The organism is Caballeronia sp. RCC_10 (assembly GCF_041360715.1).
Lineage (GTDB): Bacteria > Pseudomonadota > Gammaproteobacteria > Burkholderiales > Burkholderiaceae > Caballeronia > Caballeronia grimmiae.
The window spans coordinates 55,850-170,516 of sequence record NZ_JBFUPT010000010.1 but is presented as its reverse complement, the minus strand read 5'-3'; the positions used below and the strand labels follow the sequence as shown (position 1 = coordinate 170,516).

The window sequence follows — 114,667 nt, the reverse complement described above, 5'->3', positions numbered from 1 at the left end:
CTATGCCATTCGGGAAACGCCGACGGCTCAACGGGTTACGTGATGAACAGGCGTGACGGTGTCAAGACAGCCGACAGCACCTGTCCGGTTCCTTGACGGTTTCAGCCTCATGCGGAAGCCTCGGACATGCCCTGCGCCGCCATGCGCGTGTAGAGCGACTGCCGGCTGATGCCGAGCCGCCGCGCCGCTTCGGTGCGATTGCCGCCTGATGCCGAAAGCGCATGAACGATCAGCGCACGCTCCAGTTGCGCCACCGCTTGCGGCAGGGGAAGTTCGAGCAGTGCTAGGGGAATGGCGTCATTCGCACTGTCTGGCGTTGCGGTCGGAAACGCGAAGTCATCGCGCGTCAGCACCTGTCCCGTGGCGAGCGCGCTGGCCCGTTCTATCGCGTTGGCAAGCTCGCGGACATTGCCCGGCCAGGTGAACGTGGCGAGCAGGCGCTGCGCATCGGCCGAAAGATGTTTGCGTACAACATCGGACGATGCGCTCGCGAGGAAGTGCTCCGCAAGCGGCAGGATGTCCGCCACTCGCTCGCGCAGCGGGGGCATGTGCAGCGGAATCACGTTGAGACGAAACAGCAAGTCCTGCCGAAACGTGCCCGCTTCGACCATCGAGGCGAGATCGCGATGCGTGGCGGCGACCACCCGCACATCGACGGTCACGATCCGGTTCGTGCCGAGGGGCGTGACTTGCCGCTCCTGAAGCACGCGCAGCAGCTTCGCTTGCATGGAGAGCGGCATGTCGCCGACTTCATCGAGAAACAGCGTGCCGCCATGCGCTTCTTCGACTCGCCCTCGCCTGTCGGCCTGCGCGCCCGTGAACGCACCCTTGCCGTGCCCGAAGAGTTCGCTTTCCAATAGATCGTCGGGAATGGCCGCGCAGTTCACCGCGACGAACGGACCGCTTGCACGTGCCGACGCGCGATGCAGCACCCGCGCCGCGATTTCCTTTCCGGTTCCCGTTTCGCCCGTGATGAGCACGGTCGAATTGCCGCCAGCCGCGCGGCCAAGGCGCTTCTGCACCTCGCGCATGGCCTCGCTCGCGCCGAGTAGTTGCGGCTCACGCGACGTGGCCTCGTCGGCGAACCCGCGAGCGGCGGGGGTGTCGCGCTGCGCCGACAGAATGCGCTCGAGCAACGCGGCGATCTCCTCGCGTCCGACCGGCTTGGTGAGATGCTCGAACGCGCCGAGCCGCATCGCGCCAATGGTGTTGTCGCTCGTCGCGTGTGCGGTGAGCATCACGACCGGTACGGTCTGCAGGCCTGGCGTCTTGCGCAGCGTTTCCAGCACCGCGAGCCCGTCCGCGCCCGGCAAGCGGAAGTCGAGAAAGATACAGTCGGGCGCAGAACGCCCGCGCAAGTGCTCGAACGCTTCATCACCCGAACGTGCTCCGGACGGTGAATAGCCGAGGTCTTGCACCGTTTCCGCGAGACCTTCGCGAAAAGCGTCGTCGTCGTCGATGATCAGGATGGTCGCCATGGCAAGTCGATGACAAAGCGCGTCATGTTCGAATCTTCCGCGAGATAAGCGCGGCCGCCATGCGCCGACGCAATCTCACGCACGACGGCGAGACCGAGGCCCGATCCGTCGGGGCGGCCCGTCACGAACGGCTCGAAAATCCGTTCTCGCTCCGCCGGGCTCACGCCGGGACCATTATCGATGACTTCGAGCCTGAGCCGTTCGCCTTCTTCCGCTACCCCGCCGTACGCCCGCACCGTCACCGTTCCGCCTGACGGCGTGTGCGTTAGCGCGTTCACGAGAAGGTTGTCGAGCGCGCGCGCAAGCTGAGCGGGATCGAATACCGGCTGCGTCGAGTGCGGCGCGACTTCCACGCCGAGTGCGACATTCCTGCTTTCGGCCCGCGACTCATGCGTGTGAACAATATCGTCGAGCCACGCGGGCAGGTCGAGCTCGCGTGCGTGGACCGTCACCGATTGCGTCAGTGCAAGCAGGCTCGATACCTGCAATTCGATGCGTCCCACTTGCTGGATGATCGTCCTCAAGGCGGCTTCCCGGCGTGCGCCGTCGCCTGCCAGCGCGTTTTCGGCCTTTAGTCGCATCGCGCCCGCCGGATTGCGGATCTCATGCGCGATTTGTGCCGCCATCTTTCCCAACGTGCCGAACCGCTCTGCCTGCGCGAGTTGCCGGTTCAGTGCGTCGGCATCGCGCTTGAGCCGCTCGGCCCGCTCGCCATAGCGATTGAGCGCATCGACGATCTGGTCCAGATCGCGCTCGCCGATGCGGTGCAGCCGCTTGCCCTGCTCGAATTCACCGTCGGGCGCGAGCGCATGTTCAAGCTGCGTGAGGTTGTGTTTCCATCGCTTGAGCGTCAGCGCCAGAAACAGCGCGAGCACGACGATGACGGCGAGCACGCTCGCAAGAATGGCCGTGGCGCGCTCGCCGTACGGTCCGAGCGGAGGGCGCGCGCGCGTGAGCGTCCATGCGAGCAGGTCCGCGTGACGCGGCACGGGACAGGCTACCGCGAGCACGGCGTCCGTTCCGCTCGACACGATATCGGCCTGCAACTGCCCGCTGCTCGATGCGCTTCGTAGCGCACGCAAAATGAGCGGCGTCTCGGCTTCAGGGATGTCGCGTTTGACGCCGCTGCCCCCATAGGTAGGAAACGCGTACGCGATAAAACCGTTCAGCGCCTTCGACGTTGGCTCGCTGGTCCAGAAGCCGCCTTCGATGCCTTCGGTCTGGATCAGCACGAGATCGAGCACGGCGTGCATCAAGTCGACATTGGTTTCGCTCGAGCGCTGCATCGACAAGTCGTAGCGCGAGGCAACGGCCGTGCAGGCGGCTGCCGCTTGCTGCTTCGCGGCGACGACGCGTTCACTCAGCGCCGACGACAACATGAGCCATACCGCGACACTCAGCAGGCCGCAGAGCACAGCGATGAGAATCCACAGCGTGAGAAGCTGAGTGGAAAACGACGGTCTCGGCATGAAAGGTTCATGAGCGAACGGAGGTGGCGGACTGTGAAGCAAATCCTCTGCCAAGCACCCGCGCACCCAAGCCGGGCTCAACGAGTTTCTCTCTGAGCTGGCGTCATTGACGCCGAACTCGACAAGCTCAACGGCTCCTACGTGGCTTGATCCGTCAATCGAGTGACTCGGTTACAACTGCGGCGAAGTAGCACTCGACGCAAGGATGCCCGACTGCCGGTCGAGCCTGATACGTTCCGCTGAACGAGTCGAGATTGTCCTGGCTCAGACCACCCCCTTCAAGCGCCCGCCTCAAACCGCTTCCGATTCGCGACGACATACTCCCGAACCGACATCGGCACGCGGCCGGTAATACGCTCGACTGTATCGTCGTGTCCGGCGAATTCTCCGTCCTGATAGCCCGAATAAACAGACGTAATATGCTGGATGAAATGATCGGAGAGGCCGGCTTTTCCAAGGCGGTCCGAGAAAGACTCCATACTTTCAGCCTCGTAACGAATGTTGCGGCCAAGCGCATCCGAAAGTATCTCGGCTACCCGATGGTGATCCATTTCTTCGGCCCCGAACAGTGGATACGTCTTCCCCGCGTGCGCTCCGGGGTTCAAGAGAATTCGAGCGATCACGCGCCCTTGATCATCAGCCGCAATCGGCGCGTGCCGGCCTTTTCCTGCTGGCACCTTGAGCAAGTCGTGTCTGGCAATCAAAGGCAACTGAAAACCGTAAGTCAGCCACTCCATGAAAAACGTTGGCCGCAGATGCGTGACAGGAACGCCGCTCCAATCGAAGATTCGCTCTCCGTACCAGTGCGAAAGCGATGCGTGACTCCGCGCATCGGCCTTCGCCGAAATCTGCGACATATTCACGATCGACCGGACGCTTTCGCCATGCCTCGCGGCGTGCGCAAAGTATGCCGTTGCGTCGATCAGATGAGGTTGCATGATCGGATAGACGAAGTACGCGCCGGTAACATCCTTCAGCGCTGCCTGAACCGCATGGCTGTCCAGCAGGTCGCCGACGAAGACCTCGACATCACGGGCGCGCAATGCAGCCGCGCGCTCGTCGTCTCTGTGGACCAACGCCCTCACCCGTGCACCTTTCGAAAGAAGCTCGTCTATTGCAGCGCCGCCCGTGGCACCGGTGGCGCCCGTGATCAGATAGCGTTCGCTCGTCATTTTGTACTCCGAATTACGAAAAGAAGCGGATGGACCATGATTTGGCGGCTAGCCTGTTCCGACGCTCAATGCGCCGGCTCGCGCAGACGCGCCGCTGGAACGACGGTCTCGATGAGGCCCGTCTTGACGTCATACACAAGTCCCGAGATGACCAGTTCGTCTGCTAGCTGGCGATTGGCCCTGAGCGCTGCGACATCCATCGTCACCGCCTCGTACGGGTTGGAAATGGCAAGACGTTCAAGTGCTTCTGTCTCAACGCCAAGATGATTCGCCAACATGGCCGGTGCATGCCGATAGCAACCGATGATTCCGCAGTCCGTATGCTGAAGCAGTACGAGATTGCGCGCCCCGTCAGGCCGTCCCGCCGCTTTCGCGACAACGGACAGAATCGCCAGCGTTTCAAGCAACGGCTTGTTGACCCGCCCGCCGACATTGCGGATTACCGCTGCTTCGCCCTGCTTCAGGCCCAGCACGTTCGCTGGATCCACACGCGGGTCCACGCAGCCGACGACCACCGTGCCCGTCGACGGCATCATCTTGAGTTCGGGCGAAAACATGTCGTTGGCAAACGCGGCATTGCGCTCGAGCATCACATCGTTGAAGGTCATTTCGATCATCTCCGGGGTTGTATGCCGCACATTTGCGGACGATGCTTCGGTGAACCAGGCCCGGATGTGAAGCACCGAAGGCGTTCGAGCGGAGCGGACCGTACGACGCCCATCGACCTTGGTTTCCGGCAGCGAGGAAGTGCTTGTACCTTAGCGCCGCATGCCTTTAGCATGTATGTCGTTGTTGCCACCTTTCGTGCCATCGAACGAAACTGACGGAATCCGCTTTGCGCGCTAGAGAAGCACGAACGTCGTGGACGTGAGCGCTTGTCAAGCGCCCTATTCGCGAAGGAGCAGGTATGCATCGAATCGGCTTCATCGTGCCGCAGCGGTTTCAGATGATGAGTCTGGCCGCGCTGACAGCCTTCGAGCTTGCGAACATGCCGCCGCGAGGGCCTTGCTATGAGGTTCACCTGCTGTCGCCACATGGCGGGCCGCTTGAATCGTCCGGCGGCATGACGCTGCAAACCGAAGCATTCGGGGAACCGGAATTCGATACGATCATCGTCGGCTCCGTCACGGACGTCTGCAGCGCCCCGTTCGAGCCAGAACTGGCTTCGTTCGTGAAGGCGGCCGCAAGCGCGTCGCGGCGCGTGGCGTCCATCTGTAGCGGGGCATTCGTGCTCGCAGAGGCGGGACTGCTCGATGGCCGGCGCGCCACGATGCACTGGGCGCATGCGTCGGAGTTCAAGACCCGATTTCCGCAGGTGATCGCGGAAGAGGACCGTATCTTCATCAACGACGGCCCGATATGGACGTCCGCTGGCATGACGGCGGGCATCGACCTCGCGCTGGCCCTGCTCGATAACGACCTGGGCTCCGATGCCGCCAAACTGGTCGCCAAACTTCTGGTGATGAATCAGCGGCGGCTTGGCGGGCAGCTGCAGCATTCCGCCTTGCTCGACATGACACCGAAGTCGGACCGGATCGCATCCGTCCTCGCACATATACGGTGCAATTTGCGGAATCCGTTGACCATCGAAGAACTTGCGGACGTCGCCAATCTCAGCCCGCGTCAGTTCAGCCGCGCTTTCGTGACTGAAACGGGACAGTCCCCCGCGAAGGCCGTCGAACGTCTTCGGCTGGAGGCGGCGCGGTTCATGATCGAGCAAGGCCAGCACACCATCAACGTGATTGCGCAAGAGACGGGCTTTGCCGACCGGGAGCGCATGCGTCGCGCGTTTATCCGTACCTTCGGTGTGCCCGCCGATGTCCTGCGCAGAAATGCTCGCGACCAGACAGCGGTGGCTAATTCAGTCAACCCGAGAAGCGAAGTTGGGGCGACGCTGTTGTCGATTTAAGTTCAGTAGAGACCTCTTTCGATCCATTGCCGTGGCTCATGTGGTCCAGCGTTCAGACACCGCTAACGGCTCATCCGCACAGTCCACTCATCCCTTGCCGAGCGGCGGCTGGCTCGGAAACCCCGCGAGATTGCTCAGCTGCGCCAGTTCATTGGCCGCCTCGCGCAGCAGCACCGAATACTCGTGAATCTTCTCGGCCGTCAGCCGCTTGCGCGGACCCGCCAGACTGATGACACCGACGCAGCGCGATCCGCTGATCACCGGAGTCGCTACTGCCGACATGCGCGGCGCAAACACTTCGTCGATCATCGCGTAGCCGCGCACGCGCGCTGCGTGCAGGAAGCCAAGCAAGGCCTTCAGCGTCGTCGGCGCGTTGGGGCCGAACTCGTTCGGCTGTCCAAAGCCCTGCTTAAGGACCAGCGCAGCCGCCTGCTCATCGGTCATCGTCATGAGCCATGCGTGTCCCGTCGACGTGCAGGAAAGCCGTGCGGCCTGCCCCATATCGGGATCGTAGCGAAAGCCGGTGCGGTGTCCGTCCGCCTTCCCCACCCAGATGATCGCTTCGCCATCCACCAGCGACAGCCGCGCCAGTTCGCCCGTCCGCGCCGCGACGCGTTCGATGATCGGCTGGGCAATATCCGCGATGCCCGTCAGGCTCAGGAATTCGAGGCCATTCGACGTCATGCGCATGGTCAGGATGTAGCGGCTGTGATCGGTCAATTGCCGCACATAGCCGCTCTCGACAAGCTCGCTGAGCACGCGATGACACGAGCTGCGTGGCATCGCCAGCGCATCCGCGATCTCGACAAGCCCCGCACCCTCGCCTTGCGACGCGAGGAAATCGAGCATTCTCAGGCCGTTTTTCAGCGACATCGTTCGTCGATTTCGTGATATGAAATGTAGTTCCGGTGCGGAACGCCTCGCTTTCAGAGCGCAAACAATAGCATCTGTTCGCCGCAAGAAGCGAACGTTACATACACCGAAAATCCAGGAGACACCCATGTCAGTTACCGCTGACCCGAACTTGGCCGCGGGCGAACGCTCCGCGCAGGCTCACCTGATGGCGCGTCGCGCGGTGGCGGGCGCTACCGTCGGCACGGCGCTCGAATGGTTCGACTTCGCGCTGTACGGCGTCGTCGCCGCCACGATCTTTCCGAAGCTGTTCTTCCCCTCGCTCGATCCGACCGCCTCGCTGCTCGCGTCGCTCGCGAGCTTCTGGGCGGGACTCGCTGCACGTCCGCTCGGCGCGGTGATCTGCGGCATGCTCGGCGACCGCTGGGGACGGCGCAATCTCATGCTCCTCACCGTTTCGGTGATGGGCGCTTCATCGTTCCTGATGGGCCTGCTGCCCACGTATCAGCAAGTCGGCATTCTTGCGCCGATTCTGCTCGTCTCGCTGCGCATCGTTCAGGGTTTCGCGCTGGGCGGCGAATCGACGGGCGCGCAACTGATGGCGGTCGAACACGCATCCCCGGCAAAACGCGGGCTGTACTCGGGCTTGCTCGGCATCTGTTCGCCGCTCAGCCAGATCCTCGCCAACTTCGCCCTCTTCGCGCTGTCCAGTCTGTTATCCGCCGATGATTTCGAATCGTTCGGATGGAGAATCCCGTTCCTCGCGAGCTTCGTGCTCGTGCTGCTCGGCATCTACATCCGCATGAAGGTCAGCGAGACGCCCGCCTTCGAGGCGCTCAAGAAGAAAGGCGAAGGCGCGCGCGCCGCCAATCCGCTCGGCGTCGTCTTCAAATTCCACTGGCGCACCGCGCTGCGCCTGACGCTGTTCTTCTGCGGCCCGGCTGCGCTGTTCTATCTGATCGTCGTCTTCTCGCTCAGCTATCTGACGAAGAACCTCGGCGTGCCGAAACAGACCGGCTTCATGCTGCTGATGGTCGCCAATGTCTGCGCCATCGTGGGCGCGCTGGCGGGCGGCTATCTGAGCGACCGGATTGGGCGTAAACGCGCGTTGCTGATCGGCTCGTTCTGCACGCTCGTCTGCTGCCTGATCTACTTTCCCATCCTCAACCAGCACTCGGTCGCCATGACGATGGCCGTGATGGGCGCCTTCCTCGGCTTCACGCAGTTTCAGAGCGGCATTCAACCTGTGTGGTTCGCGGAGTCCTTTCCGACCGAAGCGCGCTATACGGGGTCCGCGCTGTCGTACTCGGGCGCGAACCTGCTCACCGGCGGGCCGATGCCGATCGTCGCGGTGGCGCTGCTCAATGCCTTTAACGGTTCGCCGTGGGCGATCGTCGCTGTCTGCGGCTCGCTGAACCTGCTCTCCTTCCTCATGATCGCAACGTCGCGGGAAACGAAAGACACCGCCCTCGAACGCAGCGCTACCCACTGAAACCATGACTCGCAAACTCTACATTCTCAACGGCTCCAATCTGAACATGCTGGGCGTGCGCGAGCCGAACATCTACGGTCATACGACGCTCAAGGACATCGAACAGAACTGTCTCGCGCTGGCCGAGGATCTCAAGTTCGACTGCGTGTTCCGTCAGACCAACAGCGAGAGCCAGTTGATCGACTGGATTCAGGAAGCGTTTTTGCAGGACGCCGCGCTGATCATCAATCCGGCGGGCTTCTCGTTCGGGCGCATTCCGGTGCTGGATGCGGTCAAGCTGATTCGTCGGCCGGTGGTGGAAGTGCATATCTCGAACATCCATCGGCGTTCCGAGGAATACCGTCACTCGACGATCTCGGTCGCGGCTACGGCGGTGATCTGTGGGGCTGGCGCAAACGGCTACTTGCTGGGGATCCGCGCGGTTGACGATCTCTGGGGCGATCAGAGTTGAGCGTCTTCCTTCATCTGTGAAGCACGCGGGCTTCGCGAGGAGTCCGCTATTGGCATCTGAAGTGGAAGCGTCCTGGCCGAACGCCCGCAATGAGGCGAATGGCAAATTGTCCGCCGAAAGTGGACGTGGGCGGTGCCAACGGGCCTCTTCGGCATCGAGGCTGCCGCCGTTAGACGACTGCACGCGGCCGCTCGAAACCAGAACAAGCAATTGCACCAAATCGCAGTGCGTTTCGCTCAAACCTAACATCGCGAGAGTCCGGCGACGCCAAACTCATTCTTCGCGCCGTTCGCTCGGCCGAAACTCGCGCGCCCCGCCCTATCGCCGATCGAAACCCCTCTCCATCAAGGCAAGGGGCCGGCACCCACCATTACCCCCTCACCGTTTCGCATAATCCTTCGACGTGCACAGCGAAGCGGCAAGCGCCACCTTCGTCTCATCGCGGCCGGCGAGCTTCGCAAACCAGCGGCCCGCATCCTTCGTCATCGCGGTGATCGGCGCGGTGACGCCGCGCAGATACGCCGTCGCCGGAGAAACGATGCGCACGTTCTCCATCATCCCGCGATCCTCGTGATCGAGAATATGGCAGTGCATCACGAAGTCGCCGGTGAAGTCCTGATACACCGTTCGCATCTGAAGCGTATAGCCGGCCTTGAGGAACAGCGTGTCGCGCGTGACGCCCTGCAGGTTGCAGTACTGCGTGTCCGCGCCCTCGTCGGCGATGCAACCGCCATTGCCGTTGAAGATCGACTTCCCCGCTCCGTTCTTGATATCCATGATCCTGAACGGATTCGTATGGATGTGGAACACATGCGTGGCAAGCGCCGAAGCGGAGACATTCCACTGATCGATGTTGCCGAGCACGCCTGTATAGCCGATGTCATCCGGGTTATACGCCTTGCCGTTGATCAAAAAAAGCACCGGCGCTGGAAAGGGCTGCGGCACGATCTGAAACTGCTTCTCGACGACGTTCGCCACCGTCCCATCGACGGGAGTCGTCGGTGCGAACGCGCGCAGCGACAGCGATTGCAGATCGGACTTCGCCGGTTGCGCGAGCGTCGGATTCGCCGCGACGAGTTGATCGCGAATGTACTGCCAGTACTTCGAGTGATTGCCGACCGTCGTGTTCGGCATGTTGACGCCGGGGCCCACGCGCGCCAGCGACAGCAGCCGGCGGTCTTTCACTTTCGTCGAGTTGGTGCGGAAATTGATGGTCGCGGACGCATCGGCGGCTTCGTCGAGGATGCAGTACAGCCCCGGCCTCGGGAACGCCACGAGCACGTCGCTGCGATATCCCGGGTTCATCGAGTTCACATCCTTCTCGATCATCGAGGACATCGTGATGCCGTCTTCCGCGAACTCGAGTTGCTTGACCACTTCACCGCTGCACAGTGAATCGAGCGTCGTGGTTTGCGACGGCTTCGTGTGCGCCCTCGCGAGCGCGGACGCCGCCGCGTTCGTCGCGGTGTTGACCTGCGCCGTCGACAGCGATCCCGAATCCGCGAGGCCAAGCGCCGAGAGGTTCGCGCGCACGATCTTCACGTTGATGGTGTCGCGGTTGCCGCCGTGAACCATGCGAAGGCGGCGGACATCGCCAGCCGGCACATAGCCGATCGCGCTCGGAAACACCGGCTGCACGACGCCATTGATCTGCGTATAGCGGCCCGAGATGATCCACGTCGAATTGAGCTGGCCCGTGTGACCCGGCCTCGGGTCGAGAATGAAACCAAGCTGATTGTTATAGCCGCGAATCTCTCCGACGCTGCCTTGCGGGCAGACCCATTCCGCCGTCGTCGGGTCGGCGAGCGGCACGTCCGACGTCGCGTTGCTGAAGCAGCCGTATTCGATCTGCTGAAACAGCATCACGTGCTCGCGCAACGGCAGCGACAGGAAAAGCGCGCGGCGACGCAGAATGGTATCGATATCCGCGCCGCCGTTGGTCATGCCCGGCTTCGCCTGCCGCGAGCCGCGCACGATCAGCACGCCCGCCATGCCGCTCGCGACATCGATCGCGGTCGATCCATGCAGATGCGCGTGGTACCAGAACGTGCCGGACGGATGATCGGCGGGGAGCCTGAAGCTGTAATCCTGCGACTTCCCCGGCAGCACGGTCAGCAGCACGTTGTCCGCGGTGCCCGATGGCGATACGTGAAAGCCATGCGTGTGCAGGTTCGTGTTGTTGTAGCAATGCGGCGTCGAATGATCGGGATTGTCGGGACAATTCGACGGCGGATCGTTCGCGCCTAGCGTGTTCCTGAGCGACACCTTGAGCGTTGCGCCCGGCTTGATGCTGATCGTCGGGCCGGACGGGCATCCGTTGTACGAACGCATCGAGACGGTATCGAAAGAATCGGTCGACGGATTGTAGAGGCGATAGTTCGCCTTCTGAACCTTCAACGTCACCGATCCGGAATTCCCCGATGGATTCAATCCCTGTAGACATTGCAGGCGCTGAAGAATCGACGACAGGCTGCCGGCTGTCGAGACGGCGGAATTATCGGTGGATGCGTCCGTATCGTCGCTGAGATCGCTGAAGGAACGCGCGGTCAGCGACGTGGTGCTTTGTGCAACGCCGGGCGTCGGGACTAACACCAATGTCAACAACATGGCCAGTCCGGTTCTGACGACCATGCCTATGTGCGCTTTCATCTTCTCTCCTTGCATGAAGGCTGGCGTTAGCCCGCTGCAAGAGGACATTAGGAGATTAGAAACCGTCACGTATCCCTAATCGATTTGGCTGTGTGCGGTGTCGCACATGATCGATGGCGGGCGTTTTCGGCAGGCTTGCATCGAGCAATTTCTTCCGGTTTACAGCGCGGTTTGTCTCGGGCGTCCTGGCTGCGCTGGTTCGCATCCCGAAGCGTAAAGATTACGCGTAGCACTGCCATGCATCACTGCCGCACCGCTTTGGCGCCTTCACCTCGCAGCCATTCGGTGAACGCCTGCACCTCGTCGGATGCCGCGTCAGCCCATGCGATATCGAGCCAGTATCCATACGGCCCGTTTGATTCCACCGCCGACAGTTGCACGAGCGAACCATCGTGCAATTCGTCCGCGATCATGTTGCGGTCCACGACGGCCAGGCCGGTTCCCGCGCGCGCCGCGTGGATGGCCTGATCGAGCGTGGAAAATTCGATGCCGTTGTCCGCGCACGCGCGAGGCAGGCCCGCCGCGTCGAGCCAGTTCGGCCACAGCGTGAGGCGTGCATCGTTGTGCAGGACATGCAGCGCGGGCAGGCGTGCCAGCAACGCTTCGACGGGCTGTCCCGCGAACTTCATCGCGCCGACGAGCACATGCCGTTCGATGAAAAGCAATTCGGAACGATGATCCGCACGCGCCTCATGCCCGAAACGGATGCAGCAGTGCCGTTCATCGGTCGAGTCCGTTCGCACCGAAAGCACGATATTGGGCACGGCGTCCATCAGCGAGCCGAGACGGGGCGAGAGCCAGCGCGTGGCGAAGGTAGGCGGTGCGCAAATGGTGAGGCGCTTGCGCTCGCTGCGTTGCGCGCTCGACAGTGCGCGCGTGACGCGCTCGATCGAATCGAATGCTTCGGATACGCACTCGAGCAGCTCAACGCCTTGCGCGGTCAGACGAATGCCCTTGTGATCCCGGTCGAACAGCTTCGTACCGAGCGCATCTTCGAGCAACCTGATCTGACGGCTCACCGCGCCGGGTGTCACGCATAACGCCGCCGCCGACTGATTGAAGCTCATGTGGCGCGCGCTTTCCTCGAAGAACCGCAGCGCCGTCAGCGATGGCAGGCGGCGCACGGCTTACCCCCGCTGACGCTTGCGCGCCTGAGCCTTGATCTCGCCTTGCAGCCAGTCGCGAAACAGCGCGACTTGCGGCGCGTCCTGCTGACCGGTGCGCGTAACGAACCAGTACGACTGATGTCCGTCCACTTCGACATCGAGCAAAGGCACGAGCGCGCGGCGCTGCAACTCCGGCCCGATCATGTGCCGGTCCGCGATGGTCACGCCAAGGCCATCGACTGCGGCGCGGATCGCATGATCGAGCAGATCGAACTCATGGCCGCCGTTGAGATCGACATCGTCGATTTGCGCGGCGTTGAGCCAGTGCTGACAGGTGAGATAGCGCTGGTCGCTGCTGGCGAGCACGTGCAACAGCGTGAAGGCGTTGAGGTCGATGTCGCCGCTCGACTGCGGCCGCTCGCCCAGCAGTCTGGGCGAACAGACGGCGATATGCCGCTCGTGCATCAGCAACTGAATGTCGAGGCCGTCCCACTCGCCGTTGCCGAAGCGGATCGCGCAATCGAGCGCGCCCGATTCGACGAGGTTGTCGCGCAGGCTCGTCGTCAGTGTGATCTGCAGTTCAGGCGCGGCTTCGCGCAGCGATTGCAGGCGCGGCATGAGCCAGCGGCTGGTGAAGGTCGGCGGCGCATTGATGCGCAGCCGCCTGAGATGGCTTTTCTCCTGGATGCTGCGCGCGGTCAGCTCGATCCCGTCGAAGGACATCTTGAGCGCCTGCAAGAGCAGCCGCCCCGTAGGAGTCAGTTCGAGATGATGATGCCGGCGCAACAGGAGCGTTTCGCCGAGTTGCGTTTCCAGTTGGCGAACCTGCCGGCTCACCGCGCTTTGCGTCACGTGCAGCACGGCGGCCGCACGCGTGAAGCTTCCGGTATGGCCGGCAACTTCGAACGCCCTGAGCGCGTTCAGGGCGGGCATTTTTCGCTTCAATCGTGTCTCCTGTCGGCCGAAGCGGGCGCCTCACAGCGCCGCTCTGGTCAATCTGCTGTGCGAGCGGTTTAACACGCTCGTCGCGGCTCTTGCGGCCGCATCGCGCAGCATTTTACGGATCGAGGCAAATTATGCCGGTCGCGTCCTCCGGACCATGCACACCGGCATCACGCTGCCGCCAGTTCGGCGGCTTGCGTCGCCGTCGCCTGCGCATCCTCGAGAATCATATCCGCGCCCTTCTCCGCCACCATCATCGTCGGCGCGTTAAGGTTGCCCGACGTGATGTTCGGAAAGATCGATGCATCGACGATCCGCAAGCCCGCCACGCCATGCACGCGCAACCGCTCGTCGACGACGGCGGTGCGTGCGTCCGGTCCCATCGCACACGATCCGCACAAGTGGTAGATCGACCCGGACTGGTCGCGGAAGTACGCGAGCAGCGCTTCATCGCTCGTCACATCCGGTCCCGGCGATATCTCCTCGGCCGTGATCCGGCGCAGCGCATCCGTATGCATGATGCGGCGAATCAGCTTGCTGCCCTGCACCGCTTCGCGCAGATCCTTCTCGGTGGTGAGCGCGTTGATGCGAATCTTCGCTGCATCTTCCGCGCGGTTCGACGCGATCTCGATCGACCCGCGGCTCGTCGGCCGGCACGGGTTGAAGCACAGCAGGAAGCCCGAGTACGGTTCCGGCTCGAGTTGCGCCTTGCTGCTCTTCGGAATGCGATACGACAGCGGGTTGAAATACAGTTGCAGATTCGGCTCGCTCTCGCGGGCATCGCCCTTGAAGAAGCCGCCTGCCTGATTCACGCTCATCGACAGCGGCCCGGTGCGCTTCAACAGATATTGCAGGCCCACCTTCACTTTGCCGACGAGCGAGCGCAATTCGTCGTTGAGCGTCTTCACCGTCGCGCGATAGTAGAAGCTCACGCACAGATGATCCTGCAGGTTCTTGCCGACAGCGGGCAGTTCATGCACGAGCGGAATGCCGTGTTGCGCGAGAAGCGCGGCATCGCCGAGGCCGGAGAGTTGCATGAGCTTCGGCGAATCGACGGCACCCGCCGACAGAATCACTTCGCGCGACGCCCCGAAACCGAGCGACTCGCCGCCACGCGAGGCGAGCACGCCGACCGCGCGCTTGTTCGCGTCGAACAGCACGCGATGCACCGTGACGTTGCGCTCGATGCGCAGATTCTTGCGCCCGAGCGCCGGATGCAGGTACTCGAAGCTGCTCGACGATCGCTGTCCGTTGCGCGCGTTGACATCGTAGACGCCCGCGCCTTCGAAGTCCGGGCCGTTGAAATCGTCGGTGCGCGGATAGCCCGCCTGCTGCGCGCCTTCCAGGAAACGCTCGCAAATCGGATGCGCCGAGCCCTTCATCGGCGAGATGCTGATCTTGCCCTGCGCGCCGTGATACTCCGTGTCGCCGAGCGGATGCGATTCGAGCCGGCGGAAATACGGCAGCACGTCGCGAAAGCCCCAGCCGCAATTGCCCGCACGCGCCCAGTCATCGAAATCGTGCGGCTGGCCGCGCACGTAGATCATTGCGTTGATCGAGCCGGAACCGCCCTGCACCTTGCCGCGCGGACAATACAGCGAGCGGCCGTTGAGCTGCTCTTCGGGCTCGCTGTAGTACATCCAGTTGTACTCGGGGTTGTAGTAGGTCTTCGTGAAGCCCACCGGAACCTTGAACCAGAACGATGCATCCTCGCCGCCCGCTTCGAGCAGCAGCACCGAATGCTGTCCGGACTCCGACAGCCTGTCCGCGAGAATGCAGCCCGCCGAGCCCGCGCCCACGATGATGTAGTCGAATTCCATGTCTTGTTGACGATTCATGTTGGATTGCGTGAGCGTTTAGTCTTTAGCCGTCAGCCCTTGGCGGGCGCGAGGTCTTTCACGTCGAAGGGTTTCGACGCCATCTGCAGATGCAGCCGATCGCCCGTATAAGGCGTATGCGCGCGCACCACGTCCATGTTCAGTTCGACGCCCAAGCCCGGCTCGCGCGACGGAATGATGTAGCCGTCTTCCCAGCGAATCGGCGTCCTCAGCACTTCGGCGTGGAAGCCATCCCATGTGCCGATGCTTTCCTGAATCAGGAAGTTAGGCGAGCATGCGGCGATCTGCACGCTGGCCGCCGCGCCGACCGGGCCGTTGTAGAGATGCGGTGCGATCTGCGCGTAATGGACTTCGGCAAGGCTCGCGATCTTCTTCGCTTCGAGCAGGCCGCCCACACGCCCTACGTTGAATTGCAGAATCGACGCGGCGCGCGCTTCGAGCAGCTTGTGAAACTCGTACTTGGTCGTGAGGCGTTCGCCCGCTGCAATCGGAATGCTCGTCTTCGCGGCGACTTGCGCCATCGCGGATTCTTGTCCCGGCGGCACCGGCTCTTCGAACCACAGCGGATCGAACTTGGCGAGACGCTCGGCAAGACGGATCGCGGATGACGGCACCATCTGCCCATGCGTGCCGAACAGCAGGTCGGCCTTGCTGCCCACGGCGTCGCGCACCTTGCGGCAGAAGGTTTCGCAGCGATCCATCACGTCGAGCGAAATCTGGTGTCCCGAATACGCGGTGTACGGGCCAGCGGGATCGAATTTCACGGCCGTGAAGCCGAGCGCGACATTCTGCGCGGCGCATTCGGCCGCGAGATCGGGATCGTCGTAGTCGTACTCGCCGCGGCTGTTTTTCGGATAGAGATACGTATAGGACCGCAGCCGTTCATGCACGCGGCCGCCGAGCAGTTCGTAGACCGGCTTGCCCGCCGCCTTGCCGATGATGTCCCAGCACGCCATTTCGAGGCCGCTGACGACGCCCATCATCGTGAGGTCGGGACGCTGCGTGAAGCCGCTCGAATACGCCTCGCGATAGAAACGCTCGACGTGATGCGGATCGTGGCCGAGGAGATAGCGATCGAAGACATCGTCGATGATGTGCGTCATCGCCTTCGGATGAAACGTCGCCGAGTAAATCTCGCCGACGCCTTCGATGCCGCAATCCGTGCGCAGCTTCACGAAGATCCAGTACATGCCGCCGATGTGCGGCGGCGGAACCGCGACGATATACGTCTCAATTGCGGCGATTTTCATTGTTGCGCTCCCTGGCGATTGATCCTGTGTTTGAAGACGAGTCCCGCGACGCCGCCCAGCGCGGCCATGCACGCGACATAGCCGAAATACATCTGGTAGCCGAGCACGCCCGGATAGTTCTGCGTCAGATAGCCGTTCACGAGCGGCAGAAACGTATCGGGCATATAGCCGAGCACGGAGACGAGGCCGATGGCGAGGCCCATCGTCTGCGCGGGGACCTTGCATTGATCGAGCAGCGACCAGTAGAGGCCGCGAATCGCGTACGTCATCACGCCGATGAAGAGGACCAGCACGGCGACCAGCGCGTGACTGGCGATGGCGGGCGCCGCGATCAGCACGAGCAGCGCCGCCGACGCGCAGAAAAGCGCGGTGACGAGCACCGAGACCTTGGAGAAACGATCGCCCAGAAAGCCGCCGCCGACGCCGCCGATCGGGCGCATCCAGAGCTTGAGCGTCGTGATCGCGCCCGCCGTCACCACCGACAAGCCGATCTCCTTCTCGTGCAGATAAGCCGAGAAGCTATACGTCGCCCAGAACACCTGATAGCCGCAGAACACGATGGCCGCGAGCAGCAGCAACTCGCGGTTCTTGAACAACACGGCGAGATCGTGAAACACGTTGCCGTCCTTGCGCGCTGCTTGCGCCGATGCGCCCGCTTGCGGATCGCGCACCAGACCGAGCACCACGCCGAGCGCGATGCACAGGAACGCGTACAGGTAGACAACGAGCTTGAAGCCGGCCGCATTCGATTCGCCGTGCGTCGACGTCACCCACGCAAACAATCCGATCGCGATCGTCGCGAGCATCGCTTCGATGAGGCCGCGGCCGCCATCGAGGAAGCCGAAGAAGCGGCCCTGCTCGTCGGCGGAAGCGATCATCGACACGCGCTTGATGATCGCCGCCCAGAACGTGAGGCCGGTAGTGAGGCCCCATCCGCCGAAGATGACGACGAGCGATGCGAACGAGGGCGCCGTCGAATACCACACGCCGAGCGCGCCGGTTGCAATCAGCGAGAACGAAATGAGCATCCGCGGCGCGATGCGATCTGCGAGCCATCCGCTCGGCAGATAGCACACCAGAAAGATGATGCCGAGCGCGGAATAGAGATAGCCGAGTTGCGCTTCGCTGATATGGAAGACTTCGAGCATCGTCGGCTGATAGACCTGCCGAAGATAGAGAATCGGATAGATTGCGCCTGCGGCGATCACGAGCAACGCGAGCTGCAGATAGCGGCTCGCGTTGGAAGATTCACGCGGCGCGGCGGCCACGCTTTGGCTGGTTCGTGCTGGGTTGAAAGACAAGGCAGTGCTCCTGGACAGGCCGTTGGCACGGGCAGCAGCGCCGCCCGTGCAGACCTTCACATGTTCTTTTGATGATGGATGGAAACGTCAGTACTTCATGACGACGAGGCGGGTTTGCGTGAATTCGAGCATGCCGTGCTTGCCGTCATCGCCGCCGATGCCAGAGCGCTTCCAGCCCGCGTGGAAGCCTTGATAGGGATCGGCCGGAGTGCGGTTGATATACAGCTCGCCGGCTTCGATGCCGTTGGCGACCTTCATCGCCGTGCGATAGTTTTCCGTGTAAAGCACGGACGACAGGCCGAATTGATGATCGTTGGCCATCGCGAGGGCTTCGTCCAGCGTGCGGTACGAGAGCACCGCGAGCACCGGGCCGAAGGTCTCTTCCTGCACGATCTCCATGTCCTGGCGGCAGTTCGAAAGCAGCGTCGGCGGATAGAAGAAGCCGCGTCGCGCGGGCACTTCACCGCCCGTTTCCAGCGTTGCGCCGGCTTCGATGGCGCGGCGGACCATCGCATGGATGCCGTCGCGCGATGCCGCGTTCACGAGCGGACCCATGAAGGCGGCGTCGTCGGCGCGGTCGCCGATCTGCTTCGCGAGCATCTGTTGCTTCAGCAGGCCGACGAATTCATCGTGGATGCGCTCGTGCACGTAGACGCGCTCGATGGCCGTGCAAAGCTGCCCGCTATGCGTGAGTTTCGAGGCGACCAGCTCGCGCGCCGCCTTCTGCAAGTCCGCATCCGGCTCGATGATCGCGGGCGTCTTGCCGCCCAGCTCCAGCGACGGCTTCGCAATGTTCGCCTTGCAGTACTCGAGCACCTTGCGCCCCGCCGACACGCTGCCCGTCAGCGTGATCATGCCGACCGACGGATGCGTGCAGACGGCTCCGGCCGCCCCGTGATCCATCGCCAGGATGTTGACGACGCCCGCCGGCAACGCGGCGCGTTCGACGGCGCGCGCCAGTTCGAACGCCGACAGCGGCGTGTTGTTGCTCGGACGCACGACGACGGTGTTGCCCGCGATCAACGCGGGCGCGACCTTGCGCATCAGCGTGTAGATCGGGAAATTGAACGGAATCAGACACGCGACGACACCGATCGGCTCGCGATGCAGCACCAGGTTCTCATCTGGCGTGTCGCTCGGAATGACTTCGCCTTCGATGCGGCGCGCCCATTCCGCGTGATAGCGCGTGATCTCGGCGGCATAAACCGCTTCGTTGGTGGCATCCGGCACGCTCTTGCCGGATTCCATCGCGAGCGCCGCGCCGATGCGGCCCGACGCCTCGACGATCGCATCCGCCAGGCGGCGCATGTGCGCTGCGCGTTCAGCGGCGGTCGTCGCGCGCCAACCCTTTTGCGCGGCGGCAGCAGACGCGACGGCGGCAAGCGCCTCGTCGCGCGAGGCGTGATGCACGTGCCCCGCCACTTCGCCGGTGGCCGGATTGAGGACAGCGGCGATATCGCCGCCGGCGGGCTCGATAAAACGTCCGTTCACGAAATTGCGTTCTGGCTTCATGCGTCTCGGTTCTTCCTTGTCGGTTGACGGGCCGGCTTGCGGCGTTTTGTCCACTTGGCGGCGGGCCATTCTTTCGCGCCTCGCGCTGCAACGACAAGCGAAGTTTTCGCTGGCAAAGCATTCGAAAAACTCACGCTTGGCCTGCGACCAAATCCTTTGAAGAACACGCACCGCTGAAGCACAATGCGTCGCTCGGCGTGCGCCGATCGATCAACTTTCTTTAGAAGCTAGCTTTCCTAAATAAGTAGAAGAGTTCGAGACACTCATGAGAATCAAAACCTTATTGCTCGCGGCGCTTGGCTGCGTATCCTCCACCGTCTTCGCGCAAAGCAGCGTCACGCTATACGGCGTGCTCGACGAGGGCATCGACTACACGAGCAATGTCGCGTCGAAAGACGTGTACGAACTGACGAGCGGCTATGCGTCGGGCAGCCGCTGGGGCATGCGCGGCGTCGAAGATCTGGGCGGCGGCGCTCAGGCCGTGTTCCAGCTCGAAAGCGGCGTGAATCTCAGCAACGGCGCGGCCGGACAGGGCGGACGCATGTTCGGCCGGCAAGCCTATGTCGGCGTGCAGAGCGCGCAGCTTGGCGCGGTCACGCTCGGACGCCAGTACGATTCCGTCGTCGACTATCTCGCACCGATGACGGCCAACGGCAACTTCGCCGGTTATCTGTTCGCGCATCCGTTCGACAACGACAACACGGACAACTCGTTCCGCGTCAACAACACGGTCAAGTACGCGAGCCCTTCTTTCGGCGGCCTCAGGTTCGGCGGCACGTATAGCTTCAGCAACGCGTCGAGCTTTGCAAATAACAGGCAATACAGCGTGGGGGCATCGTATGCGAACGGCGGCCTTGCAATGGGCGCGGCGTATCTGCATGCGAACGATCCCGGCCGGACCGATAACGGCGCAATCGCGGCCGACGACGCGAGCTTCGTCGCGACGCGCATGCAGGTGTTCGGCGCGGGCATCAGCTACACGTTCGGCGCGGCCACGGCGGGATTCGCGTACACGAACGCGAGTTATCGCGACCCCGTGACGAACGGCTATATCGGCGGATCGCTCGCCGCCGACGGCAATACGCTGCGAAATTTGCGCTATCAAAACTTCGAAGTGAACAGCAAGTACCAGTTCAGCCCCGCGCTGTTCGTCGGCGCGCAGTACGTCTACTCGATGGAAACCTACGATTCCACCGCCGGCAAGGTGAAGCCGAAGATTCACTCGGCGGGCGTGATGGCCGACTATCTGTTGTCGAAGCGCACGGACGTGTATGTGCAGGGCGTGTATCAGAAGATCGCGGGATCGTCGACGGACTCGGTGCTCGATCATGCGTACATTCCGGGCGCGCAAGGCGTGTCGTCGAATTCCGAGCAGTTCGTCGCGCGCGTGGCGTTGAGGCACGCGTTCTGACGTAGTCCGCCGTGACGCCAAAGGCCGCTCCGTATTCCTACGAAGCGGCCTTTTTGCTTCCCGCGCCGGAATAGCGATTGCTGCCGTTCACGCAACGGCGTCGTCTTGCTGGCGACGCTGCAACGAACCGGAGAATCGCATGGCACAACCACCCGCACTCTTTACACCGGCGCGCGTTCGCGGCCTGGAACTGGCGAACCGCATCGTCATTGCGCCGATGTGTCAGTACTCCGCCGACGACGGCTGCATGACCGAGTGGCATCTGATTCATCTCGGGCAGCTGGCCATGTCGGGCGCGGCGCTGCTCACGATCGAAGCGACGGCCGTTCTGCCGGAAGGCCGCATCACCTGGGCGGACGTCGGCTTATGGAACGACGAAACGGAAGCCGCCATCGACCGGACGCTCAAGGGCATTCGCCGCTGGTCAGACATGCCGATCGCGATTCAGCTGAGTCACGCGGGGCGCAAGGCCTCGACGGAAGTGCCGTGGGAAGGCGGAGCGCAGCTTCCGCCAGATGATCCGCACGGCTGGCAGACCGAAGCGCCGTCGTCCGTGCCGTTCGAAGCCAGCGAAACACCGCCCGTCGAACTCGATCGCGCGGGGCTTGAACGCATCCGCGATGCGTTCGCCGCGTCCACTGCGCGCGCCGCCCGGCTCGGCATCGACCTGATTCAGATTCACGCGGCGCATGGCTACCTGCTGCATCAGTTTTTATCGCCGCTTTCGAACCGGCGCGACGACGAATACGGCGGCTCGCTCGAGAACCGCATGCGTTTTCCGCTCGAAATATTCGATGCCGTGCGCGCCGCGTTCCCCGACGACCGCCCGGTGACGATTCGCGTATCCGGCACGGATTGGGTCGATGGCGGATGGGACATCGAGCAGACGATTGCATTCGCGCGGGCGCTGGACGCGCGCGGCTGCGATGCGATCCACGTGTCGAGCGGCGGACTCGATCCCGCTCAGCAGATTCCTGTCGGCCCGAGCTATCAGGTGCCGCTTGCGCGGGCGGTCAAGGCGGCGGTGAAGATGCCCGTCGTGGCGGTCGGGCTGATAACGGGCATCGAGCAGGCGGAGGGGATCATCGGCACGGGCGACGCCGACATGATCGCGCTGGCCCGCACCGCGCTCTACGACCCGCGTTGGCCGTGGCACGCGGCGGCGGAACTCGGCGCGCACGTGCGGGCGCCGAAGCAGTATCTGCGCTCGCAGCCTCACAAGTATCGGGATTTGTTCGACGAGGACTGACGCGCGGCACGCGCCGGCGCTGCGGCGTGCTATCTTCAAAGCGTCGCGCGTGGAAGTTCGAAGCTGTCGCCATCATGAGTCAAGTCCGCTATCCGCTCGGCCCCGACGATCGGGTGCATCTCCTGTGCTGGCTCACATGCGGCTTTCTCGGCGCGTATTACCTCGAAGGCGCGTGGCCCGATCCGTCGTTTCAGGTGCGGGCGGCGCATCGCTGGCTGGAGCGGCACCAACGCGCCGCCGACTGGATCGAGACCGCAAAACTATCGGTGAAGGCGCAGGCGCTCGCATCGCGCTTTCGTCCGATGCTTGATACCGACGCCGGCCGCGGCGCCATCGAGCAGATGATTGAGGCGGACGAACTCGACTACGACAGCGCCGTGGTGCAGCGCATCTTCAGCGCATGTGTGATCGAGTTGACGCAGCGGGGGCGGCCTTCGCGATAGATTAATCAGTCATCCCTAATTTTTAGGCTCACTCGCGTGCGTTATCGGCGATGGTGAAGGTCGCGCCTTCGCTGCGAACGATTTTCACCGCATGCTTGCCGGACGCCTCTCGCGAGACCTTCACGCTGAACGACCCTGCCCCGACCTGAACGTTCTCGACGGTGACGTCGCCCCAGTCGGGCGGCAAGCCCAAGGGGTTGATCGTCACGTGCGACGTGCGTCCATCGACGACGATGCCCAGCGCCGATTGAATCAGCGAGAAAGGAATGCCGGCTGTCCAGGCCTGAATCAGATTCGCCGACTTGTATTCGACCGGTGCAACACCGGCCTCGCGGTCGTATCCGCAAAACAGTTCGGGAAGGCGATAGTTGAACGCTTTTGCGGTCTCGAGCGTCGCGGAAAGAATGCTCTCGACGGCTCCCCCAGACCTCACGCTGCTTGCGCTCCACGCAGCGATCGCCATTTCGTGCGGCCAGCAAGGACCGCGATGGTACAAGTCGGGCTTATAACGCGCTTCGCCCTCCGCTAGCGTGCGAATGCCCCATCCGGAGAACAGCGGCGCGCTGAGCGCATCAGCCAGGATCGACGCCGCGCGATGCGCGGGAACGACCTCGCACCACGGCAGATGGACCATGTTCGAAGCGCGTACGCGGCATGGGTTCTTGTCGCCGTCCAGCGCCAGCGCGTAGTAACCCTTGTCTTCCTGCCAGAACGACGCGTCGAAACGCGCGAGAATCACTTCCGCTGCGGAACCGCAGAACTCGGCACGTTTCTGAAAGCCCAGTGCGGTTGCCATCTCGCATCCGGCGCGCCAGGCCGAATATGCGTAGCCCTGTACCTCGCACAAAGCGATGGGCCCGCGAGGGAACGTACCGTCTTCGTGCATGATGGCGTCCCACGAATCCTTCCAGCCCTGATTCGCGAGACCCTGGCCCGGATCCGCTGCGTATTCGATGAAGCCGTCGCCATCCTGATCGCCGTAGTCGCTCATCCACTGCAATGCGAGATCGACCTGAGGCCACAGGCTGCGCAGCAGAGCATCATCGCCGGAGCGTACCCAATAGGCATGAACGCAGATGACGAAAAGTATCGTCGTGTCCACGCTGCCGTAATAGCAGTAAAACGGATTGAGCCTCGCTCTCGATGTCTCGCCCAGACGTCTTTCATGCATGGTCTTGCCGGGCCACGCCTGCCGGAAGGTGTCTATCTCCGTGGCCTGATACTTCGCATGATGGAGCAAGACGCCCTTCATGATTTGCGGGCTGAACTGCAGTGTCTGCAACCCGGTGATGAGGCCGTCACGTCCAAAGGGCACCGCAAACCAGGGCAATCCGGCGACAGGATAAGGGCCAGTGTCCAGCGTCACGGTCATGATCGACAGATCGGCTTCGGCCCGCGTGAGCCAACTGTTCACGTCTGCATTCGTGGAGCGGACGTTGCAGCCGCCAGCGAACGCCGCAAGCCTGCTGTGTTTGAGAACATCCCAGGCCTTCGCCCACGATTCCACGTCCACGGTCGCTGCCTGTGCTCCAGCCTGAAAGACCAGTTTCCACGTTTCGCCAGATTGCACGCTTCTGGCAAAGCGCATCGTTCCGGCTTGCGAGCCGACCGGATGCTCCGATGCTTCGATTGCGCTGCCTAAGCGCCGCCCGTCCAGGGTGTCGTACTCCACGCTCTGTCCGGAAGTTTCGAGCTTCGCGGGATGGAGCGTGCCTCGCGGGCCTTTCGGCGGGAACCTGACGTAGAAGGTATCGAAGAAGTCGGCTGCGAAATCGACATCTATGGATATGTCTTCGATTCCGCTTCCGCTATTCGTCGTCTCCATGCTGATCCACAGATCCGATTCTCCGAACGTATAAGTGACGGTCAAACCAATATGGTCGTGAGCCGCCGAGCAATACGTGAAAGCGAAATACGACAGCGTCGAATCGGTGCTGGAGCTTTGCAGCCTGCACGCCGCGCCATTGAGCCGGAAGCGAAACAGTGACACGATCCGCATGTCGTCGACATAGAATCCCGTTTCGCCGTTCTTTGCACTGTCGATGTCGCCATCGTTTGAAATGACGACGAGCGCCGACGCACCCGCCCGACTGATGAACGATGTCGAGACGGCGCGTTGCGGATCTGGCTGATCATCGCCCGCATTGCTTAGCTTTCCGAATATATCCCACGCGGGAAGCGCGGGCTCGCCAGCCGAATCGGGGCTCAGGCGCGGAATGCCGACGGTGTCATCGAGATCGGGAGTGCGTAAGCCCGCGGTTCTTGCGGGCGGCGAGCCTGCGCCGCGCCTGGAGATGGCCCACCGCGATGGAGGCGACCATCGATGAAGATTGCGGGAACGCCAGCGCGTTCGCAAAACGGGTATCTGGAACTTCGCCACTGGCGCGCCCTCTTTCGCAGATTGAAATGGTCGAGGGAGACGCCCGGCGATGGATACGTATAACACTTTTTGTCTAGGCCACGGCAATGCATCGGTCTGACCACGTGATCGCGTGTGCGTTGCGAACTATCGCGGCAACGCGGCTTTGCAGATTCTCAGGCTGGGCTTGGGCTTGTCAGCAAGACCTTCCCAGTGAGCGTAAAGGAAGTTGATGATGGCCTCTTCCGTCTCCTGGCCCCGAACTCCGTTGATAGTGTAGAACAGCCTTACTGCGAACAGCAAGGCGATTACCGCCGTCGCCGCAGTCCAGTAGGGTCCGATCTGCCCGTGTCGTACAACGACGCACGGCGCCACGAAAAGAACCGGGGCGATGAACCCGACCACGAGATTGATTTCCGCTTCCATGTGATCGGTAGACAGCGCCGGAACCTTCGTGCGAAGCCACAGCTTGCAATACTCGCGCACATAAAACTCCGGAGGGCGAATGAGGCCGTGCTCCTTATAGTCCGCTTCGTGATTCGCCAGTTCGAAAACCTTGTATTGGCCGATCACGCTATCCACCTTGTCGCTTCCATAGATGAAGCGCATCTGCTCAAGCATCTTGCTGACATAACGAGCCGGACGCCAGCCCTGCCGCAGCCATGCCGTGCTCAGGGCGAAGGTGGTTTCGCGCGAGATATAGCCAAGCACGTACGAGACGGCCAGCACCAGCATGACGAGCAGGGCCAGGGCAAAGGATTGCGACCCGAAATTTTTCGTGAGCCACGCGATGAGCGCGCCTTGCTGGCTGATGTCGGTCCAGAAGACGACAGCCAATGCCTCGCAGAGCAGGAGAAAGCCGGGCGTCAGCACGCCGAGGATAAGAAGTCGTGCGCGGCTGCCGATCATTTCGGCGAGGTTGCCCACTTCCTTCAAGGCTCCTTCCATCCGACGCTCCTGGTTGAGGCGGTGACAAGGCCCTGCGATCGACTCAGGCAGATTACACGCTCTGTCGCGCTTGCGCCAACTCGTGCGCGTGATTCCAGCGCGCCGCCGCGAGCGGATGATCCGTCAGCACGAGACGCGCTTGAAGCAGGATCGTATCGCCGTTTAGTTGCGTCCAGTAAGCACTAGGGCCGATGAAACTGACGCGAGCGAACGCACACCGCAAATCAGCGCCGACTTCGAGTTGCCCTTCCGGGTCCACGACGAGCACCACTGCGTTCGAGTCCAGTAGCGACCCAAGGTCATCATCAGGCGCGCAGTCTTCGATAAGCAGCCCCGGAAAGAGGCGAACGAGCGGGGCCAGTTCGCGGCTGAACGCGCTCGACGTTACGACTATCGGGGCAGCGCGCGGCGTACGGACCGCATGCCGCACCGGAACGGTGATCGTGGGCGTCGGGAGAAAAGTCGCGTCGTGGCCCGTTGGTCTGGCAACATGACTCAACGACCACTGCTGTGGCGCATTCGAGCCGGTCCTGCGCTCGCATGACGCGACGATGGACTCTAGCTTCATGGCGACTGCGTCCCACGTGAGCGCGCCCGCGTACGCCACGCTTTTCGCGCTCAAATCACTTCGGAGCGTATCGTCCAAATACAACGACTCCAAGGCCCGCACCGCCGATTCCCTGTCGATGAAATGGCGGACGATGCCGAACTCATCGACAACGGTTCCCGCATCCTCGACGATCATTCCGCAACGCTGCACCAGTTCTTTCGTCGCGCTGAAGCCGCCCGCAACGGTTGGCACGCCCGCAGCGGCCGCCTGAAGCGTCGGCAGGCCAAAGCCCTCTCCCCACGAACAAAGTAGATGAACGTCGCAAGCCTGATACAGGCTGGCCACTTCATCCATCGTCAATGCCTTGCAACTGTGCGTATTCGCCAGTTTGACCATATCGCGAAGACAGAGGATATCGATGTCGGTCTGGAGATCGTAGAGATACGCGCCATGCTCGGCATCCGCAACGATGTTCGTGTTTAGCAGCAGCGCGACATCGTCCTTTCCCGAAGCGAAAGCCTTTACGATGTCGAGCAGTCTCGGCAGCAACTTGCGCCGATGGTTACGAGCATCGGATAGGACGACGAACTTTCTATCGAGATCGAAGCGGTGCTTGACAGCGTGCTTGTCCGGCGGAGGGCGGAATAGATGCTCATCGCAGCCATGCGGCACGTACGCCGCGTCGATTCCTGAACGCGCAGACGATTGGACGCCGAACATGCTCATCGCGATGCGCTGGTCCGCCTGCGCCAGAATGGGAACCCACGCTTCGGGCAGGGAACCATCGGGCAATGTGCCGTCGACGGGATAGTAGATGAGCCAGCTTATCCCGCTCGCATCGAGCATATCTCGAACGGATTGCTGTGCGAGGTAATACACCCACGGCACATCGCCGAGTGTGACGAGCACATCGGGCTGGAATGATCGAATGGCCTGGCGCAATTCTTCGATACAGCTTTCAGGACTGACCGGACAGGCGATTACGTTCAAATCGTCCGTTGGCGGCCGGGCGCCTTCGGTCCACCAGCCCAATACGGTGACCGCGTGCCCGCGCCTTTGCAGGCAAGCGCAAAGCTCACGTGTGACGAGTCCAAAGCCGCTGGGGCGGTCGGGTGCATCCGACATCCAGAGAATCCTGGCCATTTGCGCTCCTTACCGCGCGTCGGCGGCGAAAGCTATTCAGGCTCTTGATTCAGGACTTTTGAAGCGGATTGCCGATATCGATTCATCGGCTCATTGCGTCGGTAGCAGGCGGCCAGGGTCGCGTCGGCCTCGGGCGGCATGAACGAAGGAGACCACGACCGAAGTGGCCGGTCAAGCAGGACCGGCCCTTAGCGATAGAAAGCTGGGGAAGAGACGGTATGAGCGTCGAGGCATCGATCGACCGGCGAGCACCACACGCACGAAACCCGAATCACCCGCACGCCGGACGACGCGCGTGCTCGATCACCATCAAGGCTTCAGCACGACCTTGATACAGCCGTCCTTCTTGTCGCGGAACGTCTCGTACATGCCCGCGCCCTCGGACAGCGGCAGCGTATGCGTAATGACGAACGACGGATCGATCTGCCCTTCCTGAATACGGTGCAGCAGATCGTCGGTCCAGCGCTTCACGTGCGTCTGCCCCATGCGCCAGGTCAGCCCCTTGTTCATCGACGCGCCGAACGGAATCTTGTCGATGAGACCGCCGTAGACGCCCGGCACCGACAGCGTGCCTGCCGGCCGGCACACATAGATCATTTCGCGCAGCACGTGCGGGCGGTCCGTTTCCAGCATCACGGCCTGCTTCGCGCGGTCATAGAGGGCGTCGATGGAACGCGTCGCGTGCGATTCCATCCCGACCGCGTCGATGCACTTCTCCGGGCCCTTGCCCTGCGTGAGATCGCGCAGGCGTTCCAGCACGCTCTCTTCCTTGAAATTGATGACGATGGCGCCGCCCGCACGGGCCATCTCGAGCCGCTCCGGCACCCAGTCGATGGCGATCACCTGCTTCGCGCCGAGCAGCACGGCGCTGCGAATCGCCATCTGGCCGACGGGGCCTGCGCCCCAGATCGCCACCGTGTCCGTCGGTTCGATGTCGCATTGCACCGCAGCCTGCCAGCCGGTCGGAAAGATGTCGCCGAGAAACAGCACTTGCTCATCGGTGAGGCCATCGGGAATCTTCACGTGCGTCTTGTCCGCGAACGGCACGCGTACGTATTCCGCCTGCCCGCCCGGATAGCCGCCCGTCAGATGCGTATAGCCAAAGAGTCCTGCCGTGGTATGGCCAAAAAGTTTGTCGGCGACATCCTTGTTGCGGTTGCTGCGCTCGCACACGGAGAAGTTGCCGCGGCGGCACTGCTCGCACTCGCCGCAGGTGATAGTGAACGGCACGACGATGCGATCGCCCTTCTTCAAAGCGCTGTTCTCGCTGCCGACTTCCACCACTTCGCCCATGAACTCGTGGCCCATGATGTCGCCGGATTCCATGCCGGGCATGAAGCCGTCGAAGAGGTGCAGATCGGAACCGCAGATCGCGCACGTCGTCACCTTGATGATCGCATCGCGCGGATGCTCGATCACCGGGTCCGGAACGGTTTCGTATCGAATGTCCTTCTTGCCCTGCCATATCAGCGCCTTCATTGCTTGCCTCCTGCGGGAGTGAGTAGTCGTGTCGCGCGTGGGTCTTATCGCTCGATGTATCAGGCGACGACCGTAGCCCGCTTTAAGCAACGCGTGTTCCGCACCGCAAACAAAGCAAGTCTTGCAAACGTGAAAGGCGGCGCAGACGGCATATGGAGCGCGCGCGCAAAGGCGTGCACTGCAGCAACGCGCCGCAACGCGCGTGACCTGTGATGGCTATCGATCCGATTGGCAAATTGAAACGCCGTGGGAATAGCCACTGCTGCCGAATGATTGCGCCCGCCGTATGTTGCACGCGACACGGCGGCGTTCCTCACATCACAGTCAAGGAGGCTGCCATGTTCATTCACAACAAGCGCCTGCAGTACACGGTGCGCGTTTCCACGCCGAATCCCGGTCTCGCCAATCTGATGCTCGAACAATTCGGCGGCCCGCAAGGCGAGCTTGCCGCCGCGATGCGCTACTTCACGCAAGCAGTCACCGAAGACGATCCGGGCCGCAAGGATTTGCTGTTCGATATCGCCACGGAAGAGATGAGCCACCTCGAAGTGATCGGCAATATCGTCGCGATGCTCAACAAGGGCGCGAAGGGGACGCTTGCCGAGGCCGTCGAAGGAGAAGCGGAGCTGTATCGCACGATCACGAACAACGGCAACGATTCGCATACCACGTCCCTGCTTTTCGGCGCAGGCTCGCCGCTCACGAATTCCGCGGGCGTGCCCTGGACGGCTGCGTACATCGACACCATCGGCGATCCGACCGCCGACCTGCGCTCGAACATAGCGGCCGAGGCACGCGCGAAGATCCTGTATGAGCGGCTCATCAACGTCACGGATGACCCCGGCATCAAGGATGCGCTCGGCTTCCTGATGACCCGCGAAATCGCGCATCAGAAGTCCTTCGAAAAGGCGCTGCATTCGATTCAGCCGAACTTCCCGCAAGGCAAGCTGCCGGGCAAGCCGGAGTTCACGAGCGTGTACTTCAACATGTCACAAGGCGACGATATGCGCGGCCCGTGGAACGAAGGCGGCGACTGGCAGTATGTCGAGCAGCCGCAGCCGGCCGTCGATGGCGGCGATGGCACCGCGAGCGTCAATGTCAGCGCGGCGGAAGAGCAGGCGCTCGCCAGCTTCGCGACGCGCACCGAGTCCAATCCCGCCGCCGATCCCGCAACCGGCGCGGACCTCGGCTCGGGGCAGGGCAAGATCGTATGAACGATGGCCGACGAAGGGCTCGTCGTGAGACGGGCCCTCAGACGAAACATGGACATGGCGTTATCGTCGGTGCGCCGAGCCGGTTGCATGACATTTCGCGCACGCGTTGCGCATAAATCGTGCACACTGCCACGTCTCGCGCATGGAGTCCCTGTCGCGACGCCTCTTCCCGACGATGATCGACAAAACCACCCCTCCAGAGACAAACGCCACCGGCGCTATCGACGTATCCGCTTTCGCCGAATGCGCCCGCGAACCGATCCACATTCCGGGCGGCATCCAGCCGCACGGCGTCCTCATCAGCGTGGACGCGGAAGGCGTCGTGCTTCAGGTCAGCGGCAACATCGAACTGGTTGCGCGCGTCGCGCCGCACGCGTGTCTCGGGCAGCCGCTATCGGACCTGCTCGGCGAACAGGCAAGCGACCGCGCGCTGGCGCGGCTTGCCGAGCTGACGCGCGACGGCGCCGCGATTCACGTCGGCAACGTGCGTATCGACGGATGGGCGCATACCGGACCGCTCGCGGTCGTCGTGCATCGGCACGAAGGCTTGCTGTTCGTCGAGGTCGAGCCCGCGCAGGACACCGCCGACCCGTTCTCGACGATGTATCCGCTCGTGCGCTCCTTCGTGACCGAAGTGCAGTCCATGCGAACGGTCGAACAGATTTGCCGGTTCGCCGCGACGGAAATCCAGCGCATCACGGGCTTCGGCCGCACGCTCGTCTATCAGTTCGATGAAGAAGGCCACGGCCACGTGCTGGCGGAAGCGATCCAGCCCGGCTATCCGTCCTACCTGAACCAGTACTTCCCGGCATCGGACATTCCGGCTCAGGCGCGCGAGCTGTATCGACGCAACCCGATTCGCCTGATCTCGAACGCGCATTACGAAGCCGCGCCGCTCGTGCCGCCGCTGCATCCGCAGACGGGCCGGCCGACCGATCTCACCTACGCGTCCTTGCGCAGTGTTTCGCCGGTGCATTTGCAGTACATGCGCAACATGGGCACGCTTGCATCCATGTCGATGTCCATTCTCGTCGACGACAAGCTGTGGGGCCTCATCTCCTGTCATCACGCGACGCCGCGCCTGCCGCCTTTCGAAGTCCGCACCGCATGCGAGCACGTCGCGCAGATCGTTTCGTTGCAGCTCGAAGCGCGCGAGACACAGTCTGAATCGCAATATCGGCTGGAATTGCGGCGCATGCTGTCGAAGCTGCTTTCGTCGATGGCGAACACGGACAGCTTCGTCGAGGCACTCGTCGACGATGCCCCCGATCTGCTCGGCTTCACGCGTTCATCGGGCGCAGCGGTGATCTTCGAGGGACGCACGTCGCTGATCGGCGTGACGCCCGACGCGCAAAGCGTGAACGCGCTCGTGGACTGGCTCGATCATCAGAGCGAAGACGTCGTGATGTCGGATCGCGCGTCGGAAGACTGCGCGGTGCTGAAAGACTCGCCGGATATCGCGGGCTTTCTCGCGGTATCCATTTCGAAGGTGTATCGCAACTACGTGGTGTGGTTTCGGCGCGAGGTCGTGCAGACGATCGAATGGGCCGGCGATCCGCGTGCGAAGCTCACGTCGCTCGCCAGTTCGCTTTCGCCGCGCGTGAGCTTCGACACGTGGACGGACGTGGTGCGCAATCGCTCGCTGCCGTGGCGCGCCGCCGAACGCGAGATCGCGCTGGAATTCCGCGCGGCGATGCTCGGCATCGTCTTGCGGCGGGCCGAAGAGATCGCGCAACTCGCGACCGAGCTGGGCCGCGCGAATCACGAACTCGAAGGATTCTCGTACACGGTGTCGCATGATCTGCGCGCCCCGTTGCGGCATATCGTGAGCTTCGCCGATCTGCTGCGTCAGATCGACGGCGACAAGCTCTCCGAGCGCGGACGCGGCTATCTGGAACGCGTGGTCACGTCGGCGCGCTTCGGCGGCCGTCTCGTCGACGATCTTCTTTCGTTCGCGCAACTCGGCCGCGCCGCGCTGCGCCCGCACAACGTGGATGTGCATGCGCTCGTTCATGCCGTCATCCAGAACGACATCGACGAAGAGAGTTCGTCGCGCGTGCGCTGGTCGGTGGATGCGCTGCCGACCATCGAAGGCGATCAGGTGTTTCTGCACGTGGCGTTTGCGAACGTCATCGCCAATGCGGTGAAGTTCAGTGCGCCGCGCGAGCAGCCGGCGATCGAGATCGGCGCGCACGACGGCACGGGCGAACTGACCGGACACACCGTCTATTTCGTACGCGATAACGGCGTGGGTTTCGACATGCGATACGTCGACAAGCTCTTCGGCGTGTTCCAGCGTCTGCACGTCAACGAGCAGTTTCAGGGGACGGGCATCGGGCTCGCGAACGTGCGGCGCATCATCGAGCGGCACGGCGGCAAGGTATGGGCCGAGGGCGCGCTGAACGAAGGCGCGACGTTCTTCATGGCGCTGCCGAAGCACCTTCGCCCCGAAAGCGGCGTGCGGCGCGATACGGCCGCTTCCGCGCTCGCGCGGCTCGCCGCGGGCACGGGCGGCACGGGGCACGACATCGAACAGCTCGTGAAGCGTTCGCTGCAGGACAAAAAGTAAGCGCCTCACCCCGCAAATGAAAACGGCCGCGATCGTTACGATCGCGGCCGTTCTTGCTTCTGAGAAAAACGTGCTTAGAAGCGGTGACGCAGACCCACCGTTGCAGCGACCTGGTTCTGCGTGGTCGACGGCGACAGCGTGTTGATCATCGCGACGTTCGCGCCTGCATCGCCCAGCTGACCCGATGCGTGCTGATAAACGCCTTCGACGTAGACGTCCGTGCGGCGCGACAGCGAGTAGTCCGCCTGCAGCGACACGGTATGCCACTTCGGATCGCCCGAGCCGTTCGAACCGCTCAGCTTGCCGTCGGTGTACGTGTACGCTGCATCGAGGTTCAGTGCCGGCGTCAGTGCATAGCGGCCGTTCAGTTCGAAGTTGTTCAGATGCAGGTTCGAGCCCGACGGAATGACGAGCGATGCGCCGCCTTGCGAGGCCGCAATCAGGTTGTCGTAGTGCGTGTTGGTCCACACGAAGCCGACCGTCGCCGGGCCGTACGTGTAGTTCAGGCCAGCGCCGAACGTGCGCTGCAGATCGGCGGTCACGTTCGTCTTGTCGCTGTTTCCTGCCGACACCGCGCCGTTCGTGTTGCCGTTGCGCGACGTGTTGGTCTGCAGGTAAGCCGCGGCGAAGTTGAACGGGCCGTTGCTATACGATGCGCCCGCGCTCCATGCGCGGTTGTTCGCGAACTGGCCAGCCTGGTTGCTGAAGCCATACAGGCCGCCGAACGTGAAGCCGGCGTAATTCGCGCTGCGGTACTTGACCGAGTTCTTGACCGAGATCGAGTTGTCGAGGTTGTCGTTGTCGAGCGGGTGAGCGGCCAGGTTGTTGCCGTAACCGGCGCCTGCGTCGGACAGCGGCGAGAGGAAGTCGACCATCGAGTCGTATTGACGGCCCAGCGTGACGGTACCGAACTGGTCGCTCTTCAAGCCGACGTAAGCCTGACGGTTGAACATGCCGTCGCCGTCGAAGCCGCCGTTATTCAGGTTGAAGCCGCTCTCCAGTCTGAAGAGCGCGTGCAACCCGCCGCCCAGGTCTTCGCTGCCGCGCAGGCCGAAGTACGTATCGGAGACGGTGCCGCTGCCTTGCTGCCAGTTGCTGTGACCCGCGGAGTTGTTGGTGTACACGAGGCCGGCATCGAGCATGCCATACAACGTGACGCTGCTTTGCGCCTGAGCCGATGCAGCGAAGGCGCCGAGCACGCCCGCGATGAGGAGAGTTTTTTTCATGGTTGCTATGTGTCCTAGTAGAGCAAAGGCTTCTCAAGGCGATGCGGCGCTTGCCCCAAGAAACCGGACACACTTTATGTGACTGCTTCAATCGCGTCGCCCTTTTTTCAGCGGATTCGTCGGAAAGAATCCTTTGCTAAAACAGAAATAGCAGTAGTCCGAACACTTATATGCGTTTTAGCTCAGTCGCTTACGGCCTCTAGCGCGTCTTGCAGCGTCGATTCGGCGTTGCGCACGAGCGACGTTATTCATGCCGGATCTGCAGAGGTGCCTTACGGATCGCGGCCTTAATGACGCGCGACGCCCTTGCTAATCTATGCGCCGTCTGAAGCCTTGACCATGAGTTGCAGCTTGAGGACATGGGACGATTTCGCGAGAGGAAATCGTCCCGCTCGCGTTAGCCGGGCATAACGGTTGCGTCCTTTCCGTGCGGATCACCTCTCTCTCGAAGGAGCGCATATGGACAAGGACAAGACGGACGGCATCAAGGAGCAGGTCAAGGGCTGGGTCGATACGGCCATCGGCACCGTGACCGGCGACGAAGAACGCAAGCTGAAGGGCGACGTCGAAATTACGAACGGTGCGAGCCGCAAGGACTACGCCGATCAGAAGGACAACATCGAGAAAGGCGTCGAAGATCCGGGCGAGCCGACCAATACCTGAGCCCGCCCGTCACTCGACGCATCACGCCGCGCGCCTTACATAGCGCGCAATGAAGGTGCGCGTCTCGTCGTCCGGGAAGCGCACCGCCACCCGATCCCCGCTCACCATCTCCACCGTGCCCTCGCCATAGCGGCGCACGCGAACCCGATCGCCCTGATTGAAGGCTTGCACGTTGCGCTTCGGCTTGGCGTCGTCATTGGACCGTTCCTGCGACATCGCGTGCTCGCGCACCTCGCGCGGGCTTTCCATCACTTCCGGCGGATGCAGGCAGTTATCGCAAGAGCCGCACGTGCCGCCTGCGAGTTCGTCGTCGGGCGCTTGATACTCCACTTCCGCCTTGCTCGCCGCCTCCAGCGCGCGCGTATCTTCTGCATCGGATGCGAAGTAATCGAGCAGCATGCGCCATCGGCAACGCGCGCTCTGCGCATAGCCGATCATGCGCTCCAGCACCGCGCGATCGCGTTCGGCGCGGGAAGCATAGGCTTGCGCCGCATTGTCGAGCTCGATGATGGCCTTGCCGTCGTCGATGAGCTTCATGCCGCCACGACGCGTGCGGCGCGTCACGCCCATATCGTTGAGCAGGGTGGCCGCCACGCGCAGCTTGTTCGCGCCGACGTGCGGCAACGCTTCGCGCAGGCGTTCGAGCGGCTTGTCCAGGGTCTGGCTCTCGTTCTCGCGCGCAAGATCGCGCACGGCTTCGCCTACGCGACGGATCGTTTCAGCGTTCGGGTAACGTCCACCGAGAAAAAACTGCTGCACCTGCTTGTCCTTCAGTTCGAAAAGCAGGATGCACTTGGCGGGCTCGCCGTCGCGCCCTGCACGCCCCGCTTCCTGATAGTAAGCGTCGAGGCTGCCCGGCACTTGCGCATGGAGGACGAAGCGGATATCCGGCTTGTCGATGCCCATGCCGAACGCATTGGTCGCCACCATCACGCGCACTTCATCCGCCATAAAGGCGTCTTGCGCCTGCGAACGCGCGCTCGCGGCGAGCTTGCCGTGATAGCGTTCCGCCGATACTTCCGCTTCGACGAGCGCGGCATGCAGCGCCTCGCATTCGGCCACCGTTGCGCAATAGATGATGCCGCTGCCTTCGAGCGTGCGAGCCAGTTCAATGGCGCGCGCCCGCTTCTCTTCAGGGTTCGTCAACTGCTCGACCACAAAATGCAGGTTATCGCGATACACGCCCGTATGAATGACATTGGCGCGGCGCATCTGCAATTCGCGCACGATATCGTCGATGACGGAGGGCGTGGCCGTCGCCGTCAGCGCAAGCACCGGCGGTCTGCCGAGCGTCCTGATCGCGTGGATCAGTTCGACATAGGCGGGGCGGAAATCGTGGCCCCACTGCGAGATGCAGTGCGCTTCATCAATGACGACGAGCGGCACCGCAGGCATATTCTTGCCCGTCAGCGTCGCGGTGAATTCCGCGTTGACGAGCCGCTCCGGGGTCACGAAGAGAATGCGGATCTCGCCGGACGTCACCGCGTCCATCGCCGCGCGCTCTTCAGTCGTCGACAGCGTGCTGTTGATGACCGCCGTCGCGACGCCCGCTTCGATGAGCTTCACCGCCTGATCGCGCATCAGCGAGATGAGCGGCGACACGACGACCGTCATGCCATCGAGTTGCAATGCGGGCAGTTGATAGCAAAGCGACTTGCCTGCGCCTGTCGGCATGACGGCGAGCGTGTCGTTGCCATCCAGGACACTGCGTATGACCTCGTCCTGGCCGGGTCGCAGATTGGGAAAACCGAAAACTTTACGTAGCGCGATTTCGAGTTCGCGGTCGAGCGGCTTGCGCGCGCGCGTGGTGGCGGTGCGAGTGGTGTCGTTCATGTAGGTCGAGTCGGATGAAGCGCGCCGCGTGGTTGAGTTTATTCAAGCGTCGTTCGATAACGGCGACTTCGCCATTATCGAAACGCTTCGAATTTGGAGAGAGCTGCCGCGTGATGTTCGAAGGCATCAAGCAAGCTGCAGTCCCAGCGAGTGCATTTGAATAAATCACACGAGCGATGAAAAGATTGCGCGTCGCGGAACGCAATTTCATAACTCGCCGCGTCAACCGGTTACCCCGAATGAAAAAAAGTAAATCGGGGAAGCCCCGCCCCGCGGACGTTCAGAGCACGAACGTTTCATCCAGATACATCTTTTGCGTATCGTTGACAGTCAAATGGTATGAGGCTTGCTCTAATGGTCGCTTCTCGAATCTAGCCGGATCAAATACATGCGAAGCACCGATGCAAGCACAGCCCCCGATTCTCGACAGCGACGCCCTGCTCAACTGGCAGAGGGCGAACTGAAACATCTCGAATCGATTCTGGCGTGTTTCGTCGAAGGCAGCGCCGCACCCGGACGCTTGCCGACGAAGTACTGGGACATGCGGGTTGCGCAACTCGACAGCGAATATGAACTCGTGCCCTCGCAGAGCCATCGTGTCGCGTCGCTCCAACGCAAGCTCGCCCTGCTCGATGCCGCGCTGAACTCCGCATCGGCCGCCGCTGACGCGCAAGAGCGCCAGAACAGGCGCGTCGCCGCCTGACTTATTCGGGCGGCCATCCGCTCGAGCCTGCCCGGATTACCTACTTCGCGCGCCGTATGACGGCGTGAGCCACGTTCGCTGCAATGTCGGCCTGAAGCTCGGCCCATTTGCCGAGCAGCGAAGGATCGTTGGTGAGGAAATAAGGGGTATCGGTCCATGCGGGCGCCTTTGCATCCGCGTTCGCGACTTCGAACACGCGCATGTCTTCATCATCGGACTCGCCCCCGCGCACCAGTTCGCTGAACGACTTCACTTCCCTGAGCGTCACGTCGTAAATGGCCACGCTGTTGAGCACGGCGATCACCGTTCTAACGATGCGCGACGCCGCCTCGCGGCTATCGGCCATGACGAATGCGACGCCTTCCACTGGCGTCGCCAATGTCAAGCGAAAGAGCCGCGATTTGCATTCGTCACTGAGCTGGGTGGTCATGTCGTGGAGCTGGCGTCGAAGTGAACGCGCGTTCTGTCGGAGAGCGACGACTTTAGCAAAGGACGATCCAGCGTCGCAGCGCATGAGTGCGAGTCAGCCTCAACAGTTATAGCACCGCCTGCTCTTGCCGGCGCGGCGGCCGCGAGCCGCCACGTGCTGGTCATCGGCTTACGTCCCGCCCATATAGAACTCGTCACGGCTGTTGCCCGTCGTGCGAATGCAAATGGGCGAGCGATACAGCGGCTCCGCGTAGTTCGTTCCCGGCAACTCGTCGCGGATCTTCGTGAAGAGCGGCGACAGCCCGTTGTCGAGCCACGCGCCCCAGATCGCATCGTGATGGTCGGGCAGGAAGAGTTTCGGCTTGAAGAGCTGCAGATGCTGGAACGTGTAGCCGAGTTGCGTCTCGGCGATCGGATGCGGCGTCCACGGAAAAATGCCGACGTCCACGCCCGGCGCGACGCTCGTCGCCAGTTGCAGTTCTTCCGGGCTCGGGTTGCTGACGCTGTCGAACCAGACGATCCTGAAGCCGTTCGGAAACGTGAACGTGAAGCCCATCGTGCCTTGCGTGATGATGTTGGGATCGCTCGATCCACGCGCCGATACCGCATCGTGTTGCTGCTGCTCCGCGGCGGTGAGCGGCGGGGCATCGAGCGCATAGAGCGCGGCGAGTTGCGTCGTCAATCCCGCCTCGATGGTGCTGTGAATGATGTGCGTCGGGCTGATCGTGATATCGCCGTAACTGAACTTCTCGGTGTTGTTGCCCGTGACAGTGGTCGTTTGCGACGCCTGCACGCCGAGCACTTGCGCTTCCTTCGTGGTGATCGCGGAGCCGATCACCTGCGCTTTCGTTTGCGCCGCGACGGCGGCTACATCGCTGATATGGTCGGAGTGCGCGTGGCCGATCAGGATCACGTTCGCCTTCTGCACCTGCGATACCGTGAACCCGAGCGACGCCGTGCGCGCGGGGCGTTCGTAGTAGGTGTCCATGATGACGACGACGCCGTGATACGCAAGCTCGTAGTTCGCGGTGCCGAGCCAGCGGAGCACGGCGGTGTCGCCTTGCGGAAGCGGCCCGCCCTGCGATGCGGGCACGAGACTCTGGCACGCGGGATCGGCTGCGAGCGGAGCGTCCGCTGCGTTGGCGGGCGTCATGCCGGAATCGTGATCGTGGCCGCACGCGGATAGCAACGCCGCCGATGCAACGAGCGCCGCGGGTAAAGCTCGCAACAGACCAGCCGTTCTCATGACACGTCTCCTTGGAAGACTGCCGATAGGGAACCGAAAGCTCGTGGATCATGCGAAAGCTGGCTTTGTCGGGATACTAGGCTTCGCTACGGACACGCGTCTATATGCCGTGCAGCATTTACTTCAAAGCGTCGCGGTTAGTCGCAGAGCACGGTGGCGTTGCCGCTTCGTTCGACGGTGAGATTGACTGAGCGGACGCCGAGCGGTCGCGTGCGATGGCGCGTGCCGGCGGGCACGGTCAGCATCTGGCCCGCGTGCAGTTCGACGACGCCATCGTCGAGTTCGATCAAAAGCGTGCCTGCCACGCCGATGAAGGTCTCGTCCGAATCCGGATGGACATGCCACGCGTAGGGCGCGTGCATCACGCTGATATGGATGTCGTGATCGTTGTTGCGTGCGATCACGCGGTTCATGTAGCCATCGCGCGCCGTCGCGGCGATGGCTTCGAGTGTGACGGGCTGGATCATCGTCGGCTCCCTTCAAAGCCTGAGGCTAATCCAGCGTGTGGCACGCGGGCAAACGAATGCTTTTGACGCTGATGTGAAACTCGCTCACATCGAACTGCCCGCGCCGATGCCTTCGGCCGCATGCATCACCGCCTCGATGTTGCCGACGGCGGGCTGCACATAGACGGGCGGCGGCGCATCGAGCGGCAACGGGGCGGGACCAGAATCAGTCGCACGCGGATACACCGGCAACGGCGGTGCGCTCTGTCCGCTGGACGCGACCGGAAACACCGGCCCGCCCACGATGCCCACGCCGATGAACGGATGCGCCTGCGCCGCCGTCACGCATCCCATGCTGATTGCCAGCGCCAGTGTCACGGTTCCGATCGTCTTCATCTCATGCTCCCTTTCGAAGTGGCTATCGGTTCGTCGATGCGAGCATTGTGCTTAGCGAGAATGAGCAAAGAATGAGGGCGCTCAGGAGCGTTCCGGGTCGAGCGGGAGCGTGAAGGTCCGCCGTCGTCACGAATCGAGCGGATCATCACATGCTTGCCGCGCGCCCCTCCCCAACCTTCCACGATGCGGTTACGATAGCGCGCAAGCGTGCCGCTCAATGGCTTGCGCGCCCTGCGTCTCACGCTGCGGCGGGGAAACTGCGGGCATGGGCATGACGGCGATCGCCGCGCCCGCGCTCAAACATTCAAACTCGATACTGCGACCCGCCACACCATGCGTCGAACCATTGTCCGCAATTCGCCCGTTCATGGCCGGGGCGTGTTCGCCCTCGCCGATCTGCCCGCCGGCGCGCTGCTCTTTGAATACAAGGGCAAGCGCCTTTCGTGGAAGGAAGCGCAGCGCGTGTACGAGCAATCGAACGCGGAAGACGGCCACACCTTCTTCTTCGGACTCGACGATGGCCGCGTGATCGACGGCGCACGCGGCGGCAACTCGGCGCGCTGGCTCAATCACAGTTGCGCGCCGAATTGCGAAGCGGAACAGGACGGCGAGCGCGTGTTCATCCGCGCGATACGTCCGATCAGCAAGGGGCAAGAGTTGTTCATCGACTATCAACTGACGGTCGAAGGACGGCGCACGGCGGCGCTCAAACGGCTCTACGCCTGCCGGTGCCTCGCGAAGGAATGCCGGGGAACGATGCTGTGCAGCGCGCGTTGATCGTGCACGTGCGGCTGCTTTTGCTTCAACCCTCGAGCGCCTGAGCCACGAGCGAAGCCGCGCCCGCGCGATACATCGTCGCCAGTTCGCGAGCGCGCCGCATCAGCGCATTGCGGTCGGAAGCTAGCGCATCGCGCATGGCTAGCGCGAGTTCGTCGATACTCACGGCGCGCGGCATAGCCTCGATCTCCCATGTCTCCGCATACGCGGCCTGCTTGCCGGTTTGCGCTGCATTGTCGGGATGAAGCACGTTCACGCGCGGCAACGCATACGCCATCGCGACGATGCGCCCATGCAGGCTGCTGCCCGCGAACCCCGCGCTGTTCGCGATGAGCGCGCAAATGTCCCAGATATCCAGTGATTCGAAGATCGTCACCTGACGATGGCTCATGCGTGCAACGAGCCGTCGATACACAGCGACGTCATCGTGCCACGGCGCCGCGCCGGCCCGGAACAATGCGATGCCCAAACCACTGCTCGCGGCGATCACATCGAGTTGATGGGAAAGGCGCGTGAGCGTCGCGTCGTCGCCGAAATCGGCGCTAAATTGCACCGCGAGGTAGCCGCTAGGGAACGCGCGTTGTAACGAGGCCATCGCATCGTGGCGGGCGCGAGCGCGGATGCGCGCATGGAACAACTCCGCGATGACCGATACCGGATCGGGAATCAGCCGGGCTGCGATGCCGGCTGCCTGGAGCACGCTCTGCGTGTGGGCGTCGCGCACGCTGAGGTGATCGACGCCGCGCAGCTTTGTCAGGACTTCGGCGCGAAACGGCGCATCGCGTGAGCCGAGCGTCACGCCGCCAATCGCGTTGCAGCCGATCGACGACGCCTGCGCGAACGTCTCGTTGCCAATGAGATACGGCGCGAGCGCGTGGGTGCCGAGCGCCGAGCGCGCCCACGCGCGGCGGTCGTCACCCACGCGCCGTATCGGGCGATGCACGCTTGCGCATCGTCGGGCCGCGATAGCATCACGGCGGCTTCCCACGCATCGCAAGTCAGCACTTCGCCGCCCGCGTGAATGACACTGACGGGTGCATAGCGCAAGCTCGCCGCGAGCGTGGCAAGCGCGACGACGTCGTGCCCGCCGTAGCCGCGCATATCGCGCGCCGCCAGCCCGGCGAAGACCGGCAGCACGTCCATGCGATGTTCATGCAGCAGCCGGTCGACCACGTGCGCGAACAACATGTCGCCGAAGTTGTGACGGTCGAATGCGCCGAACACGATGATCGGCCTTGCTGCATGCGTCGAGATAGAAGCGTCGGGCAATGAGCCTCCGGGTCGAAAGATCGAGACTACGTGAGCGCGCATCCCGCAAGAGTTTGCTGCGCCGGCAGGCGGAAACATCGGCCGGCGTTCCCTGCGAATCGTTGCAAAATCATTCGCACGTCGCTTACTTTGCGCGATTCGTATCGTAAGATTCTTCTCACCGTAGGCAGCGGCTTGGCACGCACGCGTCGGCTCCCCGCCGCAGCTTCGGCGAAAGTATTCGTGTTGTTCGAAAAATAGCTTCCCTAAGTGGTAACTACTGGAGACAACGAATGAACGCAACGCTCAAGCTTTTGCCGTTGGCCGTCGGCGCGATGATCGCCTGTCTGCCCGCCGCCCGCGCGGCGCAGGACAACGTCAGCGAGCTGTCGAACTTTCGACAAACGGGCAACTCGCAGCCGGCTGAGACCATCGCGCAAACCGGCAAGACCGCCGACGCACTGCGCGAGAATCTCAAGCAGATCAAAGTGCCGCCTGGCTTCAAGATCGAGTTGTATGCCGTCGTGCCCGAAGCGCGGCACATGGCGATCGAGCCGTCGACGGGCGTGGTGTTCGTCGGCACGCGGAAGAATCGCGTGTGGCAGGTGACGGATCGGACCAAACAACGCGTGGCGAGCGATGTGGCGCAGTTCGCGTCGTCGGTGACGTTCAAGGTGCCGAACGGCGTGTGCTTCTCGCCGGACGGTGTGCTTTATGTCGTCGAGCAAAATCGCGTGCTCGGGTTCCCGGCTGCGCAGTTCTTCGGCGAAGGCGGCCCGGACGTGGCGGCGGCCGTCGTGCTCGCGCAGGGCAAGCTGATCCCGACGCAGTTCGAAAGCTTCAACCACGGCGCGCGTGCGTGCCGCATCGGGCCGGACAAGAAGCTGTACATCGCGCTTGGGCAGCCGTGGAACGTGCCGCCGAAGGACAAGCTGGCGGAGCTGGATCGCAACGGGCTGGCGGGGATCATCCGGGTCGATCAGGACGGCAAGAACCGCGAAGTCTACGCGCATGGCGTGCGCAATTCGGTCGGGCTCGACTTCAATCCGAAGGACAAGACGCTGTGGTTCACGGATAACCAGGTCGACGGCATGGGCGACGACACGCCGCCCGGCGAGTTGGATCGCGCGACCAAGGCCGGCGAGAACTTCGGATTCCCGTGGTATGGCGGCGGCAAGGTGCGCACCGTGGAGTACAAGGATCAGAACCCGCCGGCGGGCGTGGTGTATCCGCAGGTCGAATTCGCCGCGCACGCCGCGGACCTCGGCATGTCGTTCTATTCGGGCAAGAGTTTCCCGCAGAAATATCAGGGCGGCATTTTCGTGGCCGAGCACGGTTCGTGGAATCGCACGAAGCCGATCGGCGCGCGCGTCATGTACGTGCCGGTCAAGGACGACGGCACCGCCGGCGAGGCGGAAGTCTTCGCGGAAGGCTGGCTCACGCAAAGCGGCGAGTACATGGGCCGCCCGGTCGATGTCCAGATGCTGCAGGACGGCTCGCTCCTCGTTTCCGACGACTATGCCGGCGCCATCTACCGCATCTCTTACTCGGGGGCCAAATGAGGGCCGCGATGTTGGCGGGCGCGCTCGGGGCCATGCTGGTGACGCTGTCGCAGGCGTCGCTCGCGGCCGGCGATGTCAAGGCGGGCCGCACCAAGGCCGCGCAGTGTCAGGCGTGCCACGGCCTGGACGGCATGTCGAAGCTGCCGGAAGCGCCGAATCTCGCCGGTCAGACGGAAGAGTATCTCGTGAAGGCGCTGAACGACTTTCGCTCCGGCGCGCGTCAGAACGAGATGATGACGATGATGGCCAAGGGCCTGTCCGATGCGGATATCGCGAATCTGGCGGCTTACTACCACAGCCTCGGCAAGCAGTGATGCGTGCGCGCGACGGCGGCTACCCGCTGTCGAATTTTTTTGAAGTTGACGCTTGACTTGGCGGACTAAGGGTTTATACTAGCTCTTGTCTCCTCCATGTCTCAACCGATGTGGATTCAAGCCCGCTCAATGAGCGGGCTTTTTTTTGGCTGTCGATTTTGAGATACGGGGTTTTTGGCGGTGCTCGAAGAGCATCGGTGGTTGTCCACAGAAAACGTGCACAAGCATGTGGATATCCTGCCGATCAATCGCCTAACGCATTGATCTCAAAGCACTAACCGCCCGCGCTGCGCAACGCACCCCGGCGGCGGCAGTGCTCACCTGGCCCCACCCGTACACGACGCAACCATCGCTCCGACCCGATTGATCTCCGCACCGATCGCCGATTGCGGCGCCGTCACCGCGCTGAGTTCATCGGCGGCTGAACGGGGCATCGCAAACGCGATGGTGGCCGCTGCCATCAGCGCCAGAATCATCGATAAGAACCAGGAAAAGACGTACATCGCCGCCACCTCGCAGGAAACTCGTCGTCAGAATCGGCGCCCATGAATTCCGACGCCTGACGTGCAGAGTAGAGTCCCGCAGCGGAACAGACAGCCCCACGGAGGGAGGGACTTGAAGGAGGGAGTCAGCGCGTATCGGGCGCAGGCACCGGCGACACGCCCTGCGCCCGCGCAGCCGCACCTTGCGCGCGCAACGCGCGGATGAAGCCCTCGCGCTCACGCAGCCGCGACCAGTATCGGGCGATGGGCTCGGCGAATCGATCGCTCAAACCCAGATGCTCCGCCAGCATCAGCGCATAGCCGACAGAAATATCCGCCGCCGTGAAGCGGCCCGCGCACAGGAAGTCTTGACGCTCCAGCAACGGCGCGAGCGTGCGCAGCCGCGCGTGAAACCACTTCGCGTAATCCTCGACGACTTGCGGCTGCCTGCGCTCCGGCGGCTCGAAATGCGTGTACCGAAGCACCAGCGTCTGCGGAAACGTCAGCGTCGCTTCCCCGAAATGCAGGAAGTTGAGATAGCGCCCGAAATCGGCTTCGTGCGATGCGACATCGAGCACGCCGGGCGAAAAACGCGCCGCCAGATACTGACAAATCGCCGCCGATTCCGTCATGAACAACGCACCGTCTTCGAGCGCGGGGACGGTGCCGAGCGGATTTGTGTCGAGAAACGCGCGCGCCATCACGCGCGGCGGAAACGGCAGCATCTTAAGCTCATAAGGCACGCCGGTCTCCTCCAGCGCCCACAGCGGCCGGAACGAACGCGCGCTGACACAGTGATGCAGCGTAATCACCTTCTCCCTCCGAACAATCAGTTCAGCCGAGCCACGACGGCTTGCGCTTCTCGAGGAAGCTGCGCACGCCCTCGCGACCTTCGTCCGATGCACGAATGCGCGCGATGCGATCGGCGGTGTCGGAAATGAGCACGTCGTCGATGACGCGATCCGCCAGGTCCGCGACGAGCCGCTTGCACTCGCCTACCGCGTTCGGACTGTTGGCCGCGATGCTGGCCGCGATGCCGTCGACGGTTGCGTCGAGCGCATCGCTCGCAACGACTTGATGCACGAAGCCGATCCGCAACGCTTCAGCCGCGTCGAAGCGCTCGGCGGTCACGAAGTAGCGATGCGCGGCGCGCGCGCCCATCGCGCGAATCACGTACGGGGCGATCGTCGCGGGCATCAGTCCGAGTTTCGCCTCGGACAGGCAGAACTGCGCCGAGTCGACGCTCACCGCGATGTCGCATGCGGCGACGAGCCCCATGCCGCCCGCGTAGGCATCGCCCTGCACGCGCGCGATCACCGGCTTCGCGCTCGTATAGATGGTGTTGAGCATGGTCGCGAGACCGAGCGCATCGGCACGATTTTCGGCTTCCGTGAAGCCCGCCATGCGCTTCATGTAGTTCAGATCCGCGCCCGCGCAAAACGCCGGGCCGTTCGCGGCGAGAATGATCGCGCGCACGCTGGCGTCGTTGTTGAGCGCGCGAAAGGCGGCGGTGAGCTCGACGATGGCCGCGTCGTCGAACGCGTTGCGCACGTCGGGCCGATCGAGCGTCACGCGGGCGATGGGGCCATCGACCGCGAGCTTCAGGCGTTGCAGGTTCATTGCGTCGCTCATATCTTCTCTCCGTAGGCGCGTGGCTTGAGCGTCGCTCAATCGGGTGCGCGTTGCGCGTTGTCTCTATGCGGCTAGTCTCCGCGAAAACTAGTCGCATCGTCAACTCAGGCGAATGAGTACGACTCACACGATGCGCTCCGTTTCGTCCATCAGCATGATGTCACGAAGCCCGCGAGCGCGGACGTCGTATAGTCGGCTATATTACGAACCTCGCGCGCATTCGCGCCGTCCGTTCAAAAGGAACTCTCGTGAAGAAAGGTCCGATGCGCTCGCTGCTTTGCGCCGTGCTTCCGCTCGCTTTCGGCTTCGCCTCCGTGCAGGCGCTTGCGGCCGAAGTCCAGGTTGCGGTCGCCGCCAACTTCACCGCGCCGGTACAGGCAATCGCCGCAGACTTCGAAAGGGACACCGGAAACAAGGTCGTCGCCTCCTACGGCGCGACCGGCCAGTTCTATGCGCAGATCAAGAACGGCGCGCCGTTCGAGGTGTTCCTCGCCGCCGATGACACCACGCCCGCCAAGCTCGAAAGCGAAGGCCTGACCGTGCCGGGCAGCCGCTTCACCTATGCGACGGGCACCCTCGCGCTATGGTCCGCGAAAGACGGCTACGTCGACGCCAACGGCGACGTGCTCAAGAAGAATGCGTTCACCCATCTCGCGATCGCAAATCCGAAAGCCGCGCCCTACGGCCTCGCCGCGACGCAGGCGCTCGCCAGGCTGGGACTGACGCAAGCGGTGTCGGCGAAGATCGTCGAAGGGCAGAACATCTCGCAGGCGCAGCAGTTCGTCGCGACGGGCAACGCGGAACTCGGCTTCGTCGCGCTGTCGCAGATTTACAAGAACGGCAAGATCACGAGCGGCTCGGCGTGGCTCGTGCCGGCTTCGCTGCACGAGCCGATCAGGCAGGACGCGGTCATCCTTCAGAAGGGCAAGGACAACGCCGTCGCGAAGCAGTTCGCCGATTATCTGAAAGGCCCGAAGGCCGCGGCGGTCATCAAGTCGTACGGCTACCAGCTCTGATCCGAACATGCCGATCGACCATGCCGACCTACAGGCCATCGCGCTCACGCTCGAACTCGCGTCGCTGACGACGGCCCTGCTGCTCCTCATCGGCACGCCGATCGCGTGGTGGCTCGCGCATACCGCGTCGCGGCTTAAGGGCGTCGTCGGCGCGGTGGTGGCGCTGCCGCTCGTGCTGCCGCCGACGGTCATCGGCTTCTATCTGCTCGTGCTCGCGGGGCCGAACGGCATCGTCGGCAAGCTCACGGCGGCGGCGGGCATCGGCCTGCTGCCGTTCACGTTCGCGGGGCTCGTCGTCGGCTCGGTGATCTATTCGCTGCCCTTCGTCGTGCAACCGCTGCAGAACGCGTTCGAAGCGATGGGCCGCCGTCCGCTCGAAGCCGCCGCGACCCTGCGCGCAGGTCCGTGGGACAGGTTTTTCACGGTGGCGCTGCCGCTTGCCCGGCCGGGCATCGTAACAGCGGCGACGCTCGGTTTCGCGCATACGGTCGGCGAATTCGGCGTCGTGCTGATGATCGGCGGAAACATTCCCGGCCGCACGCGCGTCGTCTCCGTGCAGATTTACGATCACGTCGAGGCGCTCGAATATGCGCAGGCCCACTGGCTCGCGGGCGGCATGGTGCTGTTCTCGTTCGCGGTGCTGCTGCTGTTGTATTCGACGCGTCGAGGGGCGGCCATCCATGCGTAGCCGCGCGCATGCGAAGGACATCGAAGCGCGCTTCGTCGTCGAACAAGGCGGCTTCACGCTCGATATCGATCTCACGTTGCCGGGGCGCGGCGTGACGGCGATCTTCGGCCATTCCGGTTCCGGCAAAACAACGCTCCTGCGCTGCCTTGCAGGTCTCGCGCGGCCGACGGAAGGGCGGCTCGTCGTCGATGGCGAAGTGTGGCTCGATACCGCCCGACGCATCCTGCTGCCAACGCACAAGCGTCCGCTCGGCTACGTCTTTCAGGAAGCAAGCCTGTTTCCGCATCTGAGCGTGCTGAAGAATCTGCGCTTCGGCCTGGATCGCGTGCCGCGTGCGATGCGGCGCGTCGACCTCGCGCACGCGGCCGAATTGCTCGGCATCACGCATCTGCTGGAACGCATGCCGGCGGGGCTGTCTGGCGGTGAGCGGCAACGCGTGGGGATTGCACGGGCGCTCCTGACGAGCCCGCGTTTGCTGCTGCTGGACGAACCGCTCGCGTCGCTCGATCAAAAGCGCAAGCTCGAAATACTGCCGTATCTCGAACGCCTGCACGACGAACTCGATATCCCGATGCTCTACGTCAGTCACGCGCCAGAAGAAGTCGCGCGGCTCGCGGATCATCTCGTGCTGCTCGATGCAGGCCGCGCGCTCGCGAGCGGTCCGATCACCGACACGCTCGCGCGTCTGGATCTGCCGATGGCCCTCGCCGACGATGCGTCCGTCGTGCTCGAAGGCGTCGTCGCCGCATACGACGCGCGCTACGAACTGCTGACGCTCGCGCTGCCCGGCGGCCGCGCGTCGCTGACGGTGCTCCACGCGCCCGCCGCGATGGGCCACGCGATGCGCGTCACCGTCAAGGCGCGCGACGTGAGCCTCATCACCGGGGAGCGCGGCGAAACGCAAAGCAGCGTGCTGAACGTGCTGCCGGCGACCGTCGTCGCGATTGCTGCGGATACGCATCCGTCGCAAGCCGTCGTGCGGCTGGACGTCGACGGCTCGCCGCTGCTCGCGCGCCTCACACGCTATTCGCTGGACCGGCTGGGCATCGCGCCCGGCATGCGCGTGTGGGCGCAGGTCAAGGCCGTGTCGCTGCTTGCCTGAGCGCGAGGTGCTGCAACAGCATGATCGTCTTGCCATCGACGATTTCGCCGCGTTCGACCATCGCCATCGCTTCCTGTAGCGGCAGTTCGAGCACCTCGATTTCCTCGCCCTCATCGGCGATGCCGCCGCCGTCGCTGACGCGCATCGAGCCGTCGTATTCGCCGAGATAGAAGTAGACCCTTTCGGTCACCGCGCCGGGGCTCATGAACGCCTCGAAGACTTTCTCGACGTGCTCCACGCGATACCCCGTCTCTTCTTCGGCTTCGGCGCGAATGCGCTCTTCCGGCGAGGCGTCGTCGAGCAGTCCGGCTGCCGTTTCGATCAGCATGCCGTCGTGCCCATTGACGAACGCGGGCATCCGAAACTGGCGCGTCAGCAGCACCTTGCCTTCGCGCGGGTTGTGCAGAAGGATCGTCGCGCCGTTGCCGCGATCGTAGGTCTCGCGGCTTTGACGTTGCCACACGCCGTCGCGGCGGCGGAAGTCGAAGATCACTTTTCTGAGCACGTACCAGTCGTCCGACAAGACGACCGTATCGATGACGCGCACGCGATCCTTCGTCGCAAATTCCTCACTCATTCGGCTCTCCTTTGAGCAGCTTTCCCGGCAGAGATTATTACCGGGTAACGGGCGGAAAAAATCATCCGCCGCGCTGTAATTGAGTTTTTGCTGCAACTGGCATAGCGTTGAAAAATGCGCCGGACGGGGTCCGCGCGGGAATCGAATGACTTCCTGCCACGAGGCAACGGCGCAAGCAATTTTCTGGAGAACGTCGTGATTCGCCTCAAGGCTTTAATGGTGGCGTCGGTGATCGCCACGGCGGGCGTCGCCGCAACCGCTCACGCGGGCGGCCACGTCGGCGTATGGTTCGGCGCACCGCTGTACTACCCGGTCGCGCCCGTGCCGTATTACTACTACCCGCCGCCGCCGGTGGTCGCGGTGCCCGCCGCGCCGACGACTTACGTCGAGCAGGGTCAGCCCGTCGCCGCGCCCGCGCAGCCCGCCGGGTCGTGGTACTACTGCGACGGCTCGCGCATGTATTACCCGTATGCGAAGGAGTGTCCCGGCGGATGGCGCGAAGTGCCCGCCCAGCCGCCCCCGCCTTCGAACTGAGAACGCAGTCATAGCAGAGTCACTTTTTATGAACTACCGAAGGCTCGTCATTCTTCTCGCGCTCACCGGGCTGAGCGCATGTACCGTGATGCCGACCGGTCCCAGCGTGATGGCGCTGCCCGGCAGCGGCAAGACGTTCGACCAGTTCCGCGCCGACGATGCCTCGTGCAGGCAGTTCGCGTTTCAGCAAGTCGGCGGCGTCACGGCCGATCAGGCGGCGACGAACAGCGCGGTCGGCAGCGCGGTCGTCGGCACGGCGATCGGCGCGGCGGCGGGTGCGGCGTTCGGCGGCGGATCGGGTGCGGCCGTCGGCGCGGGCGCGGGGCTGCTGACGGGCAGCGCGTTCGGCGTCGGTGCGGCGCAGACATCGGGCTATGGCGTGCAGCGCCACTACGACCACGCCTATCTGCAATGCATGTACGCCGCCGGCGACAAGGTGCCGGTGTACGGCCCGCTGCGCACCGCTCCACCCAACGGCGCTTCCTACGCGCCGCCGCTTCCACCGCCGGGCATTCAGCCGCCTCCGCCGCCGTCGAGTTGAGACCGCGTCAGCGGCGCGCACCGTGGGCGGCCCGCGAGCGCGGATGCACCGGGGCGACCAGCCCCGGCGCAACGAGCAGCCCTGTCACCCAGCCGATATAAAACCTCAAATCGCTCCAGAACTCCGCGTTTTCGTACACGCGAAACGCTTGGACGTGCGCGAGCCACAGCGCGGTTTGCAGCAATCCGGTGAGCACGAGCCACGTCAGCGCGATGACGCCGGTCGCGCGGGCGCAGCGGCCGAACGTCGATACGTCCCACTGCTGCCGCACGATGACGCAGCCCGCCAGCAGAATCAGCAACGCGGGGACGAAACTCGTGACGAGCACCCGCAATTCCCACTGGAACACGAGGCCGCATAGCAATACGGCGACGACCGCGAGAATCGCCGCCGGCCACGCGACCCACGCCGGCCCGCGCGCCGCTAGCCACGCGATCGTGATGACGAACGGCAGCGCCGCCCATTGCACCGCTTGCGCAACCGCCTTCGCGAGATTCTCGGATGCCTGCTGGTTTGAATGGCTCGCCGCGACATACACGGTGATCGCCTCGTGCACACAAACCGCGACGAACGCGAAGCTCAGCGCCTCGCAGGCGGCAAAGGCCGGCGACTTGGCGTCGCGTTCGGACGACGAATCCGACGCGAGTCCGCGCACGCGCTCGAGCACCGGATCGACGAAGAACGCGAGAATCGCGCCGATCAGCAGCGCCGCGGCGGCGTCCGTGAGCGAGAAATGTCCGAACAGGGATAACAGACCCTGCCACAGAAATTCGGGCGCGGCGGCGCAGACGGCGACCCACAGCGCAAAAAAGAAGCCGTTCGATGCACGTCTGAGCGGCATGGCCACCTCGATGCGAATGAGGACTCAGCTTCCCTCGGGCAAAGCTGCTCTTGCGACGCGCGCCGCGATGGCTCCGCGCACGCGATCGAACAGGTCGGCGGGCATGTCGAAGCACTCGTAAGCGAGCGCCTGCGCGACGGTCACCACTTTCATTTCCTCGTAGCGGCGCCCGCTGCCGATCATCGCCTCGAACGCATTGGCGCGGTCGTTTATCTCGATCGGATCGGCGTTCACGAGCAGCACCGCGTGAGCGAGCACCGCATAGCGCGGCGTATCGCGATCACCGGACGACAGCGCGGACGTTCGCGGCGCGCGCCGCCAGTACTGCGCGGTGCCCGCGATCTTGCGCGCATCGCCGCCCGGACCCCACGCCAGATTGAACCGCCCGTCGCAGAACGAGCCTTCCACGGCCTGATGATGTGTGAGGACGCCGAGCGTGTTGAGCGCATCGGCGAGGATGCCGCACAGGTGCAGATAGACCGGCTCGGCGAGCGCGCCCATCGTCGCCCGGACCGGGTAAGCGAGGCTCAGATTGAGGATGCCCGGGCCTTGCGGCACGAGCCCGCCGCCCGACAAGCGCAGCCACACGGGGCAGCCGCGTTGCGCGAAGGTCGCGCGGGCGTCGGCGAGCGGCGCGTATCGCTGATAACTGCGCGGCACGATCAGCGATACCGGCGCACTCCACAAGTGCGCGACGGCGTCGCCTGCGCTGGCACGCGCGAGCAGTGCTTCTTCGGCGTCGAGCGGATCGCCGGGAAGCGAAGCGGGGTCGAGCAGTTCGAAGGGCATGGGATGGATGGTTGGCCGCGCCGCCATCGACGCTATCCGCATGGTAGCGAAGAAACGGCGGCGGCGGCCAAATGCGCGCAACGTGCGCCGTTCAGCTTGCGGCGCGTTGCACATGCTCCTTCAGCAACGCGTTCACTTCGTGCGCCTTCTCCATCTGGCTCATGTGCCCGGCGTCGTCGAAAATGCGCACGGTCGCGTCCTTCGGTGCGTTTTCCGCATGCCGTGACGGGATGATGCGATCCTGCCCGCCCCACATCACGAGCAGCGGCTTGCCAGTCGCCTCCAGATCACGTCCCGGCTGCGCGCGCTGTTTCCCGCCCGCGAACAGCGCGCCGCCAAGCGCAGTCAACGCTTCGCTCACGCCGTCGAGCCGCTTGTACTTCAGCAGATCGTCCAGCATTTGACGGCTCACGAGTTCAGGATCGGCAAACAGCAACTCGACGACCGGCTTCAGATCGCGACGCGACTGCGCGTTGACGAAGCCATCGGTGTACGCGTTGTTGACCTCATCGCCGAAGCCGGCCGGCGATATCAGCGCCAGCGACGACACGCGCTCCGGCGCATCGACGGCGAGTTGCGCCGCAATGCCGCCGCCCAGCGAATGGCCGACCAGATGCGCCCGGTCGAGATTCACCGCATCCATGAAGCGCGCGACGAACGCGCCAAGCTCGGGCAGCGTCGTCCCGGCGAGACGCGGCGTCGATTGTCCGTGTGCCGGCAGATCGAGCGCGAACACGCGGTTGCGCTCCGCGAGCGCATCGAGATTGAAGAGCCAGTTGTCGAGATCGCCGCCGAAGCCGTGAATGAAGAGCACCGCAGGCTTGCTTGCATCATCGCCGCCGCGCGCCGCGTAGCGCACGCGAATGCCGTCGACATCGACGAAGTGATATGCCGACGCCGCGTCTTCGCCCTCGCCTTCCTCGTCGGCGGGCGTGACGTACGAAGCGACGTAGGCGTCGATATCGGCGTCGCTCACTTCAGCCGGCGCGAGCACGCCGAGCAGCGCCTTCACCGGCAGCGTATCGCCGGCGGACGCCACCCGGCGTCGCAACAGGCCCGCATCCGGCGCTTCGACGGCGTTGGCGATCTTGTCGGTTTCGACGTCGAGAATCGGCATGCCGACGGTGATCTGCGCGCCCTCTTCCACGAGCCACTCGTTCACCGTGCCTTCCTTCATCGACAAGCCCCATTTGGGCATCACGATCGGTGTGATTGCGGACATCAGTGCTTGCCTCCTTTCATGGTCTTGCGGGCGGCGTCGGCGATCTGCGCGGCGCTCGGGATATACAGGTCTTCGAGCGTCGGCGAAAACGGCACCGGCGTATGCGGCGGCGTCACCATTTCAATGGCCGCCTTCAGCGCGCCGAACGCCTGCTGCGCGACTTGCGCGGAAATATCGGTGGCGATGTTGCAGCGGGGATTCGCTTCATCGACGACGACGAGCCGCCCCGTTTTCTCCACCGTTTCGAGCACCGTGTCGATATCCAGCGGCGACAGCGTGCGCAGATCCACTACTTCCGCTTCGATGCCTTCTTTCGCGAGCGTCGCCGCCGCGTCGAGCGCGCGATGCACCATCAGTCCATACGTGACGATCGACACGTCCTTGCCGTCCCGGGCGATGTTCGCTTCGCCGAAGGGAATCGCATACGAGTTCTCCGGCACTTCGCCTTCGAAGCCGTACAGGTTCTTGTGCTCGCAGAAGATGACGGGGTCGTTGTCGCGGATCGCCTGAATCAGAAGGCCTTTCGTGTCGTATGGCGTCGACGGGCACACGACCTTGAGGCCGGGAATGTGCGTAAAAATCGGCGTCAGCATCTGGCTGTGCTGGGCCGCCGCGCGAAAGCCCGCGCCGACCATCGCGCGGATGACGACGGGCGTTTCGGCACGGCCGCCGAACATGTAGCGGAACTTGGCGGCCTGATTGAAGATCTGGTCGAAGCACACGCCCATGAAGTCGATGAACATCAGCTCCGCGATCGGACGCATGCCGCACGCCGCCGCGCCGATCGCAGCGCCCACGTACGCGGACTCCGACAGAGGCGTGTCGAGCAGCCTGTCGCCATGCTTCGCGTACAGTCCCTTCGTCACGCCGAGCACGCCGCCCCACGCGTCTTTTTCGCCGTCCGCGCCTGCACCGCCGACGATGTCCTCGCCCAGCACGATCACGCTCGGATCGCGGGTCATTTCCTGATCGATGGCTTCGTTGATCGCCATCTTCATGCTCAGTTTGCGGGCCATGATGATTGTCTCCTTGTTGTCGGCGGTTCAGTAGCTCACGTAGACATCGGTGAGAAGATCGGCGGCGGTGGGCAGCGGCGCGTCCTTCGCTTCCTGCACCGCGCGGTCGATCAACGCGGCGACGTCGCGGTCGATCGCGTCGAGTTCGGCGGGCGAGATCACATCGGCGTTCGTCACCGCGTGCGCGAACTTCTTGAGGCAGTCCTTGTTCGAGCGGATATCGTCGAGTTCGCCGGGCGCGCGATAGGTCTGCGCATCGCCTTCGAAGTGGCCGTAGAAGCGGATCATCTTGCATTCGAGCAGCGCCGGGCCGCCGCCTTCGCGCGCGCGGCGGATCACTTCGCCCGCGGCTTCATGGACGGCGAAGAAGTCGGTGCCATCCACCGTCACGCCGGGAATGCCGAAGCCCGCCGCGCGGTCCACGTAGCTATCGACGGCGGTGCCGTAGTCGCGCGCCGTCGACTCCGCATAGCCGTTGTTCTCGATCACGAAGATCACCGGCAGGTTCCACACCGCCGCGAGGTTCATGCTTTCGAGAAAGGTGCCCTGATTGGACGCGCCGTCGCCCGTGAAGGTGATGCCCACTTCGCCCTTGCCGCGAAACTTCGCCGCGAGCGCCGCGCCGCAGATCAACGGCGCGCCCGCGCCGAGAATGCCGTTCGCGCCCATCATTCCCCGGGACAGATCCGCGATGTGCATCGAGCCGCCCTTGCCGTTGCACGAACCGCCCTTCTTGCCGTAGATCTCCTTCATCATCGCGACGGGATCGACGCCTTTCGCGATGCAGTGTCCATGGCCGCGATGCGTGCTCGCAATGCGGTCGCCATCGTTCAGGTGATGCATGATGCCGACGCCGGCCGCCTCTTCGCCCGCGTACAGATGCACGAAGCCGGGAATGTCGCCGCGTCCGAAATCGACGTGCAGACGCTCTTCGAAATCGCGGATCGTCCGCATCTTGCGATAGACCGCCAGCAGCTCGTCTTTTGACAAAGGCAAGCCGCCCGCATGCTGTTGCGACGCTGTCATTGCTGTCTCCTTTCGACTGGTTGAACAACGGTGGTGCTTCGACGCATGAGCCCGGCGCGCGCCGCGTAACGCATGCACGCGGCGACATCGATGCTTCGGAAGGCGTTTTCGCGCAGCGTGATGGTCACTTCGTCGCCGGCGTTGAAGGCGAGTTCGCGTTCGCCATCGAGCGCGACGATGCCCGCGCGCTGCCTCACGCGATGCGGCACGCCATCGGTCAGGCGCTGCCAGTTCGCGATCGGCACGGGCTCGGTCAGGCCGGGCGCAATCGGCGCGTGCAAATCGAATTCGCCGTCGCCGGGCGTCGCCAGTTCGACGGCAAGGCCGCCCGGCTCGTGACGGCCGAGCGGCTCGAGCAGACCGGCGATCGCCGACATGCCGATGGCCTGCGGATCGGCGTACGACACATAGACGGCGGCGAGCGTGTCGATCTTCCAGAGCGCCCGCGCGCCGATGAAGTGCTCGCGCGAAATGACCGCATCCACCAGCGCGATGTCGTGGCGCAGCTCGCCGTTCCGGTCCCGGATGTCGATGTCGAGCCGCTTGTTCGCGACGAGCGCTTCGCTTGCCGGAATGCGGCCGGTTGCGTAGAGGCCCGCCGCGAGACCGGAGATGGTCGGCTCGCGCATCTCGGGGAACGCGTTGTTCGTGCCGGTCGACAAACCCGCGAGCGGCACCGCGCCGCATTCGCGCACCACCGCGCGATGCGTGCCGTCGCCGCCGAGCACGATGAGCGCATCGGCGCCCGCGTCGCGCATCATGCGCGCGGCGCGGAAGGTATCGTCGACGCGGGCGGTCACGGGCATGTCGAGGAAATCGACGGCGGGCAGCGTGGCGTCGGGGCCTTGCCGTCGTGCGAGATGCCGCTGGAGCATGACTTTGAGCCCTTCGCGGTCCGGCATCATCACGACGCGCGGCACGCCGCACGCCGCAAGCGACGACAGAATCCGCAGCACGATATTCACGCGATCCGCGAGTTGCAGACTGTTCGCGTTGGCGATCACGCGGCGAATGTCACGCGCCGATACGGGATTCGCGATGATGCCGACGAGCGGCGGCCCGGCCTTCGCGCTGTCACGCATGCCTGTGTCTCCTGAGTGCTCTGCTTTGGAATCGTCGTGGCGCGGATCAAGGCAAGGGGTATGCCAATGCGCCAGAGGTCGTTGCCACGGGGCAAAGCCGGAGAGTGCACCGCGCTCGCGTGACAGGTGTCACAGCGCAGGTGTATCGCGGAAGTGGACAGTCGTATCGGGCGTGCCTTATCGCCCGGCCGCGTCGCGCTGGTTGGGCGAGCGAATGCCGTATCGCTCCATCCGACGATAGAGCGTCATCCGGCTCACGCCGATCTGCCGCGCCACCGCGCTCAGGTTCCAGCTTGCGGCGCGCAGGTACTGCATCAGCAGCATGCCTTCGGGCGGCAGGCGATGCGTGTCGAAGTCGTCGGCGGGTTGCTGAACACGCGTGTCCGCCGCCGGCGCAGGCGCGCCGAAGCCCTCGGGCAAGTCGTCGATATCGATCGTTCCGTGCGAGCAGACTGCCCGCGCATATCGCAGCACATTGCACAGCTCGCGCAGATTTCCCGGCCATTCGTGCCGATGCAGACGCTCGCGCGCCGCTGGCGATAGCGTGACTGCACCGTGCGCCTTATCGGCGTCGAGAAACGTGCGGATCAGCCAGTCGAGATCGGTTCGCTCGCGCAGCGGCGGCAGCGTGAAACGCGCGCCATTGAGCCGGTAGTAGAGGTCTTCGCGGAAGCGGCCTTCGCGCATCAGCGTGTCGAGCGAATGATGCGTCGCGGAGATCACCCGCACATCGACCGATACGGGCCGCGACGCGCCGATCGCCAGCACTTCGCCTTCGGCCAGCACGCGCAGCAAGCGCGATTGCAGTTCGCGCGGCATGTCGCCGATTTCATCGAGAAAAAGCGTGCCGCCATCGGCTTCCTGAATCAGCCCGCGCTTGCCCTTCGCGCCTGCGCCGGAAAAGCTGTTCGGCAGGTGTCCGAACAATTCGCTTTCGATGAGCGTCTCTGGGATCGCCGCGCAATTCACCGCGACGAACGGCCCCGCGCGCCGTGCGCTCGCGCGATGCAGCGCCTTGGCGAAATACTCCTTGCCGCTGCCCGTCTCGCCGTTGACGAGCAGGTTGATCGGCGAATCGACGAGCTTCGCGGCGCGTTCGAGCTGTCGCGTGAGCGTGACATCGCCGCCCGAGAGTGCGGCGAGCGGCGCTGGAATCTCGGCGCTTCGAGTTCCGCTACTGCCTGCGCTCGCTGCGGGTGTTACGCACGGCGCGGGCGGCATCGCGCTGAGATAGAGCAGCGCGCCGCTTCTCGCGAGCGGCGCCGCGCGCAGCTCGCTCGGGCGTGAATAGACGAAGCGCCCCAGATCTTCGATACGCGCATCGAACAGCGCGTCGAAGCGTACGCCGATCAGCGAGGCGGGCGCCTCGCCAGGAGACACCGGCGCAAGCGGCCGGCCCATCTCCGCCACCAGCATCTCGTGCGCGCGCCGGTTATGTCCGGCGACGCGCCCTGCTGCATCGAGCGCGATCAGATATTCCGGGTCCACATCGACGAATTCGGGCGACGTATGCAGCTTGAGAATCCAGTCCTGCCGATGCGCCCGCAAAAAGTTGGCGTTCTCGATGTGCCGCGCGTAGATGCGCACAAGTTGCAGCGCCAGATGCTGGCTGTCGCGCGGCTGCGGCGAGGAGAGCGCGGAGATGTCGAGGATCGCGGCGAGCGTGCCGCGTGAATCGAAGAGCGGCGCGGCGGTGCACGTGAGCGGAATATGCGTGGCGTCGAAATGATCGACCTGATGAACGGTCAGCGCCTGCCCGGTTGCGAGCGCGGTGCCGACCGCGCACGTGCCCGCGCCGGTCTCGCTCCACTCCGCGCCGAGATAGAGGCCTGCGCGGCGCAGCGCGGCATCGGTATTGGCGTCGCCGAGATAGTCGACCGTCACGCCGAGCGCGTCGGTGAGCAGCACGACGTAGCCCATGCCCGCGACCTGCCCGTACAAGGTCTGCAGGCCGTGACGCGCGATGCGCGCGAAATCGTCGATGCGCTGCTGATGCTCGCGCAGCCGCGTCTGCGGCAGGATGCGCGCTTCCTGCATGCGCGACGGATCGAGTCCGTACTGATGCACGCAACGCCGCCACGAACTCTGGATGATGCCCTCGTGCGTGCGCGCCGGCGCCAGAACCTGCGCCCGCGTAGTCGCCGCGACGACCGCCTCGATGTGCTCGCGTTGCCGCATGTCCATCGTGCTCTCCTTGAGTGTCTCCTGCCGACGCACTTTTATTTTGGGGATGCGTCGTCTGGCGCCGCTCGATGTCGGGAAAACACGGGGCCAGCCCGTCCGCGCGCGGCGTCGTTCAGGCCATATGATGCTCGAATCGGCAGGACGCGTCATGCGCCGGGCTTGCTGCACTGCGGCACGGCGGAATGGCTATCGCGCGATACCAACGACAAGGAGACGACCCATGACGAAGATCGCCTATGAAGACTTCGAGCGCCAGGTGGTGCAGCATCACCTCATTAAGGGCAACGTGTACGAGAACGGCGCGGCGCTCGTCGAACGCGCGAACCGGTGGATTGCGGAACATCGCATCGACGTGCTGAACGTGGAGAGCCTTTCGACGTTCGGCGCCGGCGACGATACCAGCGTCAGCCATTGGTACTCGGGCATTCGCGTCTGGTATCGCACCGAATAGGACGGGCAGCGGCGAACGCTTAGCCGCGTCCGACGAACGGCATCTTCGTCGCCATCACCGTGTGAAACAGGACGTTCGCTTCGAGCGGCAGATTCGCCATGTAGAGCACCGACTGGCCGACGATTTTCACGTCCATCATCGGTTCGATGGCAATCTCGCCGTTCGCCTGCGGCACGCCGCGCGACATGCGCTCCGACAACTCGGTGAGTGCGTTGCCGATGTCGATTTGTCCGACCGCGATGTCGTGTTTGCGGCCATCGAGCGACGCGGATTTCGTCAGGCCGGCGACTGCGTGCTTCGTCGCGGTATAGGCCGCCGAGTTCGGGCGCGGCGCGCTCGACGAAATCGAGCCGTTGTTAATGATGCGGCCGCCCTTCGGCGTCTGCGCGCGCATCGTGCGGAACGCTTGCTGAAGGCAGTAGAACATGCCGTTCAGATTGACGTTGACGACGCCCTGCCATTGCTCGGGCGTCCAGTCTTCGAACGGGCCGGGAGGATTGCTCACGCCCGCGTTGTTGAACAGCAGATCGACTCGCCCGAAGCGCTCGACCGCCGCCGCGAAAAGCCGCTCGACGGATTGGGGATCGGCGACGTCGGTCGGCACGGCGTATCCGCGCTCGCCCGCGTCCGCTTCGGCGACGACAGCGTCGAGGGGCGCGGCACGCCGGCCCGCGAGCACGACCGACCAGCCGTCCGCGAGCAGTGCGAGCGCCGCCGCGCGGCCGATGCCGCTGCCCGCTCCCGTGACGATTGCGATGCGTGAAGATGTGTTGGTTGCCTCGGGCATGTCTCCGTTCTCCTGTTGGTGTCCGCGCGACTGTGCGCGCGGTCGTTATCGCGATCGGGAGAACATTATCGACGAAATCCCTTGCAACGCCGTTTCAGTGACTGGTCGACGCATCGGCCTGAATGGTGCCCGCCGTGTTGCGCAGCGCGCTGCCGTCGCAGAAGACGGCGGTCATCAGCATCGGCACGACCTCATGGACGACCGCCGTGCTGCCGGCCTCGCGCACGCGCGCTTCGACGTTGTCCTTCGAACCGATCACGACGACGCCGTAAGCGGAATCGTTGATGGGCTGGCCGGAACCCTGCTTGAACATCGCGTCGCCGTGTTCGTAGCCGAGCACCGCGTAGACGCGGAAGCCATAGGCCGTGAGGTCGCTGCCGTGCGTCGGCTTGAAAGCGTTGACGGAGTTGGCTTCGACGCGCATCGGCGTGGCGTCGATGTAGCGCTCGTCGCGCAGCGGCGCAATAAAGCGGTGCGCGCTCGACTGACAATCGAGCTGGCTTTCGAGCGGATGCGCCTGGCTCGTGCCGGGTGATATAAGACCGACACTTCCTAGAACGCCAGCCACGGCAGCCAGCGTAATGGACCTTGCGAGAGGAACGTTTTTCATGGCAGCGGCAAGACACGGTTGTCAGGTTGCGGTGTGGACCGGCTCTGTTTGATGCACCGCGCATGATGCAATTTGCGAGCCAGCGGGCTTGGGTTTCGCAGGCTGTCCGTTGATTCGCGCCACAAGGTCATTCCTACAAATGCCGTGTCACCGCGTAATCGCTGCGTCTGCGTTCCGGCCCCGAAGTGGTTATATTGAGCGATTCATTCAGACAGGATCGACGTATGCCCACGCTCTCCGATTTTCCGATCACGCGCAAATGGCCGGCGCAACACCCCGATCGCATTCAGCTTTATTCGCTGCCGACGCCCAACGGCGTGAAGGCGTCGATCATGCTCGAAGAGACCGGCTTGCCCTACGAGCCGCATCTGGTGCGCTTCGATCAGAACGATCAGACGTCGCCCGAGTTTCTATCGGTGAATCCGAACAACAAGATCCCGGCGATCATCGATCCGAACGGGCCGGGCGGCGAGCCGCTCGCGCTTTTCGAGTCGGGCGCGATTCTCATCTATCTCGCGGACAAGAGCGGTCAGTTTCTGCCACGCGATCCGGCGCGTCGCTACGAAGCAATCCAGTGGTTGATGTTCCAGATGGGCGGCATCGGTCCGATGTTCGGGCAGGTCGGTTTCTTCCACAAATTCGCCGGCAAGGACTACGAGGACAAGCGGCCGCGTGATCGCTACGTTGCCGAATCGAAGCGGCTGCTAGGCGTGTTAGAAGGACGCCTCGCCGGGCGCGAGTGGATCATGGGCGATGAGTACGGCGTCGCGGATATCGCTGTTTTTCCGTGGGTGCGCAATCTCGTCGGGTTCTATGAGGCGCGCCAGTTGGTCGGGTTCGATCAGTTCGCTAATGTGCAGCGGGTGCTGGATGCGTTCTTGGCGCGGCCGGCTGTGCAGCGCGGGTTGGAAATTCCTCAGCGGGTTTGATGCTGCGCGGTGTACTGGCCTCCGCGTTGCTGTGTCGAATTCGCACGCACGGTGAAATACGTTGTGCTTCAACATGTTGCCTCGGCGATGCGCAGGATATCCACATGCTTGTGAACAATTTCTGTGGACAACGATGCGTTGCGCCTCTCCTTGGTTGGGCCGGATTTTGACCGCCCTACCCGGCCCGCTCGATTGGTTCACAATGAGCGGACGCGCGTAATTCGCACGGCGGGCGAAATGCGTTTCGCATCAACGCGTTGGCCCGGCGATGCTCAGGATATCCACATGCTTGTCCAACTTTTCTGTGGACAACAACGCGACGCCTGAGCGACTTCACAAGCGATGCGGTAACGGACACCGACGCCATGATCGCCCTTCCCTCTCGTTACTTATCGGCTGCCGTCGCACTGCTCGTAGTCGGCGTTTCCGCGCACGCGGACTGTCCGGGCTACGTCGAAACCGATGCCGGCAGCGCCTTCAACATCGCCGCGATCATCAAGGACAGCGGTTCGCCGCAAGGGGCGCTGGACAAGGTGCGCGGCGCGGTATCGAAGATCAACTCGGGCGGCGGATGTGCCATCTTCGCGAACAAGCGCGCGTGCGAAGAGACGCTGAGCCTGGCGCGAAAGGCGATCGTCGCGTTGCAAGCGTGCTCGGCGACCGCGCCGCCGAAAGGTGCTGCGCGCGGCTGAAATCGCAGGGCGAAAAAAAAGCGTGCCGCCCTGAGGGACGGCACGCTTGTCGTTGCGCGATGAAGCGTCGGAGATCAGCGATCGAGGAACGGACGCAGCTTGTCGGCGCGGCTCGGATGCATGAGCTTGCGCATCGCCTTGCTTTCGATCTGACGGATACGCTCGCGCGTCACGTCGAACTGCTTGCCCAGCTCTTCGAGCGTGTAGTCCGAAGCCGTATCGATACCGAAGCGCATGCGCAAAACCTTCGCTTCGCGCGGCGACAGCGCGTTGAGCGCATCGTCGATCGCGGCGCGCATGTTCGCGTGCACGGCGGCATCGGCAGGAGAAGCCGCGCCCTGGTCTTCGATCATGTCGCCCAGCGTGGCGTCGGCGTCTTCACCGACCGGCGTTTCCAGCGACACCGGCTGCTTCGCGATCTTCAGAATGCCGCGAATCTTCTCTTCAGGCATCTCCATGCGCTCGGCCAGCACCGACGGATGCGCTTCCATGCCGGTCTGCTGCAGGATTTCGCGGGAAATGCGGTTCAGCTTGTTGATCGTCTCGATCATGTGAACCGGCACGCGGATCGTGCGAGCCTGATCGGCCAGCGAGCGCGTCACGGCCTGACGCACCCACCACGTCGCATACGTCGAGAATTTCCAGCCGCGACGATATTCGAACTTGTCCACCGCCTTCATCAAACCGATGTTGCCTTCCTGAATCAGGTCCAGGAACTGCATGCCGCGATTGACGTACTTCTTCGCGATCGAGATGACGAGACGCAGGTTCGCCTCGATCATTTCGCGCTTTGCCTGACGCATCTTCAGCTCGGCCGCCGTCATCTGACGGTTGATCTGCTTCAGTTGCTGCAACGGCAATGCAACGACGCCTTCGATGTCGATCAGCTTTTGCTGTTCGGCCTGAATCGCGGGCAAACTGCGCTCGAGCGACGCGCCATACTGACGCGAAGCCGCCGCCGTGCGCGCCGTCCATTCGAGATCCGTCTCGTGACCCGGGAACGATTCGACGAACTTGTCGCGCGGCATGCCGCAACGATCGACCGCAATCTGCAGAACGCGGCGTTCGATTTCGCGAACTCGCGCGACTTGTTGTTGCACGTCCGCGCACAAGCGGTCGATAGTTTTCGCCGTGAAGCGGATCGAACCCAGTTCGCGCTGGATTTCGCTGCGTGCGCGCTCGACCGCCTTGGTCGCTGCTGCGCCCGTTCCCTTAGGATTGCTCGCTTGTTCGGCGAGATCACGTACACGTGCGAAGATTTCGAGGCAGTCGGCCTTCAATTGCTTGAGGCGTGCCTCGTTCGACGCGCCGGCATCGCCGCCTTCGAGGTCGCTGTCTTCTTCGTCGTCGCTGTCCGATTCATCGGTGTCCGTATCGATATCGGTGGACTCCGTTGTTTCGGAAACCGAAATATCTTCCTCTACCGTGTCGTCTTCCTTCAAGCCGTCGACGAGGTCGTCGATTTTCATCTCGCCGGATTCGACGAGTGCGGCGTCCGCGAGGATGGTGCCGACCGTCGACGGACACGCAGCGATCGCCTGGATCATCTCGTGCAAACCGTCTTCGATGCGCTTCGCAATTGCGATTTCGCCGGCGCGCGTGAGCAGCTCGGTCGCGCCCATTTCGCGCATGTACATGCGTACGGGGTCCGTCGTGCGGCCGAATTCCGAGTCGACGGTCGAAAGCGCGTTTTCCGCTTCCTCTTCCGACTGCTCGTCTGCCACCACGGCGGGTGCGTTGTCGCTCAACAGCAGCGTTTCTGCGTCGGGCGCTTGTTCGTACACCGCGACGCCCATGTCGTTGAACGTGCTGACGATGGTTTCCATCGCCGCGGTTTGTGCAAAGTTGTCCGGCAGGTGATCGTTGATTTCGGCATGCGTGAGGTAACCACGCTCCTTGCCGAGTTGAATCAACGCGCGCATCTGACGCTGACGCTCTTCGTCTTGCTCCGCCGTCATGACGACATCGGGCTGCATCGTGCCGGCCTGGCCCTTGCTCTTACCCGCCTTGCGTCCCGCTGACCTGCGCGCCGGCGCGACGATATCCAGCTCCGAATCTTCCCGATCAAAACTTGCCATACTTTCTCCTCGACAGGTTTGCTCGGCGATGACAGTTCCCCGGGAGCGAGCGTGACAGCCCGCGTAATATCGACAACAGCTTCGACCACGGACGGCTTGCTGAGAATCGCATCGAGCAAAGCGCGCAAACCACGCTAAGGGCGCGGATCGCGAAATTACAAAGCGCCATCAGAGACGCAACCTTAGAGTATATCAGGGTTTGTTGTGACACAGCAGGTTTATTTACAGGCGAAGTTGGCGCCGGGGACGGCGCACGCTTCACTGTGCTGCGCAGGAATCATGTACCTCGCTTGCGTATAAGCGCTTCCCTCTCCGCTTGGTTCGGATGTGGTGACGACTCCGGCCATTTTCAATCGAAGGAAGTCCTTTAGAGCGCCTAGGTTGCGCGCGGCGTTGTCCGAGCGTCTTGCGCGTATCGGTTCATTGTTCTCGATGCGCAGCGCAGACGCATAGCCTTGAAGCGCTGCATCGTGAGCTACTTCGACGATCCGTCCGGTTCGCAAAGCCGCAAGGAAATCGCGTGCCCACTCGCCTGCATGTACGCGAGGACGTGCTTCGTCGCGATGATGCACGGTGACCGTCTTCGCGTCGCCAGCAACCACGTAACGCCTTAGCTGGTCTTCGCTCGCGAAGGCTCGTCCGGCCAGCGTACGAATTTCAAGCTGGTCCTGTGCGTTCTGCGCGGAAGCAGTATCGCGCTCAGCGGCTTCAAGTCGCTTGCTGCGAACTCTATGCGCGAAATCGACCGGAACGCGGAGGAGGGTCCTCAGATAGCTGATCGGATGGGTTGCACGTCGAAGGTGTTCCCAAGCTGCTTCTACGACGTCAGAGAGCCGCTTGCCCTGCGAGCGCGCTTCGGCCATGAGTTTGAAGATTAGAAATTGACGAAATCCCAGTCTGGTGAGGCGCTCCAGGTCGGCGGGGAGGCGTCCTGGTTGTCTCTTTTGAGTAGAAGGGCTTAGATCCTTATATATAGCGCCGTCTGCCACGCTGACAGACGGTGTACTCAAAAAAGCAGGGTCGGCTTGGCGAGGAGCGCCTTCCTGAGTGTCGGCTTCAACTTCGGCGGGGCGCGTCTGCTTATCGACCAAGCCGAGGAGAACTGCTGCCTTATTCGTCAGATGCAGATATGCACGCCCGAAAAGTCCGGCACCACCATATCGACCCTGAGGCGGCCTCGTGATAAAGCCGGACGACTCGAGATCGTCCAGGCTGCGATAGAACGTGCGCATCGACTGAAGCGCGCGTCCGGTCAACAGTTCGCGTCGGGCGAAGATGGCAGCGAACGGGCGGGCAGCATCGACAGTCCGCGCCAATGCGGCGAGGACCGCGCGAGCGCGAGCGGGCAGGGCGGACAGATGATTCGCTCGATGAGCGGCTCTGAAAATGATCCACGGAAGATTTGAGCGGTCGCAGGCGTACTCGTCGAGGGCTTGCTGATCCCCGCGCTCAGGTCGGTCTTCTGGGATTTGCGGGCGAAAAACAACCTCGCCTGCAACGGAAAGTTGCGCGATGTGCATGTCAAGTGCATCCATTTCGAAAAATGGAGGACAAACGCTTGACTGCCGATCGCTATCCGCTAAACTTCGAGTTGTGTAGCTCGTGACCCGATTGGCGTCGGGAAGCGGACGGGCAAGCAGCAGTGAAGCCCGAATTCAAAAGCCTTCGGTTGGCGCCGAAGGCTTTTGTCTTTCTGGAGCAAGTTCGTTACATGGCAACCTCATCGGTGCTGTTGGGCTTAAGCGTTGATTCGAAAGGAGTTTCTAGTAGAACCTCTTTCGTTTCAAATTTCGGCGGCGCTAAACCGTTGATTTGATTGAAAACTCTAGTAGGATCTCAATCCTGCGGCGATTCATCGATAGATCTATTGATGAAATCCGCAATTCGCTGTGCCCACGCTTCCGCCTCGTTCGTGTCCTTGTCGTAGAAGCGAATGCCCACGACGCCGCTTCGCGTCGAAACCTCGCATACTTTCCTTCTACCTGAGCGAATCACCGTTGTGCTAGGCACGGCGGCCTTCGGCTTTTCGGCGGCGAAAGCAACGGCTTTATCTTGCGTAAAGTTTTCGTCGTCGACCAACCGACGAACGGCCTCCACGACCTTCTCCGCCTTGCCAGCTTCGACGAGAGCCGCGAGCTTCTGGGCAGCGTTGCTTCCAAGCCGTTCCGGTTTTACCGCCAGCGCTTGCTTCGCAGCATCCGGCAGGGAATCGAACGAGAAGATGCGCGTCACGTGACTTTTGCTGAGACCCGCGCTTTCCGAGATTTCCGTGCGTGAAAGCCCGCTCAGTTCTTGAAGCCGTTTGAAGTTCCAGTACTTCTCGAAATCCGTTAGGGACGGCGACAGCAGGTTGGAGAAAAACGCTGCAAACTCAATTTCTCCCTCGTCGATAGAAGCGACGTTCGCCCGAATCGTGCTACGTCCCAAGTCACGATACGCCGCAACCCGGTTGTGCCCCGCCACGATCTCGTAACGACCCTCCGAGAGCGGTCGGATCAAAATCGGCGTAGCGAGCGCATGCTGCGCTAGATTCGCTTTTAATTCCTGGAATTGCTCAGCGGTCAACTTCCGCCGTCTGCCGTCGACCTCGACAAGTGCGTCCAGCCGCACGTCAAATGCGGCGCCCGCCTCGAGTTGTGATTCGAGTTCCTTGATTCGTGCCTGCGCCGTGTTAATTCGGTGCTGCGCGTCCATCAACCTTCCGGGCGACGTGCGCGGTTCCGAATTAGTGGCGCGCTGCGTCGGCTCGGTCGGTTTGCTGCCGATGTTCGCGGTCTTCGCGAGAAGCCTGTCCCCGATGCCCATTTACCCCTCCGCCTGATTCCACGCGCGGACGAACTGCGCGTCTAGATGTTCTGCGAGCCGGTCAAGCGGCTCCTTGAAACGGTTGTACGCCGCCGTGCTCCCGTCAGGCTTCGACAGGTCGTAGACCGTTGAGAGTTGCGCCGATGCGCCTTTTGGCACGGTCGATTCAGGAATCTCGAAGGGCAGCACGCGATCGCCGTAAGCTTTTTGTAGCCATCCTCGGACGACGCGAGAGACGTCGTCCGATTTGGCCTTCGTAAGGATGACGTTGACGAAGTCGAAGCGCTTCTGTTCGAGCACGCCCGGCAACTTCTTTGCGATGTCGGCGAAGAGATGCCAGAACTGAGTCGAGCTGGCGAAGTCCAGTGCCTCGGGCGGGCAGGGCAGCAGAATCGCGTCGGACGCGAGCAGTGCGTTAATGGTCAGATAACTGAGCGCGGGCGGCGTATCGATGACGACAGCGTCGTACTCCTCCGTCAACGGCATCAGGCCTCGCCGCACGATCTCCCAAAACTCGAAGGTGCTGTCGTTCAGCACCTTCGCGGGAATCTCGAATTCCGCATCAAAGAGGGACGACGATGCCGGTATGAGATCCAGGTTGTGCCAATACGTCTCTTGCACGGCATAGTGCAGTGTCGATTGATCGCCATAAATCAACGGCAGCAGCGTTTGATCATCGGAAATTTCGGCGTCGGGCGCCCATCCGCAAAGCTGCGTAGTTGTTCCCTGAGGATCGCAGTCAATCACGAGCACCCGTCGGCCCAGCAGCGTCAACGCCTGAGCAGCGGACACGGCCGTCGTGGTTTTGGCGACGCCGCCCTTGAAGTTCGCGACGGTCACAATGCGCCCGCGCTTACCTTCCGGCCGACGGACACGCTCCTTGGTTGCGCGAATCCAGGTCAACGCTTCTTCGAGCGTGAATTCCTTGCTTCGGCCCGCGCCCTTCGACGTCCCCGCAGGCAGTTCGCCTTTGGTGGTCAGGTATTGAAACCGCTGCTTGTCGATTCCGCAAAGCGATGCGACCTGCGCGCTCGTGAACGTCGGAGCGCTCTTGCGGGGATACGGCTCCAGCATCGCATCGCGGATCTGGTTGAGGATATCAGTGGCTTGGGCGGCCACCCCCAAGAGCGTTTCGATCGAAACGGATTGGTCGACTTCGGGAAGCCGAGCGCTTAGCATGGAATTCGCGGTCACTGGCGGGCCTGGGTAAGCAAATAATTCTTCGGTTTGTGGAAAACATACTGCAAACCGAAGAATAAACGGCCAACCGGTAAACCTCAAGTAAACTCTGAAGTCTTTACAGGGCGATATTACAACGCTGCGGCCGCGTAAACCTCTGCCTTAAGCCGATTCCGAGGCGTTTCCTAGCGCCAATGTGCGGCGAATGAACTGTTCGACGCCGAGTAAACGGCTGGCGTCCTCGTGTTGCAGGTATAACGCCGTCGTCGATGCATCAGCATGCCCGAGCCCTTTGCTTACATCGGCCAGGTCGGCGCCAAAAGCGAGTGCGTGTATCGAATGGGTGTGGCGCAGCCAATGCGTGCTCGCGCGTGCCAGCGGCCGGCCTGCGCCCGGGGCATCCGATTCGAGTTCGGCAGCCGCGTTCGAGAAGGCATTCTTGATGATGCGACCGATGCCATCGGGAGTGATGGCTTGCCCTCCGCGGCTTTGAGCCAGGATGGGCGTGCCTTCCGCACAATCGAGCGGGCTCGGTAGTCCGCGGAGTGAAAGGTTCTCCAGTAGGACATCGATGACTGCGGGCGGTATGAGCACCGTCCTCACCGAACGCTTTGCGCTCGTCTGACCGACGCTCAACCGCCATACCGGCGTGTCGATCCCGGGTAAGCGGCCCACTGATAGCGCGTCCGTCGTGGCGCCTGCCAGTTCGGCTCGCCGCAAGCCGGTCGCGTAGGCAAGGAGGAGGGCGAGGCGGTCGCGGTGTTCGGCGAACGTGTACTGCGGCCGCGTCGCGGAGCGAAGCACGGCTTGCCATTCTTCCGCATTGAGCGCGCGCTCTTTTGCGTCGAAGGCAGGCGGCGTCACCACGCGATCGTGTCCGAGCATCGGATTCGTCGACAGATAACCGCTGTCGACCAGCCACTCGAACATTGCATTCAGAATGGCGCGCGCCGTTTCACGACTCCGAGCGGAGAGCGGGCCCGCGAAGGGCTTCCATCCGGGAAGGCATCGCTCGATGCGCTGTCTGGAAATCCATCGCTCTGCCGGCTGCGGATTCGTCAAAAACTCCGATACAAACTGCGCACAGTCGTCCGAGTCGAGCGACGACAGCGGCTTTTCCTTTTCGATCAACGCCCAAAGCAGCAGCCGCTCGGCTTCCCGCCGATACGCCCGCCGCGTGTGCTCGCTGGCGGAGCGCGCGTCGAGCCAGGCCTTGATGGCAATGACGTCCGTGTCCAAATTCCCGACACCGTTCTCGATGCACGCCCGGTTAGTGCCCGCCGATCCGTCGAGCGCCCGCGGCACGCGCAGTGCCTCCAAAGGCGCGACGACGATGGCATCGGAATCCGCCGGCCGGGTGGACAACTGTTCGTTCCGCCACTGCCGCCGAGGCACGAGGGCAAGCGGCGAAAGCGTGTGCCGTAACGGTGCCGCGTGCAGAACCAGCCAATCGACGATTCGCTGCGCGCCCTTAGGCCCGAGCCGCGGCACGGAGGCATACCAACGATGCCGTCGACGCTCGATCAGCGCGATGAGATCCGCAATAGTCGTCAACCCGGCGTCCGCCAATCGCGCTGTGACGACCGGCTCGAACCATCCGTCGATCGGATGCTCCTGGCTAGGATCCTGAACGAGGCTCGCCTCCATGCGGGCGAGGGCGTTGGCTTGCCGCCGCCGCAACCGCGCGTTACGCGCCGTGCGTCGATCGGACGCTGCGGAGACGCTATCGCGATGCTCTTCCTTATAGAGCGCAAGCAGTTCGGACTCGCTATAGACGCCGTCAGGATCGATACGCTCGCGGAAGGCTTCGAGCGTCGGCGTTTCGGGCGCAGGCGCGTCGGACGATGGTGGAATGCTGCCTGGACGCAATCGCAGCAGATGCGCCGCTTCGACATCGTGTGTGCGGCGGGCCATCACGGAGAGCGTGTCGCGCAATGCGGCAATGAGTCGCCGGGTGCCGCGGACGTCAGACCCGGCTTCGCCGTAGGACGCGTGAAGCTGCACTTCGGAAACGCCGTCGAGATAACCGCGGTACAGAGCGAAATGCTGGCGCGTGAGTCTTCGCGGTGCAGTCGTGTGCACCGGAGGTTGTCCGTCTATGGAGTTTTTGCCTTTGTTATCAGTCATTTGGCGCGAGGTTATCAAGTACAGTCCAGATTGACAAGCTAAATCGCTACGTCTGATAAGACGGATTATCAGGTAGAGCAATCGGACTCGTGTCTAGAAGCGCCCGCTTGAATCTTCGCCGCGTGCGGAGCATATTCCGATCAACTCTCCCGAGCAATCTGATGGAGGCACGTGCCGATGCGCGACCCCCGACGCCCCGCGTACAAAGAGCCGGGCAACGATGAATTTCGCCCGAGTCTGCCGGAGGTGTACGCGTCGGTGAGGGTGCCCGTCGGTGGTGGATGGCTCCGGCGCTTTCTCGCCTTCGCCGGTCCCGGCTACATGATTTCGGTCGGCTATATGGACCCCGGCAACTGGGCGACCGACCTCGCCGGGGGATCGAGGTTCGGCTATACGCTGCTTGCTGTCATCCTGCTGTCGAACCTGATGGCCATTCTCCTGCAGGCGCTCGCCGTCCGGCTCGGCGTCGCGACCGGGCGGGATCTCGCGCAGGCGTGCCGCGATCACTACTCGAAACCGGTCAACTTCGCGCTGTGGATTGCCTGCGAGACGGCAATCGTCGCGTGCGATCTGGCCGAAGTGATCGGAACGGCCATCGCCTTGCAACTTCTCTTCGGCATTCCGTTGATCGCAGGCGCGTTGCTCACCGCGCTCGATGCGTTTCTCCTGCTCCTGCTTGTCAACAGAGGCTTTCGCCTGCTGGAAGCCTTCGTCATCTCGCTGTTGATCATTATCGCGGTGTGTTTTGCGTTGCAGATCGTCGCCGCGTCGCCGCCGATCGCGCAGGTGCTGCGCGGCTTCGTGCCGTCGCCCCAGATCGTCACCAACCGGGAGATGTTGTACGTCGCGATCGGCATCCTGGGCGCGACGGTCATGCCGCATAACCTGTATCTGCACTCGTCGGTGGTTCAGACGCGCGCGTACGGGCAGTCGGTCGAGGCGCGGCGCGACGCGATCCAATGGGCGACCATCGACAGCACTATCGCGCTGACGCTCGCGCTTTTCATCAACGCGGCGATCCTGATCGTGGCCGCAGCCGTCTTCCACGCGAGCGGCCACAACGAAGTCGCCGAAATCGGCGATGCCTTCCGCCTGCTGTCGCCCTTGCTTGGACTCGGAATAGCGTCGACGCTATTCGCCGTCGCGTTGCTCGCGTCGGGACTGAATTCGACGGTCACTGCGACGCTCGCCGGCCAGATCGTGATGGAAGGCTTCCTCCGACTCCGCCTGCCGAGTTGGGCGCGGCGGCTCATCACACGGGCGATCGCAATCGTGCCGGTAGTGATCGTCACGGCGATTTACGGTGAGAAAGGCACCGGCCAGCTATTGGTCCTGAGTCAGGTCATCCTGTCGATGCAACTGCCGTTCGCCGTCGTCCCGCTGGTGCGCTTCGTGTCCGACCGCCGCAAGATGGGCGTCTTTACGATCAACCGCTGGATTGCCGCGCTCGCCTGGCTCGTGACGGGCGTGATCATCGTATTGAACGTAAAGCTGCTTGCCGATACGCTGCTCTTCTAGTTCGCGAAACCGCAGACGCGCGCGATAGCCGGCGACTTCATCGGAAGATCGGCGCGCAAGCTTACCGACGAGACGCGGCCAAACCGGGCGTTGACCGAAGCCACGCCGGTCCGACGCACCCATCTATATATATAAGAGGAGACATTGAATGACCGACGCGGCCCAGTGCCCCATCCACATGAACGCGCCAACCGGTTGCCCGGTGAGCACGCGCGCCGCTGACTTCGATCCGTTCAGCGACGGCTATCAGCAAGACCCGCCCGAATACGTGCGCTGGGCGCGCGAGCAGGAGCCGGTCTTCTACAGTCCGAAGCTCGGTTACTGGGTCGTCACGCGTTACGACGACATCAAGGCCATCTTCCGCGACAACCTCACGTTCAGTCCTTCGATCGCGCTGGAAAAGATCACGCCCACTGGCCCAGAAGCGAATGCCGTCCTCGCATCGTATGGCTTCGCGCTGAACCGCACGCTCGTCAACGAGGACGAGCCTGCGCACATGCCGCGCCGCCGCGCGTTGATGGACCCGTTCACGCCCGAGGCGCTTGCGCACCACGAGCCGATGGTGCGCGCGCTCACCCGGGAATACGTCGATCGCTTCATCGACGATGGCCGCGCCGATCTCGTCGACCAAATGCTGTGGGAGGTGCCGCTCACCGTCGCGCTGCATTTTCTCGGCGTGCCCGAAGAGGACATGGACACGCTGCGGGAATATTCGATCGCGCATACGGTGAACACGTGGGGCCGGCCGAAGCCCGAAGAACAGGTTCAGGTCGCGCACGCGGTCGGCAAGTTCTGGCAGTACGCGGGCAAAGTGCTCGACAAGATGCGCGAAGACCCGTCGGGCGACGGCTGGATGCAGTACGGCATCCGCAAGCAGAAGGAATTGCCCGAGGTTGTCACTGACTCGTATCTCCATTCGATGATGATGGCCGGCATCGTCGCCGCGCACGAAACGACGGCCAACGCGTCGGCGAATGCGATCAAGCTGCTCTTGCAGCATCCCGACGCATGGCGCGACATCTGCGAAGACGCGGCGCTCATTCCGAACGCAGTCGAAGAATGCCTGCGGCACAACGGATCCGTGGCGGCCTGGCGGCGGCTCGCGACAAAGGACGTGACGATCGGCGGCATCGACATCCCAGCGGGTGCGAAGCTGCTGATCGTCACATCGTCGGCGAATCACGACCAGCATCGATTCGCGGACGCGGACCTCTTCGACATCCGCCGCGAAAACGCCAGCGATCAACTGACCTTTGGCTACGGCGCGCATCAGTGCATGGGCAAAAACCTCGCGCGCATGGAAATGCAGGTCTTCCTCGACGAGCTCACGCGCCGCCTGCCGCACATGCGGCTCGCCGAGCAGCGCTTCACTTACGTGCCGAACACGTCGTTTCGCGGGCCGGAGCATCTGTTCGTGGAATGGGACCCGTCGATGAACCCGGAGCGCACCGATCCATCCGTGCGCGAGGCGCGCGCGGCGGTGCGTATCGGCGAGCCGTCGTCGCATGCGGTGAGCCGCGCCGTGGTGGTCGAATCGGTGACGGCGTGCGCGGATCGCATCGTGCGGGTGCGGCTCGTTTCCGCCGATGGCCGCCCGTTGCCGCGCTGGACGCCCGGCTCGCATATCGACGTGCTGTGCGGCGACAGCGGACTCTCGCGTCAATATTCGCTCTGCGGCGATCCCGCCGACGCCCGCGCGTTCGAGATCGCCGTGCTGCGCGAAACCGCGAGCCGCGGCGGTTCCGCATGGGTCCACGACAACGTGAAGCCCGGCGCGTCGTGGCGCATTCGCGGCCCGCGCAACCACTTCCGGCTCGATGAAACCGCGCGCAAGCTCGTGCTGATCGCGGGCGGCATCGGCATCACGCCGATCAGCGCGATGGCGCGCCGCGCTCGCGAGCTGGGCATCGACTATGAAGTGCATTACAGCGGACGTTCACGCGCATCGATGGCGCTGCTCGACGACATGCGCGCGCTGCACGGCGACCGTCTGCGCGTGTTCGCATCGGAAGAGGGCGCGCGCAACGATATCGCAGCCTTGCGCGTCGAGCAGGGCACCCAGGTCTATGCATGCGGCCCGGCGCGGATGCTCGAAGCGCTCATCGCCGCGAGCGCCGCCTGGCCCGACGATGCGCTTAAGATCGAACACTTCGAAGCGAAGCTCGGGACGCTCGATCCCGCGCAGGAACACGCGTTCGAGGTCGAACTGAAAGATTCCGGGTTCACACTGACCGTGCCCGCCGGAGAGACGCTGCTCGCGACGCTGCGTCGCGCCAACGTGGATGTTCAAAGCGACTGCGAAGAAGGCCTGTGCGGATCGTGCGAGGTTCGCGTGATCGACGGAGATATCGATCACCGCGATCTCGTCCTTACTAAAAGCGAGCGGCAAACGAATCAAAGAATGATGGCGTGTTGTTCTCGCGCTAAAGGTTCCAAACTGGTATTAGCGCTATAAATGTGATCACACGCTTATGCGTCGCGGGGATGAAACAATAAATGGAACCGATTCATCCCTGCGTCACAAGCGCGCATTAAGCCATGCTCGAGGGATTTTCACTGTCGCCGATACATTAAGTGTCCATTGCAATCTGCGAAGTAACGATAAGACTAAAGACGCATTTTTTTTCGTTGCCCAAATTCGCACAACGCACGTATTCTTCATATCACCTGTGCAATTTTTCGCCACATTCAAGCATCAGTCCGTACGTACGTTCGATTGAAGCCGGTGTTCTTCGCATCAATGCGCCGGGAAAATGTACCGTCACTAGGGTTATTACCTAGAAATATGCAAATTTTTGTCGATGGTTTACGTTTAGAATGACTTTCAGTTGGTGCGACGCACAAGCTGTCTCCCACAATATCTTCTTATAGCCCTGCTGAAACGACCTGTGAATTGCGCCGCTGCAGAAACGCATAGCTGCGATTCACAATTGGCATGGCTGCGGGAAGGGCTGGTGATTAACCTGAGAGATGTCTATTAAAGGCCCATATAAATGGACCATGTAGTTAGCTTTGAAGCTGCGGGTATCGGCATTGAAGAATCGCTGCATACCCACGTCGGCTGGCTGTTCCCGCCGATTTTCACAAACGCGCCTTGAAACAAGGCGCGGCGCCGCCCGGGCAGACAACTCCAGTCTGCTCCAGCCGTGCGCCCTCTCACGCCCCGCCTAGTGCGGGACTCTATTCTTGGGGCGCAGTGCTCCGGCTGGCGGTTCTGGCCGGACCAGGCTTCGGAATTATCTTGGTTGTTCGACGAGGATCAAACATGTCTGACGTAGTGATCGTATCGGCCGCGCGTACGGCGGTTGGCAAGTTCGGCGGTTCGCTCGCGAAGATTGCGGCGCCGGATCTGGGCGCAACGGTGATTCGCGCGGTGCTGGAGCGCGCGGGCGTGAAGCCGGAGCAGGTGAGCGAAGTCATCATGGGTCAGGTGTTGACGGCGGGGTCGGGTCAGAATCCGGCGCGTCAGTCGGTGATCAAGGCCGGCCTGCCCGAAATGGTTCCCGGCATGACGATCAACAAGGTGTGCGGCTCGGGCCTGAAAGCGGTGATGCTGGCGGCCAATGCGATCATCGCGGGCGATGCCGAGATCGTCGTCGCGGGCGGGCAGGAGAACATGAGCGCCGCGCCGCACGTGCTGCCGGGTTCGCGCGATGGCTTCCGCATGGGCGATGCGAAGCTCATCGACTCGATGGTCGTCGATGGCCTCTGGGACGTGTACAACAACTATCACATGGGCACGACGGCGGAAAACGTCGCGCGCGAGTACGGCATCTCGCGCGAGGATCAGGACAAGTTCGCGGCGCTGTCGCAAAACAAGGCGGAAGCCGCGCAGAAGGCCGGCCGATTCAACGACGAAATCGTGCCGATCGCGATTCCGCAGCGCAAGGGCGAGCCGCTGCAGTTCACCACCGACGAGTTCGTGCGTCACGGCGTGACGGCCGAGGCGCTCGCGGGGCTGAAGCCGGCGTTCTCGAAGGAAGGCACGGTGACGGCGGCGAACGCGTCGGGCATCAACGATGGCGCGGCGGCGGTCGTCGTGATGTCGGCGAAGAAGGCCGAGGCGCTGGGCTTGACGCCGCTGGCGCACATCAAGGCGTACGCGAACGCGGGCGTCGATCCGAAGGTGATGGGCATGGGTCCGGTGCCGGCCTCGAGGCGCTGTCTGGAGCGTGCGGGCTGGGGCGTGAACGATCTGGACCTGATGGAGATCAACGAGGCGTTCGCGGCGCAGGCGCTGGCCGTGCACAAGCAGATGGGCTGGGACCAGTCGAAGATCAACGTGAACGGCGGGGCGATTGCGATCGGTCATCCGATCGGCGCATCGGGCTGCCGCATTCTGGTCACGCTGCTGCACGAGATGCAGAAGCGCGATGCGAAGAAGGGCCTGGCATCGCTGTGCATCGGCGGCGGCATGGGCGTCGCGCTGGCGGTCGAGCGTCCCTGATTCGGGGCGCAAGACAAGGGCGGTCCGAGTCCGCCCTTCACCCGGCGTCGCAGCATAAAAAACAATCGATGCGCCGCCGGGATTAATTCGAGTGTCAAGTACCTGAGAGGACTATTAGCATGACTAAGCGTATCGCAGTGGTAACCGGTGGCATGGGCGGTCTGGGCGAAGCAATCAGCATCAAGCTGAACGACGCGGGTTTCGCCGTCGTCGTCACGCATTCGCCGGGCAACACGATCGTGTCGGAATGGCTCGCGGAGATGGATCGTCAGGGCCGCAACTTCCGCGCGTATCCCGTCGATGTCGCCGACTACGACGCGAGCCAGCACTGCATCGCGAAGATTCAGCGCGAGGTCGGACCGATCGACATCCTCGTCAACAACGCGGGCATCACGCAGGACACCACGTTCAAAAAGATGACGAAGGTGAACTGGGACGCCGTGTTGCGCACGAATCTCGACTCCGTGTTCAACATGACGAAGCCGGTGTGCGAAGAAATGGTCGCGCGCGGCTGGGGGCGCATCATCAATATTTCGTCGGTGAACGGATCGAAAGGGCAGATCGGCCAGACGAATTACGCGGCGGCGAAGGCCGGCATGCACGGCTTCACGAAGTCGCTCGCGCTCGAAGTGGCGCGAAAGGGCGTGACGGTCAATACCATCTCGCCGGGCTACCTCGCGACCAAGATGGTGACCGCGATTCCGCAGGAGATCCTCGATTCCAAGATTCTTCCGCAGATTCCGGCGGGCCGTCTCGGCAAGCCTGAAGAAGTGGCCGCGCTCGTCGCGTTCCTGTGTTCGGATGACGCCGGCTTCGTGACCGGCTCGAACATCGCGATCAACGGCGGTCAGCACATGCACTGATGCACCGATGCGCGCGAAGCGATGACTTCGCGCGCCGTCGTCACTTCTTCAAACGAACATCGCCGGCTCTGCGCGCCACGGCGCGTTCCGGCATCGCTTCCATGGACGATTCCTGCACGGGCGCACGTCCCTATAACGTGAACCAACTCGACTCGGCCATCGCGCATCTCGAACAGGTGCTGAACTTCGATGGCGCGAATTCACTGTTCTCCAAGACCTACTGGCGCGCTCGCGTCGAACAGGCGCTAGCCACGCCGGGACTCATGCCGTCGCAGCATGCGCGGTTGCAGCGATTGCTGCATCGAATCGAAACGTCCTGAGCAAACAAAAACGGCCGGCGTGCACGATGCACGCCGGCCGCGTCTAAGCGATTCGTGAAGAAATTCGCGGACGGCTGTATCATGCCGCCCTTTCGAATCGTCGCTTCGCCCCGTATGACTCACTTCATTTCACGCCGCGCGATGGCGGCGTCGCTGCTCGCTCTCGTGCTGGCCGCATGCAGCACCGCGAGCGAAATCACCGCTGGCCCCCAAGCCGATATATACAGCGTCACCGGCAAGGCGACCGGCACGCGCATGTCCTGGGTGACCGCGCGCAACCGGGCGATGGACGCCGCCAGCGACTATTGCAAGCAACGCCAGCAAACCATGCGCTTGCGTTCGGAGTCGACGAGCGGCGTGCGGTCACTGGAAGAACAGACGTCGACGGTCAACTTCACGTGCGTATCGTCGCAGGCGAGCGGTTGAGCCGACGATAGCGTCCGTCAGATGTTCAACGCCCGCTTTCCGACCGCGAGCGCCGCTTCGCGCATCACTTCCGACAGCGACGGATGCGGATGCGAAATGATGCCGATGTCCTCCGACGCCGCCTTGAACTCCATCGCGACGACCGCCTCCGCGATCAGATCTGACGCGTTCGCCGAAATGATGTGAACGCCGAGAATTTCGTCGGTCTTCGCATCGGCGATGATCTTGATGAAGCCGTCCGTCTCGCCGATGCCGAGCGCGCGGCCATTCGCCATCATCGGGAACTGTCCGCTCCTGAACTCGCGGCCTTCGGCCTTTAGCGCCTGCTCCGTCTGCCCGACCCACGCGATCTCCGGATGCGTGTAGATGACCCACGGGATGCAGTTGTAGTCGATATGCGGCTTCTGCCCGTCGATGATCTCCGCCACCAGCACGCCTTCGTCCTCGGCCTTGTGCGCGAGCATCGGTCCGCGCACGACATCGCCGATCGCATAGACGTTCGGGACTTTGGTCGCGCAATGGCCATCGACGGGAATGAAGCCGCGCTCGTCGGCAGCCAGGCCGATCGAATCGAGCCCGAGATTGTCGGTGTTCGGCACGCGGCCAATGGATACGATCAGCCGGTCCGCTTCGAGCGTTTGCGAGGCGCCGTCCTTGTCCGTATAGGAGACGGTCACGCCGGCATCGGATGACTCGACCTTCGCTATCTTCACGCCCAGCTGAATCTCCAGGCCCTGCTTCTTGAAGAGCTTCGCGGCCTCTTTCTGTAGCGACGCATCCGTGGTGCCGAGGAAGTCGGGCAGGGCTTCGAGGATCGTCACGTCCGCGCCGAGCCTGCGCCACACGGAGCCCAGTTCGAGACCAATCACGCCCGCGCCGATGACCGCGAGCTTCTTCGGCACGGCGTCGAACGCGAGCGCGCCTTCGTTATCGGAGACGATGCGGTTGTCCACCGGCACGTTCGGCAGATGCCGCGCTTTCGAACCCGTCGCGATAATGACGTGCTTCGCCGTATGGCTTCCGGTCGCATCGCCGCCGCTCACTTCGATGCGGAAATTGCCGCCATTCTTGCCCGCGAGCTTGCCGTGTCCTTTGAGCCACGTGATCTTGTTCTTCCGGAAAAGGAACTCGACGCCGCCCGTGATCTTCTCGACGATCGCTTCCTTGCGGCCGATCAGCTTGGCCAGATCGAGCGTCACGTTCTCGACGTTGACGCCGTGATCGCCCAGATGCAAGCGCGCGTTTTCGAATTGCTCGGATGACGCAAGCAGCGCCTTCGACGGAATGCAGCCGACGTTGAGACAGGTGCCGCCGAGCTTCGGATTGCCGGCCGGGTTGATCCATTCTTCCACGCACGCCACCGACATGCCGAGTTGCGCGGCGCGGATCGCGGCGATGTATCCGCCGGGTCCGGCGCCGATCACGATGACATCGAAGTCGGCTTTCTCGCCCGATGCCTGGGGCGCGGGCGCCGCTTGCGCAGCGGGCTTTTCTGTCGCAGCGGGAGCGGGTGCAGACGTAGGTGTAGACGCAGAGTCAGATGCAGGCGCAGCGGACTTCGCCTCGGTGTCGATGGCCGCGAGCAGTTCGTCGGCGTGCACGATATCGCCTTCGTGCTTCAGCACTTCCGCGAGCACGCCCGACGATGGCGCGGGCACTTCGAGCACGACCTTGTCGGTTTCGAGCTCGACGAGGATCTCGTCTTGCGTCACGGGGTCGCCCGCCTTCTTTTTCCACGGCAGCATCGTCGCTTCCGTGACGGATTCGGAAAGCTGCGGAACCTTGACTTCGACCCTGGCCATTCAGTTTCTCCTGTGAGCGCTATCGCGCAATCGACTAAGGGGACGGCGAGAAGCCACAGGATACGCCGTGTGCGCGGCCGGCGTGCGAACGCCGCGCCGGCCGCGCATGCAGCGGTGAATCGCCAATTAATGCGGCGCCGACCAGCCCTTGTAGTTGGCGACGTTCTCACGCGTGACGAGCGTCGACGGCATCAGGATCATCGTGCTGCTCGGCTTCTGGCCATTCATCAGCCCGTAGCCCACGCTCACCGCCTGCTGCGCCATCGACCACGGGTCCTGGCTCGCGGATGCCTGGATCAGCGTGTCCGCCTTCAGCGCCGTCTCGATATCGGGCGCGCCGTCCACCGACGTGATCACGATGTTCTTGCGTTGCAACTGCTTCGCCGCGAGATCGCTGCCGATCGCTTGCGGATCGTTGATCGCAAAGAGGCCGTCGAGTTTCGGGAAGCGCGTGAGATAGCCCTGCATCGCGTTCATGCCGCCTTCGCGCGAGCCTTTCGCATCCTGATCGTCGGACAGCACCTTGATGCCCGGATTCTTCGCGAGCACCGTCTTGCAGCCGTTCACGCGGTCGATCACCGCGGACACCTGCGGCCCGTTTTCGATCACGACATTGCCCTTGCCGTTGAGCTTCTTCGCAAGGAAGTCGCATGCGAGTTCGCCCGCCTGCACGTTGTTGGTCTGCACGGTGGCGTCCGCGCCGGCCGCGGCGACGTCGACCGCGACCACGACGATGCCCGCCGCCTTCGCCTTCTTCACCGCCGGCTCGATCGCCTTCGGATCGACGGCGTTGATGAGGATCATGTCCACGTGCGCGGAGATGAAGTTGTCGATCTGCGTGAACTGCTTGTTCATGTCGTAATCGGACGATACGGCCGTCACCCGCGCGTTCGGATTGATCGTTTTCGCCTTCGCTTCCGCGCCCTTCGCAATGGTCACGAAGTACGGATTGCCGAGCGATCCGACCGTGATGCCGATCGCCTTCAGCGGCTTGTCGGCGGCGTGAGCGGTGAGCGTCATCGTGAATCCGAGCGCGAGTGCGACGCTCGCGAACAGCCTGTTGTGCTTGCGCATGTTGGGTGTCTCCGGTTGTTTCGTTGGTTTCGTTGATATGGATGCTGCAACTTGCAAGGCCACGCTAGGTCCGCGCCGATCCGCGCTGACGGTAACGGTCGAGCGCCACCGCGCCGATGATCACGAGCCCCTTGATGATGTACTGCCAGATATCCGATACGCCCAGCAGCACGAGCCCGTTCGACAACACCGCGATGATGAGCGCGCCAATCAGCGTGCCGACGATCGACCCGACGCCGCCGACGAAGCTCGTGCCGCCAAGAATGACCGCGGCGATCGCGTCGAGTTCATACGACTGGCCGAGTTGCAGGCCATTGGCCGCATAAAGCCGCGCCGCCGACATCACCGCGCCGAGTCCCGCGAGCAGGCCGGAGATCGCGTAGACGAACATCTGGATGCCCCACACCTTGATGCCCGACAGCCGCGCCGCTTCGGGATTGCCGCCGACCGAGTAGATGCGCAGGCCGAGCACCGTGCGTCGCAGAATGAACCACGAAATGATGACCACCGCAAGCGCGATGATCACGAGCCAGGGCACGCCGAGCACGGTGTCGTTGCCGATGAACGCGAACGGCAGTTGCGGATTGAAGATCGTCGTGTCGTGGCCGATCAGCCGAGCGATGCCGCGCACGGCCGTCAGCGAGCCGAGCGTCACGATGAACGGCGGCAGCTTCAGCAGCGCGATCAGTGCGCCGTTGACGACGCCGAAGCCGAGTCCGACCGCGAGCGCGGCGGGTATGCCGAGCCAGCCCATGCCTTGCAGGTTCGATGCGAGCAGCGCCGTCACCGCCGCCGCCGACAACACCGAGCCCACGGACAGATCGATGCCGCCCGTCAGAATCACGAAGGTCATGCCCGCCGCGAGCACGATGTTGATCGACGCCTGCTGCGTGACGATCGACATGTTCTGCAAGCTGAAGAAGCCATCGGTGACGATGCCGAAGCCGATGCACAGCAGGATCAGCACCGGCAGCATGCCGGCGGTGCGCATGAGAACCTGCATGCGCTCGCGATGCTCGATGCGCGTCTGCCGCTCCGCCACGCTCGACGCGGCGGCCTTGTCGTGCTGCTTGGTCATGTTGCTCATGTCTCTCTCCGATATGTCCTACGCCGCCTGATCGAGCGCGGCCCGCGAGCCGGTCGCCAGTTCGATGATTCCTTCCTGCGAGATCGGCTTGCCCGAATGCCCGCCCAGTTCGCCCGCAATCTCGCCTTCACGCATCACGAGCACGCGATCCGCCACGCCGATCACTTCCGGCAGTTCGCTCGATATCACGATCACGCCGACGCCCGAACGCGCGAGGTCATTGATGATTCGATAAATCTCCGACTTCGCGCCGATATCGACGCCGCGCGTCGGCTCGTCGAGGATTAGCACTTCGGGCTTCGTTTCGAGCAGGCGCGAAAGCAGCACCTTCTGCTGGTTGCCGCCCGACAGCGCGCCCACGTTCACGCGCATGTTCGGCACACGGATCGTCAGCGCGGCGATCGCGTCCTTCGCACGGCTGTTGCCGCGTGCGATGTCCATCACGCCGGCCTTCGCGTCGCGTCCGGCAACCGTGATGTTGATGTTGTCGCGCACGCTCATGTCGAGGAAAAGGCCCTGGCCCTTGCGGTCTTCGGTGAGATAGACGAGGCCCGCGTCGATGGCGTCGCGCGGCGTGCGCAGTTTGAGCGGCTTGCCGTGCATCGACACTTCGCCGCGCGTGCGCTCTTCCGCGCCGAAGATCAGGCGCGCCAGTTCCGTGCGGCCCGCGCCGACCAGCCCCGCGATGCCGAGCACTTCGCCCGCGTGGAGATCGAGACTGCAGCCGCGCACGCGGTTGTCATCGGCGATATCGCGGACGGACAGCACGACGTTGCCCGGATCGTACGGCGCGTGTTCCTTCTTGTAGAAGCCGGAAATGTCGCGGCCGACCATCATCCGCACGAGACTTTCGGCGGACAGCTCGTCGCGCATCAGCGTGCCGACGTAGGCGCCGTCGCGCAGCACCGAGACGCGATCCGACAACTCGTAGATTTCCGCCATCCGGTGGCTGATGTAGATGATCGCGATGCCTTCCGCGCGCAGTTGGCGCACGAGTTCGAACAGGCGATCGGTTTCGCGCGAGGAAAGCGGCGTCGTCGGTTCGTCCATCACCAGGATGCGCGCGTTCGCATGCACGGCTCGCGCGATTTCGACGAGTTGCCGCTCCGCGATCGACAGATCGCCGACGAGCGTGTGCGGCTTGAACGCTGCGCCCAGGCGCTTGAGCACATCGGTGCAGCCGCGCTCCATGCCCGCGCGATCGACCAGCCGCCCGCGCCGCAGTTCGCGCCCGGCGTAGACGTTCTCCGCGACCGACAGATTCGGCGCGAGACTCAGTTCCTGATAGATCACCGCGACGCCGAGCGAGCGCGCGGCGAGCGGGCCGTCGATGGTCACGGTCTTGCCGTCGATGAGAATCTCGCCGCCCGCATCCGCCTGATACGCGCCGGACAAGATTTTCATCAGCGTGGATTTGCCGGCGCCGTTTTCGCCCATCAGCGAATGCACTTCGCCGGGGTAGACGGACAGGCGCACGTCGTTCAGCGCGCGCACGCCAGGAAAAGTCTTGCTGATGCCGCGCATTTCGAGCAGCGGCGTGCCGGATTTAGGCGATCCGGGGGAATCATGCGGCATGGTTGACCTCCTGCGATTTGACGCCCGCGCCGCGATGCAGCCCGACGCGCGGCGAGAAGTTGAAGAACATCGGCAGCGTGGCCGCGCCGATCGCACCCGCGTCCGGGCCGAAACTGCCGCGCACGATCGCCGGCGTGCCGCGCGCTTCGGGCGCATTGGCGGTCATCGTCGCGACAAGACGCCCGATGATGCGGTCGAGCAGGCCGCCGTCGACATCGGAGTCGAGCACGACCATCGGCACGTCGAGCACGCAAAGCGTCGTGCGCAGGGCGGGCGCGAGGGCTTCGATACAGTCGTCGATCCATTCGTCGACGGCGGGCAGACGCCGCTCGATGCACGCCTGCAAGTCGATGCGGTTGTCCGCCGCCGCGCCGCAATGGCGCAGATGTCGCGCGAGCGCATTGAGCGACGCCCGCGACAACAGGATGTCCCACTGGCGCGGCGGCTGCGGCGCTGAAGGCAGGCGGCTCGGCGGCACCGGAATGACGCCGATGTCGCCCGCGTTGCCGGTCGCGCCGCGCAGACAGTCGCCGTCGATCGCGATGCCGCCTCCGATTGCCGAACCTAGGAACAAATAGACGAAGTCGTCGCAGCGGCGGCCGTGGCCGTAGAACAGTTCGGCGATCGCGGCGGCGTTGCCGTCGTTCTCGCCGAATACCGGCAGGCCGATGGCGCGCGAAAGCGCGGCGGGGAAATCGGTTTCGTCCCAGGCGCGGAAGGTGTCGGCGCTAACCGTGTCTGCGCTGACGCCCAGTTCGCGCAGCCACGCGCCGAGGTTATACGGTTGCGCGACGCCGACGCCCGTCAGCCGTTCGCGTTCCGCCGCGCTCAGCAACCCGAGCATGTTGGCGATGTCGCGCTGCACGATGCCGAGCACGTCCGACGGATGCGGCAGCACGGTGTCGAGCGCGCTGCGGGCGAGCACATCGCCGGCGAAGTTGACGAGCACCGTCTCAATGCTCGTGCGATCCAGCCGCACGCCGATGCCGAACGCGCCGCGCGGATCGAGCCGCAGCAGCGACGCGGGCTGGCCGCGCTGGCCGTCGAGCCGCCGTCCGGTGTATTCGATGAGGCCGTCTTGCGCCAGCGAATCGACGATCCCGCCGACCGCCGTGCTCGTCAGATTCGCGTGACGCGCGAGTTCGGCCTTGGACGCCGGTTCGTTGCGGCGCAACGTTTGCAGCAGCAAACGCTCGTTGTAACGGCGCACGGTTGCAGAGTTGCTGCCTCTGCCGCTCAGGGATTTCACGCGACGTCTCCGGGGGTGACTGGCCGTCGTCTGCAATCTGCGGCCATTAATTAAATCAAGTTGATTTATTTAATAACGATCGCTGCTTGTTGTAAACGAGGGATATCCCGAATTCGGCTTCACATGACGGCAGCGGCAGCCGCCGGAACTACAGTAGGCGTCGGGGCTTGCAGTCGGCTTGCGATATTTGCTGTGCTATCTTCATCGACACTTTTCGGGATGCCGCCATGTACACGCTTTCCACTACCGCTCACGCGACCAAGGCTGCGCAATACGACGACCTGTTGCAGCAGGCGCGTTCTCTGATCGGCGATGAAATCGACTTCACCGCGAACGCGGCCAACTTCGCGTCGCTCGTTTATCACACGTTGCCGGACCTCAACTGGGCGGGCTTCTATTTGTTCGATGGCGACAAACTCGTCGTCGGCCCGTTCCAGGGCAAGCCGGCGTGCGTGCGCATCGCGCTTGGACGCGGCGTGTGCGGCACGGCGGCGCGCGAACGCAAGACGCAAGTCGTCCCCGACGTCGATGCGTTTCCCGGACACATCGCGTGCGATTCGGCGTCGCGCTCGGAGATCGTCGTGCCGCTCGTCGCGGGCGATGGCACGCTGATCGGCGTGTGGGACGTGGACAGCCCCGTCCCCGGCCGCTTCGACGATGAAGACGCGGCGGGCATGGAAGCGCTATGTGCGGCGTTCATCGCGCTGGCGTGGGAAGAGCGTGACGAATCGTGACCTCGTCCGTCTAAAATGAGGCGACCGCCGATTCCCGTCTCGCCTCCATGAGAAGCCCTGTCCGCCGCCGTCTGCTCACCGCCTGCGCCCTGAGCGCGTGCGGACTCGCGGCCATTCGCGACGCGGCTGCGCTGCCCGATGCCAAAGCCACCGTCGCGCTCGTGATGAAGTCGCTCGGCGATCCGTTTGTCGCGTCGATGATCGACGGCGCGAAGAACTACCAGCGCCATTACGCATCGCAACTGGACCTGACGACGCACGGCACGCTCACCGACAACGATGTCGCGGGCCAGGCGCGCATCATCGAATCGCTGGTCGAGGCGAAGGTGAACGCGATTGTCATTGCGCCGACCGACTCGAAGGCGCTCGTGCCGGTCGTCGCGAAGGCGATCGCGGCGGGGACCATCGTGATCGCTATCGACAATCCGTTCGACGACGATGCGCAGGACGCCGCTCACGTGACGATTCCGTTCGTCGGCCCGGACAGCCGGCGCGGCGCGCGGCTCGTCGGTGCGTATCTTGGCTCGAAGCTGAAGGCGGGCGATGAGGTCGGCATCATCGAAGGGCCGCCCAACGATCGCAATGCGCAGCAACGCACCACCGGCTTTCGTGAAGCGATGACGGCGGCGCAGATGCGCGTCACGGCGCTCGACACCGGCGACTGGACCTTCGAGAGCGGCAAGTCCATCGCGCTGCGGATGCTGTACGCGCATCCCGCCTTGCGCGGCATGCTGTGCGCGAACGACAACATCGCGATGGGCGCAATCGATGCGATCCGCATCGCGGGCAAGAAGGGGCAGGTGCTGGTCACCGGGTACAACAATATCGACGCCGTCCAACCGATGCTCGATGACGGCCGGATGCTCGCGACCGTCGAACAATTTGGCGCGCGGCAAGCGGTGTTCGGAATCGATGTGGCGGTGAAGGCGCTGGTGGAACGGCGGCGGCAGGGGGACTTGTCGCCGTTTATGGAGACGCCGGTGCAGGTGGTGACGAAGGGGCGGGGGGGACGGTTTGGGGGGAAGTGAGATCAACGCTCTATGCTGCGGTACGCCCAAGGCTATGCCCTTCGAATGAAGCGTTTGCAGGCCGGGGTTTGGGACACGGCCTAAGGCGTAGGCGCAATGGTGGACTCGGTCACAAGAGCATTCAACGACTTCGCTGATGCCGGTTTAGGATTGCTGCCTGGTGGAGTCGGATAGTCAAGCTGTGGGCCGACGAATCGGGGCATGGCCTCAAACGCTGCTGCCGCAAGCGCCGATCTCGGCAGTGCAAATCGGACACTTACATCATCAACGGTGGCGTTACGGTTTCTTCCCGCTCGTGCGCCGCATTGGCGCGACGCCCCTCGTCGAGCAGAGCCGCACGACGACTGCTGGCAAGCGAACCGTTGCGCATCGGCTAGCGTTGCAGTCTCCCTTTCGCCTGAGCCGAAATTTCCGACGCCCGGCGGAAGACCGAAGGCCGTATAAGGGCTCTTCGGCCTCCGCATGCTAGGCCCCAACGGACCGTTGCCACCTCCGTCATTGAAATCGCACGCAAACGCAAAGATCACCGCTAGCACCCGACGCTCGGCAACTTCTAGAGAATCTTCACTCACGTGCTGTATCGAGCGTGGACGGCAACGCAGGCCACGGCGAGTCTCAATCGACGCGGTCAAAAGAAGCGCTTTCCCGTGTAAGGAACAAGCGCATCCACACACGCAATTCGACTAGATTCCCTCACTCTGCCCCAACACTCCCCTCGCCGCCAGACTCCGATACAACGCCCGGACCCCGAACGTCCACGGCTCAATTTCCGTCGACAGCCGCACCGTATTAACGAGCGCGCCGAGCGTCGGCGTCGAAATAGTCACCACATCGCCAAGATGATGCGTAAAGCCGCCGCCCGCGCTGTCGCGATCCTTGATCGGCGAGAACATCGTGCCGAGGAAAAGCATGAACCCATCCGGGTACTGGTGATGCGCGCCGTGCGTCTGCGCGACGAGGTCCGCGGGGTCGCGGCTGATTTCGCTCATGTGACTCACGCCTTCGAGCACGAAGCCATCATCCTCGCCCTCGATGCGCAACGATACGCTCGTGCCGCGCACCGTGTCCAGCGTGAAGCCGCCGTCGAAGAGGCGCACGAACGGCCCGATCGCGCACGACGCGTTGTTGTCCTTCGCCTTGCCGAGCAACAGCGCGCTGCGGCCTTCGATATCGCGCAGGTTCACGTCGTTGCCAAGCGTTGCGCCGACGATCTCGCCGCGCGCATTCACCGCCAGCACGATTTCCGGCTCCGGATTGTTCCATTGCGACGTCGGATACAGCCCGACATCCGCGCCGAAGCCCACCGACGACATCGGCTGCGACTTCGAAAACACTTCCGCATCGGGGCCGATGCCGACTTCCATGTATTGCGACCACGCCCCGCGCCGCTCCAGTTCCGCCTTCAGCTTCGCCGCGCTTTCCGAACCGGGGACGATCTTCGACAGATCCGCGCCAATCAGCTTGTTGATCGTGTCGCGCACTTCCTGCGCCTTCGTCGCGTCGCCGCCGGCCTGCTCCTCGATCACGCGCTCGAGCAGGCTCACCGCGAACGTGACGCCGCACGCCTTGACCGCCTGCACGTCGCACGGAGCAAGCAGACGCGGGCCGCCTGGCGCCGCGTCCATCGTTGCTTGCAGCAGGTCCTGAACGGACCCGAGCGATTCGCCCGGCGCGTTTCGCGCGATATCGACGGCGTCGGGGCGGTCGAAAAGATCGGCGGTCGTCGGCGCGGCGCGGGTGATGTCGAACACTTCGCCGTTACGCACGGCGACGACAGCGGGGCCATCCACCGGCGCGGGACGCCATACACGGCCGATCAGCACGGCATTGGTCAGGTCTTCGGGCAAGCAGGAAGCAATGGAAACGGGCTGCATGAGTCAATCACCGTGCGTCGAAAAAAGGAGAATCGATCGTATCCCGCGTGTCCGTCACTGTCCATTGGGTTGCATGTTTGTCCAATATGTTGGAGTATCGCCGATACTTCAGACGACGACTCTCATGGAAAAAGCCTACGACGTTCCCGCGCTGCGTCGCGCGAACGATATCCTCGAAACGCTCGCCGCCGCCGCGAAGCCAGTGCGTGCCGCGACGCTCGCCGAGCAGACGGGGCTGTCGCGCAGCACGCTGTATCTGATGCTCGAAACGCTCGCGCGCATGCAGTGGATCGAGAAGCGCGACGACGGCTACGTGATCGGCGTCGGCCTCTTCGAGCTCGGCAACGCGTATGTGCGCCACGACAAGCTGCAGGCCGCGTTTCGCGAGGGCGCCGGCGCGTTCATCAACAAGCACAACGAGGTCGTGCAACTGGCCGTGCTCGACGGCGTGCAGGTGGTGTATGTCGCGCGGGAAGACGCGCATCGTCCGGTGCGGCTCGTCTCCGATCTCGGCTCGCGGCTGCCCGCGCATTGCTGCGCGCTCGGCAAGGCGCTGCTCGCGGGGCTGTCCGATGAAGGGGTCACCAAGCGCCTGCCCGAACGTCTCGAAGCGGTAACGCCGCGCACCATCACTCGCCGCGCCGCGCTGTTGCGCGAACTCGCGGCGATACGCGCAAGCGGTCTCGCCGTCGAGCGCGAAGAAGTCGCGGAAGGGCTCACATGCTTCGCGGCCTATGTCGGCACGACGCCGGCGGGCAAGCGCGTCGCGGTATCGACGAGCATGCCGATTGGCCGGCTCGATGCACGGCGCGAGAAGCAGATATCCATCGGCATCGTGCAGCTTGCGGAGCATTTGAGAAGCGCGTTGTCCGCTTGATGCACGATTGCCGCCGCGTCTTCCGGCGCGCATTCATACCCGCGCCGCCGACGCCGCTTCCATCGCACGCGCGTTCCCCGTCTCGCGTTCGATGTCCGTGTGAGCGTCCCTCGCGCGATGTGCGGCGATCAGCACATCGCATCGCGTCTGCGTGCAGACGACATCGCGCAGACGCTCGCGGCCCCGGCCCCAGCCCGAATCCGTCTCACCGCCGAGCACGATGAGATCCGCGCCCGCTTCGTTCGCCGCCTTCGCGATAGCCTCGCCGACCGTCACGCCCGGCGGCAGCGTTACGCTCACCCCCGTTCCGTCGATACCTGCGCTTTCGATTTGCCGCAAGCTGTAGCGGGTAAGCGCGCGAGCGTGATCGTCGATGAGAGCGGCGGTATCGCGCACGTTGCAATCGCCGGTGACGACCGCCCACCACGGCGTGCGATCCACCACGTGCAGCGCGGTCAGGCGCGCGTCGCACTCGCGGGCGCGGGCAATCGCGGTGGAAAGGGCGCTCTGGCTGAGACTCGTGCCGACCGCGACGAGAATGTGCTTGTACATGATGACCTCCGGTCCGAATCGCCGCCTCGGAGTCGAAGCGGCATGGGAGGCATGATCGGCCGGGAGAGTTAGCGGTGAATGAGCGGGAACAGCGATCCTCGTCGACTAGCGCCGGCGCTTCTTCCAGTCGTAGCCGGCGGGCGGATCGGCGACGCCCGGCTTGCCGACCGACTGCGGATTCTCGCTGCATAGCGTGACAAAACCGATCGCGTCGCCCTTCGCCTGGCGTTGGCGCAGCTCCTCGGCGAAGCGCAAGGCTTCCGCGAGCGCGGTCGGTTCGAATCTTCGATGGCGGGCGGTGCCTTCCGCTCCCGGATCGCCATCGAGCCAATAGACGACGAACATCGTTTCCTCTCGAATGTGACGAACGCGTGACGCTCGCCGTTGTGCGCCGCCGATGCAAAACCTTCACGATTCCGCATGCGACAGAACTGTACCCAGGCACCGGGTATTCCCGAAGTGCGAGTTCGGCGACCCGTATGCCGTCAAGGACCGTCGACGGATGCTGCGGCGCGGTACGCCGGTTGCTCATCGACACGGTCCATCCGAGGCTAGAACATGCAAACCATGCAACGACAGGCACAGCTACCGGAAGAAGCCGTCTGGCAGATCCCAGAGCGCGCGGCTCATCACGATGAGCCGCGCGTCCTCGTCGCCGACGACGATCTCGACGCTACGCGCGCGCTGTGTCTCGCGCTCGAAGACGCCGACTTCGACGTGCGCGCCGTGCATACCGGCCTCGATGCGGTCACGATCGCGCGCAAGTGGCGCCCCGGCGTGGTGCTGCTCGATCTGATGATGCCGCTCGGCGACGGCTGGGAAGCAGCCGAAGCGATCCGCGCGCTCGACCTGTCGATGCTGCTCATTGCGCACACCGGCCGCACGTCGCCGGACGACCGGGCGCGTGCGCAGCGCACCGGCTTCAATGGCTATTTCATCAAGCCGACCGAACTGGATCGCATGATCCGCGTGATGCGGACATATTACTCGGCGCACGAGGCGGATCGGCGGGTGCGTGAGTGCTGAAGGGCGTGAAGTGCGTTGGGGCAGACGTGCGCCGGCGAAACGTGTTCGAACGCCCGCGCAGTCAGGCGTTGATGCGTCTCGCGGACACTTCGTCCATCGCGACGGCGGGCTGTTCGGTCTCGCACTCGACGTGTTGCCTGAGCACGTCGTCCCAATATTGACAGTAGCCGGCCCAGAACGGCATCTGCGTCTGTGAGCAGGCATCGCCCGGCAACGGATGAGGCAGCATGCGGCTCAGCCGGACAACTTCCTTGCGTTTCCATTGAAGCAGCGTGCGGCGCGGGCCGCGTATCGCCGGGCAAAGCTCGTTCATCTGCGCGACAGCGTGCCAGAAACCTTCGGCGGGGCGCGACGCCATCATCGTGAGGATCGTCGTGTCAGGGCGCGGCCCGCGCTCGTGACAGATGATCGCGCCGATCTGGCCGAGGATGTACATCGTTCTTTCGATAGATTGGTCGGCCGGCGGCTGCATGGCGTCCTTTATTTTTGATGGTTGTGTTGTGTTGGGGCGCGGCGTGTCTCGTGCGCGGTCGGGAATGAGCCGGGGCCTCGCTCCCGTCATTCTCGATATTGATACCTTGTTGCGCGAGGGTATAAAGATACCGTATCGAAAATGTTTCGCATCGCCTATCGACAAAAAATAACCAATTTTGAGATGAGCGATTCGAGAAGGAAACGCTTGCCGCGCGGCCTGAAAATCAATCGCCGCCGATGCCCAGCACATGCTGCTCGAACAACGCGCGCGCGCGCTTCGCGGCATCGTCGTTATCCGATGTCACCGCCGCGACGATGCGTTCCTCCGGCGCCACGAAGATGAACTGCTCGCCGAATCCCGCCGCGAAGAAGTAACGCGGCGCGATCCACCAAAGGTAGCCGTAGCGCGCGTCGTGCATCGGCGGGCCGCCTTCGCTGTGCACGGAGATGGCGTCGTCGATGAACGACGCATCGACGAGTTGCGCGTCTCGCCACTTTCCGCGGTCGAGCATCAACGTTCCGAGCTTTGCCATATCGCGTGCGCGCAACATGAGACCGCGGCCCGCGAACGTGTGGCCGTCCTCATCGGCGATCCATTCGTCGGTATCGATGCCGAGCGGATCGAACAGTTTCTCGCGGACGTACTGCGCGAGCGGTTTTCCAGCGACGTTCTCGACCGCGATCGATAGCAGTTGCACCGCATGCGAGTCATAGACGAACTGCGTGCCGGGCGCATGAACGATGGGCCGCGACAGCACGAAGGTCAGCCGGTTCCCGTCGCCGGCGAAGCGCTCGCACGGGCCGAGCACGCAGTCGTCGATGTCGCTCTGTTCCCATTCGAAGCCCGCCGTCATGGTCAGCAGATGCCGCAACGTGATGCTTCGCAGGCGCTCGTCGAGCGCGGGATTGCGCGCCGCATCGATGAAGTCGCAGACGGGGGCATCGACGCTCGGCAGCAATCCTTCCCCGAGCGCGATGCCGACCGCGAGGCCCACCACGCTCTTCGTGACCGAGTTGATGTTCTCGAGCGTATCGGGCGATGCGTCGCTCCGATAATGCTCGAACGCGATGTGACCGTCCCGCACGACGACGAACGTGCGCACACCGCTGCCTTCCGCTTCGAGTGCGGCCCGCAAGGCAGTGAAATGACGTTCCTGATGCCGGCCGTTCGACCCGCTTTCGTGGTTGCTTCGCATGACAAGAGTAATGGTTGGCCCGTGAGAGCGAGATGCTGCCTCACTCTAAGCGCGCCGGAATCAGGCGTCAATGCGATATGCGTAGGAACCCGAAGCATAGACGTGTCGGAACGCGCGGTCGATGTGCCACGCTGCAACAGGACCGAATCGTGCTACATAACCAGGCAAGCTCGATGCCGCATCTCATCATTCAGTCTCTTTCAGGAACCCAACCGTGCCCGTTCGACGACTCGCGACGCTGTGGCGACTTGGCAGGGCGTTCGTGCGCGAGAGCCATTCGACGCAAGGCGGCGCGTCGATGGAGCGCATTGCCCGCTTCTTCGCGCTGCATGGCGCGCGCGCCGCGCCGCTCAGCGCGGGCATGCCGGCGTTGACGCAATTGCCGCGCGTGATGACCGTGGCGTCGGGCGTGCTTACGCGCCATCCCGCGCTTGCGGAGACGGCGGTGCGCGTGGCGCTGACCGAGATGGACGGCCTCTTTACGCCGTACGATGCCGCCCAGTTCCGCGCCGCGTGCGCTTTGTCACTGGCCGCCGCGCCCCGCGCCGATATCGACGGCATCAGTCCGGTGCCGGTGCGCTCGGGCATCGCCGAGCAGACGCACGCCGCGCGCATCGACGGCGTTCCGGTGCGCATCACGCTGCTACGCGCCGATGCGCGCCAGGAACTCATCGACGATCTCGACCTCGCGCTTGCCGCCGCGCGCTTCGCGGAGCGGCGTTCCGCCACGGCGCGCGAACTGCATGCGGCGGAATGCGTGCGCCTGGTCCAGGAAAATGTCCATCCGATGATCGACCTGCGTCAGCGCGCCGCCGACCAAAGCTATCTGCGCTATCGCCTGCGCGACGACGACCGGATCGCCGTGCCCGAGGTGCTCTGGGATTTCTGCAGCGACGCCGTGCTCACGACGCGTGCGATCGACACCGTGCCGTTATCGGATGCGCACGCGCTCGCATCGCATGGCTTGCAGCAGGCCGATCTCGTCGCGACGCTCATCGAAGCGTTCTTCGAGATGGCGCTCGGCCAGGGCTTTTACCACGCGGGATTGGAAGCGGCGGGCGCGCGCGTGAGCATCGAGCCCGCGACGCTCGGACAGATCGTGCTCGAAGCCGACAATCCGATGACCTTCTTCGCCGCGCACGAGCGCGAGTTCATCGTCGGCGTATCGAATGCGCTGCTCGAAGGCGATCACAAGGCGGCGGCGCGCACGCATCTCGAGCACGGAAGGCCGGATACGCACGCGGCGCATCACGAAGTGCGGGTGGAATCGACGTATCGGCGTGAGGCGGAGCGGTTCTCATCGCCGCAAGCGAGCAGGGGAACGGACGTCTCGCATCTGTTCGATGCCCTCGGCGCGGCGCCCGCCGAGCATCGATTCAGCGCGGCGCATTCCCGGATCGCATCGCGGGCGGTGCTGCTGTCGCGGTCGATGGAGACAATCGAGCGAATGGCGCACGCCGTCGCACCGGATGTCGATGTCTGGCTGATCGCGCGCCGCGTGATCGCGCGGCTCGCCGCGGACCAGTTCGGCTGTCACGGTCTCGTGGCGCACCTCGCGCGGGAAGCGACGCACTGGCCGCGGATGTTGCCGCGTCTGCCGACGCTCATCGCCAAACGAGCCGGGGCGGCGCAAAAAGGCTAGACGCGCGTGCCGGGACTCATCCGCTCGGCAATCGCGCGGCACGCGTTGCGCAGCGGCGTGACGTAGGTCTCCATCGGCGTCGCGCTCTTGCGAAACAGCGGAATGCTGACGCTCACGCAACCGAGCGTCGCGCCGTTCGCGCCGACGATCGCGCTGCCGTAGCAGAAAATCTGCGCTTCGTTCTCTTCGCGATCTTCCGCATAGCCGCGCGCCTGACAGGCATCGAGTTCCGCGTCGAGCGCGCTTCGCTCGATGATCGTATTCGGCGTGAAGCGTTCGAGCGCGATGCCGTGCAGCAGCGCATCGCGTTCGGCGTGCGGCAGCGTCGACAAATACGCCTTGCCGACGGAACTCGAATACAGCGTGACGCGCGTGCCGATGCGCGAGGCCATCCGCACCGCATGCGGACTTTCAAGCTTCTCGACGTACACCATCTCCGCGCCGCTGCGCACGGCGAGGTGCACCGTTTCCTGTGTGGCGTCGCGCAAGGTCTGCAGCGCGTCGGCGGCGGCGATGCGCAAATCCGAGCGTTCCCAGCTCCGGCTCGCGAGCGACATAAGACGCGGGCCGAGCGCATAGCAGCCGACGCGCGCGCCTCCGGTGACGAGCCCTTCGGCCATCAGCGCGCCGACGATGCGATACACCGTCGGACGCGGATAGCCGCTCAGCGTGACGAGGCGCGCGATGGTCGGCGGCTCGGCGGCATCGGCGATCAACTGAAGCACGGCCATGAACTTCGAGAATGCGGCCGTGCCGGTTGCCTTGGCGGTGTCGAGAGCGGCGGGATCGATGGACATATGCGACGAAAAAAAAAGCGACGCCCGAATTTACGCCACCAGATAGCCGCCGTCGACTGGGACGATCGCGCCCGTCATGAACGACGCCGCCGGCGACGCCAAAAATGCCACGACACGCGCGACGTCTTCGGGCAGCCCCCAACGCTTCATCGGCGTGCGATCGAGGATCGCTTGCGAGCGGCCGCCATCGTCCTGAAGCGCCTGCGTGAGCGGTGTCGCGATCCAGCCGGGTGCGACCGCGTTCACCCGAATGCCCTCCGCCGCGTACGCGATGGCGAGCGACTTCGTCAGTTGCGCCACGCCGCCCTTGCTCGCGCTGTACGCGGGCACGAGGCCGCCGCCGAAGAACGTCAGCATCGACGCGGTGTTCACGATCGCGCCGCCCGTTTTGGCGAGCAGCGGACGCGCGGCGGCGCACATGCGCATCGTGCCGTTCAGATTGACGGCGATCACGCGCTCGAAGGTCTCGATGTCGTGCTCGTCGCCGCGCTTGATCATGCCCGCGCAGTTGACGAGCACGTCGAGCGTGTCGAGACGGGCGAAGAGATCAGCGGTGCTGGCGGCATCGGCGACATCGAGCGCGGCGACTTCGATGCCGGCCAGCGCGTCGCGTTGCGCATCGGTCGGCGCGATGCCGGCAGCGATCACGCGCGCACCGAGCGCCGCGAACTGCTGCGCGATCCCCGCGCCGATGCCCTGCGTGCCGCCGGTCACGACGACAGTCTTGCCCTTGAAGAGATCAGCTTGAAAAGTCATGTCTGGAAAATTTAAACGACGGGAACGGGCGACGCCTGTTGCTCGCTGTCCTGAATCGGCGAACGAACGACGAACATGTACACCAGCGCAGCGGCGAACGCGACGCCCGCGCTGATCAGGAACGCGTTCACGAACGAATGCGTCTTGTCGACCACGAGCCCGGTGATGAACGGCGCGAACGAGCCGCCGAAGTAGCCGCCGAAATTCTGGATGCTGCCGAGCGACGCGACCATGTGGCGCGGTGCGGCCACCGAAACGAGCGCCCATGCCGCGCCGCTCGCCATGTTGACGAAGAACATCGCGGCCGACAGATAGACGATCGCGAGCGTCAGGTTCGGCGTGAACGCGGCCGGCACGGTGAACAGCGCCGCGCCGATAAGGCCCGAGCAGATCGGCCACTTGCGGCTGCGGATCGGCGCGACGCCGCGGGCCATCAGGCCATCGGCGATGAAGCCCGACGACAGCATGCCGAGCGTGCCCGCAAGATAGGGAATCGACACGATCCAGCCGGTCTTCGCGATGGTCAGATGCCGCTCATGCTCCAGATACGCCGGCAGCCACGTCAGATACAGCCACACCATATAAATGACGCCCATAAAGCCGAAGATCATGCCCCACGTAGTCGCCTTGCCGAACAGGCCGCGCCACTCGGCGAAGCTCATGTTGCGTTCGCTGCGCTGCGCCGGCTCGCCCTCGGTCAGATGCGCGAGCTCTTGCGGCTCGAGCGCGACATCCTTGCGATTGCGATAGACGATGTACCAGCCGATCGCCACCGCGATGCCCAGCACGCCCATGATGACGAACATGTTGCGCCAGCCGAAGTTGAGCAGCAGCACGGTGAGGATCGGCGGCGCGAGTGCGGGGCCGATCGTCGACGACGTGACGAAGATGCCGGTCGGCTTGCCGCGCTCGCGTTGCGCGAACCATTCGGAGACGACTTTCGCGCCGGCCGGAAACTGCGGCGCCTCGCCGATGCCGAGCGCGATGCGCGCGAAGAGGAACTGCTGCAGGTTCGTGACGAGCCCGCCGAACAACTGCGCGACCGACCACACGAACATGCCGAGGCCGAGCATGATGCGTGCGCCGAAACGGTCGAGCATCACGCCGATCGGCAATTGCGAAAACGCATATGCGAACGAGAACGCGGACAGCAGCAGGCCCATCTGCGATGCGGAGAGCCCGAGTTCCTGCGTGACCGAGTGATTGGCGATGGACAGCGTGCTGCGGTCCAGATAGTTGACGATGCCGGCCAGCGTCAGAAAGGTGAGCGCGACCCATTGAATGCGCTTGAGGCGCGGTGATTTGCTCTGCATGTTGTCTCCTCCGAATGCGCTTCGATGGCGCTTCGGTTGGCTGTGGCGATTAGGCGAATGGTTAGCGGATGAACTGATCGACGAAATCCGCGCCCAGCCCGACGGACTCGTAGTGCTTGCGGCACATGTCGACCTTGGTGAACACGTCTTCGTAACCGGTGTAGTTGCCGTGCGGATCGCAATAGAACATCACGCCGTTCACCTGGAAGTACGTGATCATTTCTTCGACGTCTTCCGGCACGTAAAGCGTATGCGTTTCGCCGGGCGGCTCGAAGACGTAGCTGCCTTCCGTCGCGACCCAGTCGTGCTCGAGGTAGCGCCAGCGTCCCTTCAGCACCATGCCATGCACCGCTTGCGGATGACGATGCCTCGACAGCACGCCGGACTTGCGCACGCGCAGCAGATTCATCCAGTAACCGGTCGAGACGTTCAGGCACAGCGGGCGAAACCAGACATTCTCGGCTTGCGGGACCCACTCGCGCTCGTCGGTAGGAATCGCGTGTCCGACGACGATCTCCTTCTGCGCTTCCTTGGGATTGGGATACTGATACGGCGTCATTGCGTCGGCCGTGGGTTTGGGCGCGGGCATCGCGGCTCCTCTGTCCATAATGTGGATGAATTAATCAGATTATGGACAAATCTTGTCGCCCGGCAGCCTCATTGTCAAGATTTGTAGCGGTCAGGGAAAACGCGAGTATAAAAAAAGCGGGTCCGATTTCCGGACCCGCTTTTAGCGCCGATGAACCGGCTGCCGAATTGCGCTCGCCTAGCGCGCCATCATCAGCATGTGGACGTTATGCATGACCCACACGGTACCGACGATGACCACGAGCGACATCGTGATCGTATAAACGAACGACATCGCGTTCCAGCGCTGCCCCTTCGACGTGTTCACGTGCAGGAAGAACACCACGTGCACGACGACCTGTACCGCCGCCAGCACCGCCAGCCACACAAGCCCTTGCTCGCCCGACAGCTTGCCTGCCGTCACGAGCCAGAACGAGGCTACCGTGAGCACGACAGCCAGTACGAAGCCGATCAGATAACCGCCGACGGTGACGTGCGGCATATCGCCATGCGTTGTATGCGAATGTGCCATTAGACGATGCTCCCAAGGTAGACGAAGGAGAACACGCAAATCCAGACGATGTCGAGGAAGTGCCAGAAGAGGCTCAGGCAAGCAAGCCGGCGCAGTTCGCGCTCGCCCATTGCCGGCTTCTTCACGATCTGCACCGCCAGCACGACCAGCCAGACGAGACCGAGCGTGACGTGCAGGCCGTGCGTGCCGACCAGCGTGAAGAACGCCGACCAGAACGCGCTGCGTTGCGGACCCGCGCCTTCAGCGACCAGATGCGAGAACTCTTGCAGTTCCAGGCACAGGAAGCCCGCGCCCAGCAATGCCGTCACGAACAACCACAGCAGCACGCCGCTCTTCTTCTGACGAACCGCGGAAATCATCGCGAAGCCGAACGTCAGGCTGCTCGTGAGCAGCAAGCCGGTTTCGATCGCGACATCCTTCAGGTTGAACAGGTCCTTCGCCGTCGGGCCGCCTGCGTACTGATTCGCAAACATCGCGAAAGTCGCGAAGAGCGAAGCGAACAACAGGCAGTCGGTCATCAGATACGACCAGAAGCCGAACACCGAATGAGACGGCTGGTGTTCGTGCTCGTGCGCGTGATGCGCGGAAAGTGTCGATTGCGACATTTACAGAACCTCCAGTTCCAGTTCGCGGCCCGCGCCCGTCTTGGCCGGCGCCTTGGGCGGGCGGTTCCGCTCTTCGGTTGCCTTGACGGTAGCGGCGGGGATGATGTAGCCCGCGTTTTCCGCAAAGCTGTAGCCGATGGCAACCGCTGCAACACCGATCAGACCGACGATAGCCAGCCACCAGATGTGCCAGATCGCCGCGAAGCCGAAGACCAGCGCGAAGACGCCGATCAGGAAGCCCGCGCTCGTGTTGGACGGCATATGGATGTCGCGCAGCGGACGCGTTTCGACGCGGCCCGTTTCCTTCGCGTGAGCGAAGTCGTCGAGTTCGCGCACGGCAGGAACGTGTGCGAAGTTGTAGACCGGCGGAGGCGAGCTGATCGACCATTCGAGCGTGCGGCCATCCCACGGATCGCCGGTGACATCGCGATAAGCCGGCTGATTGCGGCGAATCACGCTGACCACGATCTGCGCAACCTGGAACACGACGCCCAGCGCGATGATGCCCACGCCGCAAGCAGCGACGACCAGGTACGGCTGCCATGCGGCGTTGTCATAGTGCTGCAGACGGCGCGTCATACGCATGAAGCCGAGGATGTAGATCGGCACGAACGCGACGAAGAAGCCCACGAACCAGCAGATGAACGCGTTGCGGCCGAGCTTTTCGTCGAGCTTGAAGCCGAACACCTTCGGCCACCAGTACTGCACGCCCGCGAAGTAACCGAACACCACGCCGCCGATGATCGCGTTGTGGAAGTGCGCGATCAGGAACAGGCTGTTGTGCAGCACGAAGTCCGCGCCCGGAATGGCGAGCATTACGCCCGTCATGCCGCCCAGCGTAAAGGTGATGATGAAGCCGATGGTCCAGAGAACCGGCGTGGTCATCTGCACGCGGCCACGGAACATCGTGAACAGCCAGTTGAAGATTTTCACGCCCGTCGGGATTGAGATGATCATCGTCATGATGCCGAAGAAGGCATTGACGTTCGCGCCCGAACCCATCGTGAAGAAGTGGTGCGCCCACACGAGAAACGACAGCACCATGATGCAGCACGTGGCCCACACCATCGTCTTGTAGCCGAACAGCGGTTTCTTCGAGAACGTCGACACGACTTCCGAGTAGATGCCGAATGCCGGCAGAACCAGGATGTAGACCTCGGGGTGACCCCAGGCCCAGATCAGGTTCAGATAGACCATCGGGTTGCCGCCGCCGTCATTCGTGAAGAAGTGCATCCCCATGTAGCGGTCGAGGCCGAGCAGCGCGAGCGCGACGGTCAGGATCGGGAACGTCGCCATGATCAGCACGTTCGAGCAGAATGCCGTCCACGTGAAGACGGGCAGCTTCATCCACGTCATGCCGGGCGCGCGCATCTTCACGATGGTCACGAAGAAGTTCACGCCGGTCAGGAGCGTGCCGACACCGGACAACTGCAACGCCCAGATGTAATAGTCGACGCCGACGCCCGGGCTGAACTGCGTCTCGGAGAGCGGCGGGTACGCGAGCCAGCCGGTCGCCGAGAACTCGCCGATGAAGAGCGACAGGTTGATCAGGATAGCGGCCATGGCCGTCATCCAGAACGAGAGCGAGTTGATGAACGGGAACGCAACGTCGCGCGCGCCGATTTGCAGCGGCACCACGAGGTTGAAGAACGCCACGAGCAGGGCCATCGCCATGAAAAAGATCATGATGGTGCCGTGCGCCGTGAAGATCTGGTCGAAGTGATGCGGCGGCAGATAGCCCGGCGCGTCCATCGCGAGCGCTTGCTGTACACGCATCATGACGGCGTCGGCGAAACCGCGCACGAGCATCAACCCCGCGACGACCAGATACATCACGCCAATGCGCTTGTGGTCGGTCGACGTCAGGTACTCGCGCCAGAGCCAGCCCCATTTTCCGAACTTGGTGAGAGCGGCGACCGTACCGAGCGCGAGAATCGCCATGAGGACAGTCGCCCCCATGATGATCGGCTCGTGATACGGGATCGCCTCAAGCGTTAATTTGCCAAACATGGCTTACCCCTTGGTTACACAATTCGCACCAACGGCGACATTCCCGTTGTTGTACTTGCCGACGATGTTGTTGAACAGCTTCGGATCGACGGTGGAGAAGTAGCGCACCGCTTCCTTCTGGCTCGGGCGCGAGACGCCGGCATAGACGTTCATGTCGAGGCCTTCGGGCGCGGTCTTGACCTTCTGGACCCACGCATCGAATTCGGCTTGCGACATGGCGAGCGCGCGGAACTTCATGTCTGAGAAGCCTGCGCCGCTGTAGTTCGCCGAGATGCCCGCGTAGTCGCCGGCGTGATCGGCCAGCAGATGCAGCTTCGTCTGCATGCCCGCCATCGCGTAGATCTGGCCGCCGAGTTGCGGGATGAAGAACGAGTTCATCACCGAGTCCGACGTGATGCGGAAGTTGACCGGCGTGCCGACCGGAAACGCGACCTGATTGACGGACGCGACGCCCAGATCCGGATAGATGAAGAGCCACTTCCAGTCGAGCGCGACGACTTCGACGTTGATCGGCTTGACGTTCTCGACCTTGATTTCCTTGTACGGGTCGAGTTCGTGAGAAGTCCTCCACGTCAGGATGCCGAGATAAAGGATGATGACCGCGGGGATCGTCCACACAACGACCTCGATGGCCGTGGAGTGCGCCCATTTCGGAGCGTAGGTCGCGTTCTGGTTGGATGCGCGATAGCGCCAGGCGAAGATCAGGGTGAGCAGAATCACCGGAACGACGACGAGGAGCATCGTGAACGTCGCGGTGCCGATCAGCGCGCTTTCCGCTACGCCGATAGGACCTTTCGAGTCGAGCACCTCGAGTTTGCATCCCGAGAGACAGACACTGCCCAACAAACCCGATAACAATGGCGCTGCTAAACGGTGAGTATTTTCATTCATTGCATTCGCTGGTTTTTTGGATCGAAGCGTCCTCTGGAGAACGCCGTTTCACGGCGTTGCGCCGCGACGCGATCATGCCACGCGAGATTTATCGCGATGTTGCGAATGTATGGAATTTGGTCTCAGAAACGGGGATTGCGACGCTGTGTCGCGCGCTATTGTCGCTTCGATAAGTCATGTCGAAACATGCTGAGCGTTGCGAACTTATCATTCTGACAGCATGGCGCAGGCTTGAGGAGTACGTGCGAAACACACTCTTTGCCGGGCATCAAAATTTTGCATTGGCGGCGTGTTGAATCGCATAGGTGTCAAATCATGTTGCGGCGGTTTATCGGATAGATAAGAGCCTTCAAAATGCGAACCCCGGCTGGCTCTTTTTCGGTGAGTCATCTGGAGGTCAAAGGCTCGATACTGAACGACATGAAAAAGAAAATGCTGATTGTGGCCGCCAGTTTGATGGCGCCGATGCTGGCTCATGCGGGTTGTGAAGACATGATGTCCCGGTGGATCAAAACGCTGCATCCGGATAACAAACTCGCCGCCGAATACAGCGTCTGCAAGGCGTGGCCTGCCCATCCACAGTTGACGCTGGCAGTGATGGCGCTGGCGCATGATGCGAGCGACGAGAGCGTCAGCGGGCACGATGCCGAACTGGTCGTAGCGGACAGCGCGTCAGGCGCGGTCATCGCGCATTTCTACCAGAGGGATGCGATCGTTGAACAAGAAATGACGTTCACCGACATTGCGCTCGATACCGCACGCTATGACGTCTCCCCCGGGCCCCGCGCGTTTGGCGTGCGTGTGAGCTACCGGGGTCGGTCGCGCGTCGCCCCGAGCGGCGAGACCTCACTACTCCTGTATGTACTGGAGAACAAGACGTTGCGGCCGGTCCTCGACAAGTTGGCGGTAGAGCAGGCCAACGGCGAATGGGACGATCGATGCGAGGGCTTCTCTGACTCGACGAAGCGAACCGTCGCAACGGGTCCTGCGAACCGGGAAGGCTATGCGTCGCTGAAGGTGACGGAGAAGACGGTTCACAGCGTCACGCGCATGGTGAAGGACGAATGCGTGAATCAGGACGGCGCACCGAAGCAGAAGGATTTCACGCTCGAATACCGCAACGGCCACTACAACGTGCCGCAGGGCATGCGGCTGCAGGGCTGAGCGCCCGCTCCATCTACTCCTTCCTGACTAGCGACTAACCGCCGCGCCCCTCCGCCCGGCGTATATCGTCTCCCTGACGCAATCCCTATCCTCGCGATGAAGTCTTTCATCACGAGGATAGGACGATGAGCGTCGTCAACCCGCCTGCCGCGTCGTCGGCCGCGACCGATACCACTGCCTGGCGCGTGCTCTCTGCGAGCACGTTCGCCTTCACCATCTGCTTCGCCGTCTGGATGATGTTCGCCATCCTCGGCATTCCGCTGAAGCAGCAACTCCGTCTCACCGACACCGAATTCGGCCTCATCGCCGCGACGCCCGTGCTTACCGGCTCGCTTGCCCGCGTGCCGCTCGGCATCTGGACCGATCGCTTCGGCGGGCGCGTCGTGTTTTTCTGCACGATGGCCGTCACCATCGTGCCGATCTGGCTCATTACCTATGCCACGGAACTGTGGCAGTTCCTCGTGCTCGGCCTCTTCGTCGGCGTAGCGGGCGCGTCGTTTTCCGTGGGGACGCCCTATGTCGCGCGCTGGTTCCCGAAGTCGCGGCAGGGCCTTGCGATGGGCATCTTTGGCGCGGGCAACTCCGGCGCCGCGCTGAACAAGTTCGTCGCCCCGGTGATGATGCTCGCCGCCGGCACATGGACCATCGTGCCGAAGGTCTATTCCATCGCGATGGCCGTCACCGCGATCCTGTTCTGGCTGCTGTCGGCGTCGAACCGGGCGCATCGCGGCGCGAACGCGCAGAGCTTCGCCGCGCAAATGACCGTGCTCAAGGACCGGCGCGTGCTGCGTTACGCGCAGTTCTACTCCGTCGTGTTCGGCGGCTATGTCGGCCTGTCGCTGTGGATGCCGCAGTACTACGTGAACCAGTATGGCTTCCGTATCGAACAGGCGGCGTTCCTGGCCGCGTGCTTCTCGCTACCCGGCGGCGTGCTGCGCGCGCTGGGCGGCTGGATGTCCGACCGGTTCGGCGCACATCGCACGACATGGCTCGTGATGTGGGTCACGCTGGCCTGCTTCTTCGTCCTGAGCTATCCGGTCACCGATTTCACCATCCACACGAGCGGCGGCCCGCGCACCTTCCACATCGCGATGGGACCGGCTGCCTACACCGTGCTCATGTTCGTCGTGGGCGTGGCGATGGCCGTCGGCAAGGCGTCGGTGTTCAAGTTCATCTCCGACGATTTCTCGTCGAACATCGGCGCGGTTTCTGGTGTCGTCGGACTCGCGGGCGGGCTTGCCGGCTTCCTCTTGCCGATTCTATTCGGCATCCTGATGGATATCACCGGCATACGCACCACCTGTTTCATGCTGATGTTCGGCGCAACTGCAGTCAGTCTCATCTGCATGCATTTCACCTTTAAGTCAGACCGCATCGGGCGCGTTGCCTGACGCAACCGAGGGCGCGGCTTGACCGAAGCCGCGCCGTCATCATCGAGCACATCTCATGTCACGCTATCTACTCACTCAATGGGAGCCCGACAACGCGGGCTTCTGGCAAGAGACCGGCGAAACCATCGCACGCCGCAATCTTTGGATCTCCATTCCGGCGCTGATGCTGGCCTTCGCGGTGTGGTCGCTGTGGAGCGTCGTCGCCGTCAATCTCGACAAGGGCGGCTTCCACTTTTCCAAGGACCAGTTGTTCTGGCTGACTGCGTTGCCCGCGCTGTCGGGCGCGACGCTGCGCATCTTCTATTCGTTTCTCGTGCCGATCTTCGGCGGCCGGCGCTTCACCGCCTTTTCAACCGCGAGCCTCCTGATTCCCGCGCTCGGCATGGGCTTCGCGCTGCGCGATCCGTCGACCGGCTATCCGACGCTGCTCGCGCTCGCCTTGCTATGCGGCCTGGGCGGCGCGAACTTCAGTTCGTCGATGGCGAATATCAGCTTCTTCTTCCCGAAGGCGAAGAAGGGCTTCGCCACCGGCATGAACGCGGGCATCGGCAATTTGGGCGTGTCGGTTGTGCAGTTCGTCGCGCCGCTCGTGATCGCAGCGTCTGTCTTCGGCGCGCTCGGCGGTAAAGGGCATAGCTACGCGGCCAACGGCGTCGAGCGCAGCATCTCGCTGCAGAACGCGGGCTTCATCTGGGTGCCGTTCATCGTCGTGTCGGCGCTCGCCGCGTGGTTCGGCATGAACGATATCGCCGATGCAAAGGCATCCTTCGCCGAGCAAGCCGTCATCTTCAAGCGCAAGCACAACTGGCTGATGTGCCTGCTGTATATCGGCACGTTCGGATCGTTCATCGGCTTCTCCGCCGGACTCGCGTTGCTGACGAAAGCGGAGTTTCCGTCCGTGAACCCGACCGCCTATGCGTTCCTCGGACCGCTCGCCGGCGCACTCACGCGGCCGCTGGGTGGCTGGATTTCCGACCGCATCGGCGGCGCGCGCGTGACCTTGTACACCTTCATCGCGATGATCGCGGCGGTCATCGGCGTCATCTTCTCGTTGCCGCACGGCGGCGCGGGCGGCAGCTTCGCCGGCTTCCTCGCGATGTTCATCGTGCTGTTCGCGCTGACGGGCATCGGTAACGGATCGACGTTCCGCATGATCCCGGTAATCTTCCTCACGCAGAAGCAGCGCGAATCGGCGCGCGGTACGGACGCCGCGAGGAAGCAGGCGCTTCACGAGGCCGGCAAGGAATCGGCGGCGGTGCTCGGCTTCGCGGGTGCGATCGGCGCTTACGGCGGCTTCTTCATTCCGCGCAGCTTCGGCACGTCGATCAGCGCGACCGGATCGCCCGACATGGCGCTCTATTGCTTCATCGCGTTCTATGCGGTCTGCGCGGTGGTGACGTGGTGGTGGTACGCGCGCCGCAACGCGCCGATGCCCTGCTGATCGCGGACTACTACCAAAGGCGTAGCCGATCGGCACGACGACTACGCCTCCTGACGAACATCAACTGCTCCTTTCGGTGAATGGGCGCGCGAGCGCAGCGCCCCTACACCCGGACCACACATTCAATCGCCGCGCGCTTCATGCAGAGCCGCGCGTGGCCGCAAAGCCCGGAGAATCGGATGAGTCACTTTCTTGACCGGCTGAAGTTCATGTCGCGCGTCAAGTCCACGTTTGCCGATGGACACGGCGCGGTCGTCGACGAGGACCGCAAGTGGGAAAACGGCTATCGCAGCCGCTGGCAGCACGACAAAATCGTGCGGTCGACGCACGGCGTCAATTGCACCGGATCGTGCTCGTGGAAGGTCTATGTCAAGAACGGCCTGATCACCTGGGAGACGCAGCAGACGGACTATCCGCGTACGCGCCCCGACTTGCCGAATCACGAGCCGCGCGGCTGCCCGCGTGGCGCGTCGTATAGCTGGTATGTGTACTCCGCGCAGCGCGTGAAATATCCGCTGATTCGCGGCAGGCTCGTCGAAATGTGGCGCGAGGCGCGTAAGACGCTCGATCCCGTCGAGGCATGGGCATCCATCTGCGAAGATCCGGTGAAGGCGAAGCGTTACAAGAGCGTGCGCGGCATCGGCGGCTTCGTGCGCGTGGACTGGGACACGGCGACCGAGATCATCGCGGCGGCGAACGCGCATACGATCGCGAAGTACGGGCCGGATCGCGTGATCGGTTTCTCGCCGATTCCCGCGATGTCGATGGTCTCCTACGCAGCTGGCGCTCGCTATCTGAGTCTGATCGGCGGCGCGTGCCTGTCGTTCTATGACTGGTATTGCGACCTGCCGCCGGCTTCGCCGCAAATCTGGGGCGAACAAACGGACGTGCCCGAATCGGCGGACTGGTACAACTCGACCTATCTGATGGTCTGGGGTTCGAACGTTCCGCAGACGCGCACGCCCGATGCGCACTTCTACACCGAGGTGCGCTACAAGGGCACGAAGACGGTGGCGGTGTCGTCGGATTACGGCGAGATGGTGAAGTTCGGCGACGTCTGGCTCGCGCCGAAGCAAGGCACCGATGCCGCGCTCGCGATGGCGATGGGCCATGTCGTGCTGAAGGAATTTCACGCGAGCGGCAAGTCCGCTTACTTCCGCGCGTACGTCAAGCAGTACACCGACATGCCGATGCTCGTCGTGCTGCGCGAGCACGAAGGCACGCTCGTGCCCGATCAATTCCTGCGCGCCTCGCAATTGCAAGGCAACCTCGACGAAGCGAACAACCCGCAGTGGAAGACGCTCGTCATCGATGAGAAGACCGGCGATATCGTCGCGCCCAATGGCACGATCGGCTTCCGCTGGGGCGAGCAGGCGAAGGCGGGCCGCTGGAATCTCGAACAGAACGATGCCGGCTCGGGCCGCGAAATCGATCCGCGCCTGTCGATGATCGGGGCACACGATGACGTCGTCGATGTGAGCTTCCCGTACTTCTGCGGCGAACACGAAGCCTTGCTCGCGCGGCGCGTGCCGGTGAAGCGCATCACGCTCGCGGACGGGTCGCCGGCGCTGATCGCGACCGTCTACGACCTGCAACTCGCGAACTACGGCGTCGATCAGGGCCTCGGCGGCCCGAACGTCGCGGCATCGTTCGATGACGACGTTCCCTATACGCCCGCATGGCAGGAAAAGCACACCACGGTGCCGCGCCATCTCGTGATTCAGGTGGCGCGCGAGTTCGCCGACAATGCGGATCGCACGCAGGGCAAGAGCATGGTGATCGTCGGCGCGGCGCTGAATCACTGGTATCACAACGACATGATTTATCGCGGCATCATCAACCTGTTGATGATGTGCGGCTGCGTCGGCAAGAGCGGCGGCGGCTGGGCGCACTACGTCGGCCAGGAAAAGCTGCGTCCGCAGTTCGGCTGGGCGCCGCTCGCGTTCGCGCTCGACTGGTCGCGTCCGCCGCGTCAGATGAACGGCACATCGTTCTTATATAACCACACGAGCCAGTGGCGGCACGAGAAGGTGAGCGTCGGCGAGATTCTCGGTCCGGGCGCGGATCGGTCGCGATACGCGAATCTCTCGATGATCGACCTCAACGCGAAGTCCGAGCGCATGGGCTGGCTGCCCTCCGCGCCGCAACTGGGCGCGAATCCGCTCGATATCGTCGATGCCGCGAAGCGCGCAGGCCGCGATCCGGTCGAATACACGGTCGAGCAACTGAAGTCCGGCGCGCTGAACTTCGCATGCGACGATCCCGACAATCCCGCGAATTTCCCGCGCAACATGTTCGTGTGGCGCTCGAACATTCTCGGCAGTTCGGGCAAGGGCCACGAATACTTCCTGAAGTATCTGCTCGGCACGCAGAACGCGCTTTTCGATGATGAATCGACCGCGATCAAGCCCAGCGAAGTGAAGCTGCGCGCAGCCGCCGAAGGCAAGCTCGATCTGCTGACCGTGCTCGATTTCCGCATGAGCACGACGTGTCTCTATGGCGATATCGTGCTGCCCAGCTCGACGTTCTACGAGAAGGACGACCTCAACACGTCGGACATGCATCCATTCATTCATCCGCTGTCCGAAGCGGTGCAGCCGTTGTGGGAAAGCAGGACCGACTGGGAAATCTACAAGGGCATCGCGAAGAAGTTCGCGGAAATCGGCGGCAAGCATCTCGGCACGCGCACCGACATCGTGACCACGCCGCTGATGCACGATACGCCCGGCGAACTCGGTCAGGCGTTCGAGCCGAAGGACTGGCGCGCGGGCGAATGCGACCTGATCCCCGGCAAGACGGCGCCGTCGATGACGCTCGTCGAGCGCGATTACACCGCGATTTACGACAAGTTCACATCGGTGGGACCGTTGCTGGAGAAGCTCGGCAACGGCGGCAAGGGCATTAACTGGAACACCGCGCATGAAGTGCGCGAACTCGCGGCGCTGTCCGGTGAGAAGCAGGGCCGCCCGCGTCTGGAAACAGCCGTCGATGCCGCCGAGATGATCTTGACCTTCGCGCCCGAAACCAACGGCCACGTTGCGGTGAAGGCGTGGGAAGCGCTCTCGAAGATCACGGGCCGCGATCATGCGCATCTGGCAGCGGGTCGGGAGCACGACAAGATCCGTTTTCGCGACGTGCAGGCGCAGCCGCGCAAAATTATCTCCGCGCCGACGTGGTCGGGCCTCGAATCGGAGGAAGTCAGCTACAACGCGGGCTATACCAACGTTCACGAGCTGATTCCCTGGCGCACGCTGACGGGCCGGCAGCAGTTCTATCAGGATCATCGCTGGATGCTGGATTTCGGCGAAGGTTCGTGCGTCTACAAGCCCGCGATCGATACGAAGACCATCGCGCCGATGCTCGGTGCGAAGTCCAACGGCGAGCACGAGCTCGCGCTCAACTGGATCACGCCGCACCAGAAATGGGGTATTCATTCGACCTATACGGACAACCTGCGCATGCTCACGCTGTCGCGCGGCGGGCCGCACGTGTGGGTATCGGAGGCGGAAGCGAAAGAAGCCGGACTCGCCGATAACGACTGGGTCGAAGTGTTCAACACGAATGGCACGCTGACGGCGCGCGTCGTGGTGAGCCAGCGCGTGCCGCGCGGCATGTGCCTCATGTATCACGCTCAGGAAAAGATCATCAACGTGCCGGGCGCGGAAACGAGCGGCATGCGCGGCGGCATCCATAACTCGGTGACGCGCACGGTGCTGAAGCCGACGCACATGATCGGCGGATACGCGCAGCAGGCGTATGGCTTCAACTATTACGGCACCGTGGGCAGCAACCGCGATGAATACGTGATCGTGCGCAAGATGAAGAAAGTGGACTGGCTCGAAGGCCCGCTCAAGGAAGGAGCAGCATCATGAAGATCCGCGCCCAGGTGGCGATGGTCCTGAATCTGGACAAGTGCATCGGCTGTCATACGTGCTCCGTGACGTGCAAGAACGTGTGGACGTCGCGCGATGGCGTCGAATACGCGTGGTTCAACAACGTCGAGACGAAGCCAGGCATCGGCTACCCGAAGGAATGGGAAAACCAGGAGAAGTGGAACGGCGGCTGGGCGCGCAAAAGCGACGGGCGCCTCGAGCCGCGCCAGGGCGGCAAGCTGAAGGTGCTGGCCAACCTATTCGCGAATCCGAACCTGCCCGCCATCGACGACTATTACGAGCCGTTCACCTACGACTACGAGCACTTGCAGAAAGCCCCGCTGTCCCAGACGCCGCCGACGGCGCGCCCGGTATCGGCCATTACCGGCAAGAAGATGGACAAGATCCACTGGGGGCCGAACTGGGAAGACGACCTCGGCGGCGAGTTCGCTTCGCGCAGCCGCGACAAGCTCTTCGACAACGTGCAGAAGGAGATGTACTCGAGCTTCGAGAACACCTTCATGATGTATCTGCCGCGCCTGTGTGAGCATTGTCTGAATCCGGCGTGCGTGGCGTCGTGCCCGTCCGGCTCGGTCTACAAGCGCGAGGACGACGGCATCGTGCTCGTCGATCAGGACAAGTGCCGTGGCTGGCGCATGTGCGTCTCCGGTTGCCCGTACAAGAAGATGTACTTCAACTGGAAGTCGGGCAAGGCGGAGAAATGCGTGTTCTGCTTCCCGCGCATCGAAGCGGGCCAGCCGACCGTCTGTTCCGAGACGTGCGTCGGGCGCATCCGCTACCTCGGCGTGATGCTGTATGACGCGGATCGCATCGGGCACGCGGCATCGGTCGAGCGGACGACGGGCCTGTATCAGTCGCAACTGGACGTGTTCCTCGATCCGAACGATCCGCACGTGCAAGCGGAAGCGCTACGTCAGGGCATATCGCAAAGCTGGCTCGATGCCGCGGTGCGCTCGCCGGTGTATCGCATGGCGGTGGAGTGGAAGATCGCGTTTCCGCTGCATCCGGAATACCGCACGCTGCCGATGGTCTGGTACGTGCCGCCGCTCTCGCCGATTCAATCCGCCGCAGACGTCGGCCATCTGGGCATGAACGGCATGATCCCTGATGTTCAGAGCCTGCGCATTCCGATGCGCTATCTCGCCAATCTCTTGACGGCGGGCGACGAAGCGCCGATTGTCGATGCGCTGAGCCGCATGCTGACGATGCGCGCCTACAAGCGTGCGGAAACGGTGCATGGCGTGGCCGACGATGCGATTCTGCGCGACGCGGGCCTCACCGCGTCGCAAGTCGAAGACATGTATCAACTGATGGCGATTGCCAATTACGAGGACCGCTTCGTGGTGCCGTCGTCGCACAAGGAAATGGCCGAGGACAGCTTCGACGAGAAGGGCAGTTGCGGATTCTCGTTCGGCAACGGCTGCTCGTCGGGTGTATCGAATGGATCGCTGTTCGGCACGCAGGTGCGGGGCGAGTTCGCTTACGCGCACTTGCCGAAGTCGCGCAAGAAAGCCGTCTGAAGAAGGAATGACGATGTCGCTCTATCCCACACTTTCCGCTTTGCTGGACTATCCGGAAGCCGCGCTGATCGATGCGCTGCCGGAAATCGAAGGCGCGCTCGCTGCGTCGCCGCGTGCGCGAGCGAGCCTGTCGCCGCTCGTCGATGCGCTGAAGTCGCGCTCGCTGATCGAATCGCAGGAGATCTACGTCGCGACCTTCGATCGCACGCCGTCGCAATCGCTGCATATGTTCGAGCACGTGCACGGCGAAAGCCGCGACCGTGGCCCCGCGATGGTCGATCTGCTCGATGAATATCGTGCGCTCGGGCTCGAAGTGACGAGCAACGAATTGCCGGATTACGTGCCGCTCTTTCTCGAAGTGCTCGGTCTCATCGATCCCGCTAAGGCGCAGACGCTGCTCGATGAAGCGATTCACGTGCTGAACGCGATCGGCGAGCGGCTCGCGAAGAACGAAAGTCCTTATGCGGGCGTGTTCGACGTGCTGCGCCCGCTCGCTTCCGTCGAGCCTCGCCCGCTCACGCAACCGCCCGTGCGCGACATGGACGAGGCGCTCGAAATGTTCGGGCCCGGTCACGATGGCGTCGAGCCGCTGCTCGTGCCGTCGCGTGGTTCTTCGACGCAGACTATCCGTTTTCATCCGACCGTAAAGGAGGCACGATGAACACCTTCCTGTTCGGCATCTATCCGTATATCGCGGCGTGCATCTTTCTGTTCGGCAGCCTGATGCGCTTCGAGCGCGAGCAATACAGTTGGAAAGCCGATAGCACGCAACTCATCGAGCGCGGCAATCTGCGGCTCGGGAACATCCTCTTTCATGTCGGCATTCTGGGGCTGTTCTTCGGGCATCTGTTCGGCCTGCTCACGCCCGTCGCGGTATGGGACTGGCTCGGCGTCGCGCATCGCGTGAAGCAGGCAGTCGCGATGACCGCGGGCGGCGTGATGGGAACGATGTGCCTCGCGGGCCTCGTGATCCTGCTGCATCGCCGTCTGACGAGCGCGCGGCTTTCCGCCGTCACGAAGACCGGCGACCGCGTGCTGCTGCTGTGGATATTCATCACGCTGCTGCTCGGTTTGTCGACCATCGGCGAATCCGCCGGCCACATGGACGGCGCGATGATGGTCAGCCTGATGACCTGGGCGCAGCATATCTTCACGTTCCAGGGCGATGCGGCGAGCCATGTCGCGAACGCGCCGCTGCTGTTCCGCGTGCATCTCTTCATGGGCATGAGCCTGTTCGTGATCTTTCCGTTCACGCGCCTCGTGCACGTATGGAGCGGCTTCGCGTCGGTGACGTACGTCGCGCGCGCGTGGCAGCTCGTGCGCAGCCGCTGAACATGGAGACGGTCGCGGTTCATCCACCGATGCGCGAGCGGCTCGCGACCCGCATCGTCATGTTGTCGGCGGTGGCGCTCGTGCTCGTGCTGACGATGATCGGCGGCACGCTATGGCTTTCGTGGCAGCTTCAGGGCGCGGGTGCCGCGATCAACGATGCCGGCAGCTTGCGCATGCGCGCAAACGCCGTCGGCATTGCGCTGCTCTCGGCGCAGCGTGATGGCAACGCAGCGGCGGCGGACGAACACATCGCGCTGATGAACGCCACACTCGATCGTCTGCGGCGCGGCGATGCAGCGCGTCCGCTTTTCCTTCCCGACGATGCTGGCATTCGCCAGCAATTCGGCAGCGTCGCCGATGCGTGGCACAAGCGCCTGGAACCTGCGGCGCGCGATACGGCGAACGCATCGCGCTATCTGGCGGCGTTGCCTTCGTTCGTCGCGGGCGCCGACACGCTCGTCAAGCTCATCGAACAGGAGAACGCGCGCAAGACCGCGTGGCTGCGCATCTCGCAGATGGCGCTCGCGGCGCTGTCGTGTCTTGGCACGGTGGCGATCGTGTATCTGTTGTATCTGTGGTTCGTCGCGCCCGTGCAGCGTTTGCAGGACGGACTCGCGCGCATCCAGCGGCGCGATTTCGATGTACGGCTGCCGGTCGAATCGCACGATGAGTTCGGCAATCTGGCCGAAGGCTTCAACCGGATGGCCGCCGAATTGCAGGCGCTTTACGGCGATCTGGCCGGGCGCGTCGAAGCGAAGACGGCGGAGCTTGCGGCGCAGAATCGCGAGCTGACCGCGCTGTATGAGATGACTGCGTTCCTCAATTTGCCCAATGACGTCCCCGCGTTATGCGACGGTTTCATCGCGCGTCTGACGCATCAGTTCGACGCATCGGGTGCGACCGTCCGCCTGGTTTCCGACGAGGACGATCGCCTGCATCTCGTTGCATCTCACGGGGTGCCGCCCGAACTGCTCGACGCCGAACGCTGCATGCCCGTCGACGATTGCCTGCTCGGCGATGCCGCGACGCAAGGCGCGGGCGTCGTCCACGATGCGGGGCGCATGAGTCAGCGGCCGTGTCAGATCGACGCATCGGCGGGCGTGACCGCGTTCGGTATCGTGTCGCAGGGCGAGAAGCTCGGCTCGTTCTCGCTGCACTTCGACACGAAGCGCCCGATCCCCGCATCCGAGATGAAGCTGCTGGAAACGCTCGGCAAGCACTTCGGCACTGCGCTCAAGAATCGCCGGCTAGCGGCGCTCGAACGGCAATTCGCGGTATCGGAAGAACGGAACCTCGTCGCTCAGGGCTTGCACGACAGCATCGCGCAAAGTCTCAACTTCCTGAAGATGCAGGTGCATCTGCTCGATGCCGCCGCCCGCGACGCACGCATGGACGAAATACGCGAGATCGTCCCGCTGCTGCAGGGCGGCGTCGCGGAAAGCTACGACGACGTGCGCGAACTGCTCGACAACTTCCGCTCGAAGCTCGGCAGCGGCAAATTTCGGTACGCGGTGGAAAGCACGATCGAACGCTTTCGATCGCAGGCGGGCATACCGGTGACGCTGGAGTATCGCGAAGCGGGCGGGCCGCCGCTCGCGGCGGATCATCAGCTACAGATCATTTTCATCCTGCAGGAAGCGTTGTCGAACGTGCGCAAGCATGCCGAAGCAAGTCGGGTTCATGTGACGATCGTCAACGATAGCGAATTCCGGCTCTTGGTCGAAGACGATGGCCAAGGCTACGATCCTAACGATATGGGTTTCCTTGACGAAAGGCACGTTGGTTTTCACATCATGCGAGAGCGCGCGGAACGGCTGTCAGCCACGCTTCAACTGACCGGATCGCCGGGGCGCGGCGCGCGCGTCGAACTCGTGCTGCCCACTCACGCGCGTCAGGCCGTCTGACGCTTCTCATCATGGCCACACGCATCCTGCTCATCGACGATCACACGCTGTTCCGCTCGGGCGTGCGCGCGCTGCTGCAGCGCACGCCGGATTTCGAGATCGTCGGTGAAGCGGCGGACGGGCTGGAGGGCATCAAGCGGGCGAAGCAGTTCTGCCCCGATGTGATCCTGCTCGATATCAACATGCCGGGTTTGTCGGGCCTAGAAACGTTGCGGCTGCTCGTGCAGGACTTGCCGCAGACGGCGGTGGTCATGCTGACGGTCTCCGAAGATGTCGATGAACTCACTGTCGCGCTCCGCGACGGCGCGTGCGGCTATCTGCTGAAGAACATCGAAGCGGACACGCTCGCGGCGGCCATTCGCAAGGCGGCGGCGGGCCAGCCGGTCATCGCCGATGACATGACCGTCAAGCTCGTCGCGAGCATGCGCCGTCCAGCGCCAGCGATGCAAGGCGACGCCGCGCCGGTCGTCAGCGCATCGGCGGCGGCCGATCCGCTCACCTCGCGCGAACGCGACATCATCCGCGAACTGTCGCGCGGCGGGAGCAACAAGGAAATCGCGCGCGCGCTGTCGCTCGCGGAGAGCACCGTCAAGATCCACGTGCGCAACATTCTGCGCAAACTGAATTTCACGAGCCGCGTTCAGGTCGCGCTCTATGCAGCCGGGCGCGATGCCGCGTCCGTGCTCTCCGAATCCAATTGAACGCCTCATGCGTCGGGCATGTCATGAGCGCGTTGTCAGGCAGTCACATCATGAATCGAAATCAAGC

The 114,667-nt window shown here is 63.3% G+C and carries 102 protein-coding genes (1 of these 102 only partly in view); 42 read left to right on the top strand and 60 right to left on the bottom strand.

Features of this window, described 5'->3' with window-relative positions:
* Positions 1–107: 107 nt before the first annotated feature.
* From AB6804_RS19065 to AB6804_RS19050, 4 genes are all read right to left on the bottom strand, one after another.
* Positions 108–1,478 carry a sigma-54-dependent transcriptional regulator gene (locus AB6804_RS19065; RefSeq protein WP_370887761.1) on the bottom strand — a complete coding sequence of 457 codons (1,371 nt, stop codon included), beginning with the start codon at positions 1,476–1,478 and terminating at the stop codon, positions 108–110.
* The gene (locus tag AB6804_RS19060; protein ID WP_370887760.1) at positions 1,463–2,947 is read right to left on the bottom strand and encodes a PAS domain-containing sensor histidine kinase; all 1,485 of its coding nucleotides are present in this window, start codon (positions 2,945–2,947) and stop codon (positions 1,463–1,465) included. The genes AB6804_RS19065 and AB6804_RS19060 overlap by 16 nt, the downstream gene beginning before the upstream one ends.
* Before the next feature lie 278 nt (positions 2,948–3,225).
* Positions 3,226–4,119 carry an NmrA family NAD(P)-binding protein gene (locus AB6804_RS19055; protein ID WP_370887759.1) on the bottom strand — a complete coding sequence of 298 codons (894 nt, stop codon included), beginning with the start codon at positions 4,117–4,119 and terminating at the stop codon, positions 3,226–3,228.
* A gap of 65 nt (positions 4,120–4,184) precedes the next feature.
* Entirely contained in the window at positions 4,185–4,727 is a 543-nt protein-coding gene (locus AB6804_RS19050; protein WP_370887758.1) for a carbonic anhydrase, read from the bottom strand.
* 299 nt (positions 4,728–5,026) lie between these two features.
* Between AB6804_RS19050 and AB6804_RS19045 the strand changes: the two genes are divergently transcribed.
* Positions 5,027–6,028, top strand: coding sequence for a GlxA family transcriptional regulator (locus tag AB6804_RS19045; protein ID WP_370887757.1), 1,002 nt, complete (start codon positions 5,027–5,029; stop codon positions 6,026–6,028).
* Positions 6,029–6,115: 87 nt separating this feature from the next.
* On the opposite strand, the gene AB6804_RS19040 is transcribed toward AB6804_RS19045, so the two are convergent.
* The gene (locus AB6804_RS19040; RefSeq protein WP_370887756.1) at positions 6,116–6,901 is read right to left on the bottom strand and encodes an IclR family transcriptional regulator; all 786 of its coding nucleotides are present in this window, start codon (positions 6,899–6,901) and stop codon (positions 6,116–6,118) included.
* 187 nt (positions 6,902–7,088) lie between these two features.
* Between AB6804_RS19040 and AB6804_RS19035 the strand changes: the two genes are divergently transcribed.
* Together AB6804_RS19035 and AB6804_RS19030 are read left to right on the top strand one after the other, a co-directional pair.
* A complete protein-coding gene (locus tag AB6804_RS19035) occupies positions 7,089–8,372 on the top strand; it encodes an MFS transporter (protein ID WP_370887822.1) in 1,284 nt (427 codons plus the stop codon).
* 4 nt (positions 8,373–8,376) lie between these two features.
* Positions 8,377–8,823: a type II 3-dehydroquinate dehydratase gene (locus tag AB6804_RS19030; protein WP_370887755.1), complete on the top strand. Its 447-nt coding sequence runs from the start codon at positions 8,377–8,379 to the stop codon at positions 8,821–8,823.
* 378 nt (positions 8,824–9,201) lie between these two features.
* Here AB6804_RS19030 and AB6804_RS19025 read toward each other — a convergent pair whose 3' ends face one another.
* The 7 genes from AB6804_RS19025 to aldA all read right to left on the bottom strand — a co-directional run bounded on the left by AB6804_RS19025 (position 9,202) and on the right by aldA (position 19,421).
* Positions 9,202–11,472, bottom strand: coding sequence for a multicopper oxidase family protein (locus AB6804_RS19025; RefSeq protein ID WP_370887754.1), 2,271 nt, complete (start codon positions 11,470–11,472; stop codon positions 9,202–9,204).
* 242 nt (positions 11,473–11,714) lie between these two features.
* Positions 11,715–12,596 carry a LysR substrate-binding domain-containing protein gene (locus AB6804_RS19020; protein ID WP_370887753.1) on the bottom strand — a complete coding sequence of 294 codons (882 nt, stop codon included), beginning with the start codon at positions 12,594–12,596 and terminating at the stop codon, positions 11,715–11,717.
* A 3-nt stretch (positions 12,597–12,599) separates the two neighbouring features.
* Entirely contained in the window at positions 12,600–13,511 is a 912-nt protein-coding gene (locus AB6804_RS19015) for a LysR substrate-binding domain-containing protein (RefSeq protein ID WP_370887752.1), read from the bottom strand.
* 179 nt (positions 13,512–13,690) lie between these two features.
* Complete coding sequence (locus tag AB6804_RS19010; protein WP_370887821.1) at positions 13,691–15,340, bottom strand: GMC family oxidoreductase; 1,650 nt, start codon at positions 15,338–15,340, stop codon at positions 13,691–13,693.
* A 50-nt stretch (positions 15,341–15,390) separates the two neighbouring features.
* Complete coding sequence (locus AB6804_RS19005) at positions 15,391–16,608, bottom strand: mandelate racemase/muconate lactonizing enzyme family protein (protein ID WP_370887751.1); 1,218 nt, start codon at positions 16,606–16,608, stop codon at positions 15,391–15,393.
* Positions 16,605–17,909 (bottom strand): nitrate/nitrite transporter, encoded by a 1,305-nt coding sequence (locus tag AB6804_RS19000; RefSeq protein ID WP_370887750.1) that lies wholly within the window; start codon positions 17,907–17,909, stop codon positions 16,605–16,607. The genes AB6804_RS19005 and AB6804_RS19000 overlap by 4 nt, the downstream gene beginning before the upstream one ends.
* An 87-nt stretch (positions 17,910–17,996) precedes the next feature.
* On the bottom strand, positions 17,997–19,421 hold the full coding sequence (gene aldA, locus AB6804_RS18995) for an aldehyde dehydrogenase (RefSeq protein WP_370887749.1): 1,425 nt from the start codon (positions 19,419–19,421) through the stop codon (positions 17,997–17,999).
* A 265-nt stretch (positions 19,422–19,686) separates the two neighbouring features.
* Here aldA and AB6804_RS18990 point away from each other — a divergent pair, with 265 nt between their 5' ends.
* The 3 genes from AB6804_RS18990 (at position 19,687) to AB6804_RS18980 (ending at position 22,524) form a co-directional block, all read left to right on the top strand.
* Positions 19,687–20,832 carry a porin gene (locus tag AB6804_RS18990; protein ID WP_370887748.1) on the top strand — a complete coding sequence of 382 codons (1,146 nt, stop codon included), beginning with the start codon at positions 19,687–19,689 and terminating at the stop codon, positions 20,830–20,832.
* A 139-nt stretch (positions 20,833–20,971) separates the two neighbouring features.
* Positions 20,972–22,081 carry an NADH:flavin oxidoreductase/NADH oxidase gene (locus AB6804_RS18985; RefSeq protein ID WP_370887747.1) on the top strand — a complete coding sequence of 370 codons (1,110 nt, stop codon included), beginning with the start codon at positions 20,972–20,974 and terminating at the stop codon, positions 22,079–22,081.
* A gap of 74 nt (positions 22,082–22,155) precedes the next feature.
* A complete protein-coding gene (locus tag AB6804_RS18980) occupies positions 22,156–22,524 on the top strand; it encodes a hypothetical protein (protein WP_370887746.1) in 369 nt (122 codons plus the stop codon).
* A gap of 28 nt (positions 22,525–22,552) precedes the next feature.
* On the opposite strand, the gene AB6804_RS18975 is transcribed toward AB6804_RS18980, so the two are convergent.
* The 4 genes from AB6804_RS18975 to AB6804_RS18960 all read right to left on the bottom strand — a co-directional run bounded on the left by AB6804_RS18975 (position 22,553) and on the right by AB6804_RS18960 (position 29,003).
* Entirely contained in the window at positions 22,553–24,904 is a 2,352-nt protein-coding gene (locus tag AB6804_RS18975) for a glycogen debranching N-terminal domain-containing protein (protein ID WP_370887745.1), read from the bottom strand.
* A gap of 126 nt (positions 24,905–25,030) precedes the next feature.
* Complete coding sequence (locus AB6804_RS18970) at positions 25,031–25,831, bottom strand: hypothetical protein (RefSeq protein WP_370887744.1); 801 nt, start codon at positions 25,829–25,831, stop codon at positions 25,031–25,033.
* A gap of 52 nt (positions 25,832–25,883) precedes the next feature.
* Positions 25,884–27,524: a glycosyltransferase family 4 protein gene (locus AB6804_RS18965; protein ID WP_370887743.1), complete on the bottom strand. Its 1,641-nt coding sequence runs from the start codon at positions 27,522–27,524 to the stop codon at positions 25,884–25,886.
* A 309-nt stretch (positions 27,525–27,833) separates the two neighbouring features.
* A complete protein-coding gene (locus tag AB6804_RS18960) occupies positions 27,834–29,003 on the bottom strand; it encodes a zinc-dependent alcohol dehydrogenase (RefSeq protein ID WP_370887742.1) in 1,170 nt (389 codons plus the stop codon).
* A gap of 338 nt (positions 29,004–29,341) precedes the next feature.
* On the opposite strand from AB6804_RS18960, the gene AB6804_RS18955 reads away from it, so the two are divergent.
* Positions 29,342–30,217 carry a manganese catalase family protein gene (locus AB6804_RS18955; RefSeq protein WP_370887741.1) on the top strand — a complete coding sequence of 292 codons (876 nt, stop codon included), beginning with the start codon at positions 29,342–29,344 and terminating at the stop codon, positions 30,215–30,217.
* A 175-nt stretch (positions 30,218–30,392) separates the two neighbouring features.
* Entirely contained in the window at positions 30,393–32,786 is a 2,394-nt protein-coding gene (locus AB6804_RS18950) for an ATP-binding protein (RefSeq protein WP_370887820.1), read from the top strand.
* A 74-nt stretch (positions 32,787–32,860) separates the two neighbouring features.
* Here AB6804_RS18950 and AB6804_RS18945 read toward each other — a convergent pair whose 3' ends face one another.
* Positions 32,861–34,012: a porin gene (locus AB6804_RS18945; RefSeq protein ID WP_370887740.1), complete on the bottom strand. Its 1,152-nt coding sequence runs from the start codon at positions 34,010–34,012 to the stop codon at positions 32,861–32,863.
* A 459-nt stretch (positions 34,013–34,471) separates the two neighbouring features.
* On the opposite strand from AB6804_RS18945, the gene AB6804_RS18940 reads away from it, so the two are divergent.
* Positions 34,472–34,675, top strand: a complete 204-nt coding sequence (locus AB6804_RS18940; RefSeq protein ID WP_035959991.1) for a CsbD family protein — start codon at positions 34,472–34,474, stop codon at positions 34,673–34,675.
* A 21-nt stretch (positions 34,676–34,696) separates the two neighbouring features.
* Here the strand turns inward: AB6804_RS18940 and AB6804_RS18935 are convergent, their stop codons facing one another.
* Positions 34,697–36,508, bottom strand: a complete 1,812-nt coding sequence (locus AB6804_RS18935; RefSeq protein WP_370887739.1) for an ATP-dependent DNA helicase RecQ — start codon at positions 36,506–36,508, stop codon at positions 34,697–34,699.
* A gap of 388 nt (positions 36,509–36,896) precedes the next feature.
* Between AB6804_RS18935 and AB6804_RS18930 the strand changes: the two genes are divergently transcribed.
* Complete coding sequence (locus tag AB6804_RS18930) at positions 36,897–37,211, top strand: hypothetical protein (RefSeq protein ID WP_244796536.1); 315 nt, start codon at positions 36,897–36,899, stop codon at positions 37,209–37,211.
* A 40-nt stretch (positions 37,212–37,251) separates the two neighbouring features.
* Here the strand turns inward: AB6804_RS18930 and AB6804_RS18925 are convergent, their stop codons facing one another.
* The 4 genes from AB6804_RS18925 to AB6804_RS18910 form a co-directional block, all read right to left on the bottom strand.
* Complete coding sequence (locus AB6804_RS18925; protein ID WP_370887738.1) at positions 37,252–37,641, bottom strand: hypothetical protein; 390 nt, start codon at positions 37,639–37,641, stop codon at positions 37,252–37,254.
* Positions 37,642–37,809: 168 nt separating this feature from the next.
* Complete coding sequence (locus AB6804_RS18920) at positions 37,810–38,886, bottom strand: MBL fold metallo-hydrolase (protein ID WP_370887737.1); 1,077 nt, start codon at positions 38,884–38,886, stop codon at positions 37,810–37,812.
* Positions 38,887–39,023: 137 nt separating this feature from the next.
* On the bottom strand, positions 39,024–39,353 hold the full coding sequence (locus AB6804_RS18915) for a cupin domain-containing protein (protein ID WP_370887736.1): 330 nt from the start codon (positions 39,351–39,353) through the stop codon (positions 39,024–39,026).
* 84 nt (positions 39,354–39,437) lie between these two features.
* The gene (locus AB6804_RS18910; RefSeq protein ID WP_370887735.1) at positions 39,438–39,728 is read right to left on the bottom strand and encodes a hypothetical protein; all 291 of its coding nucleotides are present in this window, start codon (positions 39,726–39,728) and stop codon (positions 39,438–39,440) included.
* A gap of 333 nt (positions 39,729–40,061) precedes the next feature.
* On the opposite strand from AB6804_RS18910, the gene AB6804_RS18905 reads away from it, so the two are divergent.
* The gene (locus AB6804_RS18905) at positions 40,062–40,505 is read left to right on the top strand and encodes an SET domain-containing protein (protein WP_035959981.1); all 444 of its coding nucleotides are present in this window, start codon (positions 40,062–40,064) and stop codon (positions 40,503–40,505) included.
* A gap of 25 nt (positions 40,506–40,530) precedes the next feature.
* Here the strand turns inward: AB6804_RS18905 and AB6804_RS18900 are convergent, their stop codons facing one another.
* Both AB6804_RS18900 and AB6804_RS18895 read right to left on the bottom strand, forming a co-directional pair.
* Complete coding sequence (locus AB6804_RS18900) at positions 40,531–41,229, bottom strand: polysaccharide pyruvyl transferase family protein (RefSeq protein ID WP_370887819.1); 699 nt, start codon at positions 41,227–41,229, stop codon at positions 40,531–40,533.
* Positions 41,230–41,300: 71 nt separating this feature from the next.
* Positions 41,301–41,774 (bottom strand): hypothetical protein, encoded by a 474-nt coding sequence (locus tag AB6804_RS18895; protein ID WP_370887734.1) that lies wholly within the window; start codon positions 41,772–41,774, stop codon positions 41,301–41,303.
* A gap of 272 nt (positions 41,775–42,046) precedes the next feature.
* Between AB6804_RS18895 and AB6804_RS18890 the strand changes: the two genes are divergently transcribed.
* The gene (locus tag AB6804_RS18890) at positions 42,047–43,315 is read left to right on the top strand and encodes a sorbosone dehydrogenase family protein (RefSeq protein ID WP_370887733.1); all 1,269 of its coding nucleotides are present in this window, start codon (positions 42,047–42,049) and stop codon (positions 43,313–43,315) included.
* Positions 43,312–43,629 carry a cytochrome c gene (locus AB6804_RS18885; protein WP_370887732.1) on the top strand — a complete coding sequence of 106 codons (318 nt, stop codon included), beginning with the start codon at positions 43,312–43,314 and terminating at the stop codon, positions 43,627–43,629. The genes AB6804_RS18890 and AB6804_RS18885 overlap by 4 nt, the downstream gene beginning before the upstream one ends.
* Before the next feature lie 317 nt (positions 43,630–43,946).
* Here the strand turns inward: AB6804_RS18885 and AB6804_RS18880 are convergent, their stop codons facing one another.
* The 3 genes from AB6804_RS18880 to AB6804_RS18870 all read right to left on the bottom strand — a co-directional run bounded on the left by AB6804_RS18880 (position 43,947) and on the right by AB6804_RS18870 (position 45,743).
* The gene (locus tag AB6804_RS18880) at positions 43,947–44,132 is read right to left on the bottom strand and encodes a hypothetical protein (protein WP_370887731.1); all 186 of its coding nucleotides are present in this window, start codon (positions 44,130–44,132) and stop codon (positions 43,947–43,949) included.
* A gap of 125 nt (positions 44,133–44,257) precedes the next feature.
* On the bottom strand, positions 44,258–44,923 hold the full coding sequence (locus tag AB6804_RS18875; RefSeq protein WP_370887730.1) for a glutathione S-transferase family protein: 666 nt from the start codon (positions 44,921–44,923) through the stop codon (positions 44,258–44,260).
* A 22-nt stretch (positions 44,924–44,945) separates the two neighbouring features.
* Positions 44,946–45,743 carry an enoyl-CoA hydratase/isomerase family protein gene (locus tag AB6804_RS18870; protein WP_370887729.1) on the bottom strand — a complete coding sequence of 266 codons (798 nt, stop codon included), beginning with the start codon at positions 45,741–45,743 and terminating at the stop codon, positions 44,946–44,948.
* A gap of 263 nt (positions 45,744–46,006) precedes the next feature.
* Between AB6804_RS18870 and modA the strand changes: the two genes are divergently transcribed.
* The 3 genes from modA to modC are packed head-to-tail and all read left to right on the top strand — an operon-like array spanning position 46,007 to position 48,549.
* The gene (gene modA, locus AB6804_RS18865; RefSeq protein WP_370887818.1) at positions 46,007–46,759 is read left to right on the top strand and encodes a molybdate ABC transporter substrate-binding protein; all 753 of its coding nucleotides are present in this window, start codon (positions 46,007–46,009) and stop codon (positions 46,757–46,759) included.
* Between the two features lie 7 nt (positions 46,760–46,766).
* A complete protein-coding gene (modB, locus tag AB6804_RS18860) occupies positions 46,767–47,447 on the top strand; it encodes a molybdate ABC transporter permease subunit (RefSeq protein WP_370887728.1) in 681 nt (226 codons plus the stop codon).
* Entirely contained in the window at positions 47,440–48,549 is a 1,110-nt protein-coding gene (gene modC, locus AB6804_RS18855; protein WP_370887727.1) for a molybdenum ABC transporter ATP-binding protein, read from the top strand. The genes modB and modC overlap by 8 nt, the downstream gene beginning before the upstream one ends.
* On the opposite strand, the gene AB6804_RS18850 is transcribed toward modC, so the two are convergent.
* A complete protein-coding gene (locus AB6804_RS18850; protein ID WP_370887726.1) occupies positions 48,524–49,126 on the bottom strand; it encodes an NUDIX domain-containing protein in 603 nt (200 codons plus the stop codon). The genes modC and AB6804_RS18850 overlap by 26 nt on opposite strands.
* A gap of 195 nt (positions 49,127–49,321) precedes the next feature.
* Between AB6804_RS18850 and AB6804_RS18845 the strand changes: the two genes are divergently transcribed.
* Positions 49,322–49,660: a hypothetical protein gene (locus AB6804_RS18845; protein WP_370887725.1), complete on the top strand. Its 339-nt coding sequence runs from the start codon at positions 49,322–49,324 to the stop codon at positions 49,658–49,660.
* Positions 49,661–49,688: 28 nt separating this feature from the next.
* Entirely contained in the window at positions 49,689–50,201 is a 513-nt protein-coding gene (locus AB6804_RS18840; protein ID WP_370887724.1) for a hypothetical protein, read from the top strand.
* Between the two features lie 7 nt (positions 50,202–50,208).
* Here the strand turns inward: AB6804_RS18840 and AB6804_RS18835 are convergent, their stop codons facing one another.
* The 7 genes from AB6804_RS18835 to AB6804_RS18805 all read right to left on the bottom strand — a co-directional run bounded on the left by AB6804_RS18835 (position 50,209) and on the right by AB6804_RS18805 (position 58,361).
* Positions 50,209–51,042, bottom strand: a complete 834-nt coding sequence (locus AB6804_RS18835) for a hypothetical protein (RefSeq protein WP_370887723.1) — start codon at positions 51,040–51,042, stop codon at positions 50,209–50,211.
* A gap of 24 nt (positions 51,043–51,066) precedes the next feature.
* Complete coding sequence (locus tag AB6804_RS18830) at positions 51,067–51,831, bottom strand: lipoate--protein ligase family protein (RefSeq protein ID WP_370887722.1); 765 nt, start codon at positions 51,829–51,831, stop codon at positions 51,067–51,069.
* 91 nt (positions 51,832–51,922) lie between these two features.
* Positions 51,923–53,053 carry an acetoin dehydrogenase dihydrolipoyllysine-residue acetyltransferase subunit gene (locus AB6804_RS18825; RefSeq protein ID WP_370887721.1) on the bottom strand — a complete coding sequence of 377 codons (1,131 nt, stop codon included), beginning with the start codon at positions 53,051–53,053 and terminating at the stop codon, positions 51,923–51,925.
* Entirely contained in the window at positions 53,053–54,069 is a 1,017-nt protein-coding gene (locus tag AB6804_RS18820; protein ID WP_035959932.1) for an alpha-ketoacid dehydrogenase subunit beta, read from the bottom strand. The genes AB6804_RS18825 and AB6804_RS18820 overlap by 1 nt, the downstream gene beginning before the upstream one ends.
* 27 nt (positions 54,070–54,096) lie before the next feature.
* Positions 54,097–55,095, bottom strand: coding sequence for a thiamine pyrophosphate-dependent dehydrogenase E1 component subunit alpha (locus AB6804_RS18815; protein WP_035959930.1), 999 nt, complete (start codon positions 55,093–55,095; stop codon positions 54,097–54,099).
* The gene (locus AB6804_RS18810; RefSeq protein WP_370887720.1) at positions 55,092–56,177 is read right to left on the bottom strand and encodes an ATP-NAD kinase family protein; all 1,086 of its coding nucleotides are present in this window, start codon (positions 56,175–56,177) and stop codon (positions 55,092–55,094) included. Before AB6804_RS18810 ends, AB6804_RS18815 begins: the two co-directional genes overlap by 4 nt.
* Positions 56,178–56,354: 177 nt before the next feature.
* A complete protein-coding gene (locus AB6804_RS18805; RefSeq protein WP_370887719.1) occupies positions 56,355–58,361 on the bottom strand; it encodes a sigma-54-dependent Fis family transcriptional regulator in 2,007 nt (668 codons plus the stop codon).
* 220 nt (positions 58,362–58,581) lie between these two features.
* On the opposite strand from AB6804_RS18805, the gene AB6804_RS18800 reads away from it, so the two are divergent.
* The gene (locus AB6804_RS18800; RefSeq protein ID WP_035959924.1) at positions 58,582–58,812 is read left to right on the top strand and encodes a hypothetical protein; all 231 of its coding nucleotides are present in this window, start codon (positions 58,582–58,584) and stop codon (positions 58,810–58,812) included.
* Positions 58,813–58,831: 19 nt separating this feature from the next.
* Here AB6804_RS18800 and AB6804_RS18795 read toward each other — a convergent pair whose 3' ends face one another.
* Together AB6804_RS18795 and AB6804_RS18790 are read right to left on the bottom strand one after the other, a co-directional pair.
* Positions 58,832–59,599 (bottom strand): SDR family oxidoreductase, encoded by a 768-nt coding sequence (locus AB6804_RS18795; RefSeq protein ID WP_370887718.1) that lies wholly within the window; start codon positions 59,597–59,599, stop codon positions 58,832–58,834.
* Between the two features lie 94 nt (positions 59,600–59,693).
* Positions 59,694–60,209: a hypothetical protein gene (locus tag AB6804_RS18790; RefSeq protein ID WP_370887717.1), complete on the bottom strand. Its 516-nt coding sequence runs from the start codon at positions 60,207–60,209 to the stop codon at positions 59,694–59,696.
* A 224-nt stretch (positions 60,210–60,433) separates the two neighbouring features.
* On the opposite strand from AB6804_RS18790, the gene AB6804_RS18785 reads away from it, so the two are divergent.
* Both AB6804_RS18785 and AB6804_RS18780 read left to right on the top strand, forming a co-directional pair.
* Positions 60,434–61,138 carry a glutathione S-transferase N-terminal domain-containing protein gene (locus AB6804_RS18785; protein ID WP_370887716.1) on the top strand — a complete coding sequence of 235 codons (705 nt, stop codon included), beginning with the start codon at positions 60,434–60,436 and terminating at the stop codon, positions 61,136–61,138.
* Positions 61,139–61,503: 365 nt separating this feature from the next.
* Complete coding sequence (locus tag AB6804_RS18780) at positions 61,504–61,830, top strand: hypothetical protein (protein ID WP_370887715.1); 327 nt, start codon at positions 61,504–61,506, stop codon at positions 61,828–61,830.
* Between the two features lie 74 nt (positions 61,831–61,904).
* Here the strand turns inward: AB6804_RS18780 and rpoD are convergent, their stop codons facing one another.
* The 5 genes from rpoD to AB6804_RS18755 all read right to left on the bottom strand — a co-directional run bounded on the left by rpoD (position 61,905) and on the right by AB6804_RS18755 (position 69,974).
* Positions 61,905–63,908: an RNA polymerase sigma factor RpoD gene (gene rpoD, locus AB6804_RS18775; RefSeq protein ID WP_035959914.1), complete on the bottom strand. Its 2,004-nt coding sequence runs from the start codon at positions 63,906–63,908 to the stop codon at positions 61,905–61,907.
* A 218-nt stretch (positions 63,909–64,126) separates the two neighbouring features.
* Positions 64,127–65,428, bottom strand: coding sequence for a replication protein O (locus AB6804_RS18770; protein ID WP_370887714.1), 1,302 nt, complete (start codon positions 65,426–65,428; stop codon positions 64,127–64,129).
* A gap of 316 nt (positions 65,429–65,744) precedes the next feature.
* Positions 65,745–66,713 (bottom strand): ParB/RepB/Spo0J family partition protein, encoded by a 969-nt coding sequence (locus tag AB6804_RS18765; RefSeq protein WP_370887713.1) that lies wholly within the window; start codon positions 66,711–66,713, stop codon positions 65,745–65,747.
* A complete protein-coding gene (locus AB6804_RS18760; RefSeq protein ID WP_370887712.1) occupies positions 66,714–67,892 on the bottom strand; it encodes a ParA family protein in 1,179 nt (392 codons plus the stop codon).
* 162 nt (positions 67,893–68,054) lie between these two features.
* Positions 68,055–69,974 carry a phage integrase family protein gene (locus AB6804_RS18755; RefSeq protein ID WP_370887711.1) on the bottom strand — a complete coding sequence of 640 codons (1,920 nt, stop codon included), beginning with the start codon at positions 69,972–69,974 and terminating at the stop codon, positions 68,055–68,057.
* 222 nt (positions 69,975–70,196) lie between these two features.
* Here AB6804_RS18755 and AB6804_RS18750 point away from each other — a divergent pair, with 222 nt between their 5' ends.
* From AB6804_RS18750 to AB6804_RS18725, 6 genes are all read left to right on the top strand, one after another.
* A complete protein-coding gene (locus tag AB6804_RS18750) occupies positions 70,197–71,537 on the top strand; it encodes an Nramp family divalent metal transporter (RefSeq protein ID WP_370887710.1) in 1,341 nt (446 codons plus the stop codon).
* Between the two features lie 148 nt (positions 71,538–71,685).
* Entirely contained in the window at positions 71,686–73,992 is a 2,307-nt protein-coding gene (locus AB6804_RS18745; protein WP_370887709.1) for a cytochrome P450/oxidoreductase, read from the top strand.
* Between the two features lie 810 nt (positions 73,993–74,802).
* Positions 74,803–75,984, top strand: a complete 1,182-nt coding sequence (locus AB6804_RS18740) for an acetyl-CoA C-acetyltransferase (RefSeq protein ID WP_370887708.1) — start codon at positions 74,803–74,805, stop codon at positions 75,982–75,984.
* A 119-nt stretch (positions 75,985–76,103) separates the two neighbouring features.
* Complete coding sequence (gene phbB, locus AB6804_RS18735) at positions 76,104–76,847, top strand: acetoacetyl-CoA reductase (RefSeq protein WP_370887707.1); 744 nt, start codon at positions 76,104–76,106, stop codon at positions 76,845–76,847.
* A gap of 101 nt (positions 76,848–76,948) precedes the next feature.
* Positions 76,949–77,167 carry a hypothetical protein gene (locus AB6804_RS18730; RefSeq protein WP_244796571.1) on the top strand — a complete coding sequence of 73 codons (219 nt, stop codon included), beginning with the start codon at positions 76,949–76,951 and terminating at the stop codon, positions 77,165–77,167.
* 114 nt (positions 77,168–77,281) lie between these two features.
* Positions 77,282–77,593: a hypothetical protein gene (locus tag AB6804_RS18725; RefSeq protein ID WP_370887706.1), complete on the top strand. Its 312-nt coding sequence runs from the start codon at positions 77,282–77,284 to the stop codon at positions 77,591–77,593.
* Positions 77,594–77,610: 17 nt separating this feature from the next.
* Here AB6804_RS18725 and lpdA read toward each other — a convergent pair whose 3' ends face one another.
* The 5 genes from lpdA to AB6804_RS18700 all read right to left on the bottom strand — a co-directional run bounded on the left by lpdA (position 77,611) and on the right by AB6804_RS18700 (position 84,380).
* Entirely contained in the window at positions 77,611–79,395 is a 1,785-nt protein-coding gene (lpdA, locus tag AB6804_RS18720; RefSeq protein ID WP_370887705.1) for a dihydrolipoyl dehydrogenase, read from the bottom strand.
* 126 nt (positions 79,396–79,521) lie between these two features.
* Positions 79,522–80,415 (bottom strand): ABC transporter substrate-binding protein, encoded by an 894-nt coding sequence (locus tag AB6804_RS18715; protein ID WP_370887817.1) that lies wholly within the window; start codon positions 80,413–80,415, stop codon positions 79,522–79,524.
* A gap of 118 nt (positions 80,416–80,533) precedes the next feature.
* Positions 80,534–81,556 carry a ribose ABC transporter permease gene (locus tag AB6804_RS18710; protein WP_370887704.1) on the bottom strand — a complete coding sequence of 341 codons (1,023 nt, stop codon included), beginning with the start codon at positions 81,554–81,556 and terminating at the stop codon, positions 80,534–80,536.
* Positions 81,557–81,574: 18 nt separating this feature from the next.
* On the bottom strand, positions 81,575–83,131 hold the full coding sequence (locus AB6804_RS18705; protein ID WP_370887703.1) for a sugar ABC transporter ATP-binding protein: 1,557 nt from the start codon (positions 83,129–83,131) through the stop codon (positions 81,575–81,577).
* Entirely contained in the window at positions 83,121–84,380 is a 1,260-nt protein-coding gene (locus AB6804_RS18700; RefSeq protein WP_370887702.1) for an ROK family protein, read from the bottom strand. Before AB6804_RS18700 ends, AB6804_RS18705 begins: the two co-directional genes overlap by 11 nt.
* A 227-nt stretch (positions 84,381–84,607) precedes the next feature.
* Between AB6804_RS18700 and AB6804_RS18695 the strand changes: the two genes are divergently transcribed.
* Together AB6804_RS18695 and AB6804_RS18690 are read left to right on the top strand one after the other, a co-directional pair.
* The gene (locus AB6804_RS18695; RefSeq protein ID WP_370887701.1) at positions 84,608–85,114 is read left to right on the top strand and encodes a GAF domain-containing protein; all 507 of its coding nucleotides are present in this window, start codon (positions 84,608–84,610) and stop codon (positions 85,112–85,114) included.
* A gap of 47 nt (positions 85,115–85,161) precedes the next feature.
* Complete coding sequence (locus tag AB6804_RS18690) at positions 85,162–86,142, top strand: substrate-binding domain-containing protein (protein WP_370887700.1); 981 nt, start codon at positions 85,162–85,164, stop codon at positions 86,140–86,142.
* A gap of 683 nt (positions 86,143–86,825) precedes the next feature.
* Here the strand turns inward: AB6804_RS18690 and AB6804_RS18685 are convergent.
* A complete protein-coding gene (locus tag AB6804_RS18685; protein ID WP_370887699.1) occupies positions 86,826–88,016 on the bottom strand; it encodes a fumarylacetoacetate hydrolase family protein in 1,191 nt (396 codons plus the stop codon).
* A gap of 124 nt (positions 88,017–88,140) precedes the next feature.
* Here AB6804_RS18685 and AB6804_RS18680 point away from each other — a divergent pair, with 124 nt between their 5' ends.
* Positions 88,141–88,893 carry an IclR family transcriptional regulator gene (locus tag AB6804_RS18680; protein WP_370887698.1) on the top strand — a complete coding sequence of 251 codons (753 nt, stop codon included), beginning with the start codon at positions 88,141–88,143 and terminating at the stop codon, positions 88,891–88,893.
* Positions 88,894–88,926: 33 nt separating this feature from the next.
* Here the strand turns inward: AB6804_RS18680 and AB6804_RS18675 are convergent, their stop codons facing one another.
* Positions 88,927–89,445, bottom strand: coding sequence for a universal stress protein (locus AB6804_RS18675; RefSeq protein ID WP_370887697.1), 519 nt, complete (start codon positions 89,443–89,445; stop codon positions 88,927–88,929).
* A 105-nt stretch (positions 89,446–89,550) separates the two neighbouring features.
* Positions 89,551–89,790: a hypothetical protein gene (locus AB6804_RS18670; RefSeq protein ID WP_370887696.1), complete on the bottom strand. Its 240-nt coding sequence runs from the start codon at positions 89,788–89,790 to the stop codon at positions 89,551–89,553.
* A 213-nt stretch (positions 89,791–90,003) separates the two neighbouring features.
* Between AB6804_RS18670 and AB6804_RS18665 the strand changes: the two genes are divergently transcribed.
* Positions 90,004–90,471: a response regulator gene (locus AB6804_RS18665; RefSeq protein ID WP_229753909.1), complete on the top strand. Its 468-nt coding sequence runs from the start codon at positions 90,004–90,006 to the stop codon at positions 90,469–90,471.
* A 61-nt stretch (positions 90,472–90,532) separates the two neighbouring features.
* Here AB6804_RS18665 and AB6804_RS18660 read toward each other — a convergent pair whose 3' ends face one another.
* Both AB6804_RS18660 and AB6804_RS18655 read right to left on the bottom strand, forming a co-directional pair.
* Positions 90,533–90,907, bottom strand: coding sequence for a hypothetical protein (locus AB6804_RS18660; RefSeq protein WP_370887695.1), 375 nt, complete (start codon positions 90,905–90,907; stop codon positions 90,533–90,535).
* A 262-nt stretch (positions 90,908–91,169) separates the two neighbouring features.
* Entirely contained in the window at positions 91,170–92,141 is a 972-nt protein-coding gene (locus tag AB6804_RS18655) for a serine hydrolase domain-containing protein (protein WP_370887694.1), read from the bottom strand.
* Between the two features lie 214 nt (positions 92,142–92,355).
* Here AB6804_RS18655 and AB6804_RS18650 point away from each other — a divergent pair, with 214 nt between their 5' ends.
* The gene (locus AB6804_RS18650; protein ID WP_370887693.1) at positions 92,356–93,783 is read left to right on the top strand and encodes an AarF/UbiB family protein; all 1,428 of its coding nucleotides are present in this window, start codon (positions 92,356–92,358) and stop codon (positions 93,781–93,783) included.
* On the opposite strand, the gene AB6804_RS18645 is transcribed toward AB6804_RS18650, so the two are convergent.
* From AB6804_RS18645 to cyoA, 8 genes are all read right to left on the bottom strand, one after another.
* A complete protein-coding gene (locus AB6804_RS18645) occupies positions 93,780–94,580 on the bottom strand; it encodes an IclR family transcriptional regulator (protein WP_370887692.1) in 801 nt (266 codons plus the stop codon). The genes AB6804_RS18650 and AB6804_RS18645 overlap by 4 nt on opposite strands.
* Positions 94,581–94,610: 30 nt before the next feature.
* Entirely contained in the window at positions 94,611–95,336 is a 726-nt protein-coding gene (locus AB6804_RS18640; protein ID WP_244796585.1) for an SDR family NAD(P)-dependent oxidoreductase, read from the bottom strand.
* A gap of 11 nt (positions 95,337–95,347) precedes the next feature.
* Positions 95,348–96,649 carry an MFS transporter gene (locus AB6804_RS18635; RefSeq protein ID WP_370887691.1) on the bottom strand — a complete coding sequence of 434 codons (1,302 nt, stop codon included), beginning with the start codon at positions 96,647–96,649 and terminating at the stop codon, positions 95,348–95,350.
* A gap of 61 nt (positions 96,650–96,710) precedes the next feature.
* Positions 96,711–97,238, bottom strand: coding sequence for a 2,4'-dihydroxyacetophenone dioxygenase family protein (locus AB6804_RS18630; protein ID WP_035968793.1), 528 nt, complete (start codon positions 97,236–97,238; stop codon positions 96,711–96,713).
* A 177-nt stretch (positions 97,239–97,415) separates the two neighbouring features.
* Entirely contained in the window at positions 97,416–97,748 is a 333-nt protein-coding gene (gene cyoD, locus AB6804_RS18625; protein WP_370887690.1) for a cytochrome o ubiquinol oxidase subunit IV, read from the bottom strand.
* Positions 97,748–98,353 carry a cytochrome o ubiquinol oxidase subunit III gene (gene cyoC / locus AB6804_RS18620; RefSeq protein WP_035968753.1) on the bottom strand — a complete coding sequence of 202 codons (606 nt, stop codon included), beginning with the start codon at positions 98,351–98,353 and terminating at the stop codon, positions 97,748–97,750. Before cyoC ends, cyoD begins: the two co-directional genes overlap by 1 nt.
* Positions 98,354–100,363 carry a cytochrome o ubiquinol oxidase subunit I gene (cyoB, locus tag AB6804_RS18615; RefSeq protein WP_370887689.1) on the bottom strand — a complete coding sequence of 670 codons (2,010 nt, stop codon included), beginning with the start codon at positions 100,361–100,363 and terminating at the stop codon, positions 98,354–98,356.
* A 3-nt stretch (positions 100,364–100,366) separates the two neighbouring features.
* Entirely contained in the window at positions 100,367–101,254 is an 888-nt protein-coding gene (cyoA, locus tag AB6804_RS18610; protein ID WP_370887688.1) for a ubiquinol oxidase subunit II, read from the bottom strand.
* 354 nt (positions 101,255–101,608) lie between these two features.
* Between cyoA and AB6804_RS18605 the strand changes: the two genes are divergently transcribed.
* The 10 genes from AB6804_RS18605 to AB6804_RS18560 form a co-directional block, all read left to right on the top strand.
* The gene (locus tag AB6804_RS18605) at positions 101,609–102,418 is read left to right on the top strand and encodes a hypothetical protein (RefSeq protein ID WP_370887687.1); all 810 of its coding nucleotides are present in this window, start codon (positions 101,609–101,611) and stop codon (positions 102,416–102,418) included.
* Between the two features lie 125 nt (positions 102,419–102,543).
* Positions 102,544–103,809, top strand: coding sequence for a nitrate/nitrite transporter (locus tag AB6804_RS18600; RefSeq protein ID WP_370887686.1), 1,266 nt, complete (start codon positions 102,544–102,546; stop codon positions 103,807–103,809).
* Positions 103,810–103,864: 55 nt separating this feature from the next.
* Positions 103,865–105,250: a NarK family nitrate/nitrite MFS transporter gene (locus AB6804_RS18595; RefSeq protein WP_370887685.1), complete on the top strand. Its 1,386-nt coding sequence runs from the start codon at positions 103,865–103,867 to the stop codon at positions 105,248–105,250.
* Between the two features lie 179 nt (positions 105,251–105,429).
* Complete coding sequence (locus AB6804_RS18590) at positions 105,430–109,122, top strand: nitrate reductase subunit alpha (RefSeq protein ID WP_370887684.1); 3,693 nt, start codon at positions 105,430–105,432, stop codon at positions 109,120–109,122.
* Positions 109,119–110,663 (top strand): nitrate reductase subunit beta, encoded by a 1,545-nt coding sequence (gene narH, locus AB6804_RS18585; protein ID WP_370887683.1) that lies wholly within the window; start codon positions 109,119–109,121, stop codon positions 110,661–110,663. Before AB6804_RS18590 ends, narH begins: the two co-directional genes overlap by 4 nt.
* A gap of 13 nt (positions 110,664–110,676) precedes the next feature.
* Positions 110,677–111,324: a nitrate reductase molybdenum cofactor assembly chaperone gene (narJ, locus tag AB6804_RS18580; RefSeq protein WP_370887682.1), complete on the top strand. Its 648-nt coding sequence runs from the start codon at positions 110,677–110,679 to the stop codon at positions 111,322–111,324.
* On the top strand, positions 111,321–111,995 hold the full coding sequence (gene narI / locus AB6804_RS18575; protein WP_370887681.1) for a respiratory nitrate reductase subunit gamma: 675 nt from the start codon (positions 111,321–111,323) through the stop codon (positions 111,993–111,995). The genes narJ and narI overlap by 4 nt, the downstream gene beginning before the upstream one ends.
* A 29-nt stretch (positions 111,996–112,024) precedes the next feature.
* Entirely contained in the window at positions 112,025–113,899 is a 1,875-nt protein-coding gene (locus AB6804_RS18570) for a type IV pili methyl-accepting chemotaxis transducer N-terminal domain-containing protein (protein WP_370887816.1), read from the top strand.
* A gap of 11 nt (positions 113,900–113,910) precedes the next feature.
* A complete protein-coding gene (locus AB6804_RS18565; protein ID WP_370887680.1) occupies positions 113,911–114,600 on the top strand; it encodes a response regulator in 690 nt (229 codons plus the stop codon).
* A 50-nt stretch (positions 114,601–114,650) separates the two neighbouring features.
* A protein-coding gene (locus AB6804_RS18560) for an NAD(P)H-dependent flavin oxidoreductase (RefSeq protein WP_370887679.1) crosses the window boundary here: on the top strand, positions 114,651–114,667 show its 5' portion. 1,192 nt of this gene lie beyond the right edge of the window; the window shows 17 of its 1,209 coding nt (coding positions 1–17); it begins with the start codon at positions 114,651–114,653; its stop codon lies off the right edge, out of view.

What these genes read in the sequence shown, in the direction of transcription:
- AB6804_RS18600 (WP_370887686.1), top strand. Translation starts at nt 102,544, where the DNA reads ATGAGCGTCGTCAACCCGCCTGCCGCGTCGTCGGCCGCGACCGATACC.
- AB6804_RS18800 (WP_035959924.1), top strand. Translation starts at nt 58,582, where the DNA reads ATGACGAAGATCGCCTATGAAGACTTCGAGCGCCAGGTGGTGCAGCAT.
- AB6804_RS18570 (WP_370887816.1), top strand. Translation starts at nt 112,025, where the DNA reads ATGCGCGAGCGGCTCGCGACCCGCATCGTCATGTTGTCGGCGGTGGCG.
- AB6804_RS18750 (WP_370887710.1), top strand. Translation starts at nt 70,197, where the DNA reads ATGCGCGACCCCCGACGCCCCGCGTACAAAGAGCCGGGCAACGATGAA.
- aldA (WP_370887749.1), bottom strand. Translation starts at nt 19,421, where the DNA reads ATGAAGCCAGAACGCAATTTCGTGAACGGACGTTTTATCGAGCCCGCC.
- AB6804_RS18985 (WP_370887747.1), top strand. Translation starts at nt 20,972, where the DNA reads ATGGCACAACCACCCGCACTCTTTACACCGGCGCGCGTTCGCGGCCTG.
- AB6804_RS19060 (WP_370887760.1), bottom strand. Translation starts at nt 2,947, where the DNA reads ATGCCGAGACCGTCGTTTTCCACTCAGCTTCTCACGCTGTGGATTCTC.
- AB6804_RS18630 (WP_035968793.1), bottom strand. Translation starts at nt 97,238, where the DNA reads ATGCCCGCGCCCAAACCCACGGCCGACGCAATGACGCCGTATCAGTAT.
- AB6804_RS18980 (WP_370887746.1), top strand. Translation starts at nt 22,156, where the DNA reads ATGAGTCAAGTCCGCTATCCGCTCGGCCCCGACGATCGGGTGCATCTC.
- AB6804_RS18690 (WP_370887700.1), top strand. Translation starts at nt 85,162, where the DNA reads ATGAGAAGCCCTGTCCGCCGCCGTCTGCTCACCGCCTGCGCCCTGAGC.
- AB6804_RS18825 (WP_370887721.1), bottom strand. Translation starts at nt 53,053, where the DNA reads ATGTCCGCAATCACACCGATCGTGATGCCCAAATGGGGCTTGTCGATG.
- AB6804_RS18805 (WP_370887719.1), bottom strand. Translation starts at nt 58,361, where the DNA reads ATGGACATGCGGCAACGCGAGCACATCGAGGCGGTCGTCGCGGCGACT.
- AB6804_RS19045 (WP_370887757.1), top strand. Translation starts at nt 5,027, where the DNA reads ATGCATCGAATCGGCTTCATCGTGCCGCAGCGGTTTCAGATGATGAGT.
- AB6804_RS19030 (WP_370887755.1), top strand. Translation starts at nt 8,377, where the DNA reads ATGACTCGCAAACTCTACATTCTCAACGGCTCCAATCTGAACATGCTG.
- AB6804_RS18820 (WP_035959932.1), bottom strand. Translation starts at nt 54,069, where the DNA reads ATGGCCCGCAAACTGAGCATGAAGATGGCGATCAACGAAGCCATCGAT.
- AB6804_RS18810 (WP_370887720.1), bottom strand. Translation starts at nt 56,177, where the DNA reads ATGCGTGACAGCGCGAAGGCCGGGCCGCCGCTCGTCGGCATCATCGCG.
- AB6804_RS18990 (WP_370887748.1), top strand. Translation starts at nt 19,687, where the DNA reads ATGAGAATCAAAACCTTATTGCTCGCGGCGCTTGGCTGCGTATCCTCC.
- AB6804_RS18745 (WP_370887709.1), top strand. Translation starts at nt 71,686, where the DNA reads ATGACCGACGCGGCCCAGTGCCCCATCCACATGAACGCGCCAACCGGT.
- modB (WP_370887728.1), top strand. Translation starts at nt 46,767, where the DNA reads ATGCCGATCGACCATGCCGACCTACAGGCCATCGCGCTCACGCTCGAA.
- AB6804_RS18795 (WP_370887718.1), bottom strand. Translation starts at nt 59,599, where the DNA reads ATGCCCGAGGCAACCAACACATCTTCACGCATCGCAATCGTCACGGGA.
- AB6804_RS18910 (WP_370887735.1), bottom strand. Translation starts at nt 39,728, where the DNA reads ATGAAGACGATCGGAACCGTGACACTGGCGCTGGCAATCAGCATGGGA.
- AB6804_RS18685 (WP_370887699.1), bottom strand. Translation starts at nt 88,016, where the DNA reads ATGCAGCCCGTTTCCATTGCTTCCTGCTTGCCCGAAGACCTGACCAAT.
- AB6804_RS18890 (WP_370887733.1), top strand. Translation starts at nt 42,047, where the DNA reads ATGAACGCAACGCTCAAGCTTTTGCCGTTGGCCGTCGGCGCGATGATC.
- lpdA (WP_370887705.1), bottom strand. Translation starts at nt 79,395, where the DNA reads ATGGCCAGGGTCGAAGTCAAGGTTCCGCAGCTTTCCGAATCCGTCACG.
- AB6804_RS19025 (WP_370887754.1), bottom strand. Translation starts at nt 11,472, where the DNA reads ATGAAAGCGCACATAGGCATGGTCGTCAGAACCGGACTGGCCATGTTG.
- AB6804_RS19015 (WP_370887752.1), bottom strand. Translation starts at nt 13,511, where the DNA reads ATGCCCGCCCTGAACGCGCTCAGGGCGTTCGAAGTTGCCGGCCATACC.
- AB6804_RS18925 (WP_370887738.1), bottom strand. Translation starts at nt 37,641, where the DNA reads ATGACCACCCAGCTCAGTGACGAATGCAAATCGCGGCTCTTTCGCTTG.
- modC (WP_370887727.1), top strand. Translation starts at nt 47,440, where the DNA reads ATGCGTAGCCGCGCGCATGCGAAGGACATCGAAGCGCGCTTCGTCGTC.
- AB6804_RS18710 (WP_370887704.1), bottom strand. Translation starts at nt 81,556, where the DNA reads ATGAGCAACATGACCAAGCAGCACGACAAGGCCGCCGCGTCGAGCGTG.
- AB6804_RS18905 (WP_035959981.1), top strand. Translation starts at nt 40,062, where the DNA reads ATGCGTCGAACCATTGTCCGCAATTCGCCCGTTCATGGCCGGGGCGTG.
- AB6804_RS18830 (WP_370887722.1), bottom strand. Translation starts at nt 51,831, where the DNA reads ATGCCCTTCGAACTGCTCGACCCCGCTTCGCTTCCCGGCGATCCGCTC.
- narI (WP_370887681.1), top strand. Translation starts at nt 111,321, where the DNA reads ATGAACACCTTCCTGTTCGGCATCTATCCGTATATCGCGGCGTGCATC.
- AB6804_RS18970 (WP_370887744.1), bottom strand. Translation starts at nt 25,831, where the DNA reads ATGGAAGGAGCCTTGAAGGAAGTGGGCAACCTCGCCGAAATGATCGGC.
- AB6804_RS18680 (WP_370887698.1), top strand. Translation starts at nt 88,141, where the DNA reads ATGGAAAAAGCCTACGACGTTCCCGCGCTGCGTCGCGCGAACGATATC.
- AB6804_RS18935 (WP_370887739.1), bottom strand. Translation starts at nt 36,508, where the DNA reads ATGAACGACACCACTCGCACCGCCACCACGCGCGCGCGCAAGCCGCTC.
- AB6804_RS18915 (WP_370887736.1), bottom strand. Translation starts at nt 39,353, where the DNA reads ATGATCCAGCCCGTCACACTCGAAGCCATCGCCGCGACGGCGCGCGAT.
- modA (WP_370887818.1), top strand. Translation starts at nt 46,007, where the DNA reads ATGCGCTCGCTGCTTTGCGCCGTGCTTCCGCTCGCTTTCGGCTTCGCC.
- AB6804_RS18670 (WP_370887696.1), bottom strand. Translation starts at nt 89,790, where the DNA reads ATGTTCGTCGTCTATTGGCTCGATGGCGATCCGGGAGCGGAAGGCACC.
- AB6804_RS18885 (WP_370887732.1), top strand. Translation starts at nt 43,312, where the DNA reads ATGAGGGCCGCGATGTTGGCGGGCGCGCTCGGGGCCATGCTGGTGACG.
- AB6804_RS18695 (WP_370887701.1), top strand. Translation starts at nt 84,608, where the DNA reads ATGTACACGCTTTCCACTACCGCTCACGCGACCAAGGCTGCGCAATAC.
- AB6804_RS18960 (WP_370887742.1), bottom strand. Translation starts at nt 29,003, where the DNA reads ATGAAGGCGCTGATATGGCAGGGCAAGAAGGACATTCGATACGAAACC.
- AB6804_RS18705 (WP_370887703.1), bottom strand. Translation starts at nt 83,131, where the DNA reads ATGCCGCATGATTCCCCCGGATCGCCTAAATCCGGCACGCCGCTGCTC.
- AB6804_RS18965 (WP_370887743.1), bottom strand. Translation starts at nt 27,524, where the DNA reads ATGGCCAGGATTCTCTGGATGTCGGATGCACCCGACCGCCCCAGCGGC.
- AB6804_RS18660 (WP_370887695.1), bottom strand. Translation starts at nt 90,907, where the DNA reads ATGTACATCCTCGGCCAGATCGGCGCGATCATCTGTCACGAGCGCGGG.
- cyoC (WP_035968753.1), bottom strand. Translation starts at nt 98,353, where the DNA reads ATGTCGCAATCGACACTTTCCGCGCATCACGCGCACGAGCACGAACAC.
- AB6804_RS18785 (WP_370887716.1), top strand. Translation starts at nt 60,434, where the DNA reads ATGCCCACGCTCTCCGATTTTCCGATCACGCGCAAATGGCCGGCGCAA.
- AB6804_RS18730 (WP_244796571.1), top strand. Translation starts at nt 76,949, where the DNA reads ATGGACGATTCCTGCACGGGCGCACGTCCCTATAACGTGAACCAACTC.
- AB6804_RS18920 (WP_370887737.1), bottom strand. Translation starts at nt 38,886, where the DNA reads ATGAGAACGGCTGGTCTGTTGCGAGCTTTACCCGCGGCGCTCGTTGCA.
- AB6804_RS18815 (WP_035959930.1), bottom strand. Translation starts at nt 55,095, where the DNA reads ATGACAGCGTCGCAACAGCATGCGGGCGGCTTGCCTTTGTCAAAAGAC.
- AB6804_RS19040 (WP_370887756.1), bottom strand. Translation starts at nt 6,901, where the DNA reads ATGTCGCTGAAAAACGGCCTGAGAATGCTCGATTTCCTCGCGTCGCAA.
- AB6804_RS18605 (WP_370887687.1), top strand. Translation starts at nt 101,609, where the DNA reads ATGCGAACCCCGGCTGGCTCTTTTTCGGTGAGTCATCTGGAGGTCAAA.
- AB6804_RS18760 (WP_370887712.1), bottom strand. Translation starts at nt 67,892, where the DNA reads ATGCTAAGCGCTCGGCTTCCCGAAGTCGACCAATCCGTTTCGATCGAA.
- AB6804_RS19055 (WP_370887759.1), bottom strand. Translation starts at nt 4,119, where the DNA reads ATGACGAGCGAACGCTATCTGATCACGGGCGCCACCGGTGCCACGGGC.
- AB6804_RS18665 (WP_229753909.1), top strand. Translation starts at nt 90,004, where the DNA reads ATGCAAACCATGCAACGACAGGCACAGCTACCGGAAGAAGCCGTCTGG.
- AB6804_RS18790 (WP_370887717.1), bottom strand. Translation starts at nt 60,209, where the DNA reads ATGAAAAACGTTCCTCTCGCAAGGTCCATTACGCTGGCTGCCGTGGCT.
- AB6804_RS18940 (WP_035959991.1), top strand. Translation starts at nt 34,472, where the DNA reads ATGGACAAGGACAAGACGGACGGCATCAAGGAGCAGGTCAAGGGCTGG.
- AB6804_RS18930 (WP_244796536.1), top strand. Translation starts at nt 36,897, where the DNA reads ATGCGAAGCACCGATGCAAGCACAGCCCCCGATTCTCGACAGCGACGC.
- AB6804_RS19010 (WP_370887821.1), bottom strand. Translation starts at nt 15,340, where the DNA reads ATGGAATTCGACTACATCATCGTGGGCGCGGGCTCGGCGGGCTGCATT.
- AB6804_RS18950 (WP_370887820.1), top strand. Translation starts at nt 30,393, where the DNA reads ATGATCGACAAAACCACCCCTCCAGAGACAAACGCCACCGGCGCTATC.
- AB6804_RS18655 (WP_370887694.1), bottom strand. Translation starts at nt 92,141, where the DNA reads ATGCGAAGCAACCACGAAAGCGGGTCGAACGGCCGGCATCAGGAACGT.
- AB6804_RS18725 (WP_370887706.1), top strand. Translation starts at nt 77,282, where the DNA reads ATGACTCACTTCATTTCACGCCGCGCGATGGCGGCGTCGCTGCTCGCT.
- AB6804_RS18835 (WP_370887723.1), bottom strand. Translation starts at nt 51,042, where the DNA reads ATGCCGCTCAGACGTGCATCGAACGGCTTCTTTTTTGCGCTGTGGGTC.
- AB6804_RS18675 (WP_370887697.1), bottom strand. Translation starts at nt 89,445, where the DNA reads ATGTACAAGCACATTCTCGTCGCGGTCGGCACGAGTCTCAGCCAGAGC.
- AB6804_RS18770 (WP_370887714.1), bottom strand. Translation starts at nt 65,428, where the DNA reads ATGCACATCGCGCAACTTTCCGTTGCAGGCGAGGTTGTTTTTCGCCCG.
- AB6804_RS18595 (WP_370887685.1), top strand. Translation starts at nt 103,865, where the DNA reads ATGTCACGCTATCTACTCACTCAATGGGAGCCCGACAACGCGGGCTTC.
- AB6804_RS18765 (WP_370887713.1), bottom strand. Translation starts at nt 66,713, where the DNA reads ATGGGCATCGGGGACAGGCTTCTCGCGAAGACCGCGAACATCGGCAGC.
- AB6804_RS18850 (WP_370887726.1), bottom strand. Translation starts at nt 49,126, where the DNA reads ATGAGTGAGGAATTTGCGACGAAGGATCGCGTGCGCGTCATCGATACG.
- narH (WP_370887683.1), top strand. Translation starts at nt 109,119, where the DNA reads ATGAAGATCCGCGCCCAGGTGGCGATGGTCCTGAATCTGGACAAGTGC.
- AB6804_RS19035 (WP_370887822.1), top strand. Translation starts at nt 7,089, where the DNA reads ATGGCGCGTCGCGCGGTGGCGGGCGCTACCGTCGGCACGGCGCTCGAA.
- cyoA (WP_370887688.1), bottom strand. Translation starts at nt 101,254, where the DNA reads ATGAATGAAAATACTCACCGTTTAGCAGCGCCATTGTTATCGGGTTTG.
- AB6804_RS19050 (WP_370887758.1), bottom strand. Translation starts at nt 4,727, where the DNA reads ATGACCTTCAACGATGTGATGCTCGAGCGCAATGCCGCGTTTGCCAAC.
- cyoB (WP_370887689.1), bottom strand. Translation starts at nt 100,363, where the DNA reads ATGTTTGGCAAATTAACGCTTGAGGCGATCCCGTATCACGAGCCGATC.
- AB6804_RS18955 (WP_370887741.1), top strand. Translation starts at nt 29,342, where the DNA reads ATGTTCATTCACAACAAGCGCCTGCAGTACACGGTGCGCGTTTCCACG.
- AB6804_RS18945 (WP_370887740.1), bottom strand. Translation starts at nt 34,012, where the DNA reads ATGAAAAAAACTCTCCTCATCGCGGGCGTGCTCGGCGCCTTCGCTGCA.
- AB6804_RS18565 (WP_370887680.1), top strand. Translation starts at nt 113,911, where the DNA reads ATGGCCACACGCATCCTGCTCATCGACGATCACACGCTGTTCCGCTCG.
- AB6804_RS18635 (WP_370887691.1), bottom strand. Translation starts at nt 96,649, where the DNA reads ATGCAGAGCAAATCACCGCGCCTCAAGCGCATTCAATGGGTCGCGCTC.
- cyoD (WP_370887690.1), bottom strand. Translation starts at nt 97,748, where the DNA reads ATGGCACATTCGCATACAACGCATGGCGATATGCCGCACGTCACCGTC.
- AB6804_RS18715 (WP_370887817.1), bottom strand. Translation starts at nt 80,415, where the DNA reads ATGACGCTCACCGCTCACGCCGCCGACAAGCCGCTGAAGGCGATCGGC.
- AB6804_RS18645 (WP_370887692.1), bottom strand. Translation starts at nt 94,580, where the DNA reads ATGTCCATCGATCCCGCCGCTCTCGACACCGCCAAGGCAACCGGCACG.
- AB6804_RS18590 (WP_370887684.1), top strand. Translation starts at nt 105,430, where the DNA reads ATGAGTCACTTTCTTGACCGGCTGAAGTTCATGTCGCGCGTCAAGTCC.
- AB6804_RS18640 (WP_244796585.1), bottom strand. Translation starts at nt 95,336, where the DNA reads ATGACTTTTCAAGCTGATCTCTTCAAGGGCAAGACTGTCGTCGTGACC.
- AB6804_RS18740 (WP_370887708.1), top strand. Translation starts at nt 74,803, where the DNA reads ATGTCTGACGTAGTGATCGTATCGGCCGCGCGTACGGCGGTTGGCAAG.
- phbB (WP_370887707.1), top strand. Translation starts at nt 76,104, where the DNA reads ATGACTAAGCGTATCGCAGTGGTAACCGGTGGCATGGGCGGTCTGGGC.
- AB6804_RS18870 (WP_370887729.1), bottom strand. Translation starts at nt 45,743, where the DNA reads ATGAGCGACGCAATGAACCTGCAACGCCTGAAGCTCGCGGTCGATGGC.
- AB6804_RS18780 (WP_370887715.1), top strand. Translation starts at nt 61,504, where the DNA reads ATGATCGCCCTTCCCTCTCGTTACTTATCGGCTGCCGTCGCACTGCTC.
- AB6804_RS19065 (WP_370887761.1), bottom strand. Translation starts at nt 1,478, where the DNA reads ATGGCGACCATCCTGATCATCGACGACGACGACGCTTTTCGCGAAGGT.
- AB6804_RS18840 (WP_370887724.1), top strand. Translation starts at nt 49,689, where the DNA reads ATGAACTACCGAAGGCTCGTCATTCTTCTCGCGCTCACCGGGCTGAGC.
- AB6804_RS19005 (WP_370887751.1), bottom strand. Translation starts at nt 16,608, where the DNA reads ATGAAAATCGCCGCAATTGAGACGTATATCGTCGCGGTTCCGCCGCCG.
- rpoD (WP_035959914.1), bottom strand. Translation starts at nt 63,908, where the DNA reads ATGGCAAGTTTTGATCGGGAAGATTCGGAGCTGGATATCGTCGCGCCG.
- narJ (WP_370887682.1), top strand. Translation starts at nt 110,677, where the DNA reads ATGTCGCTCTATCCCACACTTTCCGCTTTGCTGGACTATCCGGAAGCC.
- AB6804_RS18880 (WP_370887731.1), bottom strand. Translation starts at nt 44,132, where the DNA reads ATGTACGTCTTTTCCTGGTTCTTATCGATGATTCTGGCGCTGATGGCA.